The sequence below is a fragment of the Desulfopila sp. IMCC35006 genome (assembly GCF_005116645.1).
GTDB lineage: Bacteria > Desulfobacterota > Desulfobulbia > Desulfobulbales > Desulfocapsaceae > Desulforhopalus_A.
Map to the genome: position 1 here is coordinate 230,687 of NZ_SWCM01000006.1, position 115,308 is coordinate 345,994.

Genomic DNA, 115,308 nt, shown 5'->3' on the forward strand with positions numbered 1-115,308 from the left:
CAGCGGGAAAGGGCCATATGTATTGTCCTTTCCGGCACCGGCAGCGACGGCACCCTGGGCATTCGGGCAATTAAAGGCGAGGGTGGCATGGCCATGGCACAATCCCCCAACACCACCGAATATGACGGCATGCCGAAGAGTGCCATCGCCACAGGTCTGATTGACTATGAGCTGCCGCCGGTTGAGATGGCTGTTCAGCTCATGGCCTATGCAGCGCACGCCTTCACCGGGCCGGCCAAACGATCTCCGCCTGCATCGACAGAGGATGCAAACACCAGGCAAACGATATTCAATGTGCTGCGCAAGGTGACCGGACACGATTTCTCCCAATACAAACAAAGTACGATTAATCGCCGCCTTGAAAGACGGCTGGCCGTCCACCAGATCGAAACGATGGATGACTACGCCAGGTATCTGCAGCAGACTCCCGCCGAGGTGGAAGCACTCTTCTCCGACCTGTTAATCGGCGTGACCAGTTTCTTCCGCGATTCTTTACCGTTCAAGTCTCTTGAAAAAAAAATCATCCCCAAACTCTTTGCCGACCGATCCGTAAGCGACACCGTCCGGGTCTGGTCACTGGGCTGCTCGACCGGCGAAGAGACCTACTCCCTGGCCATTCTGCTGCAGGAGCATCTGAATACACTCAGGCAGAGCTACACGGTGCAGATTTTCGCCACCGATATCGACAGCAGGGCAATCGCCACGGCCCGTGCCGGCCTCTATCCGGCCAGCATCGCCGCGGATGTCTCCCCTGATCGGTTGGCTCGTTATTTTTCCATCGAACCCGATAATACCACTTACCGCATCCACAAAGGCATACGGGATATGGTGATCTTTTCCGAGCAGGATGTCATCAAGGATCCACCGTTTTCAAAGCTCGACCTCATCAGCTGCCGCAACCTCCTTATTTACATGAGTTCCAACCTGCAAAAAAAAATCATCCCCCTTTTTCATTATGCACTCAAACCGGGCGGTTTTCTTTTCCTGGGTTCTTCGGAAACTGCAGGGGATTGTGGCGATATGTTTGCCGTATTTGATAAAAAAGCCAAATTCTATCGCCGCAGACAGGTGATAACCAGCGCTTATCGAGCTCCCCTGGGCCACAATTTTCCCACCAGGGCGGTTGAAGATAGTATCCAGCCACAACCGGCCTGGAAGAAATATGGTATCGGTAAGATGTCTTTGCGCGAGCTGACCGAGCAGGCACTGCTGCAGCAGGTAGCCCCCACCGGGGCACTTGTCAACGGTCGCGGCGATATCCTCTATCTCCATGGACGCACCGGGATGTACCTGGAACCACCCCCGGGGAAGACCGCCGTCAATAATATCCTGGAGATGGCTCGCGATGGGCTGCAGCACGAATTGGCTTCGGCTCTGCACAATACATCGACAACACAGGAGATTTCATATCGCACCGGTTTACGGGTCAAAAGCCATGATGCTTTCATGACGGTCAATCTGACCGTCAGCCCGATGATTACCGGTCCGACAACGTCAACCGAGGTCCCTCTCTATCTGGTTATTCTCGAGGAAGTGGTCCCGGCGGAAGACGACACGTTTACCGACGCTGAGAGATCCACCCCTTCAGCGGAACTCGATGCAAGCGTGTATATTGCCTCGCTCAGGCATGAACTGCGAGCCAAGGAACAATTCCTGCAAACAGCCAACGAAGAGCTTAAATCCTCCATTGAGGAAATGCAATCAATCAACGAAGAACTGCAGTCCGCCAATGAAGAACTGGAGACCTCCAAGGAAGAACTCCAGTCGACCAACGAGGAACTCGCCACCGTCAATGCCGAACTGCAGAGCAATGTCGCGGATCTGACCAGAGCGAACAACGACATGAATAATATGGTGGCCGGCACCGGCATCGGTACGGTCTTTGTCGATCACCTCATGCGCATCCTCCGTTTTACCCCTGACATTACCCGGATCATCAACCTGATTAAGACCGATGTGGGGCGGCCCATCGGCCATATTGTCTGTAATTTGACAGGATATGACTACTTTGCCGCTGATGTACAGGCCGTGCTGGATAACCTGGTTCCCAAGGAGAAAGATGTGCAGACAGTCGAGGGACTCTGGTACACCATGCGCATTCACCCCTACCGCACCATCGACAATGTGATCGAAGGGGCGGTGATCAGCTTTTTCGACATCACCGAACGTAAACGGGTGGAAGATGCCCTGCAAAAAGCCTTTGATGAAATCCGCACCCTGCGGGGCATCATCCCGATCTGCGCAAAATGCAAACAGATCCGTGACGACAAGGGCTTCTGGAGCCAGGTGGAAGTCTATATCCGGGACCACACCGAAGCCGAGTTCAGCCATGGCATCTGTCCGGAATGTGCGAAGGAACTTTACCCCGATTATGACCTGGAACCCGGTGGTACAGGTGACCCGTCATAAACGTACACGCTCAAAACATTTCCAGGGAGGAAAACATGAACATAAACAATTTGCATCTGAGCCTCACGCCGCTGGTCTCACTGATCGCCGGCATTCTCATTCTGGTCGCGCCTCGACTGCTGAACTACATCGTTGCCATATATTTGATTGTTATCGGCCTGATCGGCCTGATCGGCGGCAGCAACTTTCATATGCGGTAATGGCAGGAGTCTCAGAGTGGATTTTTTGGGGTACCTTTTATCGTAATTTACATTTTTCCCGTTAAGGTTGAAATCATGAACTCTTTTGACACGCTACTCTTTCCGGATACCAATGTTTTCATTGAGAAATTCTATTCGCTGTTGTTATTTTTCACCCCCCTGCACTTTATGCAGGTGGTCGAACATGGCCCCGGCTCTGACACCAATTCCGACGCCGAGCTTTTCCTGAAACGTGGTTTGTGCCGGGCTCATGTTCCTGCTCCTCTTGGCGACAATCGTGAACACTTTTTACGGTTGATCCATGATGTCAGTGAAAAAAAAGAATATCTGGTTGCCCAGCTGAGCGGACTGACTACAGACTCAAGTCCTGCTCAGGCAGGCAGAGAACAACTTGATCCCAAGCATGGAATCGTTTCTTCTCTGCTTCAGGAATATGGTATGGAACACGTTACGACCACGATGGATCTGCAACTATGGCAGGCTCGATTGGTCCTTGCCATAGCAGAGATACTCGACAGCAACCAAGAGGATCTGCGGGAGCAGCTTTTTTTCTTCAACGAGGATGAAATCGCCGCGTATCGTTCCCTGCAGGGAGAAACAGATTCGAACGAGGAAGATCTCTTCAGCGAGTTGGAAAACATCAAGGCACGACTGGAAAAATCTCGATTAGGGGGCATTAAAAAACGCTTTGATGCCTGGGTTCAACTCTTGCAAAACCAGCCTGTCCCGTCGGTAAAAGTCTGGCTGGCTTCAACACGTGACAGTGCAGATCAAATTTTCAACAGGTATGAATCTATCGGCAAGGCTCACGCCGTGCCCTTGCTCAAGCTTGCCCTTCCGGCACAGATTGCGGCAAGTGGCCAATACATGGTGGAGCAGATAGATGCGTTCCAACTTGCAACAATGCCCATTCACCGAGGGCTTGTCGCAGATTTTGAGCGAATCGCAAGGACCGTCCCGTACGTGCATGATGCACACAAGTCCCTCCTTCCTTATGGAACTGATTGGGCCGATCAATGGGAACGCGCGCTGGATGATTTTTTTCCTGCATCTAGCAACGGGAGAAATGATATCACGTTCTATCTGCTGCCGGATCAGCGGATTGACCGCCTCCTGTCTCTGAAGGAATCATCAGGTGGTGCACATGGAGACGCTGTGCATGGGTTGCTTGCAATCCTTGATACTCCGCAGACCTTGTAACACAACTCATTTATGGAGTTGTCAATTCTTGTGGTAGTTGCGGACAGCTTCACGTTAGAAAGAACTCTGAAGGGGGAAAAAAAATCAAATGAAAATCTCAGACTGGCTTGATGAGAAGGAAGCAGAGAACATAGATGTATCGCAAATGACCCTGCCGACCAACATGGCTTATGATGAAGACCCGGATGAAACTATTTTCTTCAAGGAAGAAAATCCCTGCGGCCTGTTCTGTACCGAAAATCATCCCTTTGCGACGGTGGAACGCTTTGGACACTGGTATTTCGCCAGAGGCCAGGACAAGAAAGCAGGAATTCATTCGTCCGAGATGATGTGGCGGTTATTCACCAAGGATAAGAATATTGCTCTGCAAACGGCAAAAGCGCACATAGAATAAACAGGAAACATACCCGAAGCTTTTGGTACCCTTCAGTTAAGGCAGCTCGACCATCTCAAGCCAGTATTGCCCCAACAGCCGCATTGCCTTGACCAGTCCTTCATAGGTAATTGGCTTAACAATGTACGAATTTGCACCTATTTCATAACATCGGGAGATATCCTCCTTGGCATCCGAGGTGGTCATCACCACCACCGGGATCCTGCGAAGATCAACATGGGCCAGAATCTCTTGCAGTGCCTCTCTGCCGTCTTTTCTCGGCATGTTGAGGTCGAGCAGGATGAGAGAAGGGAGAGGCGCTTCTTCCCTTGACGAGTATTTGCCCTCAAGAAGCAGATATTCCATAAGTTCTTCCCCATCTTTCACACGGTACACGGGGTTTGATATCCGCGCCTCCTGGAAAGCCTCTACGGTCAGCATGTAATCCTCATCGTCATCATCAGCCATAAGTATCGTCAACGGCTTGTTTTGTTTGCGCATGGTAAGACCTCCTTTTGAACTTTTTGCAAGATAATAGAGCTACACTTTCTCTGTCGTCGGCAGCGTAATGATAAATGTACTTCCGGTACCGGGCCGGCTTTTAGCGGTGATTGTCCCTCCGTGTCTCTGGACAATTTTCTGGCTGATGGCCAGGCCAATGCCGGTACCTTCATATTCATCCCGCGTGTGCAGACGTTGAAACGGGATAAATATGCGGTCAAGATATTTTTCGTTGAAGCCGATGCCGTTGTCCGTAATCTTGATCTCAGTAAGACTACCGGCAGGTGTCCGGCCTGAAATGACTATTTTTGGGGGGAGATCTGGTTGATGATACTTTAAGGCGTTCGCCAGGAGGTTTTGGATGAGCTGCTGCAGCTGAAACCGGTCACCGTGCACTGCCGGCAGTTTTCCTTCTATTTCGATCTGCCCGCCGGTCTCGGCAATACGGTGTTCAAGGATCGCTATTGTCTCCTCAATCAGTTTTTCAAAGCTCACAATCTCAAACGGATTGGGCTGGGTCGAGACTCGCGAGTAATTGAGCAGATCTTCGATCAGTTGTTTCATCCGGCTGGCGGCAGATTGCATCCGTTTCAGGTAATCTTTGCTTTTTTCATCCAGTGTCTCACCAGCATGAGCCACCAGGCGATCGCCAAAGGCGGTTATTTTTCGAAGCGGCTCCTGCAGGTCGTGGGAGGCAATATAGGAGAACTGCTGGAGTTCCCGGTTGCTGGCCTCCAGTTTTCTCGTCCTCAGAGCGAGCTCTTTTTCGAAATTATCAATGGCATTCTGCTGTTTTTCGACAAAGGAATTTAAAGTTTGATGTAAAATGATAAATTCAACCGCACCCTTGTCTTCAGGCAGGCGTACGGAGAGATCGCCCGTCTCCATTCTTTTTGCAGTTTTTATCAGACGAGTCAGGGGAGAAATGATTTCTCTCAGTGAGATCCATAAAATAAAGCCTATGGAAAAGAAAATAATAACCAGGCCGACCAGGACCATTCTCTTTTGTATTTTGTAAACATCGCGTAAGGCGATCGCCTCCGGTATTTCGTAAACCAAAGACCAAAAGCGTTTTCTATTGCCGGGGTCAAAGAAAATTTTTTGAAATCCCCAGATATGTTTGAATTCTCCGTGATAACTGATGTCGGATTCGGTTGCCAGCATCTCCTCGGAGATCATGGGGTACTCATTATTAAGCGTATATTTGAAGCCAAGGTCAAAGCCAAATTCCTTCGTCTGATCAGGATGGACAAGAAAATCCCCATCCTGGTTAATAAGATATTTTTTCGCATCTGGTGCGGCAGTATCGATATTCGAGAATAGCCATCGTGCTGCAAGGCTCATGACGATCAGGCCGCGGGCGGTATTCCTTTCATCATATACCGGAGTGGCTATTTGCAAGCTCGCCAGGTGCGGGCGCATAATTTTCCCGTCAACCCGGTTTAATCTGACATTTGAAAAATATACTTCGCCTTCCCGGAGCCGTATGGCCTCGGCAACGTAGGGATACTCCGTTTTTTTCCGCAGCTGGTCCCGTGGAGTGACTTTTACTGTGCCTGCAGCCAGGGTAACCTTGGCGAGTTCGCTGCCTTGTTCGTTAAGATAGCAGAGCTGGTTGTATTGAACTTGCTTGCTGCTGAGAAACGCTGCAAATATCTCTTCCGTGCGGGTATACCAGTATGCAATCCTGACCCCTGTCTGTTTGTCGATCCCGCCATTGTCCTCTGCTCTGATGATTCCCCGCACTGGTGGGACTTCCCGCAGAATTATCAACTCCGCTTTCTCGTCCGCCATCTTATTTTCGATGCGCAGGGCGTCGTTTGTCATCTTCTCTTTGGACAAACTGAGAGTCTTTCGGATGGCAAGACTCGATCCGTAGAAATAGTTAGTGGCGCCCATGGCTACCAGAGCAAGCAGGATGAGAAGGCCGAGAATGCCCACTGTCCTAGTCTTCAGACTGATGCTGGAGAGATTGGCTTTAATCATTCCGATGCATTAGCATAAAGTTCTGGATAAAGTTCTTTGGAACACTCCTCGCAGATGCCGTGGCTGAATTCGACATCGGAATGATTCATTATATACAACTCGATTTGCTGCCAGTAGCCCTTGTCGTCCCTGATCTTCTTACACGAACAGCAGATGGGCAGAAATCCTGACAATAATTTTACCCTTTCGAGAGCATCTTCAAGTTCCTGCCTGAGTTTTTCCCTCTCGACCATCATTTTTTTTCGCTCGATAGCATAGAGGATGGAGCGAACCAGCAAACTGCCGGTTACCTCTTCCTTAAAAAGATAATCCTGGGCGCCAGCGCGCAGCGCTTCGGTACCGATTTCCTGGTCTGCAAGATCGGTAAGGACGATCACAGGCAATCTCCTCCCTACCTCAGGCAGCAGGAGCTCAAGAGTGCCAAGCCCCCGACTTTCCGGCAAACCAAGGTCGGAAAGCACGATGTCAATCCCGCCTTCTCTGATTCGTACAATTCCTGCGGTTAAGCTGGCCACATGTTCTATACCGATGGTCCCGGTCTTCTCATCGGAGATCATCTCCATGAAAAGTAAGGCATCGTCAGTATCATCCTCGATTAAAAGAATATGTATGTCTTCTTTATTTTTCATTTAAATGCCCTCTCCGCGCTATTTGTATAGCCTCGAGCTGAGTTTATTGGTTCTGGATTATTCGCAATGGATATTTTCAAATCAGATCATAGAAATAAACAGGATTTAATCCAGCCAACCATATATCCAAGTGAGTACATTTCAGGATGATGGCCAACACGGTTGGGCTGCGTTGGCCGGTCTTTATTCTCGTCATGTTGATTTGTTTCCTTTGGATAAAGTTTTTCCTTCTAATCGTGCTGACGTGACATAATATAGCAAGCTTTGTGCCAGCTCCTTTGTATTTACCTCGACATTACTCATCACATTGATTTTACGTCTATTTATCAGGACGAGCATGGATACTGGAGCCACTGGCAGCTCTTTTAAAACGGTCACATGTAACCGATGGTCGTATATGACCTCAATTCAATAACCGTCAACGCCTTCCCCTTCTGGTTTTTTAAAATATATTTAATAATAAATATAAATAGTTATGAAATATCCTTCAATTTGATAATGCCTGGAACAGGGATTGCTCTATAAAGAGTAGCGCCAATAAAAATAACCTTCAAAACTCCTTTCGTTCAGGGACCTCACTACCGCTATCTTTACTCCGGTATAGTATGAGCCTGACACAGGATAAAGAGATTCAAAAGTCATGAAACATAACTCTTATCTGGAAAAACCCGCCGAACCATCGTGGCTTGTCAATGTCGACAAGAGTCATGTTGGCAATACGGTTCTCTTGGTGGAGGTTTTTTCCATATCCCTGGCATGACAGAGATGGAGGAAATAACCGAGGTGGAGGTCATAACCATGACAGGGGCGGATATGGCCATGACAGAAGATAATTACCGCAAATTTGAGCAGATACTCAACACACCGGACATACGGAGTTGGGCTAAGCGTAACGGCCTCGTTTACGGATCGACACGCATACAAGATTTCAAGGATAAGGATATGAGGATCGTATCCTGCAACTTAATCACTCCGCTTGACAGCCCCAAACAAATGGCAGGCACATATTTATTGCTCCAGCAGTGAAACTGGGGAAAGTCAAGGTAGCACATAAAGGTCATATTTGACCATCGGTTGCATATGACCACCTTGGTGTAATCACCAGTTGTATCTAAAAATAGTATCTATTGGAATTTTATAATATAATATCAGCACATTAAACAGCTCACTTCAATGTGCAACAGGCTGGCACGATAATTGATATATAGAAACAAAGAAGGCGACACCGCTCTTCCTGCTGACTGTCTTATCGCTGCCATTTAACCAGGCCCAGTTCACGTGGTCTGGTGCCGACCGTTTCGGGGCTTGATCAGCATAATACTTCATTTCTAAAAGGAGAACTCACATGCTCGGAACAATTGCAATCATCCTCATTGTCCTCTGGCTTCTTGGTCTTGTCTCTTCATATACCATGGGAGGGTTTATCCATCTTCTTCTGGTTCTTGCGATCATCATGGTTCTCGTTCGGGTCATTCAGGGCCGTCGTATCTAAAACCCGTTCCCGGTAAATTCATTGATAACAACTAAGGCTTCCACCGCCGACGCGCGTATCAAATATAGCCAACAGATCGAAACGCTGGAACGGGAGGTTTCAGCCATCAGGAGCAAGGTGAAAGAGATGGCTGCGGCTGGCGACGACTCCTGGAAGCAGATGAAGTACGGTGTAGAGCATGGGTGGAGTGCACTAAGCACTGCTATTCAAGATGCCGTCACCAAATATAAGGAATAAGAGTTTTGTGCTCCTGCCGGACAAAACCAGCGCAACAAGCAGAAACAATAACCTCAAGGAGAGTATCCACCATGAAAAAATCGCAAGATAATACCCAAAAAATGAGTGAAGAAATGCAGCATCTTATTGACCATGCCCGAGCCCTCGTAGATGCCACGTCCGGAGAGCTTGACGATCGGATCAAATCAGCCAGAGAGGCATTGAAAGAACGCCTGGACTCCAGCAAAAGTGGGTACGGCGATCTTGAAAAGCAGGTTATGAGTAAAGTCACGGAGGCTGACGAGTTTATTCATGTAAAACCATACTATGCCATCGGTGGAACATTCATCGGTGGCCTGCTGCTGGGCTGGTTCATGTCAAGGAAATAACATGAGCAGACTTCCACGAATCATCTCCAGGTTTACCGGGGCTGCCGGGCGATTCAGTGAATTAGCCGGCCAAATCCTCGAAGATCGCCTGGAACTGCTTGCTCTGGAACTGCGCGAAGCTAAAATACGACTGATCCAGGCATGGCTCCTGGCCTGTATGGGGATGGTCTTTTCCATGGTTGGCCTCCTGCTGGTGGTTCTGGCCGGGGTGTACATCTTGCCGCCCGAATGGAAAATTTACGGACTCTTAGCCGCAGCTGCTGCCAGCCTGCTGGCGGGAGTATTTCTCTTTATTGCCGTCAGCCGACACCTGGGACAAAAACCGCTGGCTTTTGACCAGAGCCTTGCGGAATTGAAAAAGGACATGAAATGTTTCTCAATCAGGAAATGAAAAAAATCCAGGAGGCCAAGAACCGCATGGCCATATGTTGTGACCTGCGTCGTCAACTGGTTCATGTCGAGGTCCATGGTATCCGGAGCGGTATGTTCAATACGGGTTCAAACCTTACCCTGGGACTGACTCTCATTGAGCAGATTCTCGGATTTATACGCGAGCGCAAAGGCACACACAGCTAGTGTCGCCCCGGCCAACAGCCGGTGAGATTACTACAACAGTTCACGACAAGGGAGGTGCTGAAAAATTGCCCTTTCTCAAGGTTAGAATTTAAGTAAATCTTCAACAGAAAGTGTTATGCCAAACAAACCCACTGTAGAGCCAAAGCCATGTTCGATTTCTTTCTATATCGTGCTTGGTGCTGCTCTTCTTGCCTTCATTCGAACATTCGCACTTCTCTCGCCCATTTTATTGTCCCTTGTGCTTGTTCTGTTGATATCTCTTGCAGTCAATCCGGTGATAACCTGGATGAGGGCCAGAAAAGGCGGAAGAGAAATACCGACTGGACTGCTCACGGTGGGATCGATAGTGGTGATCGGTTTGACATTCTGGGCATTCTTCGGTCCCATGAAGGCCTCGGTGGTTACCATCTCGGAAACCTTGCCCGGATACTGGGAACGTCTCCAGAAACCCCTGATCAAAATTGAGCAGCAATCGGTAATTTTCGAGGAGAAACTCCAGGCGGAAGTCAGTACTGAAATTGCTGAGGACAGTTCCGTGTCGGGAAATCAGCTAGTAGCGCCACTCAAGAAAAAAGCGACTCAAGCTGCTTCTCCCAAAACGGCGGATACGCTTCGCACCAGTTTGAGCAAGATGATCAGAGATGCACTGGGCAGCTTCACGGCAGTAGCATTCAACGGAGCGCAGATACTGGTTGTTCTGGTAACGGTCTTTTTTGGGGTGATCTTTATGCTCATGAATCCCCGCCCGATCCTTGGTACAATAATTGCCCTTTTCCCTGAGTGCCACCATGATCAGGTGGTGACTATCCTGCAGCGTATCGGAAAATTTGTTCCGATGTGGGCCGGCGCGACTCTGCTGGGTATGATGTCCATAGGCATGCTGGTTTTCATGCTGATGTGGCCGATCTTTGGTTTCATGGATGCACTGGTCCTTGGGCTGGTCGCTTTTGTTCTGGAAGCGATTCCCTTTCTGGGTCCGATACTCAGTGCCGTGCCGGCGCTTTTACTGGCTGTCGGCCAAGGCGGGCTGACTCCGCTGTGGGTCGTGCTTGTCTATATCGCCGTTCAAGTCTTCGAGAACAATGTGATCATCCCTTACATTATGGCGCGGCGCCTGAAATTACATCCACTGGCAGTAGTCTTTTCCATGCTCCTCAGCATCGCCGCTTTCGGCGTATTGGGGGTTTTAATTGCGGCCCCCATGGTTGCTGTCGTGACTATCCTGCACGACGAGCTTTATCGGAAGCGTTTTCTTCCCACAACAACAGACGCCGAACTGGATCATCTGGCAGGAATCGCTTTGCACGAGAAACAGTCCTTAAGCACATCGCCGTTGGCAACAAACGGTATACCGCTCCACCAACAAGACGAAAAGCTGTGAAATCGTCAACGCGACCGTAGGAATATAGCAGTGGAGGAAAAAATAGCCTGCCCATGACAGTGCACCGTCGTAAACTGTTCAAATTTAATGAAGGAAAGAAAAATTATGCTGATCAAATTATCCACTGACAAAAATGTGAGTGAAGTGGCAGCCGCCTTACAGATTGCCGTCCCGGCCAATCATTTTGGGATCATGCAGGTCCACAATCTCCAGGAAACCATGACCAGGAAAGGCGTCGAGTTCACCCGGGAATGCCAAATCTTCGAGGTCTGCCAACCGCAACAGGCGAAAAAGGTTCTTGAACAGAATATGAGCATTTCCACCGCCCTGCCCTGTCGGATCTCCCTCTACCGGGAAGATGGCAAAACCATTCTGGCCACCTTGAAGCCTACCACCCTTCTGGCGATGTTCAACTCGCCGCAATTGGCCGGGGCAGCACAGGAAGTAGAGGACACAATAATAAAAATCATGCAGGAAGCGATATCGGCTTGAGCGGTTGTCAAAAGGAGAATTACATGAGAGCAACCACTCTGCTTGCCATCGCCCTGATTACTCTGGGGATAGCGGGAGTCGGCTCCCCATCCCCCACCATGGCCGCCATAGACAGGACCGATGATGCGTTTCTCGCTGGGTATATTGCCTCGGTCCTTGAACGTGACCTGCATTGGCAACGAGACAGCTATCATTTACAAATAGTAAAAGGGGTTGCCACGATTACTCTTTTTCAGGAGGACCCCGTACGCGAGGAAGAGGCAAACAGACAGCTGCTGGAAATAGACGGCCTGCAGAGAATGTCCATTGTGGTGCAGCCGGAGCCTGCTACCGGGGTCAATCCGGCGGCACCGGTCACGTTTATGGGAATAACCGGGGAAGGGGAAAACTTTCCAACAGGTGACTTGTTCCAGCCACTCATCGCCGACCCAAAGCAGCCGCAGTTCTACGTGAGTATCAACCGTTTCAAATCTCTGGGATTGCGAAATACCATGGCCTTTGTCGGCTTTGGAGAGACCTTCGGGCTATATAGGTTCTTCGGCGGGAAGGAGGGAGATGGCCTGCAATTCAGTCTGGAAGCAGGCCTGTTCGGCCAATTCAATCTTGATACCCCTTCCGCCAATCTGATCAACGCAGACTATACTATCGGTCTTCCAATCACCTATCGGTATGGCGACAACTCCCTTCGGTACCGCATATATCACCAGAGTTCCCACCTGGGGGATGAACTTCTTCTCGGCGATAATCCCCCGGAGAGAATCAATCTCAGTTATGAGGCCCTTGAGTTGATCTATGCAAGAGAATGGCGGAATTGGCGGGCGTACGGCGGCGGTGAGTATCTGGTGCACAAGGAACCTTCCGACCTCAAGCCGGCAAGCGGCCACTGGGGAATCGAGTATCAAGGCAGCCAGACGCTTTTCTGGAACGGCAGACCGATCGGTGGGGTCGACATGAAGAGCCTGGAAGAACATGACTGGGACATCGATACCAGTATTAAGGTCGGACTCGAATTCGGTCACCCCAATCCGGGTCAGCGCCGCCTGCGCCTGATGATCGAATGGTACGATGGATTTGATCCTTATGGTCAGTTTTACAATAACAAAGTTGATTTTTTGGGCCTTGGCGTGTCTCTGGGATTCTGATTGAAAAATGGCCAAATACAATCAACGCTCAGATATGACTCTTGGACTTGTAATTGGTATTGATCACGGAGTTGAAAATAATTATATAACATATCAGGAGAGGAGAATGATGTTTACACTCAGAACATACATGTCCGTTCTTCCTGCGAAGCAAAAAGAGGTCCTCCTGACACTCCTTTCCTTACTTCAGCAGGCCGAAAAGAAGCAAGGGTGTGTGAGCTATGCTATCTTCTCTGATATCGAAGACGAAAATGTTTTCAACTTGATATCAGAATGGGAAACTCGTCAGTGTCTCGACCAACATTTGAGGTCCAACCACTTCAGTATTTTGCTTGGCACCAAAAGTCTTTTGTCAGCACCATTGAAGATTCGAATCCTGGCTGATTCAGATTCAGAAGGGAGCGAGGCGCTTCATGACTTGAGAAATATTCCGTGCGACAAATAGTATGAAAATGAAGCTGTGCAACGCTTAGCTTTTCCCTTTCTCCGAAAGTTATAAATACCCATTGGTTTTTTCTGCCTCCCGGCGGAATATTCGTCCATAAGGCCGCCAGGCCAAATCAACTCCGCACGGTCAAACACATCCATTGGTTATATTTAACCACATTAATCAGAATTATCTCTTCAAAATTCGTTTTCACCATATCTTAATTATTTATCTGAATTCAGAGAGTTGTATGAAAAAAATTGAATATCAATGACAGGGCACGAAGATTGCAAACCTTAAACGATAGAAGAGGATTTCGTCCACCCTTTCTCTATTGCAAACATGTGAAGGATGAAGCGACCACTACATCGCTTACGCGTAAGAGAATTATTTTCATGTCCTGGCAGATTTGCTATTTTTTTAACCCCGTTAGGAGGTACCATATGCAATTAACAAAAGAAGCACTCAAGGCTGCAATTCTTGAGAAAGCACATACGTCATCGAAAGCACAATTGTACATTAAAGACTGTGATTACCACTAAAGTTCAGCTTAGAAGGTCCAGCGGGTTTACGAGGTCCCCTTTGCACGGGTGTTCCGTAGCCTGGATGGCTGCGGGCAAGCCCCCAGGGATGGGTTTATGGCGTCCCGTGAAAAGGGCACCTCATATCCCCATATAGCTGAGGTTTAGTGAATGACAACCGAAAATTGACCACCTGTGATTACTGAATGAAACAGCAGTTCCCCACCTTCTTTGGAAAACGGGATGTAGCCCAGCTCGTCAAGTTACGTGGAGCTCCACATAACTTGACTTATGTTGAGTGTTCATTTATGTGGAGAGCCTGTTGGCTTGGCTCTCCGCTGAAGTTTCCTCCGGCATATCTCTTCACATTAATAAGTGCGCTATCCAGCACTTTATAGTGATTCCAGCCATTCCAGAAGATCAGGATTCTGTTTCCATTTCCCCAGAGATGGAATGCCATCAGTCAATGGCTTTGCCTTTTCAACGGCCTGACGCTTCATTTCAAGATCCATAATGGTGTATTTATTGGTTGTGTTTACATTGGAATGCCCCAACGTCAGAGCAAGTAAAAACTATTTCAATTAAAACCTGATTTTTGCTACAAGTGGCAAATGGTCGGAGGCTACTCTGGACCGACTATTTTTGAATACAGAAATTGTTTCGATGAATCCGTTTGCATTAACCCAGATTCTATCCAGAGAAATCAGGGGGTGGCGAGAGGGGAAAGTCGGCAATGCAGCCGTTTTTTCCAACGTGCTGTCCAGTAGATGCATGTTGCGCCCCCACCTATTCCACTCATTAAAATCCCCTGCAACTAAGCAGCAATGCTCTGACTCTTTCTCTACCTGCCTGATGAGTTCCCTTATCTGAAATTTCCTCTCAAAATGCTTCAATCCCAGGTGGGTAGCAAACACAACCAGTGCCTTACCTTCATAGGCAAAACGAACCTTTAAAATACCTCTGGGCTCTCTATCGAGCACGCTGATGTCGATCCGCTCGACTTTTTGCGGCTGAATTCTGCAGAGGAGTGCATTGCCGTAATGTCCATCCCCCTCCAGCATCGTCAAACCAGGTATTGGTTGTAATGCGGTTTTCTTTGCCAGATCTCCAAGCATGCCTCCGCTTTCGTCTCCAAGCGAAACAACTTCCTGCAGGGCAACTATATCTGCATCAATTTGCTGTAGAATGTTTGCAATTCTTGCTGAATCAACTTTCCCATCCGTCCCGATGCACCGGTGAATGTTATATGTCGCCACAGTTAAAAATTTCAGATAACTATCCGACATTTCATCTTCTTTTCCTGTGTTGACGGGCTCTCAAAAACCAGCGGAGTCCGCTCAATGCAGCTGCGACCGCGACGATAGATAAGCCCAATATAGTCAAACTCGTTTGATCAGGTGCTTTCATGGACTTTGCAATTTGGTCCCCGACAAAAACTATCGCGATGGTGCCGGGGAGCAGGCCTATCAGAGTGCCCACCGCAAAATCCCTGAGCGAAACATCGGAAACGCCTGCTATCAGGTTGATTACCGAAAAAGGTGCAATAGGAACGATCCGGAACATTATAACCGCAGAAAGACCCGACTTTGATAATTTATGGTTTAAACGTTTCAATAATGCTCCCGATAATTTCCTGACAGTATCCTGTCCCAGTAAACGGCCAATAAGAAACATGCACATTGCACTTAACTCAGTCCCAAGAAGAGTGTACAACAGACCTGGCCACGGCCCAAAAATTACAATCGTGGCGATAATCATCAGCGTCACAGGAAACGACACGAGTCCGCCAGCCAGAAAGGCAGCCAACACAATAAGCGGCGAATATGGCTGGCCCTCAACCCAGCGTGCTGCTTGAAGCACAGATTCAATACTCAGCCATTCTCCGAGCGGTGTCCATCGCCACAGGATCGCCATTCCTAAGACAAACGCAATCAGAGAAATAATTTTAAACATATGGTGATATGCCCTTACCTGGTGAGATTTATCGATGAAATAATCAAGAAGTTCATCTGGTTTGATAGGCTTTTCCGGATCGAGCAGGGCTGAGTCCGGAACCCATTGATCTCTGTCTTTGGTTGCCTCAGGGTCTATAGGCACCAGTGTACGTCCTGCACCGGACCGCAACCGATCAACAGTCACAACAAGTGAACTATTTCCCTCAAATTCCTTTTCCAACTTATCCGGTGGCACACCCAGATGCTCAGCCAGCAACCGGTTACGAAAGAGGACTATCTTCTCTTTCTTTTCGATCGCGTTATCTTCTGCCCAGACGGAGAGATCGCATTCCGAATCGAGCCCCAGCGACCGGTTACTCAAATTGGAAGAACCAACCCGTAAAAAATTATCATCAATGATCATTACCTTGGCGTGCACCATGAGAGCCGTCAGCGGGTTATCAGCCAGCCGGGGATAAAACACCCTCAGGCGATTCCATCTGTCTGCTTCGAACATACGCCGTAAAACTCGGCCACGTAAAACATCCATGGTATGCTGTTCCAACCATCCTCCAGTTTCGAGTGGCATGACAATCACGATTTCAGGCCCGTTTTCTTCCTCCAGCCGACCTGCCAGCGCCTCGCCAATCCTGTAGGAGCTAAGATATTGATTCTCGATATAAATGGTATTTTCTGCCGCTTCAATTGAATCAAGATAGAGTCGTTCGACCTCGCGAACTTCACTGCACATCTTAAATTCCGGCAGCGTCCTGGAAATAGCTATATCCACATCAGCAAAATCCGGGTGAACAGATTCCGGCCATAGATCGCTTGCATTCTTGTTTCCCAACAATTCCAGTTTTTTTTCACACGCCATCTGCCACCTTTCAATACAAATGGCAGCAATGGCCTTTGCCGCATCGCCGTCAACAACCATTTGAATATCGTGAAAAGGAGGATAATGGTCGCCATCCGGTGACTTTCTCCTTGCATCATCCACCAGATGTTCAGAAGTATCCCAGCGCCATTTGCTTACGTCAAACCCGCCGACAAACGCCAGACTGTCGTCGACAACGACCATTTTCTGATGTTGTGACGCGCCCAGCGGGTGTGCACCATCAAGGCAGAAATGAATATTTTTGTGACTGCGCCACTGCAGCTTGTACCGTGGAAAAAATTCACGTTCCATGGCATATATCATGGCGAAGTCCCAGGCCAACAGATATATCTGCAGCCCCTTCTTTTCCCTTACCAGCGAGTCGAGAAACTTGCCAAGTTGAACAGGATATCCGCCGCTGTTACCATCTCTAATCAGACGCAACTCACTATGCAGGTCCCAGCCAACAAGCATGATCCTGTTTTTCGCTTCACGCATTACCTCATGGAGCGCTCGATAATAGTCCTCCCCATCAACTATCATCGCGGCCCGTTCTGCCCGAAGTATTTTCCAGTAGTTTTCAAGATTTTTATATATGTTTCGCACTGTGTCCGCCCAAAAAGAACTCAGTTGCCAAACTTTCACAGCGTTGAGCTCTGCTCGAATGTACTCTCTTGTCAGGAGTCGGGACAGTTTCCACACGTTTGTGACAAACGCCAACCGATTCATAGCATTATGCTATTCATTATCAGAAACTTGGCAAGATTTTTGCTCAAAAGGCTCATTCGCGGTATATAGTTCGACCTTTCGCGTACAAACATCACAAACAATTAATATCATTCAAAAACGATATACAGCGTGTTCAATATGGTGGGATTCTATGCTGTTTTTAGAAGATTGCACAGCTGCATGGATAATTTCATCTCGTCGCTCGCTCTCAGCAAGCGTTTTCATCAGTGAATACTGCCAAAACGAATCCAAGCATATTGTAAACGGCTCATAATGAAAGATAACCACGGTATCTGGAAGTTCTGCTTTACCAAATTCCTGATGCTCTTCAGGGAGATCCGGCTGAATTTTGGTAATTATAAGGTATTGCAAGGGGGGAGGTATTAAATGTAGACTGACGTGCCATTAACGATTAACGCCTCTGCCTTTGAGCTGGAAGTAGCATGAAGGGTTGTTCTGGCCACCACTGTCACCTCTGTAAATAGAAGATCATCGCCTATGTTATTTGCAAAACAGCATTCCTATGGACCTGTAAAAGGCTTTGAGGTCGGTATTGCACCTATGGGAAAGCCAATAAAGTCAGTTTATCTTTATCTTATAGACTCTATCCTGATAGACACCGGTCCCCACCACCTCCGCAAAAAAGTAAGTTCGATGATCGACTGCAACAATGTCGCTGCGATCCTGCTGACACACCACCATGAGGACCATAGCGGCAACGCAGGTCTCCTGAAAGATCAATGCAGTGTACCGGTATACCTGCATCCTAATGGGATAGCAAAGTTATCAAAAGGATTCAATATCCTCCCTTATCAGCAAATCCTGTTCGGCAAAGCCCCACGGGTTCAAGCAGAAACCTGTCCCGAAATAATCGAAACTGAAAAAATCACCCTCAAGGCCGTGCACACCCCTGGGCATAGTAAAGATCATACTGTTTACCATGTAGAGCAAGAGGGTTGGCTCTTCTCCGGAGATCTCTACGTAGGTGAAAAAATACAATTCTTTAGAATTGATGAAAGGATTGATCAGCAGATAGACTCTTTAAAGAAAACTGTAGAATTGGATTTTGACATACTTTTTTGTGCCCACCGCCCCAGTATGAAAGACGGCCATACCCTCATAAAAAGAAAACTCGATTATCTTATAAGCTTTAACCAGCAGGTTCTCGAACTTCATAAAAAAGGAATGAAAGAGAAAGATATCATCAAGCGACTGCGAGTAAAAAATGATCTACCGGTCAAACTGTTCACTATGGGGAATGCCTGTTTTTCCCACATGGTCAGATCGTCACTCAACACCCTTCAAGATAATCAGCAGTAGTGTCCAGATAAAGCAACATTCCCCGGTGGTTGTTACCCGTGCAGCAGTTCGGGTGTCATCAGGTTGTCTTCCATATGTTTCAATTCATCTATACCCGATATGATAATGTTGGGGTCGGGTTCAAGCTCTCCCGCCGGCAGTTTATCATCGTAGTCCATCTTACTGAGAATAAATTTCATACAATTGAGGCGAGCAGTTTTTTTGTCGTCGGATCGAATAACCGTCCAAGGCGAAATAGTTCTGTTAGTTTCCGAGAGCATCTGGAATTTTCTCACGGAATACTGGTCCCAGTACTCTTGAGCCAGATTATCGACCGGGGAAAGTTTATACTGCTTCAACGGGTCGGTCTTTCGTGAGTCAAACCGTTCTTTTTGAGTATTTTTTGAGACTGAAAAGTAAAATTTGAAAAGTTTTATCCCTTCTTTTACCAACATTTCCTCAAACATTGGCACATCTTTTAAAAAACGTTTGTTTTGTTCATCGGAGCAGAATCCCATGACCGGTTCGACCATTGCCCGATTATACCAACTTCGGTCAAAAATGACTATTTCACCGGCGGAAGGCAGGTGCGCGACATAGCGTTGGAAATACCATTGGGTCATTTCCGTCTCGTTAGGTTTCATCAGGGCGACGACCCGGGTATTTCGAGGATTAAGATGAGCAGTAATACGCTTGATCGTGCCTCCTTTGCCAGCGGCATCGCGTCCTTCAAAAATCGCCAGAATACGCTGACCATTATCCTTCATGGAATCTTGCAGTTTCATCAATTCGATCTGCAGTCTTTTTAAATCCAGTTCATACTGCAGGTTCGTTTTCTTTATGTAGATTGCTGTGGTGTCATCGCCTTTTTGGGTATTGCAATTTTTGGCTGCGGTTCCTTCAAGCAGTCTTATTTTTTCCGGCTTGATGCTCTTCTTGCCATCTTTACTGTCTTTGCTTGTGCTTTTTTTCTTGCCCATAAAAGTAATCCCCAAAGTTGCAGTTGTCGGGTTGAACCGGCCACTCTTCGATACGCTCAGCCGAAAGGAGGAAAATCCTGGACAGCTCGATGAACTTTCTAGCTGTCCAGGATGCAGAGATTAAATAAAATATATACTATCTTTGATTCGTTGCATACAACTCCTGGTATCAAAATAATCTATCAACCGGCTGAATCGATCGGCTGAAAAACTTCATAGAAGGTTCGTTCACCAATCAAACTGTCCACCTTGCCCTGAATATCCCTTCTTTCCTTGCTCACGAACCAACGTTTCCATGCATCTGCTGTTTCCCATTGGCTGATAACGATGTAGTCTTCCGAGTCTTCAGTGCTTTGCAGAGTCACTGTGGAGAGGTACCCGGGCTGATCTTTGGCACGGCGGTTTAATTCATTCATCAGTGGTATCAATTTATCCGGTTGATTCATTCTAAATTTACGTTTGATGATCACATATGCAGGCATTTGAACCTCCGTTAAGCAAAAGTTGAGTCGGCTATGGTGCGATGTGTTCAATAACAATCCTATCTCCGATAGTAAGACTTATAGCTTGAAGATGCCAAATATACCTGCGATTTTCATACCCATGGCGTAGAGATGTTATTGCAGCAAGATCTCATCAAGAGCAGCACAGCAACGGACTAAGCCCAATGATGACATTCGCTGAAGGGAAAATATTTATCCCCAAAGTTTGCCGTGCACCGTCCAAAGGTGCTGTTTTTCAGCGGATACTGAGTTCCTGTAAATTGTTTTCGGACCTCTTCGCACAATCAAGAGATGTCTGTTGCCAACTTAAAGCAATTGAAAAAACCCAACAGACGCACTTACCATCAGGTACCTGTCATTGCATTCCCTGGTTCAGGATCATTGCCGGACATTAGTGGTCTTCAAATTCTTTTGTGATTACCACTAAAGTGCAGCTTAGAAGGTTCAGAGGGATATGAGGTGCCCTTTGCACGGGTGTTCCGCAGCCTGGATGGCTGCGGTCAAGCCCCCAGGGATGGGTTTATGGCGTCCCGTGAAAAGGGCTCCTCATATCCCCATGTAGCTGAAGTTTAGTGGTAATCACAAATTCTTTTTAAGAAAATGTTTATTCTGATTAAGGTAAGATGGTTTATTGTACCTGCACTCAACACGGGAATATACTTCCATGTCAAAAATTACGAGGCATTATGCGAATAGCAGCGAAAGTCGAAATAATTATCGTCGGAAACGAGATATTAACTGGTGATATCCTAGATACGAATACAAACTGGCTATGCAAATTAGTGCATGGACGTGGTGGGATGGTTACACGGGTAACCATAGTCCCGGATGTACTGGAGGTCGTATCGGCGGCAGTTCGCGAGGCCGTGTCGCGAAAAGTTGACATCCTTTTTACCTCAGGGGGACTTGGACCGACAGCAGATGACTTAACCCTGCAGGCCGTCGCTGAAGGAACAGATCGTGAAATCGCCCTGCACAACGAAGCCCTTGAGATGGTGAGACGACAGTATGACCGCTTCTTTGAACAGGGAATCATGCAACAGGGGGGGTTGAATCCAGCTCGGCAAAAGATGGCCTGCCTCCCTCTGGGTGGGGAGCCGCTGTTAAATCCTGTAGGGACAGCGCCGGGGGTTTATCTGCATGTAGAGCAAACGGCGATTATAAGCGTCCCCGGCGTTCCTTCTGAGCTGAAGGGAATTATTCAGCAATCTTTGCAGCAATTTCTCGATCAGGCTTTTGGCGAAGGCGAGGCAATGTCGCGCTGTGTTGCCGTAATGTGCAATGATGAATCTCTTCTGGATCCGATATTGCTTCGCATTGTGGAAAAGTATCCTGAAATTTACACTAAATCTTTGGCTACAACAATCGGTGAGAACCCTGAAATGGATATTATCATGACTATTTCCGGCATCGGTGAAAAAAAGAGACTGCTGGAAAAAGCATTTCAAGAACTTTGCGCAGGTCTTACTGGGCTTGGTTTTTCAATTACCAAAAAACCTGTGCGATGACATTCGTAGACAAGCTGAGCTTGAGGGGTAATCAGAAAAAACTTCATACAGAAAAACCATTGTGAACTCGGCACCGCCTGACGTATTCAACCAGCATTTTTGCATTATTTCATGGAGAGGAACCAGGTTTTTTATACCCCATCAACCAACAATAACAATCCTGTTGATACCCCGGATTGTATCCAGACGACAAAATCGATCCGGAAAAAGAAGATAGAGAACGTCTAATGAAGAGTGAGCGCTCCCCTGCGATGCGAGACACAAAAAAATTTACCGGACCTTCCATTTCAAAGCCGATGAAGTCGAAGGGGTAACAGTTTATGATCTTGGCAACCGGCAATGGGATATCCCCAGGCTGCGAAAGTTACGGGAGAACATCCTCCCTGAAAATTCAAAATTTGACGACTTGGAGCTGGAGCATAATTTTGGGCCCCTGGGCCAGAAGATACTTCGTTTGAACGTGAGATGGATCTTTACAGACGAGAATCAAGCGAAGTGTATCTTTTTGGCGATTTCCGATGTAACTGAGCTTGAATATAACCGAAGAGGTCTTGAGCAACTGGTCGAAAAGCGGTTGGTCGATCTTATGAAGGCAAGGGAAGTGGAGGAAAGGAGAAGACAGTCAGCAGAAAAGTCCCTTCTGGAAATTAAAAAGCTGAAGGACCAGCTCGAAGCGGAAAGAGGGTATCTGCAGGATGACTCAAAAGCATGATGCCTCGCAGTGAAGACTTGATAGGACGTTCGGCGGCAAAGGGAAAAAAAAGAGAATATGGTCATGCACGATAAAGATGGTAAAAAAGAAAAAATGTCTCAGACCGAGTGTTATAGCAACACACTAAGGCGAGCCCCGAAGAGGCTTCAGATTTGGAAAACAGAGCCTAAAGGTATTGACATCCGAACACTCAATGCGAAACAAAATCGTCAGCAATCTCAAGTCGAGGAGATAGCAAACACCATCAGCCACGGCGTTGGGCTCATCGCTGCATTTATCGGGACGCCGATACTCATAGCTGATGCGATACGCAACGGAAATGGTCGATTCATTGTCGGCACCGCTGTGTTTTGCGCGACACTCATAATTCTGTATTTTGCCTCTACTGTCTACCACGGATTACCACCGGGGAAAGCCAAACGTGTTTTCAGAATCATCGAGCATTCAGCCATTTTTTTACTGATCGCCGGCACCTACACACCGTTCACCCTCGGGGTACTGCATGGTGCGTGGGGCTGGTCGCTGCTCGGAGTGGTTTGGGGGCTTGCGCTGCTTGGAGTCTCGCTCAAGGGGTTTTATCTGGCGTCCCGCCCTATTCTTTTCACCTCTCTCTACCTCATGATGGGATGGGTTGCCGTTATCGCGATTCATCCGTTTTTAGCCAGGGTACAAACAGCGGGTTTACTCCTGTTACTTGCCGGAGGCTTGTTCTACACAGTAGGTGTGGCCTTTTTCGCCACCGATTCCCGGCTGAAATACGGCCATCTTATCTGGCATTTATTTGTTATGGCCGGCACCTTCTGCCATTACTTTGCGATACTGTGGTATGCAGCCTGATATTCCGGTAAACAGGAGGCAGTTACCACCTGAGCAATATCTCCGGACACCTCATTATTGGTCATATCTAACCACATGGTCATATATGACCTGTCACAGAGAGCTATGCGCACGTGTCAAGTACCTAGCGTTTAGAGTTTTTTCCCACAAAGCAACGCGCCGGAGGCAGCGTATTATTTGGGACAGCGCTTCCTGGCGCATTGCTTGCCCTCAAAGCACTTGAGATGGCAACCGGGCAGAAGTTACTGATAAACAAACTGGGTAAAAGGCACGAATATTGCTCAGTAATGAAAGAGAGAAGGTTTCTGTCCACCCTTTCTTTGTCTCAAACATGTAAAGGATGAAGCGACCACTCCATCCTTTACACAGAAAATATCATTTCCACGTCCTGGCAGATCTGCTGCTGATTTGAGACCGTTTAGGAGGTTCCATATGCAATTAACCAAAGAAGCATTGAAGGATGCAATTCTTGAGAAAGCGAAAACATCCCCCAAAGCACAGTTGTACATTAAAGATTTCTATTGCTGTGATCCAGAGACAAAACCACGCGATCTGAAAAATCTGGCCAATGATCTTGTCAAGGAAGGAAAGCTCATGTTCTGGTCTTCAGGTTCAACAACAATGTATGCGCTGCAAAGCCGAATTAAAAACGAGGAGGGCGTGGGAGGAATTTGAAAATTGAGCAGTTAAGTAAAGCATGCCGATTTCCAAAAATCTCTGCTGCGCACGGGCAGGAATGAGTGTTCATGTTAAGCCTGAAGACTCATTTTCATGTCCGTCCTCTGACACTCATACCGTTCCCCCTTACCATGTTTCGCCGAGCACAAAGCTTAAATCCATACATTTTTCCCGCTCATTTTTGGTAAGCCCTCTGCCTTTTTTATGGTTTGTGAGATCCCCTGCATAACACGCATATTCTTTGCCATCCTTATCGTTGACGAAGACCAGTTTTTGGTAGGCTTTCGAAACTTTTTTACCCCGTAGCCGCATAATGTCACCTCTTCGATCAGATCTGTGAATGTTTCTATGTACGCAACAGTCAAAGTAATGATAGACGTGATTGTCATCAATGATGTTTTATTGACTTTGGTAAAACTTATATCATGAAACCACAATTGCAATGATCAATAAACAGCATAAAAATGCTGGTAGATACTATCAATGACAGCCACAAACGATCATGAATGAATACCAGGTTGGTCCTGCCACTCCGACAGGCTGAGTTTCGGGTGGCAAGCAGAACTTAAAATATCCCATGCCATAAATTCTCCGCCCTTTTTGCAAAAACAAGAGACGTCATTGCGTAAGCGCAAAGACGTCTCTTGCAACAAAGGCTATCTTCTGTTTTGATGGTCATGTTGCTCAATCTTTTTGATACTCTCTTCTGCGAAATATACACAAGCTGATAAAGAAAAAAGCGTAATAACAAGATCGTATTAACCACCAGAGATCATTTAATGACAGTGTGAATGGGCTGTGTTACAGGGTACTGCAGCAGAGTGGATTCAACAACTGTGTCAGCCCCGCAAGTGTTTAAAATTGCTACCCATAACCTCCGAACAGCGGGGGTTTCCTGATAATTTTAACGAAGGAGGAGGCAGATGATGAAAACGTTGCAAGGGGTACTGGCGGGAATCTTTTCCCTGCTGCTGCTGTCCGGTGTTGCTCATGCGGCCGATGTCTGTATTGAGTGTCACCAAAAACTTTCGCCCGGCCAGGTCAAGGATTGGCAAATCAGCGAACATGCCAAAAACGATATTTCCTGTTCAGCCTGTCACGGAGAAGCACACAAAAACGCCGAAGACTATAAGCTGGCGGTTCTTCCCGATGAAAAAGTCTGCCAGTCCTGCCATGAGGAACAGTTCACCCAGTTTTCCCATGGCAAGCACAATTTTGGCTGGACCAGCTTAAATGCAATCCCGGCGACCCACATGGCGCCTGACGAATTGATTGAAGGAGGTAGGGGCTGCGGCGGTTGTCACAACATGGGAATCAAGACCGAAGAGCAAAAGAAAGAACTGGCAAGCAAGGGGTATCGCTACCAGAACAATTCCTGCGACGAATGCCACACCCGGCACGCTTTTTCCAAGAAAGAAGCCGTTAATCCCTTTGCCTGCCAGCAGTGCCATATGGGCTACGATCATCCACAGTGGGAAATGTGGTCAAGTTCCAAGCACGGAGAACGCTGGTTTGCCAAAAAACATGGCGACCTCCCGGAAGGGGCAGCAGCACCAAGCTGTCAAACCTGTCATATGCCCGATGGCAACCATGCCAACGAAACTGCATGGGGATTTCTCGGAGTTCGATTACCTCTGCCGGACGACAAACAAGCCGCGGCCGACCGCGTTACCATTCTCAAAGCCCTTGGGGTTCTTGACCCGGTTACCGGCAAGCCGACACCTATTCTCGATGCAGTCAAGGCCGTCCGCATGGCCAAGCTCGACCAGGAATCGTGGCAAAAAGAAAGAGACAAGATGCTGAAGATCTGTTCCCAGTGCCACTCGGCAAAATACGTCAAGGAACAGCTCGACATGGGTGATTCAATCATGATCAAGGCGGATCGCCTTATGGCGGACGCGATTGAAACTGTCGCTGCCCTCTATAAAGACGGCCTGATCAAAAAACCGGCAGGATATCCAGCTAACTACCCATTCCTGTTGACCTTTATGCACACTAACGGGGAAAGATGGGACAAGGATCTGGATAAGCTCTCCTACATCGATCAAGTGCTGGTCCAGATGTACATGAAACATCGGATGCGCACCTATCAGGCATTTTTTCATGTCAGTCCGGACTATGCCTACTGGTATGGCTGGAACGAGATGACCAAAGACCTGGGTGAAATCAAAGAGCTGGCCAAAACGATGCGCAGTGAAAAATAGCCACCTGCCTATCTAGACGGAAAAGGCGGGATCCTGCACAGGATCCCGCCTTTTCCTGTTATGGAAATCAGGCCGACGGGGACAACATACTCCGGCAAAATTAACCGTCTTTCTTGAGGATGTTTTTTTGCCGATCGGCTGAGGGCAGCCGCAGGTCCATGATCATACCATGGGTGGAGAGGATGAGGATGCGCGGTTCGTCATCGATTTTCACCGGCTGCGGCAGGATGCACAGTTGCAGCAGGCCCTGAATCTGCCTTGGCGTCAGCGTTATCCCTTTGTACTCCGCTTCCAACACAAAGGGGCAACCTTCTTTCCAGCCGGAGCAGCCGTAGGCCCGTTTCCCCTTGATAATCTCTTTGCCGCAGAGTGGACAACTCCCCCAGCGTGCAGGGTCAAGCCGGCGGGCGGAACTGTGCTCTATCAGGGTGCGGATGTAGCTGCTGATCCCGGTCATGAAGATATCGGGGTCGAGCTGGCTGCTTTCAATTTTTTTAAGTTTTTCCTCCCATTCCCCCGTCATTTCCGGCGATTTGAGCAGAGGATCCTGGATAAGGGCGATCAGGTAGCGACCCATATCGGTGCAGCGCAGTTGTTTTTTCTCGCGCCGGATATAGCCGCGGCGGAGCAGCGTTTCGATGATGGCGGCGCGGGTCGCGGGCGTCCCGATACCGCGCTCTTTGAGCGCCTCACGCAGGGTGTCGTCTTCAACAAACTTACCAGCGGCTTCCATGGCGCCGAGAAGTGAGTTTTCGGTGAAATGACCGGGAGGTTTGGTTTTGCCCTCGCGCAGGGCTGGCTCATGCTCGCCGGTTTCCCCATCGATAAAGGCCGGAAGGGCCTGGTCATCGGCAGCGTCCTGGCTCATCTTCTTTTTCGGAAAGAGAACGGTCCAGCCCGGCTCAATAATCTGCGTTCCTTTGGCCTGGAACCTGACCCGCTGACTCACGCCGTCAACCGTGGTTACATGTTTGATGCAGACGGGATAGAAGGCGGCGATGAACTGGGTGGTGATTGCGTCATAGACGAGCTGATCATTGGCGCCGAGGTTACGCGGCGTAACGCCGGTGGGGATGATGGCGTGATGGTCCGTCACCTTGGTGTCGTCGATGATCCGGCTGGTAAACGGGAGTTTGGCGAGGTTAAGCGGCGCGATCTGTTCGGCCCGCATGGCCTTGAGCTGTTCCAGGATCCTGGGAACGTTCGGTTGGAGATCTTTGCTCAGATAACGTGAATCGGTACGCGGATAGGTGACGAGTTTGGCCTCATAAAGATTCTGGGTGGCGGCGAGGGTCGCGGCCGCCGACAGGCCGTGCTGCTTGTTGACCTCGCGCTGTAGGGTGGTAAGATCGAAGAGCTGGGGCGGTTGCTCCTTGCTCTCTTTACCGGCACTGCCGGTGATAACAAAGGGCTGGCCAATGACCTTGTCAAGCAGGGCCTGGGCTTTCTCCGGTCGCTCGAAACGCTGGCCGCTGTACTTGAACACCACCTCGCGATAGCGGGTGGTGAGCTCCCAGAACGGCTGGGGACAGAATTGGACAATAGAGTCGTCACGGTCGACGATCATTGCCAGCACCGGCGTCTGCACCCGGCCTATACTCCAGAGCACGCGATCGCTGCCGCCGATCTGACCGTGGCGGACGGTGTAGTAGCGCGTGGCGTTGAGCCCGACAATCCAGTCGGACTCACTGCGGCAGCGTGCGGCCGCATAGAGAGCGTCGTAGTCGTGGCCGTCCTTCAGATCCTTGAACGCCGCCTGAATGGCCTCTGGGGTCAATGAGTTGAGCCAGAGGCGGCGGATCGGTTTGTCTTCGCACTGGCACAGCGCCAGAATATAGCGAAAGATCAGCTCTCCTTCCCGCCCGGCATCTGTGGCGCAGACAATTTCCTCGGCCTGTTCGCACAGGGTCTTGATCAGCTGGAACTGCTCCGCCACGCCGTTGTTTTTGATCAGGGTGAGCTTGAATTGGTCGGGCACGAAGGGAAGGGTCTCGAGCGACCAGCGCTTGAGCGCCGGGTCATATTCGCCAGGTTCCTGAAGGGTTACCAGATGCCCGAAGGCCCAGGTGACCGCGCAACCGCGGCCCTCAATATACCCTTTCTTTTTGGCGGTAATATTGAGAACTTTTGCAATATCGCGGGCCACCGACGGTTTTTCGGCAATAACAACTTTCATCGGACTATTTTCTCTCGATCTTTGTCTACTTCGGTTGCAAAGGGGTCAGGGTGATACCCGACCTCCCCTCTCACTGATCAGCAAGCCTGCACGCTGGGCCAAGCGCATCGGCAAACGAGAGCAGAAGGCAGCACCATGTCGATTGTTGGCATTTCAATGGATCGTATAGTGTATCAAGAAGAGATAGTCTATGACAAAAGGGATATTCTGCTTTACCTGGCAACATTCATTTTTCACGCCTGAGCGGATCCACTTTGGTGAATTTACGATAAATCAGCCGTGCTCCGCGGTGCAGAACTGTCACTTCTGACTGATAAAAATATAATTGACAAGAAGATTGCTGAATTCCTCCGTTCCATGTCCCGCCCATGCTGGCAGTTCATCATCTCTTCGCAACTGTATCGCCAAGTATCGCCACAAGGTCGTCAAGATACTTTTCGTAGTTTCGCCAGCGCGCAATTGAGGTCTTGTAAATCGGCTGCCTGACCTGAGCGACACTGGCAGTTCGAATTCCTCCGCACCATATACATGCGGGTGACTGGCGATGATCTGCTTACCATTTATATTGAGGGCGATGGACTCGCCTGGATCTCACCTTCACCCCCATCTTCTGATCCGTCTCCCCTCAGTCCTCTGGGTTTTGAACTGGCCCGGATTTTTCAATAAACCGGAGAAGAAAAGAGACCTTTTACAAACACTCTCCCATTGTGGAGCCTCAGAAGGAGGGTTATTTAAATGAATTCACCCCTCAAAAGAATCGCCTCGACATAATATTTCCCGATCGTATCCCTGACTACCTTCCTTGGTATTGTATTGCGAAAGTTTCCTCTTTTATGCTCATTGTATGAAAGCAAATCAACCTGCCGAAGAGGTTCTACAGGATCTCCGTTATCCTGTTGCCTTTCGTCATTCTGTTCAAGAATCGAGGCGCATTCCTTGGAAAAAATTATTGTGCGTCCAGCAAAGCAGTAGTATATCAATTGTATTGATGTGCTACAGATATTTTATGCATGCGAGCGACCGACTTAATCAAGCTCTTTAACCGTGAAACACAGACACTGACTATTACTTTAAAAACGAACATGGCTCTTTAGTACCTTAGAAATGCATTTCTTGTTGTTTATCAATGCATTTCGTGAAGGTACTTACCCCCCTCAAGACGGTATTCTTTTTAATGCCGCTTGACGGTACTGAAAAGAGTCCCGGCTTACTTTCCTGGTTGCCGTGGTTAGTTTTCCGTGTCTGAACGTTTTGCCTTCTCTTAAGGGAGGTTGTGATGTCCGGCAAAGATTTCATGAAGCGGTTTCGTTTTTTTCGCCCCCGGGGCACGGAGGCTTGCTGCCTGGAAGAGAAAATCTCGGACGGTTGGGCGGAAAATCGCTGCGGCCAGCGGGAATGGGAACATTTTTATCGTGATCGGTGGCAGTACGACAAAAAGGTGCGGTCCACCCACGGCGTCAACTGCACCGGCTCTTGCTCGTGGGATGTTTATGTTAAAAACGGGATCATCGTCTGGGAGACCCAGGCCACCGATTATCCGGCCTGCGGCGAGGGTTTTCCTAACCACGAGCCCAGGGGGTGCCCCCGTGGCGCCACCTTCTCCTGGTACACCTACAGTCCGGTCCGCATTAAATATCCCCTTATCCGCTCCTCGCTGCTGGAACTCTGGCGGGAATCCCTCGCCACCCATGGCGATCCCGTCAAGGCCTGGCGCGATATTGCCGGCAATCCCGAGAAGCGCAGCCGGTACCAGCGCGACCGGGGCAAAGGCGGATTGGTCCGCCTGTCATGGGATGAAGCCGCAACGATCACCGCCGCCTCTCTGGTCCATACCATCCAGCGCTACGGCCCCGACCGGATCTTCGGTTTCACCCCCATCCCGGCGATGTCCATGGTCGCCTATGCCGCAGGAACCAGGTTTCTCTCCTTGATTGGCGGCTCCGCCATCAGTTTTTACGACTGGTACGCGGACCTCCCGCCGGCTTCGCCCCAGATCTGGGGGGAGCAGACGGACGTGCCTGAGAGCGCCGACTGGTATGAGTCAACCTATATGATTGTCTGGGGGACCAACCTGCCCATGACCAGGACCCCGGACGCCCATTTCTTCACCGAGGCAAGGTATCGCGGAGCCAAAGTGACGGCGGTGGCCCCGGATTACGCCGAATATGTCAAGTTCGCCGACAGCTGGCTGCCGGCCCGGGCGGGCACCGACGCGGCTTTGGCCATGGCCATGACCCACGTAATCGTCAAGGAATTCTATATTGATACGCCCACCGCCTACTTTATCGATTATGCCAAACGCTTTACTGATCTGCCATTTGCTGTCGTTCTTCAGCCAGCAGGCGACAGCTTGGTCTCGGGCCGGTTCCTGACCGCCGCCGATCTGGGAACTGAGGCAACCAACCCGCGCTGGAAAACCGTTTTCTTCGATGAGACGACCGCAAGTTGGGTGGTCCCCAACGGCAGCATCGGCTTTCGCTGGGACGAAGCCGCCGGCCACTGGAATCTCCACCTGCAGGATTCGCAAAACGATGCCGTGGTCGATCCGCTGCTCAGCTATGGCGGCCATAGTGATGGCTGGCGGACGGTCACCCTGCCATTTTTCGACGATAAAGGACCCGGCTCGAAAAATGGCCGGGTACCGGTCAAAACGATCAAGAAAGCTGCAGGTGATGTGCTTGTCACCACGGTATTTGACCTGATGACCGCCCAGCTGGGGATCGCTCGAGCCGAGGACGATGGCCGCACGCAGGACACCTCGATAGAGTATCCCACCAACTATGACGATCCCCGGCCCTTCACCCCGGCATGGCAGCAGGCAATAACCGGTGTCCCACCGCAGGACGTCATCCAGGTAGCGCGGGAATTCGCCGAAAATGCTGCCAAGACCCACGGCAAGTCCATGATCTTCTTAGGTGCCGGGACCAATCACTGGTACCACAGCGATATGATCTACCGGGCCATCGTCAACCTGACCACCCTCTGCGGCTGCCAGGGCGTCAACGGCGGAGGCTGGGCGCATTATGTGGGCCAGGAAAAGGTCCGGCCCCAGGCCGGCTGGTCTCAGCTGGCCTTCGCTCTTGACTGGACACGCCCGCCACGCCAGCAGAACGGTACCTCGTTCTACTACTTCGCCACCGACCAGTGGCGCTATGATGACCTGAACGCCGAATCCCTTCTCTGGCCCATGGCTGGTGATGGTTCCCCCCGGCACATGGCGGATTACAACGCGGTGGCCGTCCGACTCGGCTGGCTGCCATCCTACCCCCAGTTTAATCGCAACCCCTTGGATATCTGCCGGGAGGCCGCGGAAAAAGGCGCAGCCACGGATAAAGATATTATCGCCCATGCCGTCGAACAACTGAAAAACGGCTCGCTGCGCTTTGCCGTCGAAGATCCCGACCACCCGGATAATTTCCCCCGGGTACTCTTTCTCTGGCGGGCTAATCTGCTCGGGGCCAGCAGCAAGGGCCATGAATATTTTCTCAAGCATCTGCTGGGCGTTGACAACAGTGTCCAAAACGCTGAGAGTGCACTCCGACCCGAGGAAATTACCTTGCGAGACCCGGCCCCCGAAGGAAAACTCGACCTTCTCGTCACCCTGGAACTGCGTATGTCCACCAGCGCCATGTACTCCGACATCGTGTTGCCGGCAGCGGGCTGGTACGAGATGCACGATCTGAGTACCACCGACATGCATCCCTTCATCCATCCGTTCAATCCGGCGGTGGACCCGCCATGGGAGGCGAAAACCAGTTGGGACCAGTTCAGCGCGATCGCCGAAAAATTCTCCGAACTGGCGGCAGTCCACCTGGGAGAGATGAAGGATCTCGTCGCAACGCCTCTTCTCCACGACAGCCCGGGTGAGATTGGACAGTCGGCAATCCTTGACTGGCGCAAGGGTGAAACGGAGCCGGTGCCGGGTAAAACAATGCCCCAGCTGTCGGTGATCACCAGGGATTTCCCCAATACCTATAAAATGATGACGGCGTTGGGGCCTCTGGTCCATCAGGTAGGGGTGGGCTCCAAGGGCGTCGCCTGGTCCGGCAAAGAGGAGTATGCAGAGCTTGCCGCCGAGCTCGGTACGGTGACGGTCCCCGGTAAGAGCTATGGTATGCCGTCTCTTAGCACCGGCAAGCAGGCCGCCCAGGTCATCCTGAAACTGGCACCCGAGACCAATGGCGAGACCGCGTTCAAATCCTGGGCCGGGGTTGAGAAGAAAACCGGCCTGGCCCTTACCCACCTGAGTGCCGGCCGCCGTGATGAAAAGATATCGTTTAACGATATCACCGCTCAGCCGCGAAAGATCATCACCTCACCGGTCTGGAGCGGTATCGAATCGGAAACCCGGCGTTACTCGCCATTTGTGATCAATATCGAGGAAAAAGTGCCTTTCCGGACGCTGACCGGTCGGGCGCAGTTCTATCTTGACCACCCCTGGATGCTCAATTTTGGCGAGGGGCTCCCCTTGTACCGGCCACCTCTGCATCTGCCGCTGAACAACAGCCCCTACAGCGTGGCCGAAACACTGGCCAGAATGAAGCCGTCCATAACAGAGGACGGGCGAAAGAGTCTGGCCCTCAACTACCTGACCCCCCACTCCAAGTGGTCCATCCACAGCACCTATTCCGATACCCTGATTCTGCTCACCCTGTTTCGGGGTGGCGAGGCCATCTGGATCAGCGATGTCGACGCCCGAACGCTGCAGGTCAAAGACAATGAATGGCTCGAGTGCTTCAATGAAAACGGAGTGGTCATGGCCAAGGCCGTGGTCAGCCACCGGATTCCTCCCGGCGCCGCTTTCATGTACCATGCCCAGGAGCGTCTCATCAACACCCCGGGTTCCCCGCTCTCCAAGCAGCGGGGCGGCACCCACAACAGCGTAACCCGAATTATGGTAAAACCGACCCATATGATCGGCGGCTACGCCCAACTCAGCTACGGCTTCAACTATTACGGTCCGGTCGGGTCCCAGCGGGATGAGGTAATCGTGGTACGTAAAGCCGGGGAGGTGGATTGGTATGAAGATTAAAGTCCAGATGTCCATGGTGCTCAACCTGGACAAATGTATCGGCTGCCATACCTGCAGTATCCCATGCAAAAATGTCTGGACCACCCGCGAGGGCGCCGAATACATGTGGTTCAACAACGTGGAAACCAAGCCCGGTATCGGCTATCCCCGAGAGTGGGAGAACCAGTCGAAGCACAAGGGCGGCTGGGTTATGGATGGCGGTCAACTCCGCCTCACGGCCGGCGGACGTCTGCAGAAAGTCGCCCGTGTTTTTCATAATCCTGATCTGCCCGTCATTGACGACTATTACGAGCCCTGGGATTATGACTATGCGAGCCTCATTACCGCACCGCATAAAAACCACCAACCGTCAATCCGCCCTAAATCCCAGCTGACCGGAGAACCCATGCAGATTAAATGGGGGCCCAACTGGGACGACGACCTGGCCGGCGTCTGCGAGACCGGTGCCCGGGATGTCAACTTCAGCGGTCTTGATCACGCCATCTATCTTTCGTTCAAGCAGGTCTTCATGTTCTACCTGCCCCGCCTGTGTGAACACTGCCTCAACCCCGCCTGTGTCGCCTCGTGCCCCTCCGGGGCGATGTATAAAAGGGACGAAGACGGTATTGTTCTCGTCGACCAGGAGCGGTGCCGGGGATGGCGCTACTGCGTATCGGGCTGCCCTTACAAGAAGGTCTACTTCAACTGGAGGACGCATCGGTCGGAGAAATGCATCTTCTGTTATCCCCGGCTCGAGGCAGGGCTCACAACCCTCTGTGCCCATAGCTGCGTGGGCCGCATCCGTTATGTCGGGGTGGTTCTCTATGATGCCGACCGCATCCATGAAGCGGCATCGGCTACACCCGACAAGGATGTGTATCCGGCCCATCTGGATCTCTTTCTTGACCCATCGGATCCGGAGACAATCGCTGCGGCAGCTAACCAGAGGATCCCCGAGCATGTGATGGCAGCTGCCCGTCGTTCGCCGATTTATACCCTGGCCAAGACCTGGCAGCTGGCCCTGCCGCTGCACCCGGAATTCAGGACCCTGCCCATGGTCTGGTACATCCCACCGCTGAGTCCGGTCGAGGCACTGGCGGGGAACGAGGATATCAGGACGGCTGTCGACAACCTCAGGATCCCTGTGAAATATCTGGCCAATCTGCTCACCGCCGGGAACGAAGAGCCTGTTCGTCTGGCCCTGAAACGGCTGGCCGCAGTCCGGGCGTATATGCGCTCGGTGCGGGTGGAGAAAAAACCAGACGACACCATTGCCGCCTCTGTCGGTCTTGATACGGCAACTCTCTTGAAAATGTATGATCTTCTCGCTATCGCTAAACTCGAGGATCGATTTGTGGTCCCTACGGCCACACATTTGGATAAAAATCCCCTGCATACCATCAAGGGCTGTGCAGGATTTCCCGACTACCGGTGAGACTGGCAGCAGGCAATGAAGGAGATGAAAGAAATGGTGGATTTCATGACTGACAACGATCGTGTGCAATGTAAGCTGCTGGCGTTGCTGCTCGACTACCCGGCCGCCTCATGGGAAACAGATCTCGTCGACGTACGCGAAACCGTTGATACGGTAGATGATCGACAGCGGCGAGACCTGCTGCAGAAATTTTTGCATTATGCAGAAGCTACCCCGCTCGTAAAACTGCAGGAAACCTATACCGCAGCTTTTGACCTTGAGCCGGCCACCAGTCTGTATCTGACCTATCATCTCATGGGTGACAGTGAGGACCGCGGTAAAGCTCTTGCCGCGCTCCTGTGGCTGTACCACCGGGAGGGGTATGATGCGGCCATCGGCGAACTGCCGGATTATCTGCCCATGATTCTCGAATTTCTCGCCTTATGTCCAAAGCCGGAAGACGCCGACCTGCTGTGGTCCTGTCTCGGCACGGTAACTGATCTGGCGGAACGTCTGGCCAAAAACAGCCACCCCTATGCGGGGTTGGTGGAATTGGCGGCCGACATTGTACACCCTCGTATGTCCACTCACCCTGACACGAGCAAGGAGGTCTGATATGGATCTGGGCAACTCTCTGGCATTTCTTGTTTTCCCTTATATTGCGCTGACAATTTTTACCATAGGTCATCTCCTGCGGTATTTGACCGATCGTTATAACTGGAATTCGAGATCCAGTGAATTTCTTGAAAAGAAACAATTATTCTTCGGCTCAACGATCTTTCACTGGGGGATAATTCTGACTTTTCTCGGCCACTTCGGAGGGCTTCTGGTCCCGCAAAGTTTTTTAGACATGGTGGGCATCAACGGTCAAATGCATACAGCAATCGCCCATTTGAGTGGACTGGTGGTCGGCAGTGGTGCACTTATCGGGCTCGGCATACTGCTCTATCGACGTACCTCAGTGTTACGGATCAAGCTCACCACCAGCTGGAACGACTTCGTCACTCTGGGCGGCCTTATCTTTGTTGTCGGTGCCGGTCTCTACAATGTATTTTTTGGTGATTTTTACGTTCTGGACACGGTTGCTCCCTGGATCCGGGGGATCATAACCTTTACCCCTGATCCTACGCTGATGCAGAGTGTTCCCTGGAGCTACAAGATACATATCCTGAGTGCTTTGACCCTGTTGGCATTTTCTCCCTTTAGCCGTCTTGTGCATATCTGGAGTGCACCGGCAGGATATTTTGCCCGGGGCTGGATACTGTTCAGGCGCAAGGTGGTGGAATAAAACTGTATCATATCTTCGATCTCGTGACGGTGACGTCAGGCGTCAATCGATCACGAAAAAAGACGAATATTTCAATGAATAAGAATAACAACACAACCCAGGCAAAATAGAGGAGCAACGCGTCGTGGAGTGACTGCAGGATAGTGTCTGCAGCAACGCTCCCGGCAAGATCGAAGTTCAGGGTAAAGGCATACAGCATACCGAAGGTAAAGTTTCTCGACCACTGGGTCGGATCGTAGCTGAGAAGAGCATCAGTGAATCCGTAGAGTCTGGTTCGTTTGACGGCACGGGCAATCTCAACGATTTCCACAATGACAAACCAGAGCAGGACCCACAGCCAGATCAGGAGGATGATATTGGCAGAGACCACCCCGCAAACTGCACTGGCCAGGCCAGTGATGGACATTGCTCCGTGGATGATGCAGTTGGTGTTGAACCAGCCTTGGTCCAGATCGATAGCGCTGTCCCCCTGGGCATAACGCCTTGCAATAAGAAAAAAGCTGACGAGGTAGAACAACACGCCAAACATGATCATCCAGGGGGCAAGCAGCCGATAATAAAAACTGGTACCAAAGGCGGCCTTCCATACAATGACCAGGGATTGCGTACTGACTGTCGAGAGCAGCAGCACGCCGTGCACCTTCCGCCAGGAATCAGTCGTAAGGAACAGGAAAAAATTCCTGACAGCTCGACTGATAAAAAACAACCACAGGCCGATGTTGCCGATGACCAGTATCTGTACCAACGGTTTCCAGTCCGGCAGCCTCTGGCAAAGGGCGATGCCGCACACGGAGGTGCCGGCAATCCAGGTACCAACGGCAAAACTGCCAAGAGGATTGGCAAAGTGTGTCTTGAAAAGCCTTCTCTTCACCGCATCCATAATATAGGAGCCGGCGATAAAGAGAAAGAGAACGAAAAGAACCTGGGTAAGTGGCCGGGCAAGTTCATTGTTGAGCGAGGCAAAATGAATAATCGCGCCGTTTATAAAAATGCCGATTCCCATAACGATCGCACCGGAACCGGTTGGCGAGGGGATGTTTTTCATAAAGAGGAGCCTGATCAGCAAAAACCAACCGGCGATCAACATCGTCCGGAGCAGCTCCGACGAAGCTGGTATCGAGTCGGTTACGGCAGCCCATCCGGCGGCTACAGCGCAAACGACAAGAATCGTAGCACCTTCCAGGCGCCTGATATCCAGAGGTATCTTCATTGTACTCCTTGATTTGATAAATCTGAATCCAGATTTACTCTTAGCACAATGTCGCCAAGGGTCCTCTTTTCAGCAATCAGGCATCAAATAGAGCAGAGCATGTCATCCGGCAGCCATTGACAATAATTTCATATCCCATGAACTGTTGGCAGGCTACCGGGAGAATATCAATTCATGAACTAAATTCTACAAGATCTGGTGCGGATTCTCCACCCAAAATTCGTTGCAGTAGCTGAACATTAGGAGTAATCAGAATTATGTTTCTATTAATGAAAAAGAGACAATATTCGAATATAGCCTATTCATATTCCTGGTTTTTCACGTCGACAACACGCGCGCCGCACACATAGTGGTTGTCTAAAATTACGCGCTGTTTTCGACAATGAGGAGGTAGAAAAGAGATGAACTGCTGGTTTACAAGCAATCTCGGTGATGCCATGATGGCAGGAGAAGCATTAGAGCATATCAAAGACCTTTTCTTGTCAGAATACAAGACGGACAGCAGCAGAAAAGAACGGGCCTTATTCGTTCGCCACGAATCGGAGGGGCGTCTTCACTGTGAAGTCGTCGTCTACTTTTCTCCTGCGACGGTTATTGTGGCTAAAGCAGTTGATGCCACTCCTTGCAGTATCCCTCTTATAGACGGGTTATCTTTGTTGGCCGGCTCAAAGGAATCGTGGTCGATTTTCTTTCCGGAAAAAGGTGTTACGAAACAGTAAGCTCCTCCATTTAGCCTCCAATAAATCAGTTATGACCATTGCTTCCATGCTTTTCAATAATTTGCTGATTTCATTCAGCAATCAGTCAAGAGAAGCACCAGGGTGCTGACAAAACCATCACCACCCTGGTGCCACCCCTCATTCTTTAGAAATACACTCAGCCGGACATGAAGCTATTGCCTCATCAACACAATCTTCTCCGGCATCTGCATCGTCCAGGACATATGCTTTTCCTGCATCGTCATCAAAGGCAAATACTGCGGGACAACATTCCACACAGGCTTCACAACCGATACATTCTTCTTGATCAATTACAACTTTCTCAGACATGACATTCTCCTCATGTTTTTTTGATAATTACCCACTCACCTAATGCAGATGGGCGGGGCTATCTGTTGATGCAGTTCATCAGATAGGCGGGGCTATTGTCACCAGGATTCTCATTTGCGTCTTTGCTCTTACGCCATGGGGTTCACGAATCTGGGAGATAAGGATATCTCCCTGTTTGGCTGGAATTTCCGCCTCGCCGTTACCGAGAAAAAAGCCCTCTCCTGCCAACACCTGAATGGAGAGTTCGCCATCCAGATCATGTGAGTGAACAGGGAAGGTAACCCCTTCATCCAGGTTGAAGTTGACGATTTTAAAGTTGGGTGAGTCTTCGACCAGAAAGAACCTTTTCATGGCGCCGGATGTAAATTCATTGGTATCTTTTAATTGTAGAACTTTCATGCTATCTCCTTTCGTCGATTTTGTTTAATAGACTTCCAGTATCGATCTATGTTGTATAACCATCCCGCCAACAGAGTCTCTGGCGCACAACCGGCTCCTCATCTTTTAAGCCGATTTTTTTCGCGTGCACTCTTTGCAGGCAAGACATCCTCTCTTAACCTGAATTATTGCAACTGCTGTGCCATAAATCTAATCATTTAATTTCAATATGTTACGCAATATGTATCAATTTTCACAACATCTTTGTGTTGCGATACACATAACATCGTTATTATATTGATAACCATGGATAAGCTTCATACTCTCTCAGCCATAGCGAACGACCTCACCGAGGTCATGAGTGCGGAAGATCGTTATCAACGATTATTGGACGCACTCCGCCGTGCCATTCCGTATGATGCGGCAACCCTGCTCAGGGTCGAGGCTGACAAACTGATCCCCATAGCAGCCAAAGGACTCACCCCGGACGTGATGGGACGAGTCTATTTGCGAAGCGAACACCCGCGCCTGGAGCTAATCTGCCAATCAGATACACCAATACTCTTTCCTGCAGACAGTCCACTCCCCGACCCTTTTGACGGTATGCTGGCTTCTGATCCTGAGGCCTTGCAGCACATCCATGCCTGCCTCGGCTGTCCGCTGCATGTCAACGGCAACCTGGTTGGCGTTCTGACCGCCGATTCTGTTACTGTCGGAGCCTTTGACCGTCTGCCTAAACAGTATTTACAGACCATCGGTTCTATGGCCGGCGCGCAGTTGCAGGTAGCGGATTTACTCAAGGCACTTGAAGAAAAAGCCGAACGCCAGGGCCAGATTGCCTCAGACCTGATGCAGGATGTTGCCCTGCAGAGAGGCTGGGACATTCTTGGCAAGAGTCCGGTCATTGAAAAATTGCGGCAGGAAATTGAGCTGGTTGCGAAATCTGACTATACGATCCTGGTCCTGGGCGAAACCGGTGTTGGCAAAGAGCTGGTAACCAGAGCCATACATCGCCATTCCAATCGGCGAGATAAAGCGATGCTCTATCTCAATTGCGCGGCACTGCCGGATTCGCTCGCTGAAAGTGAACTTTTTGGTCATGTCAAGGGTTCGTTTACCGGGGCGAGCAATGACAGAGCCGGTAAATTCGAGCTTGCCGACGGCGGTACGCTTTTTTTGGACGAAATCGGCGAGCTCTCCCGGGAAATTCAGGCCAAAATTCTGCGGGTTATCCAGGAAGGCGAAATCCAGAGAATCGGCTCAGAAAAAATGATGCATGCGGACGTCCGCTTACTTGCCGCCACGAACAGAAACCTGGAAACGGAGGTTCAGGCAGGCAGATTCAGAGCGGACCTGTATCACCGACTCAATGTATACCCGATAAAGGTACCGGCACTGCGGGAAAGAAAGGAGGATATCGCCATTCTTGCCGGCTTTTTCGCTGAACGGGCCCAAACACAACTTGGCCTGGGAGAAATTCGCATAAGCGAGGCCGCCTTACAGCTTCTCGGTCGTTATAATTGGCCGGGGAATGTCCGTGAACTGGAAAATATACTCTCCAGAGCCGTATTAAAGGCGTCCCAGCGATCTCAGGGCGAGGACTATTTAAGAATACTGCCCGAACATCTGGCCGGAGACCTCGGCTCAGCGCTCTACGTGCGCCCTGCCCCTGCCTGCGAGCCCCCTGCCGCTCCTCGGCAAAATCTTTCTTTTCGTGAGGAGGTAAAATCGTTTCAGATACAACTCATTCAAGCAGCACTCGATCGGAACGAAGGGAACTGGGCGGCTGCGGCTCGCGAGCTCGATATGCACCGCAGCAATCTCCATAACCTTGCAACGCGATTAGGGATGCGCCGATAGGCAAGACAAGCTTTCAGCGTGCCTATTCAATTCTCTGCACCAGATCTTTTATCCGCCCCGTCTCCACAACCTCCAGAAACTGCTCCCCGAGCCTGCTGCTCATTTCCACCGTCTTCTCCCATGCAGCAACACGTTCCTCATCGCGCCCGGCAAGGCTGACAAAGTGGCTGCGGTTCGGAATCTCGCCCATTGGCAACTCCGCCACAAACGATGGGGACGGGGCCAGAAGCAGCACGTCTGAGAGCATCCGACCATCAGCCTTTCGAGCCGGCATGTTTTTATCAAACCAGCCAAGCGTCACCTGGGAGTAGAAGTGCGGATACAGTACAATACCCTCTTCTCCGCCAAGAAAGTCAAAAGCAGGATGATAGTGAAAGAGACCGCCATCTTTGTAGGCAGCGTTTTCAGCGCCGGAAATTGTGTGAACACTTTTCATTACCCAGGGGATGGACCCGCTGGCGAGCAACGCCTGGCGCAAATTTTCCTGGGATAGCGTTACCTCTCCCGCGGGAAATTCGCCATTCCGGCGAAATGGCGGGGAGTCCCTCTTGTCATAAAAAAGCAAAGGCTCGCAGAACCGGCGAAAAAGGTTGCGGGAAATCCGGTTAGCCAGCCAGGCCATTGCCAGTCCGATCAGTTCAACCTTTGGATTATCCGATGCAAGCGGACCGCGGCAGCGAACAGCGGAAAAATGCAGGCGGCAGTACGGATGCTGCAGAACCTCTTCAGGAACGCCCGGCCCGACAAATTTGCGGAGGATCCGTTCAGCTTCGATCGCGACCTGATCAGGAGTTATCCTGCCCTGGTAATGCTGATGTATATAGGCTCTAGCCAGGCTGTCAAATGCTGCCTGCGGGTCCAGGCGGGCTGCTGCTGCGGATTTCCAGGATCCGATCGAGGTACCGTACAGATGTAACGGTTTCGTGCGCCCGGCAAACCACTGCCCGAAAAGTGCAGATTCCAGGCCGTGCAGCACCAGCCACTTGGCCGCACCTGAAGCACCGACCACCACTTTCACATCATCGGCACGGAGTCCACCCGATCGAATCCGTTCGTACGCTCTATGCCCGGCTAGAAAAAGTATATCCATCTGTTATCATAAAAGCCTTGAAAAGAGATGCCCCACATGGCACGTGATCCTCCTCTATTGGCGATAAGTCCCTGTTGCCGCATTGTCCGGCTCTTTGCGATGCGGGAACAGGGAGCTATCTCTTACAGACTGTACTCCAGGATTTTCTTGCTTACATCCGGGGTAATATCCTGGTGCTCTCCCAAAGCTATCATGCCATGAGCCTGCAGCTGCTCCAGGAGAAGCGGGATACTGTCTTTGCCAATGCCATAATCTGATAAGCGTGTTTTTACCTGCATCTGTTCAAAGAAGTCACGAGTCTTATCTATGGCCGCATTCATTCGCTGCTCCCTGTCGCCTTCCTTAATTCCCCAGACGCGCTCCGCATATTGGAGCAATTTTTCTCTTTTATGCTCTTTACATACAGTCAACACACTGGGGAGGATCACGGCAAGGGTCTGGGCATGGTCAAGTCCATACCTCGCTGTTATTTCATGGCCAATCATATGGGTGGCCCAGTCTTGTGGTACTCCGGCCCCGATCAAGCCATTTAAAGCCAGGGTTGCGACCCACATCAGGTTGGACCGCACTTCGTAATCCTGTGGGGTTTCAAGTGCTTTAGGCCCCTCTTCAATCAACGTCAGCAACAGTCCTTCGGCAAATCGATCCTGGACTTTTCCGTTCACCGGATAGGTGAGATATTGCTCGACAATATGAACAAAGGCATCAACCACGCCATTGCTGATCTGTCGGGGTGGGAGCGTATAGGTTTTTTCAGGATCCAGCACGGAAAAAACGGGGAACACAAAGGGACTCAAAAAGGCGAGTTTTGCCTGTAAGGATTTGCGGGTCACGACAGCGCCGCTGTTCATCTCCGATCCGGTCGCCGGCAGGGTCAATACCGAACCAAAAGGCAACGCTTTCCGGACCCCTGCCCCGTGCTGCACCAGAATATCCCAGGGCTCTCCGTCAAACACTGCCGCTGCGGCAATAAACTTTGTTCCATCTATGACAGAACCGCCGCCGACTGCCAGTAAAAAATCTATGGAATTTGTGTGGACCATCTCCACTGCTTTCATCAGCGTTTCATACGTGGGGTTGGGTTCTATACCACTGAATTCAAAGACGGTATGATCACTTAGGGAGGCGAGCACCTCATCCAAAGTGCCGTTCTTCTTAACACTCCCACCACCATAGGTTATGAGCACACGACTTTTGGCAGGGATTTTGTTCTTTATTTCGGCTATTTTCCCTTTACCAAAAAGTATATGGGTGGGATTTGCAAAGTTAAAATCGAGCATAATAATTGACCTCCACAGGTCCGTAACAGTTACGATATCTATTGAGTTTCCATCCTGAAACTATTAAAAAAATACCTTGGTAGAAGGTATGGGAATGTTGTTTACGATGAAGATCACTCCCCTTAACGACGGAGAAGTTCAACAATACGCAAGGCTGCGGCTTCCGATGAGGCAGGGTTCTGACCCGTTACCAGGTTTTCATCTTCTGCAACATAACTTCCCCAGTCTTCACCTTTAGAATACACGCCCTCATTTTGTTTCAGCATGTCTTCCACCAAAAATGGAACGACCTTGGTCAGCTGAACCGCGGCTTCTTCGGTGTTACTGAAACCGGTTACTTGTTTGCCTTTAACCAATGGTTCTTTTTGGGCATTTTTTGCATGGCGCAGAACTCCGGGGGCATGACAGACAAGTCCCAACGGTTTTCCTTTTTGATAAAAATCCTCAATCAAGGAAATAGAGTTCGTATCTTCGGCCAGGTCCCAGAGTGGCCCGTGCCCGCCAGGGTAAAAAACGGCATCATAGTCGTCGGGGTTGATCGAATCTAAACGGAGAGTGTTGGCAAGCGCCCGCTGCGCCTGGTCGTCTTTTTTAAAACGAGCTGTCGCCGCTGTCTGGAAATCCGGCTCATCACTTTTAGGATCGAGCGGGGGCTGCCCGCCTTGCGGGGATGCCAGGTCAACTGCAAAAGAATGGTCTTTAAAGACAAAGTATGGGGCAGCAAATTCTTCTAACCAGAAACCGGTCTTTAACCCCGTATCCCCAAGGGTATCGTGTGAGGTAAGAACCATTAAAATTTTCATCAATTCACCTTATAATTATATAGTATTACAGCTCTTTATTAACCTTGATGACAAGTTTGCCAAAATTTTTCCCTTCCAGCAGGCCCATGAATGCCTGCGGCGCATTCTCCAAGCCTTCGACAATCTGTTCCCGATAATGTATTTTCCCGGTTGCCACCATTTGAGTCATGTTTTTGGAAAATTCGTCATAGCAATGCCCATAATCGTCAAAGATGATAAACCCCTGCACTTTTATGCGTTTGACTAAAATCGTTCCCATGAGCACCGACAAACGATCGGGACCATCGGGAAGTCTGGTTGCATTATATCGTGACACAAGGCCGCAGACGGGAATTCTTGCCCCAACATTCAGCAAAGGTAAAACCGCATCAAACACCTTGCCGCCAACATTCTCATAATAAATATCGATCCCTTTGGGACAGGCTTGTTTCAGCTTATCGGCAAAATCCGGATCTTTGTGGTCCAGACACTCATCAAAACCAAGAGTCCCTTTGGCGTAACTGCATTTTTCAGCCCCCCCGGCAACGCCGACCACACGGCAACCTTTCAACTTGCCAATCTGTCCGACAGTGGCCCCAACCGGTCCAGTCGCAGCAGCTACCACCAGGGTGTCACCTGGCTTTGGCTTACCGATGTCTAACAATCCCATATACGCGGTAAAGCCAGGCATACCCAAGATGCCCAGAGCAAAAGATGGATGTTCGGGCTTTTTACCCAACTTGACGAGACCTGTACCATCGGATACTCCATAGAGCTGCCAGCCACTGTAGGACAAAACCCATTCGCCTTTTTCAAAATCAGGGTTACGGGATTCTTCGACTTGACACACAGTACCACCCACCATTACCTCATCGACACCCACCGGCGGAGCATACGACGGTGCGTCGCTCATCCGCCCGCGCATGTACGGATCGAGTGACAGGTAGATGCTCCGCAGCAATAGTTCTCCTTCCGCCGGAACTGGTATTGCGACTTCCTCCAACCGAAAATTGTCGTGCACAGGTGCCCCCTTAGGCCTCGAAGCAAGCACGATACGGCGATTTATATTCTTCCTTTGTTCCATAATATTTTACCTTTTACCATTTTATGTTTTGCAATGAGGTAATTGGTATACCTCATTGGTTTTATGCACGGCGACTCTGTTTTCATAGTCGACCAGTCGTCTAGTGAGACTTGCAAGATTACCTTCTCGAGCAAACAGATGGCTCCTCTTTATGCCACCGTATTGTTCGTCAAAATTGACGTGGTAATGTGCAGAGCCTGTTGCAGGCCATCATTGTTACGCTGCAATTTACTCATCAGCGTTGCCCCAAGCCACATGTTGTAAAGACACTCTGCAGTCACAGCGGGATTGATCGTTACTATCGAACCATCTTCAAGGCCTTCTGCAATGCACCGTGCTATTCTTTGAACGACCTGAGCAGATCCGTTGCGTAAAGCGATACGCATCGGTTCAGAAAGATCAGCCACCTCACCACTCAATTTGACAACCAGACACTTTTGGTCAACACACGAAGCGGATTGCGTCTCAACCCAGCGTTGCCAGTAGTTCATCAGGCGGTGGCAGGCAGAATCACTTCGTGGCTGTAAAACAGTCTCCAGAGCAACAAGGTATTCCCTGAAATAATTATTGATGATTTCTTCACCAAACTGTTCTTTAGACTTGAAATAGTGGTAAAACGACCCCTTAGGTACTCCTGCAGACTGGAGAATTTCTGTCAACCCCACGCTGGAGAAACCTTTGTTGACAATGAGCTTATAGCCGGTATCTAATATGTGCTGACGCGTATCTTTGGTATCTTTCTTCATGGCAGAGATGATAATACTTAATAGACCGGTCGTCTAGTGCGGTTGCATTATTATTTCGGAAATAAACTTTTAAATTGCCCGGTACGTAATAAACCTTGCTTTTAACCATCCGGCTCCAGCTGCTCTTCTCATCCAGCAGAATTGACTTTCTCTCACCCAGGCACCACACTGTAGGATACACGTCTGACAATATCCCCGCTGAACGCAGGAGAGAAATCAATGTTCTGGATAATCATCGCTGGTCTTACCATAAGTCTGTTGCCGATAATGGTGCTGAGCGCCTCGGCAAACAACAGTGGCAACCGAATTCATCAGCAGGTGCAGAAAAGGCTGGCCGCCGGCGAAAGAGCAAACCGCCTGATCGATGAGCAAAGCCCCTATCTGCTGCAGCATGCCTTCAATCCGGTGGACTGGTACCCCTGGGGAGATGAAGCCTTCGCCAGGGCAAAAAAGGAAGACAAACCAATATTTCTTTCCATCGGCTATTCCACCTGCCACTGGTGCCATGTCATGGCCCATGAATCCTTTGAAAATCCTGCAATCGCCGCCATTTTAAACCAATGGTTCGTCAGCATCAAGGTCGATCGTGAAGAGAGACCGGACATCGATCAGATGTATATGGCCGCAACCCAGGCGATGACGGGATCCGGCGGCTGGCCCATGTCGGTTTTTCTGCTCCCGGACGCCAGCCCGTTTTATGCGGGCACCTATTTCCCCCCACTATCGGTATCCAGTAATCGCCCCGGTTTTAAAGATCTGTTGACAACCATCCATCAGGTCTGGCTGGAACAAAAAGGAGAGCTGCAGGATTCGGCGACGCGGATGGTTGCTGCACTGGAAAGGAGGAACGCAGCCAGTCCCGCCGCCATCCAATCGGATGTCTTCCAACGTGGCTTTAGTCTTCTCGAACAGAACTATGATCCCCGGGAAGGGGGTTTCGGCCAGGCGCCAAAATTTCCCAGGCCGGTGGTTCTTGCCTTTCTGTTTTCCCACTACAAGGCCACAGGGGAAAAAAAGGCCAAAGACATGGCCTTATTTACCCTCCGGAAGATGGCCGAAGGCGGCATGCATGACCAGCTCGGGGGTGGTTTTCATCGCTACTCTGTCGACGATCACTGGTTCGTCCCGCATTTTGAAAAAATGCTCTATGATCAGCCTCAGCTGGCTAATGCCTATCTTGACGCCTATCAAATCACCCGCGATGAGGTCTATGCGCGGACCGCCAAAGAGATTTTCACCTATCTGTTGCGCGATATGCGTGATGCGGCCGGTGGTTTTTATTCGGCTGAAGATGCTGACAGCGACAACCCCTACAGTCCGGGACAGCATGGCGAAGGTGCATTTTATCTCTGGACGAAAGAGGATATTGTCAAAAGACTCGGCGCACAGGCTGCCGCCATTTTTACCCGCGGTTTTGGGATAAAAAAGAACGGCAATGTGCAGCAGGACCCCATGGCCGAATTTACCGGCAGGAATATTCTTTACTGGGCCACAACCGACGAGGCGCTGGCTGCCGAATTAAAGATGGCTACGGAATATATTATCGAAAGTATTGCGGCCTCCAGGGAACTGCTCTTCAAAGCCCGTGAACAGCGAAAGCGCCCGCATCTCGACGACAAGGTGATCACCGCCTGGAACGGAATGGTAATCGGAGCGCTAGCCCGGAGCAGCAGGATCCTGCAGGATCCGCAGTTCCTTACCGCGTCTCTGCAGACGGCAACATTTATTAAAGAGCACCTCTGCGACGACACCAGCAGGAACCTATTGCGCCGTTACCGCAATAAACAAGCCGGGCTGGCCGGACAGCTGTCTGACTACGCATATCTTGTGGACGGCCTGCTCGAGCTCTACCGGGCAAGCCATGACCCGCAATGGCTCAGCTGGTCGGTGGATTTGACCGAGCGACAGATTGAGTTGTTCTGGCATGAAACTGGAGGATTTTTTTTCGACGGTGCGGCCGATCCCAGCATCAAGATCAGAATGCGGGGCAGCAGCGACGGGGCGGAGCCCTCCGGGAACTCCGTGGCGACCCACAACCTCCTGCGTCTTGCGCAGCTGCACAATGCGCCGCAGTGGCAACAGATGGCGCGACGTCTCGTGGAATCCTTCAGTGACGTCATCAACGACTATCCGCCGGCCCTGCCCCTGATGCTCACCGCCTGGCAGCACATTAATGCCAAACCATCTCAGATTGTGATCGCCGGCAAACCTGGGGCGGATGATACAGAAGCCCTGCTGCGCGTTGTTGACAGTACGTTTTCCGAACCTCGACTGCTTCTCTTTGCTGACGGCGGACAAAACCAGGCATACCTCGCCCGAAAGCTCCCATTTATGGAAAGTGTCGCACCGCTGGGGGGGAAAGCAACCGCCTATGTATGTTCTGATTTTACCTGCACGATGCCGGTCACAGATCCAATCACCCTGCAGCGACAGCTGGAAGAAAACAAAAAGAATCCATAATCGCCAGCCCAAATTTCCAATCCAAACCACTTTCCCCGAGAACGGGGTGACGAATTATCACTCGGCAAGGATATTGTTCCCAATATCCTTGCCATACTTTTTTTCAGGGAGACGGAGAACTGTCCTCAAGGGAGATTCTGCAGTATGCCCGTATCATACATCGCTTCCATGGGATTCTAAAAACTGATGCGCCTCAATTTTGCTTTCATAAATATGTGGGGCCAGCCCCCGCTTTTCCAGGGAAGCTCCCAGTTTCATGCGCAGAAACGCACTGGTTGTATAGCGGCTGACTTTGGAAAAATAGTTTTGCGTTAAATAGGTCTGCATTTCGGTGTACGCTTCAATGAGATCCGGATTGATATTGAAACCGTCGTAGTTGCCAATAGCATAGACCTTTTTGCCCAGCGGCTGAAGAAGGTTTACGATGGTAGTCTTGACTGCATCGATATCTTCTTTCGTTTTAACAGTATAGCCGGCAAGATTTGCAAACAGGATGTCCATTTTTGTACTGTAGGTAATCCGTTCGTGAATGGATACGCTCAGTAAATCCTGCTTTAAGTCCATATGTTCGGGGTTGAAAATCCTGGCATCCATCAATTTAAGCGGTTGACGTATAACAGGCGCAAAGTCCATGTGCGCCAGAATATCTTTCTGCAGATCCACCCCAGGGGCAATTTCAACAAGCTCGAGACCATCTTGGGTTAAGGTAAACACACAACGTTCCGTAATGTAAAGGATATTACGGTTTGACCTGGCTGCATATTTACCGCTGAAGGTGACATGATCGACTTGTTTGACAAATTTTTTAAATTTGCCTTCTCCCTTGATAGTCAGACATCCATGGTCAAGCTGGCAGTTTAATCCGCCAGCGGTAAATGTACCGACAAACACAACTTTTTTCGCATTCTGGCTGATATTTATAAATCCGCCGGCACCCGCCAGCCGGGGACCGAATTTACTTACATTGATGTTGCCTTCCGCGTCAATTTCAGCCATACCCAAAAACGCGACATCCAGACCGCCACCATCATACAAATCAAACTGATAAGGCTGATCGATGAGCGCAGTAGCATTGTCGGCGGCGCCAAAATTGAGTCCCCCTGCCGGTGCACCGCCGATAACTCCAGGCTCCGCGGTTAAAGTGATGAAATCCAGTATCTTTTCTTCATTGGCCACACAGGCAATCCCTTCCGGAACACCGATGCCCAAATTCACCACACTGTTTGGTTTCAGCTCAAAAGCTGCCCGACGGGCAATGATTTTGCGCTCATCCAGCGGCATGGGCGTGATGGTTTCCATCGGTATTTTCATCTGACCACTGTAAGAGGACTTGTAGGGAGTGACAAAGGTTTGCCAATGGTTTTGCGGTTGACTCACCACCAGGCAGTCCACCAGAATACCAGGAATTTTCACCTGGCGGGAGTTGAGGGTACCGCGTTCGGCAATCTGTTCCACCTGGGCGATTACGAATCCATTGGAATTTTTAGCGGCCATGGCCATAGAAAGTGAATCAGCTGTTAAAGCCTCTTTCTCCATGGTGATATTGCCGTCCATATCGGCGGTAGTGCCGCGGATAATCGCCACATTAATGGGAAAGGCTTGATAGAGGAGATATTCCTGGCCGTCAATTTCCAGCAGTCGCACAATGTCGGTAACGGTTTTACTATTCAGTTTACCGCCACCGTTACGTGGATCGACAAAGGTCCCCAGGCCGACTCTGGTCAGGTTGCCGGGTTTATGGGCGGCAATATCCCGGTAAAGATGCGAAATCACCCCCTGAGGAAGATTGTACGCCTCAACCTGCCCGGACATGGCCATCGCCTGAAGCTTGGGGACAAGGCCCCAGTGTCCGCCAATGATGCGTTTGATCATACCGCTATGTGCCAGATGGTTCAAGCCGCGGTTTTTACCATCCCCCTGACCTGCAGCAAAGATAAGGGTAAGGTCTTCTGGGTGCTTAGTCTCAAGAAAGAAACGTTCCAGTTCCACGCCAATTTCTTCAGCGAATCCGATGCCCACAAATCCACCAAAAGCCACCGTATCTTTATCTCGAATAATCCGGACCGCTTCTTCAGCCGAAACGATTTTATTCTTTTTTACCACTGTGCGCAGGAGGGGCATGGCATTGGCTAAATTTTTCAAAACAGCCGTGGAGGTTTCGTTGGGTATCTGCGACTCTTCACGGTCTGGCGTTGGTTTGTTTGTTGTCACGAATGCGTTCCTTTATGATTATCAAATAAGATTTTATTAAGAAGTGGGAGTTCCTTTGGGGGTTCAAGCCCAAGGCAACTCTTTTGTTTCGATATTTTGCACGCAGCTCCTTCTATATATCGTGTTAGACGGTATCGCAACATTGTTGCAGTAAAGGACCAAAGTAGTTCGTGGGAACCCTGCAAAACGATATATGGCTAGAGTGGCAAAGGGTCAATGGCAACGATCAGCTCCTGCCTGTGGATATAGAGCTTATTTGTTCAAGATGATTACAATAACTCGGGAATAACAGAGGAGATCGCTCAAGCCAGGATGCATGGGCTACAAAACATTACAAGGTCTCTTGCAAACCTCATCCTTTTGCGATAAAGAGTCAAAAACGGCTGCCTCAGCCCCTGTCGAGTAAAAAAGACGTCGAATCACTCATACGTTCTATAAATAAATGGATCCAGATCAACTTTGTCAACCAGGTCGCTTATGGAGAAATATCAGGGAGTGAAATTTCAGTACAATCGAACCGATACCAGCTTCGATTACGACCGGCGTTTACCAGAGCTCAACCGCTGGGCGCATCTATTTTCACAGTTGGGCCTGGCCCCTGTGCACGCAGAAGGCGCTTACGGGAATCACTCCTACAGAACCGGGGATGCATCCTTTGTTATCACCAAATCGGCAATGATCCCCGCTGAGATACTGCAGCCGGATGATTATTGCCACGTCGTCGGCCTGGACGAATCAACGACCACCTTTCGTACAGAAGGAGTCGCTGCGCCTTCATCGGAAAGTTTCCTGCATTATGTACTGTATCGGAAACTCCCCGATATCAACGCCATCCTGCATGGTCACTGTTCCCTGCTCAACACCCATGCACAAGCCCTGAATATTCCAGTCACCAGAGAGTTTCATGCCTACGGGACACCGGAACTTGCTCAATCTGCCCTTGATCTCGTCGACCAGACAACCTTGTTTTTCATCTTGAAAGATCACGGTTTTGTTGCTTTGGGAAAAACTATCGAAGCGGCCGGAAAAGTGACCTTGCACTATTTTTCTGAACTTATCAGCTTATTGCAGATGCGCTGATAAGCTCGACTTAGCATCGTTATGTCGATCCCCGGATGGCTGCACTATTACATATCCGCTCCCTTCAAATCCCCGTCTCGATTTCCGGTATTCTTTCCCATTTACTCTTTACAAATTTCCTATATAATGTGATACGATATAAAAAATGTTTTATCATTTATTTCTTGAAGTGAGGAGAGTTCGGCATGGAAGATGACTTCAAACCCCTTGGAAGCAAGAAGAAAAAACTTTTACCCACGACGGAAAATGTCGTCGATATAAAACAACCCCCACGTCAAAAACCCGCCAACCAGATTCGTTTCATCATTACCAAAAATAAAAACAATTCCTGGGTGGATGATCTTCACGCCCTGGAACAACTCAATCTGGTGGAGCGAGTCTATCACTGAAACTCCATTGACAGTCTACTGATATTCGTCCTCGCCACCCTGCTGTTTGTGTTACTACCTCTACATGGCGGAGATATCGTGTTAACCTGAGACAAGAACAGGTCTGATGGTAAATTTTTCCCTGCGCTCCGTCCTTATTTTTCCTTATGTGGCACTGGTCATAGCCCTCGCTGTCGCGATTGGCACCCTCTCCTATTTCACTGGAGGACAGGCCGTTTTGACAGTCTCCGAACACCTCTTGCGAGAGACTGTCAGCCGTATCAGCCAGGCAGTTGACCGCCATGTTGTCGGTTCCGTGGCGACACTGGAAGCAGCTTTTCCCAATGGAATGCTCGCTCCCGTGTCCATTGAATCCGATTTCATAAATATGCGTACCCGTTTCTGGATTGCCACCTCGTTACACATTGACCCTAACAACTATGTTTACTATGGCAACAGGTCCGGTCAGGCCATGGGCCTTTTTCGTCACTCGCTTGACGAAGGGGAATTACGCATAAAGTATACACCGGAGGAACATCGCAGCATCTATCAAATTGAAGGGATTGATGGTGAAATGCGCTCCCGAAAGATTGAGAAACAACTTTTTGACCCCAGGCAACGCCCCTGGTATCAGGCCGCGCAAACCGCCATCCATGACACCTGGACATCTGTATACATAGATTTTGGCACCCATGACCTGGTGGCGACAAGATCCCGGAAAGTTCTAAATAACAGACAGGAAATTGAGGGAGTTGTGGCGACGGATATGCCCCTGCGGGCGTTGAACGATTTTGTCAGCAGCCTGAAAATATCGCCTAATGGGGTCGCTTTCATTTTTGAACCGGACGGCAACCTCATAGCGTCGTCCTGCAGCCCAAATATCAGACAAAACAATGCAGGCGAAAACATCCGAGTCAATGCAGGCGACAGCGGACACCCTCTTTTAACCGAAATTTACCAGCACATTCTGCCGTACCTTTCACCGGAAACCGAAATCAATAAACCCATCACTTTTTTCTTCGAGGGCAATGACAAAAAGAAGATCCATGTAGCTCTGAGTAAATTTGAAGACGGCGCGGGGCTGAAATGGATAAATGTTGTAGCACTTCCCAGTGAAGATTTCATGGAAGGCATCGAGAAGAATGTCCTCCGCACCCTGCTGCTCGGCGTCGCAACCACCATCCTGGTTATCCTGGTCGGTCTGCGTATTGTGCATTGGGTGACCAAGGATTTAAAAATCCTCTCTCTTGCGGTAAACCGTGTTGACAGTGGCTTTGTCGAACAACCTATCGATATCAGGAGAAGGGATGAAATTGGCGACCTGGCCAAAAGTTTTTCCGCCATGCAGCAACGGCTCCAGACAGACTATCTCACCGGATTACCCAACAGGTATGCGCTTGAACAGTATCTGCAAGCGGCAGTAGAACATTCTCAGGGACAGAAAAAAGGCGCTCCCTTTGCACTCCTGTTCATTGATCTCAACGATTTTAAGTTAATCAACGATCGCTTTGGTCATGATGCCGGAGACCAGGCATTGATCGAAATATCCCAGAGGTTGCGCAACCATATCCGAAAACATGATTTTGTTGCCCGCTACGCCGGCGATGAGTTTATCATCGCACTCAATGATGTTCAGTCAAAAAATGACATTGCGCCGATTAGAAAAAATATCGAACAGGCCCTGGCGGCACCTCTGGAAACATTCGATGCCTCACCACTCACCCTGGCCGGGGCGATCGGAGAAGCGCACTTCCCAGATGATGCCGAAAACGCTGCAGACCTGCTGATCGTCGCTGATCGCAATATGTACACCCATAAAGCCGCGATAAAGAGCCGGTTTGCCCTTTAGTGACTTAGAAATAATTCTCCTGCACTGTTTACAGGAGAATTATTTCGTGAAGGAACTTATACCGCAAAGCTTTTAGGCGGGGTTAGTGACTTAGAAATAATTCTCCTGCGCTGTTTACAGGAGAATTATTTCGTGAAGGAACTTATACCCCGCAAGGGGGCACTGAACGGAGCACCCGACAAGCGAGTATTAAGAAAAACCCCGCAAAGCTTTTAGGCGGGGTAAGTGAGTTGCAGTTCAAGCACTGTCTTTCTGCAGCTCTTTCGCAAGCGCCCTGCCCGCCTCAAAGGCTTCTTTAAGGTAATCTTCCCTCCCCTCAATCTCACCCTTGCGGTCCACCCCTCGGCAAAGAACGGTTCTCCATAATCCTGCACTCAAGACATCAAAGAAATATTTGACAGTGAGCAGCGCGCCGTCGAACAGTTTTTTGCCCTTTGTTGCTCCGACAGAAATAAACAATCCTTTTCGGGTCTTAGGTGCCCCGCTGAAAGGCTGTTTTTCGATCCAATACTTGCGGACCCAAAGAGATTGGCACCTGTCCATAAATATTTTTGTATGCGCACTCACCGTATAAAAAAAGATCGGGGAGGCAAGCATAATACCGGTACAAGATTCGAGCTTGGCCAGAATTTTCGGAAAATCATCGCGAATGGCACATTCCCCGCTTTCTATACAGGCATAAATTTCCATACACGGTGAAATTTTATAATCCCGAAGAACCACTTCTTCCACTTCAGCTCCTTCCTGCCGGGCGCCGGCGACTGCCTGCTTCAGCAGGGCAGAACTATTTCCCTCTCGTCTGGGACTACCATAAATTGCTATAATTTTAACCATGTATCCTCCTGACCGGAAACAATTTTCAGTTCCAAACCTCTACCAAAACTGCCGTTAGCCCTTTTTACCACCCCACCATTCGCATTACAATTCCTGTATTGCAATCTTACTCCCCGGTTGAGATATTTTTCATGCAAAATATCCATCAGATAGCCATGGTCATACTTTTTCCCGGCAGGAGCAAGATCAAAGAATTGATAATTTAAAGGTAATCAGGTAGATTCTTTTTGTTGAAGGTCTGCAGAAGAAACATTTATATCGAGGTATTCTTTATTATAACGTAAATTTCAGTGACCAAAAGTGGAGATCAGACAATGAATAAAACAATCATCAAGTTTTCTTTTTCACTCTTAATTGTCTTTTTGTTTACGGGAATATCTCTTGCTGAAAGAAGTCGACCGGTAACGATGGGCATGGTCACCGGCGGCCCTAAAGGAACATATTACCAGTTTGGCCTGGACCTTGCCGAATTAGTCGACTCAAAAGGCATTATGTTGAAAGTTGGCAACTCAAATGGTTCGGTGGAAAATGTTTATGCGGTCTACAAAAGGCCCAACACACAGTTGGGAATTGTCCAATCGGATGTGCTGGCCTTTGTCGCCAAGGTCCAGACCGACCCGACACTCAAGAGCATCGCCAAGAAGATAAAGATGGTCTATCCGCTCTATAACGAAGAAGTGCACCTGCTGGGCACAAATACCATTGCTGATTTCGATCAACTGGAGGGAAAAAGAGTCGCAATCGGTCAGGAAGGCAGCGGCACCTATCTGACAGCCAAGCTATTATTCGAGGTTTCTGGCATCAAGCCCGCGGAGCTGATTACAATTGCCGCCGATGAAGCCCTCCCGCAATTAAAAGCGGGTAAGATCGATGGATTGTTTTATGTCGCAGGATATCCTGTCAAACTTTTTACGGAACAGGTGACGGCAGGTGATGGCCTGGCGCTTATTCCAATTCTCAATAAAAGTATTATCGAATTTTACCCGAAATCTGAGATCCCGGCGAATACATATGCATGGCAGACGAAGCCGGTTGAATCTGTTGCGGTCAAGGCAGTGCTTATCTCCTATGACTTTAAGATGGGTAATTGTCAGAATGTGGGAAGGTTTGCCGATATCCTGGCCAGCAATATGGACTGGCTGAAAGAAAATGGACATCCGAAATGGAAATCCGTCGATCTTGAATATCCCTTAAAAGGCTGGGACCAATACGAATGCGTAAAAAATTACCGCGGGAAATCGACAACTCCGACGAAGCAGAACCCGCCAAAAGAGCTCAATCCTGTTTTAGAAGCCATTAAAGAAATACTTTAGTGACTTAGAAATAATTTTCTTGTGTTGTTTACAAGAAAATTATTTCGTGAAGGAACTTATACCCCTCAAGGGGGCACTGAACGGAGTCCCGCAAAGCTTTTGGGCGGGATTAACATAAATCCCTGCTTTCTTCCTGTTTATCAGGGGAGGAGCTAAAACTGCCAGCACTTCTTTTTCCTGCAAGCCGCGACTTTACGCGTTTTGTGCGTGAAAAAATCTTAAAGGGTGGATCAAAATGTATCTTTCCTTTTATGGGCTCAAACTAAAACCATTTCAGAACAGCACAAATCCGAGCTTTTTCTGGTTCGGGGAAAAGCAGAAGGAAACGCTTGCAATTTTCAAGTACGGTATCTCCAAAATGCCCGGCATCCTTCTGCTTACCGGGGATGTCGGCACCGGCAAAACCACGTTGGTCAATGCGCTGCTCAACAATCTGGATGACCAATTCATCGTGATCAAAGTCCTGGATCCCGGCCTGGAAGAGATCGATTTCTTGAATTACTTATCCGATGCCCTCGATTTTAAAAAGAAGTTTTCTACTAAAGACAATTTCTTTGCCCATTTCAGTAAGTTTCTCAATACTTCCGCCACCCTCGGCAAAAAAGTCGTACTGGTCATCGACGAGTGTCAGCGTTTGAACGTACAGCTCCTTGACGAAATAGTGCAGCTTGCCAATATCGAAAATGACGAGACGAAATTACTCAAGGTACTATTAATCGGCCAGAACACGTTTAACGATCTGTTGCAGAACAACAAAAGCAAGAAATTGCATCAGTCCATAGCCATCAACTACGCAATCGCACCTCTGGATATACGCGAAACAGGAGACTATGTACGGCACCGCCTGAAAATCGCCGGTGGAAAAAGCAGTATCTTCAGCGCCGATGCCTTCAGTAAAATATACGAATTTTCAACCGGCATTCCCCGTCGCATCAATATAATATGCGATCACGCCCTTCTGCTAGGATTCGCTCAGGAAAAGAAAACAATCAATGGCGATTTGATCCGGGAGTGTGCTATGGACCTTCGTCCACTCGCCAACGCACAACCGCTCCAAAACGACTCTCCCGAATCTGTGACCGGTGACGGTTCAAAAAAAATCAGGAGAAGCCCTCCCAAGTTGCGACAAAAAGTAAATGTACGACGGGCAGGGATAACCTTCGGGATGGTTATCCTGATCATGATACCTGTCTTTTTAATAACATATTTCACACCTCCGAGATCGTACCAAAAAGCATTGCAGTATTTCAAAAGAAACGGTCTGCAGTTTTTCATCGATCCCCACGCAGCAGATACCCAGAATCGCCCCTTCACCTCTGATTCTGACATCCGCAAAGTTGCCAGCGAAATTGATGCACCCCGCGCAAGTACCCCGTTTGCCAAAAAACCGGTCGGCAAAGAACATCCAGCAGAGCCTGCGCCAAAGATAGCAGATGAAAGTGTTGCACCAACAGGCGAACCGCTTCAGCCAAATGGCATTGGAGCTGATTCTCTACCTGAAATTGCAGACAGTCCGGGCGAGACGGATACTCTTCCCCTCATTGCCCCAATCGAGCCAAGCGACAAAGATGTGACTTCTGACAACGTGGCGATCCCGCCTGCTATGCCTGCTGCGAAAAAAGAGGTGACCACCGCAGCGGATACTTCTGCTGTCCCTGATGCAAAGGAAAACAGCATGCAGGAGACAGGCCTTCTCGAACAGCAGGAGACATCTCAAATGAATTTGACAAGAACCATGGAGACCAGCACGAAAACGCAAGGTGATTTGCCGGATACGGCAAACAGCCCCAGCCAGCCGCCAAAAGAGCAGGATGTTTCAGATGAGCCCCCGCCCGAGCCCATTGATCCTGGTGCTGTTATAGACTGGGTGCTTAAAAATCGCTCCAGATGAATCGTGATGACTGATAATAGCAAGCTGATATGTGCACGCATTGCTCGTCAATCACCAGCCTTGCCCAATAGATTTTTCAAGGCGGCAAACGGCGTATGGGTCGTCGTTACTCCTTTGTCTGCATCAGAATTCTCTGTCGGCAGCCACTCGGCATCCAGGAGTCTGGAATGCTCGTTGTCGTGACAGTAAATGCACAGCAGCTCCCAGTTGCTTCCATCCGGGGGATTGTTTTTATAGTTATGGTCTTTGTGGTGCACGGTCAGCTCTTTTAATTTCTTTCCGGTAAAGTCACGACCGCAGTTGGCGCAGACCCAGGGGAGGATTTTCAACGCCTGTTCCCGATATTCGATTTTTTTCATTGTTTTCTTGTGCTCCGTAACGAGTGTTCATACCAGCACGTTGACACCAAACATCAAAAGGTTTATTAAATCAATTGCCGCAGCGCAAAATAGACCAAAGGCAGAAAAATGGCGGGGATTAAATTTCCCACCCGTATGGTCGTTATTTTCAGCATATTAAATCCAATAGCCATTATGAGCAACCCGCCTACGGACGTCATCTCCTGGATCGTGGCCGGAACCAGGAAACTTTTCATAAAGACGGCGGTGATGGTAATTAAGCCCTGATATATAAACACCGCAAGGCTTGAAAACATCACGCCAAGCCCCATCGCCGAGGCAAAAATAATGGACGTGACTCCATCAAGAACCGATTTGGCAAAGAGAGTCTGATGGTTCCCGGTCAGACCACTCTCCAGGGAGCCGACTATGGCCATGGAGCCAACACAAAACACCAGACTGGCGGTGACAAATCCCCTGGCAAACGACTTTGAATCATCAGACTTGGCAGTAACTTTGCTTTCCAGAAATACACCGAGACGCTCAAGTTTTTTCTCGATCTTCAACCATTCACCAAGCAGGGCGCCGACTATTACCGAGAAAATAATTACCATCAGATTATTAGAAACGAGGGCGCTTCTGATACCGATCAAAACAACAGAGAGACCAACGCCGCTGAGAATAATTTCTTTATAATTTTCAGGGATACCCTTGCTGAAGAGCAGCCCCAGCAAACTGCCTGCTATAATGGCTAATGCATTGACGATTGTACCCAGCATATTCACTTTCCTGGTGGTATTAAAAAAAGATAAACTAACATTGCAGGCAGCCATGGACTCGGCGCTTGCACAAAATGGCAGTTATAACACTCTGAAAAGATTTTGAAACGTTTCTTTTAATGATTATTTAGATCACAAGACTCAATTTACACGACATCCTCTATTCCGATTGCCCCTCAAACTCAGCCTGTCGGAATGGAAGGGTGTGAGCTGTTCGTTTTTCGGGTCTTGCAGCCAAGGACGGCTGCAGCAAAGCCCCCCAGGGATGGGTTTACGGCGTCCCGTGCAAAGGGCACCTCATAACCCCAGATAGCTGAGGTTTAGAGGTAAGCACAATATTTATTCAGACTGTTCACTGCAACCGTAAGATTCTCCTATGATACATGATATAACATCCAGACTGTATTCCGATATTCCTCAGGAACCTCTCTACCACTATACCAGTTTCACAGGACTGTTAGGTATCGTTGCCAGCCGAGCGCTCTGGGCCAGTGATATCAGATACATGAATGATTCAGCCGAACTCAAGCATACAGCTGATCTTCTCCGCATGGAAATCAACCAGCGGATCGCCTCCGGCCATACAAAACCGGACCTTCTCAACCAGTTTCTCGACTGGGTTACCCATCGCATAACCAACGGTCATATGCTTTTCGCCTCTTCCTTTCGGTCAAACGGCAACATGCTCAGTCAATGGCGTGGTTACAGCAGGCTTGGCAAAGGGGTCAGCCTCGGCTTTGATCCCGACTATATCCTGCGCTGTGCCAGGCAACAGTCTTTCCAGATCGGCAAATGTATCTACTGCAGCAAAAGCCAGCAAAAGCTGATCAGCCAGGTCATCGATGCCGTGGAAGTCCTTGCCGAAGGCCATCACCCTGCATTAAATAATCAGGGTGAAACCGGCGAACACTCCTATCATTCCATCTTTCATATGCTGGAAAGTGACCTGCTGCGTATTGCCGCAATTTTAAAGCATCCATCATTTGCCGAAGAAGAAGAATGGCGCATCGTCTCGCCGGTCATCACCGATTACGTCAAGGCACCGGTTCTCTTTCGCGAGGGCACCTCAATGCTGGTGCCCTATATAGAATTTCACTTCAGTTCTAAAAACAATGCCCCACTCTCCCTCAATCATCTTTTCCTGGGCCCCACCCCGAATATCACCATCTCAATGAACTCCCTGACTATGTTTTTAGCAAAGAACGGTATTCGACCCGACAGGGGCATCTCCTACTGCCGAATTCCCTATCGCGCCCGTTAAGAGCAGCACCAGGCAGACCATGATGTGCCGACATTCAAGGTAGCCATCGGCTGAGTATCGCAGAAGCTCAACATGTTCCGATTCTTTGATTCCTTTTTAACTCTGCGAATCATGGCGTTGAACTTGTGCTGTTTCATCGCGATTGCCTTATTTTTCACATCCTTTTTTACATAAAAGCAGCCAGTCCGCTGAAAACCGGGTGCCCTGCCGCGTGTCGCGCAACACTGACCACGTCAGGGAGTTTCTGCACCTGTTTGATCACCTGTTCGAGCTTCAATTCCTCATTCACCTGCAGCCACATCCGACTGAGCTCGCCTGCTCCAATGGGCATGCACACAATTCCTTCTAAATTATAGGCTCGACGTGAAAAAAGACCGCAGATATGTGACATGACACCTGGATGATTGTTGACCATCAATTCAAGCACCATAACAGCCGATCTGTTTTCTTTGTCGATCATCTCAACATTTACATTTTTCTGCATTGCATCCTCCAAGCATGATACTGTTCGAAGCTCCCGGAGGAACCATTGGATACACCTCTTCCTCCACACCAACCGGAACATTAATGAGGCACGGCCCCGGTTGGGTAAGAATAACCGACAGGAGCTCAGCGACATTACAGCCCGGCTCAGCGTTAAAAGCTTTCATGCCAAAGCCTTTAGCGATGGCGGCAAAGTCGATATCTATCTGGAAATCGCAAGCAAAATACTGTTTCTGATAGAAAAGATTCTGCTGCTGGCGAACCAACCCAAGAGATTTATTATTCATGACGATAATCTTCACATTAACCTGCTGTTCAACTGCCGTTGCCAGTTCCTGAATATTCATCTGCAGGCTGCCGTCCCCGGTAAACAGAACGACCTGTCTATCCGGAAAAGCTAAGGCTGCACCAATAGCAGCAGGAAGGCCAAACCCCATGGTTCCCAAGCCACCGGAAGTGAGAAGCTGTCGCGGTCTGGTAAAGGGGAAAACCTGGGCGGTCCACATCTGATGCTTGCCAACATCGGTAGCCACGAAACCATTCTCTTGCAGTAGCTCCGAGATTTTGAGGATAAGTCCGTATGGCTTTTCCGGAACGACGGCCTCGGGCGAAGTGAGTGGATACATCTCCTGCAAAACCTCAATGTAGTTTCGCCAGATCTTCCGCCCGTTTGGCTCAAGCGTTGGCAGCAGCGCGTGCAGCGACTCTTTCACATCTCCGGCCAAAGCAATATGGGCAGTCTTGAGTTTTGACAGTTCGCTGGGGTCAATATCCATATGAATAACCCTAGCCTCAGGACAAAACTCGACTATTTTGCCCGTCGCTCTGTCATCAAACCGTGCTCCGGCAGCGATAAACAGATCGCAGTGCTGCAAGGCCATATTGGTGGAACGTGCTGCATGCATGCCGAGCATCCCGAGAGACAATGGATGGTCGGCAGCCAAGGCCCCGAGTCCCATGAGGGTCATGGTTGCAGGGATGGAAGACTTCTCGATAAGAGCTCTTGCCGCCTCCGACGCCCCCGCATGAATAATGCCGCCGCCAAGGCAGAGAATCGGCCGTTTTGCCGTGTTAATCATCTCGGCAGCCATGGCAAGCTGAGAACTGTCTGTTGGTTTCTGCTCCAGGCAGCACCCCGGTTGCGGCCACTTCAAAAAGGAAATCATTGCTGTCTGAATATCTTTTGGGACATCAATCAACACCGGGCCGGGCCTTCCGGACAGGGCGAGTTCAAAGGCCTTCGGAATGATATAAAGCAAATCAGTCACAGATCTCACTAAATTATTGTGTTTGGTGACAGGGATAGACATGCCGTAGGTATCAACTTCCTGAAATGCATCGGTGCCAATCAATGACGCGGGAACCTGACCGGTAATACAGACAACAGGTATGGAATCCAGATAGGCATCGGCAATGGCAGTAAGAATGTTTGTGGCTCCGGGTCCGGAGGTAGCAAAACAGACCGCGGCCTTGCCGGTGGAACGGGAGATGCCCTGGGCAAGAAAGCCTGCCCCCTGCTCATGCCGGCAAAGAATATGTTTAATTGCAGATGATGCAAACAAGGCATCATAAAGGGGAAGATTCGCCCCTCCCGGTATGCCGGCTATCAGCTCAACACCCTGACGCTCCAGCATCTTGATTATTAACTGGGCTCCATTCATCGTATACATGTGTTCCTCCTGTCAATTGGAATTTCTGCGTCGGCGACCGGAGCAAGGACAAAAAAAACCCCTGCCGGCGAAGCGCCGACAGGGGTTAAATAATTAATTTTATATGATTTTAATCCCTCATGGCACTCCGCCTTCAACCGTTCGGACCACAACCACCACACTAAGGACGAGTGCCATGTTGAGAATAACGCTGTTAGTGGTTGCTGAAGCTGAATGCATTTCTGTCTGAGCGGGATTAAATGAATAATTACGAATATCCCTTAAACGATTAGCAGAATCACTGAATCCAGTCAACAGTTTTTTGGCGCCACTTCTTATCTGCCTTCTGTAGATGACCAATTCGGGGAAAACTTCCATGAGCATGACCTGGGCAAAGGGTGACTCCTGCCTGATTTCACAAAACAATCAGTGATAATTGAGAATTGCTGAAATAAGAATTCCTGCAAGTATTGCGATAACCGTGCACGCCAGCAAAAGAACAGTCAGGCTCTTTCCAGCTCTTTCGGCAAGTGATTTTATGAGTATTTTAACATGCATGTTTTGTGTGTCTTAGAGATATTAACTGTTCGACACAATGTGCAAAAAAAGGACCACTGACAAACATTTTTGCCAGAGAAGAGCAAATCGCTACTTTTTCAGCGCATTACTGCTCAATTGATGAGAATAATTTAGTATTGTGCAAAAAATTAACACCAGCGAGGTGACAATATACGACAATGTATGACAAATATTGTCACCGGATCAGAGGATTAGAATCGATCTCCTTGGCAACAGATAATTGCTGTCATACTTTTACCAATATATCACTTGCATTCCCCTTGTTGTGTCACCCCTAATTCATTAATATTAAACAACATATCATACTACCAGACAGCCCTGCACTTTCTCATTAAAAAGAATCGAATCTCTGGGCACACGGCTTGCTTCTAGAATAAGCGTTGTAACCTCTTCAAGAGAATACAACATAGTTGCAGACAAGTTTTACCGTGAAGGGAACATCACAAAACGACAACAACATCCAATAACGATTCCGGAGAAGAAATGAAAACGACGAAAGCAGATCTGGCTCAGCGGGTCTTCGATACGCATGAGGGTTTAACAAGGGTTCAGGCAACTGAAGCGGTAGAAGCTTTTCTTCGTATTGCGAAGGATACTCTCACAGAGGGTTCTGATCTTTTGATAAGTGGCTTTGGAAAATTTAATGTAAGAGAAAAAAAATCCAGGAATGGGCGCAATCCTCAAAGCGGTGAAACCATCATACTTGACGCCAGAAGGGTTGTGACCTTTAAACCATCAGGGATTCTCAAGAACAAGATTAATGGTTTCTGAAAATCTGGTAAAAGAGATCGGATCTCAATCGATCATTTACCTTTTAGTCGAGCTCATTTTTCAAAGATGTGCTCCGCAGGTTCGGACAAATGGGACAGAGATACAGGTTTTGTGATTTACTCGTCTTCATGATCCACACCTGACCCGGTCTTGCCGGGCCTTTTCCTTAACGCTCACCACCATGGCTCTTTACCACAGCAGCTTAAGGTGGGTTGAAACATGCTCCTGCAAGCCGACTCCGAGTGACCTACCCTCATCTTTCGTGTAGCCTCGTGGCACACTATTTCCAATATATAAGTTTGTTTGGAATACAGGCCCCCAATAATTGTCCTATAGGTGGTCTAGAAACAAAAAAGGATTTACAACGATAGCTGTAAATCCTTAATATATCTGGAGCCAGCAAGCGGAATCGAACCGCTGGCCTGCGCTTTACGAGAGCGCCGCTCTACCAACTGAGCTATGCTGGCATGTATGACTCAATACAACCTGAACCTGAAGGATCTCCGGCTCATTGCAGTACGCCTTTATATCAGGTAATCATTGAAAGTTCAACTATTATACAATATAAGAAACTCATAAATTTTAATGAAAATTTAACAGGTGACCATTCGCCTCGCATTGTGACATACTCTGCAGGTCATGCAACAATTCAAGCAAAAACAGCAGGATATCCTGAGGATATGAACAAAGCTTTTTACCTGATAGTTTTTCTCTTTGTTTTTCCAGGCTACACCAGTGGTGAGCAGAAAAGCATTGTGCTCAAAAAATGTATCGACTGTCATGCTGTTCAAGCCGACGCCAACCATCAGCAATCCTGCCTATCCTGTCATAAAGGCAACGACCAGGCAGCCGATAAGAAGAGCGCCCATCAGGGCTATATCCCCTTTCCCGCCCACCCGGAGCATCTCGCCCGGGCATGTGGCGACTGCCATGCAGAAACTGTCAACCGAATAGTCGGCACAGTCCACTTTACTCTCAATAACAGTACCAATATGTTCAGGAAAGCATTCGGCGCGGAAAACACGCTGACCAGCTTTCGTCAAACACCGAAAAAAAGTGATCCGGAAACCGTACTGGATCTGGCGGATGACCTGCTGCGGCGCAGATGCTTTCGATGCCATCTCTACAGCTCCGGCGACAACTATCCGGCAGTCACCCATGGTACCGGCTGTGCCGCCTGCCACATGTCCTTCACAGACGGGAAACTGGCATCGCACAGCTGGCAAAAACCAGGCGATGAACAGTGTCTGTCATGTCACTATGGGAATTATGTTGGCTTTGACTACTATGGCCGTTTTGAACATGATTTCAATGTCGAATACCGAACGCCGTTTACCACAAAAGAAAAACATTTCCGACCATATGGCGTTGAATATCACCAGCTGCAACCGGATATTCATCAATCACGGGGCATGCTCTGCATTGACTGCCATTCAGGCCGGGAACTGATGGATCCGGCTGGTGAAAAACCTTCCTGTAAGAAATGTCATCAACTTGAAGAACTGCAGCGCTCCTTACCTGCCCAGGTTGCTGAGCAGCAGGGGATTTTTGTTCTCCATGGCCGTAACGGCAAAGACCACGCCATGCCCGTCATGCGCCATCCTGCGCACAAGGAACTCAAAGGAAAAATCAATTGCCAGGTCTGCCATGCCCAATGGACATTTAACGATATCGGCAAACACTTTCTCAGGTCCGATACCGATGATTTCAACATGTGGGCCAACCTGTCGGTGCAGGGAGATTTTGCCGTTGAGACCATTATTGACAACAACAACGATTTCGATCAAACTGAACTGCCGCCGGAAATGACCGACACTCTAACAGGTCAGACGGAAACGGGCCTCTGGTATAAAGGGTTTACTATGCGTCGCTGGGAAATTCCGCTGCTCGGCAGGGATGCACAAGGAAATATAACCACCATGCGTCCACTGCTCGATTTTCACCTCTCGTGGATTGACGAAGAGGAGAATGTCCGGTTTGATTCCGTGCCGTCGCAGGCTCCTGATAAAGGTTTACGGTCCTATACTCCGCACACGACCGGACCGGCAGGTTTTTTTTATAGAGAACGTATTGAACAGTTTCTGGCAACAGAACGTGCCGCCCAGACAAGCACAGGCAAACCAGAAAAAAATCGTCCAACTGATTAGGCTATGACAGATAAGACTCTCCTTCACCTGCTGTGCTGCCTTCTTCTCATGACCAGCTGTTCCGTTCATTCCGTTCCCAAAGAGAAGGTAACCGGTACCCGATCTCCTGCCACCCAGAAACCTTATGTCATCAACAATGTAAGGTATTATCCAATTCCTTCCGCCGAGGGATATAGTGAAAATGGCATTGCTTCCTGGTATGGAGGAAAATTCCATGGCAGAAAGACCTCAAATGGCGAGACCTATGACATGCATGCGATGACTGCCGCCCATAAGACCCTGCCGATGAACACCATGCTGTTGATTAAAAACCTCGATAACGGCAAGACTACGGTAGTCCGGATCAATGACCGGGGGCCTTTTGTGCAGGGACGAATCGTTGATTTGAGTTTTAAGGCCGCAGAGTCGCTTGGTATTGCCCAACATGGCATTGCCCGGGTTCAAGCGGTCGCGCTCGGGCAAGAGGAGGCGGTCGCCAAACCTGGCAAACCACCAACTCTCGTTTATCAGGATTTGTCTGCGGGTGAGTTTTATGTCCAGATAGGGGCCTTTGCCAAGGCAAGCAATGCGGTAAAACTGCAGAAACGGTTCGCCGATTCCGGCCATACCGCCATCATCCAGAAGGATTATGAAGGAGAATCAATCGTCAACAGAGTACAGGTATATGCTGGAAAAACTCTACAAAACGCCAAGCGGGCAGAAAACGCACTGCATGAACGCGGCTGGGTCGGCGCATTTGTTGTCGCCCGGTGAGTGCTCTATGGTCTAGGCAATTGTTGCGTGATAGACTGACCGCAGCAATTCCCGCAGACGGGCGTGGTTTTTAACTCCCGGTTGTGATTCCACGCCTGAGTTGATGTCCACCGCATACGGGTGCACTGCGGCGATGGCACCGGCCACATTTTCAGGCGACAAGCCACCAGCCAGAATGACTGGTCGTTGCAGCTTCAGTCGCTCGATTATCGACCAGTCAAAGATCTCGCCCGTGCCGCCGCGTGCCCCTTTGACAAAGGTATCCAGAAGGAAGGCATCGACACAGTCGTTATACGGAGTAAATTCGTCGATGCAACTTTTTTCACCAACTCGAAAGGCCTTTATAATCCCATGCAAAGGAAGTTTCTGCCGTATTTGCCGGCAGTAATCTGCCGACTCGGTGCCATGCAGCTGCACAAAAGAAAACCCCCTTTCGGCGGTGCTGACCAACTCTGCCATCGACGCATCGACAAAGACCGCGACCCTGTCAACGAAGGGGGGAAGTTGCTGAATTATCTGGTACGCTGCGTCACGGGAAATGCAGCGGAGGCTTTTGCGGTAAAAAATAAACCCCAGCGCATCGACCCCGGAGTCGACTGCTGCCAGGGCATCTTCCAGGCGCGTGGTGCCGCACATCTTTACCCGCGTTCGTTGTAAGGTGCTTTTCTCCAAAGCCAAAACCCCTATTCGCGCAATGACCGCAGCAGAGCACTGTCGGCTCCTGCCCGCATCAGGGTTTCCCCAACGAGGGCAGCACTGATTTGCTCATCACGCAATCGCCTGAAATCATCCACAGTTTTCAACCCCGATTCACTGACCACGGGAATTTCTGCCGGAATATATTTCTTTAATCTGAACGTCGTCTCAATATCCATCGAAAAATCTTTAAGATTTCGATTATTTACGCCAATGAGCGCACTGCCCGCCTCCAGGGCCAGTTCCGTTTCCCATTCGTCGTGCACCTCGACCAGCACATCCATCCCGTACCCTGCGGCACAGGCCTGATAATCACGCAGCTGCGACAGATCAAGGATGGCGGCAATCAACAGGATGGCATCTGCACCGTGCAGATGCGCTTCCTCGATCTGCAAGGCATCGATGATGAAATCCTTCCTCAGCACAGGCAGGGCAACCGCTTCACGAACCTGCATCATATAGAGCAGCGCCCCTTGAAAAAACTGCACATCGGTCAGAACAGAAATCGCCTGGGCACCATTTTGTTGATAGTTGACAGCAATATCGACCGGTCGAAAATCGGCACATATTACGCCCTTGGAGGGGGATGCCTTTTTCACCTCGGCTATGATGGCAACGTCCGGGTACCTGGTGAGCGAACTGGTGAAACCGCGCGGCGGATCAATGGCTTTATCCCTGAATTCCGGCGGCAGGCAGATTCCTTTATTGCGTAGGTGGGCGACCTCAATTTTTTTCTGGGCAACAATAGTATCGAGAATCATACATCAATCCGCCTTTGGCGCCTTGCCGGCCTGAGCCGAAAAGCTGACTAACTGGTCAAGTTTTTTCAAGGCCGCACCCGATGCAACAAGCTCTCTTGCCTGGGCAATGCCTTCCTTAATGGTACCGGCCTTACCCGCAGCCAGGAGCGACGCCCCGGCATTGAACAGCACCATGTCGAGCTTGGCTCCGGGTTCGCCCTGCAGTACCGATCGAACCTGCTGTGCAGCCTCAATTGCGGTCGCACCGCCTTTAATATCAATGAGCGATGCCCGGGTCAAACCGACATCCTCAGGCTCCAGGGTGTAGCTGGTTACCTTACCGTCAAAACCATCGGCTATATACGAAGTACCGGTAACGGTCAATTCGTCCATATTCCCCTCACCCCAGACTACGAGGGTACGTTTTATGCCCAGGCGAACCAGTACATTGGCGAGGACCGTTGTCAATTCTCTGGCAAAGACTCCGGTGAGCTGGACATTTGCTCCCGCCGGATTGGTCATTGGCCCCAGGATATTGAAAATGGACCGGATACCGATTTCCCGGCGCGGCCCGATAGCATATTTCATCGCCCCGTGCAGCATGGGCGCAAAAAGAAAACCAATCCCCACCGATCGTACACACTGAGAAACAGCTTCGGCGGGAAGACTTAAGTCTACCCCGAGTGCTTCCAGGACATCGGCACTGCCACACTGGGAAGAAACCGCTCTGTTGCCATGTTTGGCCACCGGAATACCGGCCGCAGCCACGACAAAGGCGGTGGTTGTTGAAACATTAAAGGTACCCGAACCATCCCCACCAGTGCCGACGATATCCATCAGAACAGCGCCGCCGGCGGTATCGACGCCGGAATCGACAAAGGTAGCCTTGGAGCGCATGACCCGGACAGCCCCTACAATTTCATCGATGGTTTCCCCTTTCATCCTGAGCGCGGTGATAAAAGAGCCTATCTGGGCATCGGTGGCATTGCCGTCCATAATATCGTTCATTACCGAAACCATTTCCGACTCAGTAAGGTTCTGGCTGGTAACAATTTTGCTGATCGCTTCTTTAATATTCATGATTTTTATTCGTAGGATTTATTTTTTTTCGCAAACCTCTTTCATGGCCGCAACAGCTTGAGATAATCGGTTGCCAGAAAATTTTTCAGAAGGGTTATCCCTGCGGGCGTCATAATCGATTCCGGGTGAAACTGAACGCCTTCGATAGGCAGAGTTTTATGACGCAGGCCCATCAGCTCGTTTTGATCGGATCGGCAGCTCACCTCCAGACATTCTGGAAAGTCGCTTTCCTGCACCACCAGAGAATGATAACGCATACCATCAAAAGGATGCGGCAGTCCGGTGAAAACACCGCGACCGTCATGCTCCATCGGGCTCGTTTTACCGTGCATTATCCGGGAGGCACGAATGACCGTGCCGCCAAATGCCTCCCCTATCGCCTGATGGCCCAGGCAAACACCCAGAATCGGCAGTTTGCCGGCAAAATATTTAATTGCCTCGATGGAAATCCCCGCCTCACTCGGCGTGCAGGGTCCCGGCGAAATCAACAATCGGTCGGGCTGCAGCGCTTCAATCTCCTGGACGGTAATTTTATCGTTACGAAACACCCGGATATCTTCGGTTCGGCCTTCTTTCAATCCATTGGCCGCGACTGTCTGCACAATGTTATAAGTGAAAGAATCGTAATTATCAATTATTACAAGCATTTTCTAAAATCCCTTCTCGGCAAGTTCAACAGCACGGCGCAGACCCAATGATTTATTAACCGTTTCCTCATATTCTTTTTCCGGTACAGAGTCGGCAACAATCCCGGCTCCAGCCTGGATATACAGATCTTTTCCCTTCATGACAAAGGTCCTGATGGTAATACAAAAATCCATATTGCCGGAGAAACCAAAATAACCGACAGCCCCGGCATAGGGGCCCCGTTTGTCCTTTTCCAGTTCATCGATTATCTGCATTGCCCTGATTTTCGGGGCGCCACTGACCGTACCAGCCGGGAAACAGGCCGCCATCACATCAAATTGATCTTTATCCTCGGCAATCTCGCCATGAACACCGGAAACGATATGCATAACATGGCTGTATCGCTCAATAACCAACAGATCCTGGACCTCGACACGGCCGCCTTTCGCCACCCGGCCAACATCGTTGCGGCCAAGGTCAACCAGCATCAAATGTTCTGCCGTTTCTTTTGGGTCCGCCAGCAGCTCACGCTCCAGTGCCAGGTCTTTTTCCGGTGTTGCCCCGCGTTTTCTGGTGCCGGCTATCGGCCGCAGCTCGATGTTGTCGCCTTCTTTCCGCACCAGAATCTCAGGGGAAGAACCAATTTGAATAACGTCGCCCAGCTGCAGAAAAAACAGATACGGACTTGGATTAATATGTCGCAGCGCCCGATACAGAACCATTGGGGCCAGGTCGGTTCTGGTGTGAAATCGCTGCGAGAGCACGACTTGAATAATGTCGCCGGCGATGATGTATTCTTTGGCTTTCTCCACCATGGCTTCAAACTGAGCCTGGGCCATATTGGAGGAAAAGTCATGGGAGATGGCGCCGTCGCTTCCGCTCGCTGCAAAAAATTCGGCGGAAACCGGGCGTTTAATTTTTGCGGTGACACCATGAATCAGTTCCACAGCCTGATCATACAGCATGTTTCCATCACTCTCGGGATCAACCTGCACCCAGCAGACGATGGTCACGGTCTGCTTGAAACTGTCATGAACCAGAACAATTTTCGGTACCATGAAAGAGGAATCAGGAAAATCAGTGGCCGGCCGACTGTCGGGGAGTTCCTCCATGAATCGGACCATGTCGTAGCCGAGGAATCCAACAGCACCGCCGCAGAACCTTGGCAGATGCTCGTATTCGGCGGCAGCAAGCTCTTCGATCATCGATTTCAGAGCCTGCAGGGGGTCTGATGAAAAACTCCGGCTTGCCCTGATACCGTTTTTCACTTCATCCAGCTGGATTGAATCGGCCGTGGAAGTAAACGTCACCAGCGGATCGTAGCCAATAAAAGAGAACCGCCCCCACTTTTCACCGCCCTCCATACTCTCAAAGAGAAAAACATGGCTGTGCCCTTCGGCAACCTTGGCAAAAAGGGTTAACGGGTTATCAAGATCGGCAACTATTTCCGTACATACCGGGATTAACCGGGCGGTGGCCATATCATTGTTAAATTGCTGTTTGTCCGGTAAAAACATGTTCTTAGACTCAATCAAGGGATAGGTGAAAAAAATGAAATATTTAAGGCGAACATGAACATACCAGCTGCCTCGTGGTCTTGTCCAGCCTGTTAGTGACTTAGAAATACTTTGCTTATGCTGTTCAAGCAAAGTATTTCGTGAAGGAACTTACCCCGCAAATCTTTTGGGCGGGGTAAGTGGTTGTAATGTGAAGGATAAAAAAAGGGCCATGAAATCTTACGATTCCATGGCCCTTTTTCACCTTTCAGCAACCGCTTTACAGCAACGGCAGCAAAACAACTTACGCAGCGGTGGTCATTTTATTTACACGCTTGGCGAGTCGAGAAATTTTTCGAGATGCATTCCGCTTGTGAATAGTACCCTTGCTCGCGGTCTTGGCTATAACCGAAGTGGCTTCTTTCAGAACGTCCTGTGCTACATCTGCTGTTCCGGCAACCACGGCTTCATCGAGTTTGCGAATGATTGTTTTCATTTTTGTTTTATTCATCTTGTTGCGCAAACGGCTCGCCTGAGCTTGACGGTTTCTCTTTTCAGCGGATTTATGATTTGCCACGTACTTCCTCCTGTAATTATCGTATCTCTTCGATTAGATGAGTTAAATATATTTTTGTACATCAGGGATCGTGATCGCACAGATCTGCGCCGATCCTGAAAATTTCATATCGTGAAGCGAATAATTTATAATGCAAGAAGAAGACAATGTCAACAAATATCATCAATCGCGCATCGTCATTTTGCAGCGGATATCTTTCATCGCCGATTTGACACCCAGCCTGAACATACGATATGCTTTGAGTGAAGACAGCGGATGGAATTACTCGTCTGGCTAGCCCAGAATCAATACGTACAATGAAGGCCGGTGCCATGGGGTTTCCCAAAATATTATTTAAGATCGTTGAAAATCGCAGCTGCCCCATCTATGCATTCAACGATAGCTTTGCCCTCTCGGGGATAGCCATCCCACTGGCAAACGACAATGAGAACAGTTTTATCACAACCTCAATCATCAGTTATCCGGCCGGGAAAAAGATGTGCAAGGTGTTAAACGCCGATCTGTCCAAACTGGTTGTTCAATACGAAAGGGGTGACAAAATACCTGTCTGCATGATCAATTGCAGCGGCTGTACCGGCTCGATACGACTTGAGCACAGCAAAGATGAGCATCTCCAGAAACTTGGTCAAGACACCCTCTCCGATGAACTCGGCTCAATTGTCCACCTGCTGAGCAGCTTTCCTTTTTTCAAAAATATCGACCAGAAAAATCTCGATGCAGTCATCAGTTATTTCAAGCTGAATACATACCAGCCTGGCGATATTGTCATCAGCAAAGGTGATCCCGGCGGCAGATTCTATATAATAGTGTCGGGAACGGTTAATGTGTTAAACCATGCGGGAATTATTATCTCGACCCTCGACACCGGAGAAGTTTTCGGCGAGATGAGTCTTATCTGCAACGATATTGTCAATGCCACGATTCAAGTAAAAGAACCGAGTTCCATCCTGTATATTGACCAACCAAATTTTCACAAAATTCTCGATATCTATCCTGAAATCCAGCGCTATTTTTCACGGCTCATGGCCGAAAGATTGAACAAGTCCAACAGGATCCGTGCCGAAGATCTCAGCTCAGGAATTACCGGCAACCTGTCAGAAATCCCCCCGGAGGCGCTTTTCCAGACCTTAAACATGAACAACAAAACCGGTATTCTGACGCTTTCCAACCTCAGCAAGGGAACCGCCCGATTCTCCTTTAGACAGGGGGCTCTGATCAAAGCAAAATATGATGAACATGCCGGAGACATGGCATTTTATCAGATACTTAAAGAAAAATCGGGCCGTTTTCGCTTCACTCCCGGCATCGCCCAGGAAGATTTCCGAACCCCGGAAATAGGCTTTTTCATGAAACTGCTTATGGAAGGAATGCGCAGGCTTGATGAAGGGAAAAATCAGAATACCAACTGATGGTGTCGTAAAAATTCTTCACCTGCTTCGTTGCTGTAAAATCTCTACCAGTTCGACGTACTCTAGTACGCCGAACTGGTAGAGATTTTGCGCGCCTCGCATCTGAAGCTTTTTACTTATCCATCTAGATTTATGTATTTTTATAACACCATCATTCAAGCTTACCTAAATAATTAAAAGTCGACAGCTTGCCGTACCTACCGGTGTTATGCAACCGGTCGTCCAGGTCCTGCAGCTCCCTTTTCGAGCTGGTGCCACCGGAAATATCGACGACCGCATACTTTACCCCCATCTCTTTCAGTTCGTCGAGATAAGGCAGCAACGAAAATGGTTTATCCGGGAAAGTCTGCGTATAGCCTTCTTTCTTCCTGATAACATAGGGCTCATCCCTGGGGCTGAGAATCTGCTTGTCGTAGGGGAAATAATCCGGAGCAAGCCTGGATGTGTACAACGCAGGAGCACCATACACCATAAGGCCAACCGGTATGGATCTCCCGCCGGAGCTGGTACTGCCCCCTGCCCTGCAACCATTGAGCAATTCCTGCAGTGCCGCGCGATCCATCTCAATGCCTGCCTGAGCAGCACCTATTCCAAGCTCGCTGACCATCGCCAGCGCCTGGTTGTTAAACAGATTTGCCGTGTAATCGGCAAAGAGGTGGGCTTTTTCACCTTTAAACAATAATCTCTGACTGAGATGACCCAGCTGAAAACTGCGAAAGCCGGTCCGCAGAAGCAGCTGTATCTGTTTTTTTACCTTGGGCAAATCATTTTCCATTATCAACGGAGGAAGCGCCCAGGTCAGCATCCTGGCTTTTTTGCCAAGCGCCCCTTTCATCTTGCCCGCCTGGCTCACCGTCTGCTTATTGAAACTCAGCAGGTAACGATCCGGTACCAACGGTAAATCACCGAGGATAAGTTTGAGCGAATCGGTCTTGAGCCACCAGTCCATCGGTAATTTTTTTCTTACCGGCTGCGGACGGTGCGGCCTGTGGGACGCTCCCGCTTTTCTCTTTATGTCCGGCTGTTCCCCGTCAGGCAAATCACTGCCGGTATCGCAGACCAGGCTGACAATCCGATCGATTGTTGCCGCCAGTTGCTTTTTCTTAACAGCCAGTTCCCGACCAATCCTGGCAACTTGCGATGCTCCATCGTAAGAAGAAGCACCCTGCGCCCCGCCATCGACTTTATACACTTCGACATGTCCATTGGCAGCGGCCTGAAAACCGGCCGGCAGTTCAATTGAGACCTTGCTGCCGGCGACGGCATTCTCTTTTTTTTCACCAAGCACAAACATTGACTTGAGGCGAAAAGCCGTCCTTTCCCCCGATGGTTCGACATGCAGACGCAGTCTGTCGCCTACAGACAGACTGCCCTTGGTAACAAACCGGCAGGTAAGCTGATCGCCAACCATCCGAGTCACGGTGAAACGACCAAGATGATTGCCCATATTCCCCGAGTGATGGGGCGATGTCGCTTCGGCTGGCTGAGGAGAGAAAAAATAACCACTGGTCGTCTTGCGACTCATCGCCTGGTCGGCGAGAACCCTGGCTTGCTCCAGCGCCTCGTCCTGATGCGGTAAATCGGCATCGAGAACCATTCGATAGGCCGCGACAATGGAATGAACATAGTGCGCCGAGCGTAACCGGCCTTCGATTTTCAGCGAGGAAATACCGGCTTCCTTTAGAAAAGGAACGGCTTCCAGACCGGTTAGATCATTCATGGAAAAGAGATACCGTCCAGAATCGCCTTTTTTCCCGGCATCCTTCGCGCCTTTCCCACCGGTGATTCTGGCGCCGGAGCTATAGGCCCTGCGGCATGGCTGTACACAGCGGCCCCGCAGCCCGCTTTTCCCACCGAGATAGGACGAGAACAGACAGAGCCCGGAGTAGGAAAAACACATAGCCCCGTGGATGAAAATCTCCAGCTCAGTGGGGCCTCTTCCGGCTGCGATAGTACCAATCTCCTTCAGCGTCAGTTCCCTGGCCAGGACGACTCTTTCGCAACCAAGATCGGCCTGATAACGCACCCCATCCGAATTATGAACCGTCGTCAGAGTCGAACCATGCAGTCTCAACTCCGGGAAATAATGGCGCACCAGACGGATCAGGCCCAGGTCCTGAACAATGAGCGCATCGGGGTTCAATTCCGCCAACAGGGCAAGGTTTTCGATTACGAGCGGCAGTTCTCTTTCAAGAATCAGGCTGTTGGCCGCAATATAGAGTTTTTTATCAAGACTATGGCAATGATCGATCATCGCCCCTATCTCTTCAAGGCGCACATCTCTCGCCAGATTACGGGCGTTGAAGCCCGGAGCCCCGACATAGACGGCATCGGCACCGCCATCCAGGGCAGCACCAAAGGTTTCGGCGTTTCCTACGGGGGCGAGCAGTTCCATGGCAGCCATCAGATATCGAGGTCCTCATGTTCTCCGGGTCCAGAGCTTTGCCCGGCCGGATCGGTTTTTGGGTTTGCTGTCAGCAATCGTTTTTTGTCTTTCACATCCCTACCCGTTTCCAGAAGAATTCTATGCCCCGTTGATCAACCCGGTTAATGGCCTCCGGAAATGCTTCGCATTCGACGGCAAATACCTTATCGGCAATGGTGTCGGCATCATCCTCATAGTTGAGTTCGACGCATTTTTGCAGGATAATCGGCCCCTCATCAAAATTTTCATTGGCAAAATGCACCGTACAGCCGCTGACCGTGCAGCCGCGTGCCTTGATCGCCTCATGGACGTGGTGGCCATAAAAACCAGCCCCGCAAAAACTCGGAATGAGGGAGGGATGGATATTAACGACCGCCCGGGCAAGCTCCGGCGGCGGGACGTACAGCTTCAGATAACCGGCGAGACAGACGATATCGATATCATAGTCTTGCAGCAATTTATTGATTGTACGGTTATCGGGACCATATAATGCGGGATAGCCGTATTTCGCAGCTTTTTTAAGGCCAAGCACATCTGCAACATTGGAGATAACCACCTCAATTTTGCCGGCAAGGCTCCCGTTTTCAATGCGCTCATGAAAATTATCGAGGGTGCGTCCGCTGCCGGAAAGTAACACCGCCATCTTAAGCATTGTCTATTCTCCGGTGAAATAACTGTTTGTCTCTATATCGACTTTTTCCAGCCACTCGGAAATGGCCGTATCGTAGACAGAGGTGAGGGCAAAAACCTTGCGCATCAGTTTAAACCGTGTTTTGAGCGTCGTATTGCCGGATGCTTTAATTTCTTTGATAACCTGAGGATAATCAGCAGGATCGACAATGACCGTCACATCGTGAAAATTCTTCGCCGCTGCCCGTAACATGGTGGGGCCGCCGATATCGATATTTTCAATGGCATCGGCCAGACTGCAGTTGGGATCGGCGACGGTTTTGGCAAAGGCGTAGAGGTTTACGGCAATAAGATCGATATTTTTCAAGCCATGCGCGGCACATTGCTGCTGGTGATCGCTGTTTGCCCGCTGATTTAAAATACCGCCGTGCACTTTGGGATGCAGGGTTTTTACCCGGCCATCGAGCATCTCCGGAAATCCGGTGAACTCCGACACATCCATGACCGCAAGGCCTGCGTCGCGCAATTTTTTAGCGGTGCCACCGGTGGACAGCAGCTCAATTCCCAACTGCGCCAATTCCGTGGCAAAACCTTCAATTCCGGCTTTATCGGTCAAGCTTATCAATGCTCTTTCAATTTTGTGCATAACCTACTCCTGTTCATCTTTTCTGGTAAACAATTTAATTTTTCGTCGATCGCGCTTGCTCGGTTTTTTCGCAGGTCCTGCATAGCCGGCATTAGCCATCCTGCGAAGCTCCTGCTGCTCCTGGCGGGCCTTGATGCTCTCTTCCGATTCAGTATAGAGGAGGCGGGCTTCCTGTGCAGGGCGCCGGAATTTAGCCAGAGCCACCACCGTAATATTAAACTCCATACTGCCAATGGTGATACGCAGCTGGTCACCGACCAGAACATTGCGGGCCGCTTTAGCCCGACCACCGTTGACATGGACTTTACCGCCATTTATCGCCTGGCTGGCCATCGAGCGGGTCTTAAAGAAACGGGCAGCCCATAACCACTTATCCAGTCTGATGGCTTCGTTAGGAGTTTCCATGTTCATGATATACCTGAAGAGAGCGATAAGCGAGGACGGAACGGCTGAGAAAACATACAGACTACACCGATTTTGCCAGAAACGCATGAAAAATTAGAATCACTGCATATCGGCAATAAAAAGAACATTGTCGAAGAGAGTCAAAAAGGGTAAGTAACAGTCGTCTTCGTACACGCACTGATTGGCGTTGAATAAAGACATGCACAGTATTTCTAAATCTATGACACTATGTACTTTCTAATAAATTCATCGCATCAAGATCGAGCAAGCCTATGCATATCCAGACAGTTGGCCTGAAAGGTCTCAAAACTCCTGTTCGCGTTAAGGAAAAAACGGGAAAGCTGCAAAATACTATCGCCACAATTTCCATGCGGGCAAGGCTTTCCGAAAGCAACAGGGATAACTGTGTCGAAACATTTACCTCTGTCTTGAGCGAATATCTGGGAGAACTCTCCGTAACCAGTTTCTCATCCATTTTGACCAGACTGAAGAAGGACCTGCAGGCCAAGTCCGTTCGGCTGGAAATGACCTTTCCCTATTTCATCGATAAAAAAGCACCGGTCAGCGATACCCACAGCCTCATGGAATATGCCTGCAGTTTTTCCGGCGGCATCGGCGACGATGAAGGATTCATTCTTTCCGTCACCGTGCCGGTAACCACGCTCTGCCCCTGTTCAAAAGAGATCAGTGCCGGCGGCGCCCACAACCAGAGGGCTGAGGTCACCCTCAATGTCAAGTTCAACAACTTCATCTGGGCAGAAGATTTAATCGCAATGGTCGAGCAGTCGGCTTCCTGTGAATTGTATGCCCTGCTTAAACGGCCGGATGAAAAATATGTTACCGAGAAAGCCTTCAACAACCCTATGTTCGTCGAGGACGTTGTCAGAAAGGTCGCCTTGCTTGCTCAGGCGGACCCGAACATTACCTGGTTCTCCGCCGGAGTGGAAAGCTTTGAGTCAATCCACAAACACAGCGCCTATGCCTACGTGGACAGCGACGAAATTTAACCGGCAAGACAGTCAAGCTGAATACCTCTCAGCCCCGACACGAACAGGCGCCATACACTTCCAGCGCGCGCGCCATCCTCTTAATCCCAACTTCGATAGTTTCCGGGTCAACACACGAAAAGTTGAGCCTGAAGGCCGAGGTCTTTGACCGGTTGGTATAAAAGGGGTCACCAGGGACAAAGACTACTTTTTCCCGAACCGCCTCCTGAAAAAGCTGCATGGAGTCCATCTCTTTTGGCAATCTCCCCCATAAAAACATCCCGCCCTCGGGCTTCGTAAAGCTGATGGTCGCAGGAAAATGTCGGGAGAGCCCTTCCTGCATGGCCCGACACTGAGTTCCATAGGCTTGGGTTATTTTTTTGATATGCTCGTCAAGATCATTTTCCAGCAGGAATTCGTACAATATCTTCTGCGTAAAACTGGACGTATGCAGATCGGCTGCCTGCTTGGCGATAATGAGTTTTTCACAAATCCAGGCGGGGGCGGCTATCCAACCGAGACGAAGACCAGGGGCGACAACTTTGGAAAAAGAGCCGAGCAGGACAGTCTGCTCCGGCAGGTATTGCGCAAAAGATCTGGCTCCCGCTCCGGAGAACCGCAATTCCCCGTAAGGATCATCTTCGACCACGATAAATTTATTCCGTTTGGCAAGAGCGGCGACTTTTTCCCGGTTATCATCACTATAGGTTATCCCGGACGGGTTCTGGAAGGTCGGTACGGTATAGAGCATTTTCGCCCCACAGCCATCGCTGAGCCTGCCGAGACTCTCAACATCCATGCCATCGTCGCCCACCGGCACAGGCACAAACTGCACTCTGAAAAGCGACAGCGACTGGATGGTGCCGAGATAACCGGGTTCCTCGATAAGCACCCTGTCGCCGTCGTTCAACAGCACTTTCCCGAGCAGGTCGATCCCCTGTTGCGAACCATTGGTGATAAAGATATTTTCCGGCGGAATCGACAAGCCTTTCTTCGCCAGATATCTGGCGCTGATCTGTTCCCGCAGCTTGATATCGCCTTCAGTGTTACTGTACTGCAATATACCAGCTCCATACGTGGCAAAAACTCTCTCCGTGGCACGCTGGATCTCCGCAACCGGAAAGAAGGCCGGGTTGGGCAGACCGCCGGCAAAGGAGACGACGGATGGATCCAGGGACACTTTAAGGATTTCCCGAATAAACGACCGAGGCACACCCTGCATTCGCTTGGCAAAAATATTTTCCATTGCAATGTTGTCCTTATTGCTGCACTTTTTTCGCAAAGTACGAGGCTTGATTGCTATTTTTTTGAACTGCCGAATCCGCTGAACCGCTGGCGGAAGGTGCCGGACTCTTTTTCCCCGTCAAGCATCCGGCGCAGCATCTGTACCTCCTGCATGGCGTGACGCAACTCCTGAGTCAAGGAATCCTTGTTATCCGGCACGGCACTGTCCAATTTTTTTTGCAGCGCCGCGACGTTTTGCTGGGCATTATAGAGCTCTCGAGCCAGAGACCGGATTGACATGGCCTACTCCAGGTTTGCCGTATCGATTTTTCGCAATATTTCCTGCTTGTCCACCGCCGCTTTAACGATACGGAAAACCTCACGGTTGTGGTTGTGCAGCCTGGTTTTGACATACTGAAAAACTGTCCTGCGCAGATCCCCTTCATCCACCGGAAACCGTCGTGCAAAAGAATCGATTTCTTCTCCCTGCCAGTCGGGTTCAAAAATAAGTCCTTCCTGGAGACATTCCTGCTGCACACTAATGGCCTCATTAATGAGCACATCCCGCAGACGCTCAACTTCTCGATGCAACTTGGTTTCTTTTACCTTTGAGCCCTTTCTTTCCGTCAGAAAGTCGAAAATTTCATCAACCGAATCTTCTCGCATCAGCTTGGCCAGATATTTAATCTGTCTCTTCAAGGCCCCGCCTTTTTGACCTCTGCAGCGTATTATTTCATCCTTTACAACCTGGCTGATGGCAAGCTTTTTCAGGTCCTTATCGGAGAGCAAGGCCAGTTCTGCGGCAGCATTTTCCTCGTCTTTAAAACGTCTTTTTTGCGCTGATTTACTGATTCGTTCTGTCATTTCTACCTGTACTGATGGATTGTTAGCTGGTTATTGTAACCAGAGAAGCATCGTATTCATCGGGCGGCACCAGCCCTAAAAGTGTGCAGATGGTCGCCGCAACGTTCGACAGCCCGGGTTTTTCTACCCCGCTCAGTGCAAAACGGTTAACCCCGCTGTAATCTTTTATGATACAGGGCACCGGGTTTAAGGTATGGGCAACCATGGGGGTTTTCCTGCCGTTTTTTTCCGTCCACATGCAGTCGGCATTGCCATGATCGGCTGTAACAACGACTATGCCGCCGGCTTTTTTTACCGCCCGTAGAATCCGGTTCAGACAAAGATCGACCGTTTCCACCGCAATCCGGATAGCCGGCACCATGCCGGTATGTCCGACCATATCACCATTGGGATAATTGAGACGGATGAATTTATAGTTGCCGCTTGCAATTGCCGCAACAACTTTATCGGTAATTTCTCCCGCCTTCATCCAGGGTTTGAGGTCAAAAGCAATCTTGTCGGAAGGAATTTCTTCATATTTTTCCATAGACTCGTCGATATAGCCCGACCTGTTACCGTTCCAGAAATAGGTAACGTGGCCGAACTTCTGGGTCTCGGAGATGGAATACGAAGTGATTTTCGAGCAACAGAGATACTCGCCCAGAACGTGATCGATAGCCGGGGGCGAAACCAGATAATTCTTCGGAATCAGCGCATCTCCGTCGTACTGCATCATGCCGGCATAAAACACCTGTGGCACCCGAACCCTGTCAAACTCCTTAAAATCGGGTTCTTCGAACGCCCTGGAAATTTCAATCGCCCTGTCTCCACGAAAGTTGAAAAAGACCACGCCATCGCCATCTTCGATGGTACCGACCGGACCTGCAGCGTCGGTTACGACAAAACTGGGCATATACTGATCGGTCATCTCCGGATCTTCATCATAATAGCTTTGGACCGCTTCAGAGGCACTGGGAAAAGTGCGACCGACCCCTAAAACATGGGCCTTCCAGCCGTTTTGAACCACCTGCCAGTCAGCATTGTATCGGTCCATCGTCGTCACCATCCGACCACCCCCGGAAGCGATACGAAAATCCCGGCCTTCTCCGGACAGGGCCGCCAGTTTTTCTTCGAGTGGCTGCAGGTACTTCAGGGCGCTCTTCTGGCCGACATCACGACCATCGAGCAGGACGTGGACCCTTACATTATGCATACCCTCAGCGGCACATTGATCGAGCAAGACAAAAAGCTGATCGATATGGCTATGCACGTTACCATCGGACAGAAGTCCAATGAAGTGAATTGTTTTTCCGCCACACCCTATTTTTTTTAATTTCTGCCAGGCCTCGCCCTGGAAGACAGTTCCTGACTTCAAGGCCTGATTGACCAGTTTTGCTCCCTGGGCGAACACCCTGCCTGCTCCGAGGGCATTATGCCCTACCTCCGAATTGCCCATGTCCTCGTCTGTCGGCAGGCCGACCGCCGTGCCGTGTGCTTTCAACTGCAGCTGTAGCGGCTCGGTGAGGAGTTCATCCAGCACGGGAGTATTGGCTACGAACACGCCATCCCGTTCATCTTTTGAACCTATGCCGACTCCATCCATTATAACGGTGACTACCGGGCCGTCGAAAGGCTTGTATCCGACCAGAGGAGATAATGGTTGTATGGTCATTTGGGATCCTTTAAAGTAATTATAAGTTTCAAGGACTTGAAAATCTGGTATACTCAGCCCATTCAGTAAAGATAATTTTCATCTGTTACCACGAGGTAATAGAGGCAACGACACTTGAAAAACACATATACTGTAACCTTATTACATGGAAGATCAACTCTCTTACCCCAGCCTTCAGCTGACGGTTGCCGCCGAAGCATTGCCTTTATTTACCACTGTTTTACAGTCGGGCATAGAAATAAAGACGGCTCATGGCCAGACGCTTGCTAAATTTCTAAATAAATTTCCAGGTTTTACCGCTGAATACCTCGCCGATGTTGTCCAAACCATTTTTCTCAACGGGACCGCTGTAGACGATCTATCACTGCCCCTCACCGGCGACCATCCGGTATTGGCCCTTTCGGCCGCAATGCCGGGGTTGGCCGGGGCAATTTTTCGCAAAAACAGTTTTCATTCGGCATTGCGTACCGAGACGAAGTCCTTAAAGTCATCTGATGAAGGACATAACTCTGTTCTCGTTACGCTGAAATTATTCAACAGCATCGCCAGAGATCGCGGCCAGGAATTACTGCAGGCAGGGGTCTGTCAGAAAACCGACCTCTTCTTGAGCTTTTTAATGAGAAGGCCGAACCTGCTGCAATCGATTATGGCCATACAGTTAGCTGATAAAAAAATAGACTCAAAGGAACTCCTTCAAGTTCTCCCGGAATTATCCAGAGTCAATCTCAAAATTGTCGCTGAAAATGGTTGAAAAAAAATCTACCAGGGACATGCTCGGGCGCAGTGGTTTAATCTCTGTGGCTGAGGCAATGCGCATTCTCCGCAGTCATCTGCAAGGCATAACTACAAGTTCTACAGTCATCCCCCTGCCTGCAGCTTTTGACCGGGTGCTGGCCCAGGCCGTTATCTCCCCGGAAGATCTCCCCGGACAGGCGCGGTCGACCATGGATGGCTTTGCCGTACGGGCAACGGATACATTTGGGGCAAGTGAATCAATGCCATGCTACCTCAATATTACCGGAGAGGTGTTGATGGGGACCGCACCTGCAGGCCAGGTCAAAAAAGGTTGCTGCTATAAAATCCCCACCGGCGGTTTGCTTCCCGAAGGTGCCGACAGCGTGGTAATGCTCGAGCATACGGTTCCCGTGGACAACTCCCTGATCGAGATTATCAAGGGTGTCGGCTCCGGCACCAACCTCATCCAGAAAGGCGAAGATATCGCTCAGGATGCACAGGCCCTGGCAAAAGGCCATCTTCTTCGTCCTCAGGATATCGGTCTGCTGGCAGGGCTCGGTATTACCGAGGTGCAGGTGAGAGAGAAAGTCAGGGTCGGCATCCTCTCTACCGGCGACGAGATCATTGCCCACACCAAAAAACCGCAACCAGGCCAGATCCGTAACATCAATTCCCTTGCTCTCGCCGGAATGGTGCAGCGTTGCGGTGGCGTTTCCGTCGATTATGGTATCGTCTCGGACCAGAAAGATATTTTCATGGCGGCAATCACCAGAGCCGTCGCCGAAAATGATATAGTCCTCTTTTCCGGAGGCAGCTCTGTTGGCGTAAAAGACCTTGGGGAACAAGTGATCGCCGCGCTCGGTCCGCCGGGCATTCTCGTCCATGGGGTTACATTAAAACCTGGAAAACCGGTATTGATCGGCATGGGTGGCACGACGCCGATTTTCGGTCTCCCGGGTCATCCCGTCTCCGCCATGGTCTGCTTTGATTTTTTTGTGGGCCCGGCGATCAGGCAACTGTCCGGCCAGGCCAGCGAGACGGAATTGCCCTCCCCGTGCGTCCTAGCCGCTTTGGCGCGAAATATCAATTCCGCTCCAGGCAGACGCGATGTGGTGCGGGTAAAATTACACCAGGAAGGTACAACCTGGATTGCCGATCCTGTGCTTGGTAAATCAGGTTCGATATCAACCCTTTCCCGCTCCGATGGCTACTTTTTAATTGACGAAGACAGCCAGGGACTAACCGAACATTCTGTTGTAAAGGTATATCTCTTCCAATGAACCAACGTAATATTTATCTTACCAACAAACCACTCTCCGAAGCGAAAGAAGCGTGGCAGGCCGCGCTGCAGCGACATGGCTTTTATGACAGAGATCCTCTGGAAACAATTGAGGTCGATGACAGCCTCGGGAGAATTACCGCCGAGCCTGTTTTCGCCCTGAGATCCTCACCATCGTACAATGCCGCAGCCATGGACGGCATAGCCGTACATTTCGGTGACTTGACTGGCGCCAGCGAGGCAAAACCGGTTCGTCTTCACAACAGCCGGTTTATCCCCGTCAATACCGGCAATGCCATTCCCGAAGGTTTTAATGCCGTGGTAATGATCGAAGATGTCCATTACCTCAGCGACACCGAAGTGGAACTGCATATGCCAGCTACCCCCTGGCAGCATGTACGAACCATTGGCGAAGACATTGTCGCAACCGAGCTCATCCTTCCTGAAGGACACCGGATCAGAGCCATCGACCAGGGCGCCATGCTGGCAACCGGCGTCACTGAAATTACCGTCCAGCGCCCGCCCAGAGCCCATGTCATCCCCACCGGCAGCGAGCTGATCCAGCCCAGCCAGAAGCCAAAGGCCGGACAGATCATCGAGTTCAATTCACGCATACTGGCCGGATACCTCAATGAATGGGGGGCTGATGCCAGTCGCGGATTGCCGGTTATCGACAACCCCGACCTCTTGAAAAAGGCCATCCTTGCCGCGGCAGCTGAAAATGATTTTGTAATTCTCAACGCCGGAGCCTCCGCCGGCACCCGGGATTACAGTGCTGCGGTGCTTGCCGAAATCGGCGAGATCATAATCCATGGTGTTGCCATCAAACCTGGAAAACCGGTTATCCTGGCCATGATCGGCGACACTCCGGTCGTTGGCCTGCCGGGTTATCCCGTTTCGGCTCTGCTGACCATGCGGATCTTTGTCCGGGAAATGATCTCCATTTTTCTGGGTCAGGGACCTCCTCAATCGGACTATGTAGAAGCCACCCTGTCCAGACCATTACACTCGGCAATGGGCGTTGATCAATTCGTCAGGATCACCCTGGGTCGGGTCGGAGACAACCTGATGGCCACGCCTTCCGGGAAAGGCGCCGGAGCTGTAATGTCGCTTGTGCGTGCCGACGGCCTGCTCAATGTACCTTCCGGCTGCGAAGGAATCGGGGCCGGTGAAAAGGTGCAGATAGAATTGCTGCGGCCACAGACCGAAGTAGACAGCACCCTCGTCTGTATCGGCAGCCATGACAATATTCTTGACCTGCTGGCCAATCAGCTGCATAAGCAACGGCCCATCGTCCGCATTTCCTCGGCGCATGTGGGTTCGATGGGCGGCATCATGGCGATAAAACGCGGCGAGGCCCATATTGCCGGAAGCCACCTGCTCGACGAAGATACCGGAGAGTATAACGTCAGCTTTATCCAACGGTTTTTAAAGGACATTCCTCTGCAATTAATCAATCTCTGCTACCGCGAACAGGGTCTGATTGTCGCCAAAGGAAACCCGAAAAACATCCAGGGTTTTAGAGATATCGCTGCAGGACGACATATCTTCATCAACCGGCAGAACGGGGCCGGAACAAGGCTTTTGACCGACAAAATGTTACGTGACGAGGGGATAGACACCTCGGAGATTATCGGCTATGACCATGAAGAATATACCCACATGAGCGTTGCTGCGTCAGTTGCCAATAGCAGCGTTGATGCGGGACTCGGTATACGGGCCGCAGCGAATGCCCTTGAACTCGATTTCGTGCCCATCGCCGAAGAGCGCTATGACCTCATCGTCCCTGCACAGCATCTTCTTGATAACAAGGTTGCCACCGTCATTGAATTGATCAGGTCCAACACATCGTTCCATGCGGCGATTCTCGCGCTTGGCGGGTATAACCTGCGCGATTGCGGTAAAATCATGTATGAGCAGTAAAAAGATAAACTACACAAGGAGCTTAGAATGACTGATAAAATTTTTCGTGTCAACATGACGGACCTCACAACCTCCGTAGAAGCTGTGCCTGCAGACTGGGCTGGCCATGGAGGTCGCGGTCTCACCTCGACAATTGTCGCCGCTGAGGTAGAACCCACCTGCCATCCGCTGGGCGCTAAAAACAAACTTGTTATCGCACCCGGCCTGCTCTCCGGCACCCCCGCTGCCAACTCCGGCCGTCTTTCCATCGGTGCTAAAAGCCCGCTTACCGGGACCATCAAAGAATCCAATGCCGGCGGCACGGCGGCCGCTCTTCTTGCCCGGGCCGGATGCAAGGCGCTTATTATCGAAGGACTGCCAAAAGATGACAAATGGTACAGCCTGTCCCTGACCCCGGAGGGCGTCACCATAAGCGAAGAGTCGGAACTGATCGGCAAGGGCAATTTTGCGGTTGTGGAAACTCTGTCGAAACGACTCGAAGGCAAACCAGGCATAGTGACCATCGGTCAGGCAGGAGAGATGAAACTGACGGGTGCTAATATCTCGATCAAGGACCCGGATGGAGGCATACGCTCCAATGGTCGTGGCGGACTCGGCGCAGTAATGGGATCGAAAAAAATCAAGTTTATTACGATTGATCCCAAAGACGGCAAAGTGGCCATTGCCGAACCGGATAAATTCAAAGAGGCGAACAGAACTTTTGCTAAAGCTCTGGTCGATCATCCAATCAGCCAGGGACTTGCGCAGTATGGCACCAACGTCCTGGTGAATATAATCAATGAATCAGGCGGACTTCCGACCAGGAACTTCACTCAGGGTCAATTTGCCGCGCATGATTCCATTTCCGGCGAAACCATGCACGACCTCATTGAGCAGCGCGGCGGCAAGGTAAAACATAACTGCCACCCTGGCTGTGTCATCCAATGCTCCCAGGTCTACAACGACGCGAAGGGCAATAAATTGACCTCAGGTTTTGAATATGAGTCAATCTGGGCCATGGGAGCCGACTGCTGCGTGGAGGATCTCGATCGTATCGCCGAAGCAGACCGCATCATGGATGACATCGGGATCGATAGCATTGAAACATCAGTGGCCATGGGTGTGGCCATGGAAGCAGGCGTTCTTCCTTTCGGTGATGGTGCCGGCGTCTGCAGAATATTGACGGAAGAAGTAGCCAAAGGAACCGGCCTAGGTAGAATCATCGGCAATGGCGCCGGTTCGGTTGGCCGTGCCTATGGCATTACCCGCGTCCCGGTCGTAAAGAATCAGGCAATTCCAGCCTATGACCCACGATCGATAAAAGGTATGGGCATCACATATGCCACCTCAACACAAGGGGCGGATCACACCATGGGCTACACCATCGCCACCAATATTCTTAATGTTGGCGGTCAAGTTGATCCACTGAGCAAAGACGGACAGGTCGAATTGTCGCGAAATCTGCAGATAGCCACGGCCGCAATCGATTCCACCGGCATGTGCCTGTTTATTGCCTTTGCCGCCCTTGATAACGAGAAATGCCTGCCGGCATTGATTGATCTTATCAATGCCCGTTTCGGTATTGCATTGACTGGAGACGATGTTGTCAATCTCGGTAAATATATCCTGAAAACAGAACGAGCCTTCAACATGGCCGCAGGTTTCACCTCGGTAGATGATAGGTTACCGGAATTCTTTTACCATGAAAAATTACCACCTCATAATGTTGTCTTCGACTTTACCGGAGCGGAGATTGATACCTTCTGGGATTTCTAAAGAAGTCCGGCAATGAGGATAACAGTCAAACTCTTCGCCTACTTCCGTGACAACCGTTTCAAGGTTGAAGAATGGGAGATAGGCGAAGGCACAACAGTCGGCGACATTGTCGATTCGTTGCACATCGACCGGGAAGAAGTAGGGGTGCTGATGATAAATTCTCGACATACGGAGTTTGGAGTCCACCCTGTCGATCATGATGTTCTGGCAATCTTTCCCGTTATTGGCGGCGGATAACCTGAATCACGTGCTGATTTTCTTTGCCAGCAGGATCGAAAGAGTAAAATAATTTCGACCCTGCTGGCTGTTCTCTGGCGTTGTCAGGCCTTCGCATATTTTTTCTATATACACCCTTCGCATTCTCATCGCCGGGCACAAGGAATAGTCCGCCAAAGCGGAATATGTCTCCTGTAATCCGAACAATCCCCCCTGTATATTAATTTTGTAGATTGGAATTATAATTTTTGTTTGGATTTGCTGCTTTTTTCCTGTTGTCAAACAGGAATCACACAACGGTATAGTTTTTGCATTCTATTATGTAACGACTCAATCCTTGCAGCTCAAAGTGAAATTTCTTTGTGGAGGGAATTTCTCATGAACACAACATTACGGATCGTTATGTTTGCTCTCGCAGGATTAGGGATTTCTGCAGGAAACGCATCAGGACTCTCCATGGCAGCTCCTAACTACGCAAAGGACGTTGATGCTCATGGCGGAGCTGGCAAAGCTCCGGCAAGCCGATATGCCAAAGCTATACAGGGGTATGCTCCACAAACGACGGCAGTAGATCAAATCGATAAAAAAAACACCGAGACGATGGCACAAGAGGATCCTGCAGACCAATCCCCTGACTTGCAGATAAATGAGATCGCCACATACCCGGAAAACTATGACCATGGTGAACGGGCAGGCGGGAAGAATCTTCATACGGTTGACGGTGCTGGAGAACAACTAGATTTGACTGCACTGGGCTCAAACATATATTTTTATTTGATTGATCCAGCCGAGGCGGGATCAATCACCACCATATATGCAAACGATCTCAGCAATACTCTCTTTTCCAATCTTCCTAACGGATCAAAATGGTTTATCGGAATTTCAATGGATGGCAATGAAGGAAATTTTCCCCCCCTTGTCTGGACCACAACTAAGGAGGAGGATGGCTGGCGAGCCGGCCTCGTCTCGACGGTATTTCCCATTCCTGAACCAGCTACCCTGATACTCCTTGCTACTGGTATTGCAGGCCTTGCCGGTATCAGCTCGAGAAAGAGAAAGGTATAGGCAACAAAGTAGATGTTAAACTGGTTTTTCCTGTGCTTTATCCCCCCTGACCCGCAGTACAATTTCTAAAAAAAATACCCCTGCCCACGCGCCAAGTGTATTCAGCACAAGGTCCGACAAGCTCGAAAATCTGTTCGGGAGCCATGCCTGAGCGATTTCGATGCTCAGACTGAGAAAAAAGCAAAACGCCACGCAGACCGGAGCCGCATATTTTCCTGATAATGCGGGCAATTGTCGCAACCACAAGCATAGCAATGCCCCAAGCGGAACAAAACCACTAAAATTAACGATGGCATCGACCCAAAAAGATCGATTCAAAGTGAAGTTATGCCACGGCGGAGCAAGGAATGTTTTTTGTAACACCAGCTGCCGGGTCGGGATTTGCAGCGACTTGCTATTACCCGTCCAATCCGCCGCAAAACTGCCGGCACCTTCACGAAATGTATACAGAAACAGAGGCTCATCCATTGAATCGGCAAGCAACATCCGGTTGTGCAACCATTTTTCATAATCGTGCTGCACCCGTTCTCGTGTCACGCTTTTGCCATACAAAGCAAGACCGAATATTTCTCCCTCCCAGCTGTGTTGGCCATATACCGAATTACCAAGAAGAAGTTGTTGCTTTTTGCCGCCATGCGGAAGAGTTATCTGCCAGTTCTTCATTTCATTTGCCAAGGCACCGTTAATGAACAAACGGGTTCCAAAATGACTTGAGGTGACGGTGATAAAGCTCACCTCTCCCGTTCTGAGTACATTCATTGCCGAAATTCTCGGCCACTTTCTAGAATATGTATAGTCATCTCCATTCATTACAATGAGAGAATCCCCCCACTGCCAAAGCGTAAACTGGAGGCGATCATCTCCGTTGTGAATCGTTACTATTGGTCTGAAACCAAGTCGGTCGAGATTTTCCGGTGCCACAATGATTTGCAGAGACCATTCCTGTGCCTGCTGTTCTTCAGCAAAGATGCACAATTCATCGACATAGGCTATGCCGGGATCCCGGAAACTGAGAGCTTTTTCATCGGCCAACCAGTGAACATTATTGGCACTCAACCATTTTTTTGGTCTTAGACCAAAGAAAAGAACGATCACTATCACAGTGAAGACCAGGAGTGATAACAGATAATATCCTGTTCGTGGATTTTTTAAGTGCAAGAATGGCATACGGTCTCTGGCAATGCTCTTTGTTATACTAGCTGCTTTACCTGCTCATATCGAAAACAATGGATCATGTGATCGTTGACCATGCCGACGGACTGCATAAGCGCATAACAAATTGTCGGTCCCACAAAATTAAAACCGCGTCGTTTCAAATCTTTGCTCATCATATCGGAGGTCTTCGTACGGGCAGGCAGTTCAGCTATTGATTTCCAGGAATTTTGTTGTGGAATACCATCAACATAACGCCAGAGAAAAGTATCAAAAGAACCAAATTCCTCTTGTATGGCCAAAACCCCCCGGGCATTTTTCACGGCCGACTCGATTTTCAGACGATTCCGCACAATACCCGGATCAGTCAGCAGCCGTGCCAGATCGTCTTCAGAATAGCGGGCAACCGTTGCAGCATCGAAATTCGCGAATGCCTTTCGATAGTTCTCTCTTTTTTTCAGGATGGTCAACCAGCTCAAACCTGCCTGCGCCCCCTCCAGGATAAGCATTTCAAAGAGCTTTTGCTCATCATGAACGGGAACACCCCAATCCTCGTCGTGGTAGGCCATGTACAGCGGGTCGTCATTGCACCACTCGCATCTTTTGTGCATCAAAAATTCCCTCTTCATCGCAAGCTGCGAAAAAAAACAGGCAGTCTCGTCGTTGACGGTACTGCCTGCAATCTGTTTCTATGTATTTTATCAGGCCGTTACATCAAGCCACTGAAAAAATCGTTGCCTTTATCGTCAACCAGGATGAAGGCCGGGAAGTCAACAACTTCAATCTGCCACACCGCTTCCATGCCAAGTTCAGGATAGTCGATACATTCGACTTTTTTAATGTTTTCTTCGGCCAGAATGGCGGCAGGACCACCAATCGATCCCAGATAAAAGCCGCCATGTTTCTTACAGGCATCAGTGACCTGCTGCGATCGATTGCCTTTGGCAATCATAATCATCGATCCGCCGTGCGACTGGAGCAGATCGACATAACTATCCATGCGGCCTGCAGTCGTTGGACCAAAAGAACCGGATGGCTTGCCGGCTGGCGTTTTAGCCGGACCTGCATAATAGATCGGATGCTGCTTCAGATAGTTGGGGAGTGGTTTGCCGCTATCGAGGATTTCCTTGAATTTGGCATGGGCAATATCCCGGCCAACGACTATTGTCCCGGTAAGCAGCAGCGAAGTGCCAACGGGATGTCTGGTCAGTTCTTTCAGGACTTCCTGCATCGGCCGATTAAGATTAAGCCGCACGCCATGCTCGTGCTTGGCTCGGTATTTTTCCGGGATCAAACGACCGGGATTGGTATCCAGTTCCTCGAGCCAGAGGCCGTCTTTATTAATTTTGGCCTTCATGTTTCGATCAGCCGAGCAGGATACACCCATGCCGACAGGACAGGAAGCTCCGTGGCGGGGCAAACGCACGACGCGAATATCATGGGTGAAATATTTCCCTCCAAACTGCGCGCCAATACCCAGATTCTGGGCCGCCTTCTGCAGTTTTTCTTCCAGTTCGATATCGCGAAAGGCTCGCCCATGGTCATTGCCGGTTGTCGGCAGTTCGTCATAATATTTAGCTGAAGCAAGTTTAACGGTTTTCAGATTGGCTTCGGCGCTGGTGCCGCCAATGGCAAAGGCCAAATGATAGGGCGGACAGGCCGCCGTACCAAGGGTTTTCATCTTGGCGATTAAAAATGCTTCAAGGGTCTTGGGATTGAGCAGGGCTTTCGTTTCCTGGAAGAGATAGGTTTTATTGGCACTCCCCCCTCCTTTGGCAATAAACAAAAATTTATATTCAGCGCCGGAAACGGCATACAGGTCAATCTGGGCCGGCAGGTTGGTACCGGTATTTTTTTCCTGGTACATATCGAGGGCCACGGTCTGGGAATAGCGCAGGTTTTCTCCCGTATAGGTTTGAAAGACGCCCCTGGACAGGGCTTCGGAGTCATTGGTTCCGGTCCAGACATTCTCACCTTTTTTGCCCATGATAATCGCCGTCCCCGTATCCTGGCACAATGGCAGCTCAAACTGGCAGGCGACCTCGGCATTTTTTAAAAATGCCAGCGCCACCCCTTTTTCATTGGCGGAAGATTCAGGGTCGTCCAGAATTTTGGCAACTTGCTCATTGTGCGAGGATCGCAGCAGAAAGGAGACATTTTTCATGGCTTCCCTGGCAAGAACTGTCAACCCTTCGGGCGCAATTTTCAAAATTTCCCGATCGTTAGATTGATCGGTACTGACGAAGGTCTCGGAACCTTCAATCTTCCGGTATTTCGTTGTATCATTGCCGAGTGGAAAGAGCTCCTGATAGATAAAATCAACCATGTTCATAACTCCTTATGTCATCATTGGTAGGTAGAAAGATGTCTCCAGAAAATCGAGAGCAGTTTACTTTATCCTGTTCTAAAGGCCAAGGATTTCCCAAAAGTTGCTAATAATCCTTTTCTTTGCTATCTATTGAGCGTGCACAAGTCGTCTCTGACTCTGCCTCGCCCCCATCCAGTTGCAGGCAAAACTTTTTTCGTTAGTTATGAGGAGCATTCAGGCCCAGGATCTCAAACAAAACAAGTCTCGAATGAAGCGGCATGACGTCTTCGTAAAAAAACGGATAGAATTGCCAACAACGAGATCGGCCATATCTTACGAAGCAGAGAGGTATACAACAGACGATACGATCAGGAGCCAGGTTATGAAAACGATTCGTGTCATAGTGGAAGGACGGGTTCAAGGCGTCTGTTTCAGGGATAACACCTACAGACAGGCACGGCAGCTTAAGCTTACCGGCTGGGTTCGCAACCGGCGCGACGGCTCGGTTGAGGCCGTTTTAAAAGGTGCGGAAAACAACGTGACGACCATGCTCGAGTGGCTCAGACAGGGACCGCCGATGTCAAGAGTCGATGCCCTCAGCACCAGCGAAATCACCACGAATGAAGAATACACTACCTTTGAGGTGCGATATTAGTGACTTAGAAAAACTTTCTCTTCTTTTTGAGAAAGTTTTTCGTGAAGGAACTTACACCCCTCAAGGGGGTACTAAACAGAGTCCCGCAAAGCTTTTGGGCGGGATAAGTGAGTTAGTACATAACAGATTGGCTCCTTTTCCGACTGGATTCCCCCTTTAGCGATATGAAACTACCATGTTCCTTGAAATAGACCGTCTCAACCTCTGGTTCAACAGCTATGATGAACAGAACCAGCCTGTGCACGACCAGGTTCTCTTTGATGTCTCCCTGGATCTTGAAAAAGGCCAGACCGTGGCCCTGGTTGGGGAATCAGGATCCGGCAAGTCTATAACTGCGCTGTCCATCCTGCGCCTCCTGGAAGACAGCTGCAATATCACCCGACAGGGAGAAATTCGTTTTCAGGACCAAAATGTTTTCAACCTCTCTTCCGAAGAAATCCGTTCTCTCCGCGGCAACAAAATTGCCATGATCTTCCAGGAGCCGATGACCTCGCTCAACCCTGTGTATACCATCGGCAACCAGCTGATGGAGCCGCTCAGGCTTCACCGGAAAATGGGCATGAAAGAGGCGGAACAGGAAGCGATCCGACTCCTTGACCGGACTGGCATCGACGACCCGGCTGGACGACTGGGCTCCTATTCCTATCAGCTTTCCGGCGGGCAGCGCCAGCGGGTGATGATTGCCATGGCCCTTGCCTGCAGGCCGGAGTTATTGATAGCCGATGAACCGACCACTGCGCTTGATGTGACTATCCAGGCCCAGATACTCGATCTGATAAAAGATATCCAGTCTGAATACGGCATGGGTCTGCTGCTTATAACCCACGATCTCGAGATGGTTCGGAAACAGGCCGCCAGGATCTATATCATGCAGGAAGGCCGGATCGTCGAGAGTGGCACAACCGAAAAGATATTCACCGATCCTGACCATGCATACACCAAAGTTCTCATGTCGGCTCTCCCTCAAGCGATTAAGGAATCACGGCAAGCCGGTCCATTGCTCCTCAGAACGGAAAATCTCAACTGCCGGTTCGAGACATACAGCGGCTGGGTACATCCGTTCAAACGTAAGAAAAAAATTACCAAAGGTGTTGATAATGTGACGCTCGACATGTACCAGGGAACCACCTGCGGCATTGTCGGCGAATCCGGATCAGGAAAAACCACCCTCGGCCTGGCTCTCTTAAAACTGGTGCGCAGCAACGGCAAGATCCTCTTTAACGGAGAGAACATTCAACCTTGGACCAACAACCGACTTCGACCGCTGCGCAGCGATATGCAGATAATCTTTCAGGACCCTTTTTCGTCGCTTTCGCCTCGTTTTACCGTCCATGAAATCATCGAGGAAGGGTTAAGGATCCATACCCCAAATGCCACCAGAGCAGAACGCTATGAAAAGGTGCTGGATACCCTTCTTGAGGTGGGGCTGGAAGAGGAGATGGCCTTTCGCTTTCCCCATGAATTTTCCGGAGGCCAGCGTCAACGGATCTCCATTGCCCGGGCCATCGTCTTAAAACCGAAATTTCTTATTCTCGACGAGCCGACGTCCGCCCTGGATGTCACTATTCAAGGCCAGATAATCGAACTGCTCCTGGATTTACAAAAGAGATACCAGATGACCTATATGTTTATATCCCACGATCTGCGGGTGGTCCGGGCTATGGCCGATTATGTTGCAGTCATGCGGCATGGCCGCATAGTTGAGTCAGGTCCTGCCCAGGAGGTTTTCAATTCTCCTGAGCAGGAATACACCCGGCGGCTGTTCTCCGCAGCGCTCAGCTAGACGGGGCTTATTCTTCTGTTTCAGCAAGCTGCTTTTTTTCAGGATGACGACATTTGTCTCCGGCGATATCATCTTTAAAAAGGCTGTATCCGCGCTCCATAGCACAGAAATCACCGCACATAGTACAGGTGGCTTCGTTATCGGGTTTTCTGCTGTCGCGCACCTCACGCATTTTCTCAGGAAACATCGATAATTTAAAATATTCATCAAAATCACTGTCACGTCTGGCCAGAGCCGCCCGCTTTTCCACCTCCCTCCTTTCCGGATATTTAGCGATATCGCCGATCCGCGCCGCAAGCCTCGTTGCCCTGACTCCTTCCCGCACATCATTTTCATTGGGGAGTGCCAGGTGCTCCGCGGGAGTGATATAACAGATAAGATCAGCTCCGTGCCAGGCCGACTGGGCCGCACCTATGGCCGCGGTGATATGGTCATACCCTGCTCCGGTATCGGCGGGCAGCGGCCCGAGAACATAGTAGGGCGCGTTGCCGCTCATTGCCTTTTCCAGCATGATATTACCGGCGATTTCATCAAGGGGCACATGGCCCGGTCCCTCCACCATCATCTGGCAACCCATGTTCCGACCGAGTTCGGCCAGCTCGCAGTTAATGATCATCTCCGCCATCTGTGCCCGGTCATGGCTGTCATGGATGGCACCGGCGCGAATGCCATTGCCAAGCGACAAAACCGCATCGTATTTTTTCATCAGGGCACAGACCCGGTCGAACTGCTCATACAAAGGGTTTTCCCGGTTTTGATATTCCATCCAGGAAACCATAAAGGTACCGCCTTTCGATACCAGTCCACCATAGCGAAAACCCTGTTTACGCAGTCTCTCTATGGAGAATCGGTTGATGCCGCAGTGGATGGCCATAAACGACAGGCCATCGGCCAGCTGCCGTTCGATCAGTTCAAAAAGATATTCCGGATCAAGTTTGTTGGGATTGTGATATTTTCTGCTCGTCTCGGCAAAAGCCTGATAAAGCGGAACATTGCCGACAGGCAGCGAACAGCTGTCAAGCACTGCCCGGCGAATGGCATCCAGGTCCCCGCCGGTTGACAGCTCCATCAGGGTATCGGCCTTTTCCTGTTCAGCAATTTTGGCTTTACGTATTTCCAGGCCGAAATCTGAGATATCTGAAGAGGTCCCGATGGATGCATTGACCTTGGTCCGCAGGCCCTTGCCGATACCGCAAATTTTCTGATGTGGTCTGTTCGGGTTACAGGGTATGACAATATGTCCGGCGGCCACCCCTTTTCTGATAATCTCTGCGGCTATCTTTTCCTGTTGTGCTACCTGCTCCATCTGGCTGGTAGTGACCCCTTCCCTTGCCAATTCAAGCTGTGTTTTCATGGTGTACATTTCTCCATTTTTTAATCCCTGTCGTGCGGGCAAAAAAAAAGCCCGTACAGCCGGGCAGATTGCTACCCGGCGGTACGGACTTATTACGGACAAGAAAGTCTTTTTCTCCCAGGCAGGTCTTCTGACTTGCGGATCACCCTCCGGCTGCACCTTCCCGCCCGTGAAACTGAAGCAGTGGTTATAAGCAGCCGTTGTCCCCGCTTACAGCGCTGGCCCAACGTTACGGATTTGCACCGTATTCCCTTTTCACCTCCGGGGTTTTATTAAAAAACCCGGCGGCACCTGGCAGATATGTATACACTACGGAAACGATACTACCGAAGATACATCAAAAAGTAAATATAGAATTATTTTTATGAAATCGACAGGTGACGATAGAGGCAAGATGATATATGTTGTTGACCATACACATCTTCCTTAACATGAAGTACTAATAATCCTCTCCTATGTTTCCAGAAGCAGCCCTTGCATCCGCGCCCCATGCCCCCGGCGTATACATGATGCTCGACGCCAAATCCGCCGTCCTCTATGTGGGCAAGGCCAAGGATTTATTTAAACGATTGTCTTCCTATGCTCATTTTTCCGGGGCCGAATATAATAAAACCGCGGTGATGCTGGAGAAGGTCCGAAAAGTCGACACCATCATCACCAATACCGAAAAAGAGGCCCTTATTCTTGAGGCCTCACTGATAAAAAAACACCATCCCAAATATAATATCATCCTCCGCGATGATAAAAATTATCCCTACATCAAAGTTACCGTCCAGGAAGAGTGGCCGCGGGTTTTCATGGCCAGAAGAAAAAACCGCGACAAGGCCCGCTATTTCGGACCGTACTCCTCTGCCACAGCCATGTGGTCGACCCTGCGGCTCATTGGGTCGCTCTTTCCTCTACGTAACTGCAAGGGAAGCAAGCTCAAAAAAAGAGATCGCCCCTGCCTCAACAGGCAGATCGGCAAATGTTTAGCCCCCTGCGCCGGCAATGCCGATCGAAGGCTGTACCTGGAACACGTCAGCAAGATCGTTATGCTGCTGGAAGGGCGCAATCAGGATTTGGTCCGGACCCTTAAGGAACAGATGACGGCGGCGGCAGAAAGTCTCGACTTCGAAAAAGCCGCGACCATAAGAGACCAGCTTGCAGCCTTATCCCGAACCCTGGAAAAACAGGTAATTGCCGCAAGTCACAGCAAAGATCAGGACGTCTTTGGTTTCGCCCGAAAAGATGCGGCGGTGACCATTGCCATTCTCTTTATCAGAAACGGCCTGATCAATGGCAGTCGTACTTTTTTCTTCAGCGACCCATACGGCGAAGACGGGGCTATCCTTTCCCAGGCATTAAGCCAATTTTATGATCCAGAAAGCCTTATCCCTAACGAGGTCCTTTTACCCTTTGAACCAGCGGACCTCGAATTGCACGCAGAATACCTGACCGACCACGCCAGCGTGAAAGTTCACCTGAAAATCCCGCAGCGAGGCGACAATCAGCAGCTGGTCGCCCTGGCCAACGCCAATGCCATGCAGCTCTTTGAAGAAAAGGAAAAACAGACGCAATCATGGCAGAATCTCAGCCGGACGATGGAAAAAGTCCTTCATCTGGGCCGTCCGCCGAACCGGATTGAATGCCTGGACATCTCCAATATCAGCGGCAAACAGGCCGTCGGCTCGCTGGTCTGTTTTACCAGAGGGGAAGCGGATAAAGCAAATTTCCGTCACTATAAGATCAGAACCGTTGAGGGTCCAAACGACTACGCGATGATGAAAGAGGTACTCGAACGCAGACTGCAGCGGGGTAAAGAAGAAAACAATCTGCCGGATCTCTTTGTCGTCGACGGTGGTAAAGGGCAACTGGGCATGGCTCTCGCCGTGGCCGGAGAATTGGGCATAGTTGAGCAGATAGACTGGATCGGTATCGCCAAAGAAAAACAGGAAGAAGGTGAGAAACTCTATAAACCGCAGAGAAAAAACCCCATTATTCTTCCATCCCACAACCCTATCCTGCTCTATCTCATGCGAATTCGCGATGAATCCCACCGCTATGGCGTAACTTTTCACCGGAAACTGCGCAACAAAGCAACGCTTGCCTCCGAGCTGGATCAGATTTCCGGCATCGGTACAGAAAAGAAGAAACAGTTATTGCGCCATATGGGGAGCTTGAAACGTATCAAGACCGCAACCCTTGCCGAACTGATGGAAGTGAAAGGCATAGGTGAAGAGCTTGCCGGAGAAATTGTCAACTTCTTTCATCCGGAATAGTCTTTTCTGTTTCGAGGCGATGCCACAGAGGCTCACGCCGGAACAGAACCTGCTGCGCTTTTCCTTGCACAGTGGTGCCGGTATCGATAAGGCGGCTTGACGCAATGGTTCGAAAATGTAAATAATCGACAAGACAGTTTTTTCTTTTCAATACGACACTGATGGGTGGACTATGAATTTTCTCGACGAACTGTATCTGGAAAAAAAAATGGCCGGTACCTCGACCGGAACACAATGGCTCACAGGCAAAAGCAAAAAACAGCTTTCTGCCGTATCACCGGTTGATGGTGAAACGTTTGCCCATATCACCAAGGCGACCATTAATAACTATGAACAGGTGATTGAACAGGCGAACCAGGCATTTTCTGCCTGGCGTTCCGTTCCGGCTCCGGCGCGGGGTGAAATAGTCAGACAGATTGGCCTTCGCCTGCGGGATTTCAAGCTCCCGCTCGGCACCCTCATCTCCTACGAAACCGGTAAATCACTCCAGGAAGGTCTTGGAGAAGTTCAGGAGGTCATTGACGTCTGCGACTATTGTGTCGGCCAGTCGAGGATGCTCTACGGTATGACAACAGTCTCCGAAAGACCGAATCATCGTCTGTTTGAACAATATCATCCTCTAGGCCTCGTAGCCATCATCACCGCCTTTAATTTTCCCATGGCGGTCTGGGGCTGGAATGCCATGCTCGCTGCCATCTGCGGTAATGTGAGCATCTGGAAACCCTCTTCCAAGGCACCGGTTTCCGCAATTGCTTTGCAAAAAATTATTGCCAGGGTTCTCGACCAGAACAATCTTCCTGAAGGTATTTTCTCACTGATTATCGGCGATCGCGGCCTTGTCGGGGAAAAGATTCTTGAGGACAAAAGAATTCCCCTCGTCTCCTTTACCGGATCGGTAAGCGCCGGTCGAACAGCCGCCCAGAAAGTCGGCCAGCGACTGGGCCGCACCATTCTGGAACTAGGCGGCAATAACGGTATTATTATCACCGAATATGCTGATCTGAAACTCGCAGTACCGGCGGTGGTATTTGGCGCAGTCGGGACCAGCGGCCAGCGCTGCACAACAACGCGGCGCCTGTTTATCCATGAATCCTGCTTCGATGCAGTGAAAGATCATTTATACAAGGCTTATGCCAGCCTGAAAGTCGGCAATCCCCTGCTTGAAGCCAACCATATGGGACCGCTTATCGATAAAAATGGGGTCAAAGCCTATCAGAAAGCGGTGACGGCCATTGTCAAGCAGGGCGGGACGATTCTCTTCGGCGGCAATGTGCTGAAGGGCCCCGAATATGCCTCGCAATGTTATGTCGAACCGACACTTGCCGAGGTCGAACACGATTTTCCAATCGTCCGGGAAGAAACCTTCGCACCAATACTCTATCTGATCAAATACAGCGGTACCGTGGAAAACGCAATTACCATGCACAACGCCGTCGATCAGGGTCTGAGTTCAGCGATTTTCAGTACCAATCAAAACCAGATTGAGGCCTTTCTTTGCGCAAGAGGGTCGGATTGTGGAATTGCCAATGTCAATATCGGCACCTCGGGGGCTGAAATTGGTGGAGCTTTCGGCGGGGAAAAAGACACCGGCGGCGGACGGGAGTGCGGCTCGGATGCCTGGAAGAGTTATATGCGCCGGCAGACCGTAACCATCAATTATGGCTCGGACTTGCCGCTCGCCCAGGGTATCCGTTTTGCACTAGAAGATTGATGGCGTGGTAAAAAAAGCCACTCTGGGTCGTTGTGGTGTTTTGGCTGGCCATAGAAACATAGCGATTTACACCCGTTCCGACAGCATCTCCCGCAGGGCGCTGATTCGAGCGTGCAGGGCGACGACGGCTGTGTCGACCTTGAGAATTCTCTCACCGATGGTGCAGCCGGAAAAGCCCTGTTCCTGAAATTTTTTCACCTCATACTCCACCCAGCCTCCCTCGGGACCGACGGCCAGAGCGACCCGGCCGTTGCTGCTGTCGATGACCTCGCCAATGAGCTGCGTCCCTGTTGGATGCGCCAGCAGCAGATGGCGATAATCGGATGCCAGGGACGGGAAAAAGTCTTCAATAAATGGTTTAAATTGCGGATGAAGTCGGATGTGCGGCAAGCTGGTGTCCACTGCCTGTTCCAGACCGTGCAGCAGGTGGCTGCGATACTCTTCGGGCTGAAGAATTCCCGCCTCCCAGAAACTTTTTTCGACCCGATTGGCATTGATCAGATGAATTGTGCCCACCCCAAGCGCGGTAACCTGACTGAGAATACGCTTTAACATAATGGGGCGTGGCAGGGCCAGAACAAGGTCGAGCGTCGGCCGTGGTCGCGGAGGTTCGTTCAGGGTGAGATCCAGGTCCACTGTAAAAGGGTGTTTTTTATGCATTGCTGAAATTATTCCGCAGCCCATGGCCCCGTTAATCAGGCCCACCCGTACCCGATCCCCGACTTCAGCACGGAGAACTTTCACTATGTGCTTGGCTCGATGATCGACAAGTGTCAGTTGACTGTCGGCAACTTCACCTTCCTCTGCCAGAATAATATTCATTTCGTCAGCCAGTTTCGGTTTCTCACTGTACAGCGCATCGTGTCCATATCAATTTTGGGCATGCAATTCAGGAGGCTCTTTCAGTTGTTTTTACGCTTTCTATCGGGTAGCCTTGAAGAGGGATCGCAACAAAACAACCGAGCAAGGATACATTAACATGTTTGTACTCTATAATATTGTGCAGCTGGTGTTACTAGCTGTTTTTTTACCGTTCATCATCCTTTTTATTCTTTCCAGTTCTAAATATCGCGATCGCATTCCATCCCGCCTCGGACTCGGACTGGCTGACAAAGTTGCCTTGTCCAAAACATCAGACAATGGGGCATCAAGGCAGACTGTATGGCTGCACGCCCTTTCCGTAGGCGAGGTCACCTCAGCCGTTCCTCTGGTCGCCGGCCTCCGCAAGGCGTATCCGCAAAGTAGAATTATTGTCTCGGTTTCCACCCGCACGGGAAAGCGCCTGGCGGACAAGCTGCTGCAGTTGTCAGCCGATCATATCATCGACAGCCCGTTGGATATACTGCCGGTCGTCGCCCTTTTCACGAAACATATCCGGCCGGACCTTTTTCTCCTGGTCGAGACTGATTTCTGGCCCAACACCCTTCTTTTTTTAAAAAAAAAGAAAGTGCCGACAGTTCTGGTCAATGGCCGGATATCAGAAAAGTCAATGAATGGTTACCGGAGACTGCGAGGATTTTTTGTTCCCATGTTTCAAAGTTTTTCTTTTCTGTGCATGCAGACTGAACGTGACCGGGAAAAAATGAAGGCGTTGGGACTTCCTCCGAAAAAGCTTCTAACCCTTGGAAATCTCAAGTTCGACACAATAGCTGGACATAGACCTCGGTCTGGAAGTCCCTCCCCTGCAGATGTTCTTCCCAAAAACCGTATTCTCTTTATCTGTGGTTCGACCCACCCGGGCGAAGAAAAAATTCTTATCGATTGTTATATGCGACTCAGAAAAAAACATGCTGAGGTTTTTCTGATTATTGCTCCAAGAGACCCTGGCCGGGCCGCGGAGATTGAATCGCTGGCCGCAGCTCAAGGCCTGACGGCAGCCCTGCGTTCGGGCAATGGTGCCGGGGGAGCCGATCTGTTCATCCTCGACACAATAGGTGAACTCATTGATTTCTATGCCCTTTCACATATTGCTTTTGTCGGCGGCAGCCTGATCAGGCAAGGTGGCCATAACCCCATTGAGCCGGCGATTATGGGAATTCCGATTATTTTTGGCCCAAACATGCAGGACTTCAGCGAAATTGCCGATATCCTGCAGAAGGCAGGCGGGGCCACCCAGATAGCCGGCAGCAGCGATCTCGGCGAGCTGCTCGACCGGCTTCTGGCATCCCAGGACCTGAGAGCAACGCAGGGACTGGCAGCCCGACAATGCATAGAAAAACAACGTGGGGTCATAGAGAAACACCTTGAGCTTATCAGCCGTATTTTGTGAAACAGCCGGCCTCCTATATTTCCGACCATCTTCTGCCGGTCATGACAGTCGCTTTTATTGGCGGAGTTGCCCTCGCTCCGTTGATGGACCTGGCAACAACCTCCTTTTTGTCTTACGAGACCGCTCTTTTTGGCTTGCTCCTTCTTCTTTTCGTCCTGTATTTTCTCAAACGTTCCCGGATTGTTCTCTGTTTGCTTATCCCGCTTGTTTTTGTCGTCGGCTACTATCATTGCTCTTTGCAGCTGCAGCCACCGATCAGTAAAAAACATATCTATCATGCCATCAAACACAAGACGGATGTGGTCCTCATTGGCACCATGGCAACGATGGCTGGTTATGACGGGACAACCAGCCAGGTAACAATTAACGCGCAAAGCATCCGGCGCGAGGAGCAGGCCGCGCTGATTGCCACACAGGGAAAAGTTTTCCTGCGCTTAGCTGGCCCCTGGCCGGACAACCTGTCTCCGGGAGATCTCCTTGCCATTCGAACTGAGCTGAAACGCCCGGACAGCTTCAGAACACCGGGGGTTTTCGATTATGCCCAATACCTGGCGGAAAAAGATATATGGATTACCGGCTTTGTCAGCTCACCGCTCTTTTTGCATAAAATAGCAGAAAACCGGTCGAAGCTCCATATCCTGTATTATTTGCCGGAAGTTTTCAGGACCAAAATAGGCAAGCAGATAGACCGTGCAGTCCCCCCAGATCAAAGAGGTATTTACAGGGCCATTTTGCTGGGAGATCGCAGTTATGTCAGCGACGAGACTCTGGAAATTTTCAAGGGCAGCGGGACAATGCATATCCTCGCAATGTAATGTTGTTTTAACACATGAAATACAGTACACTAGATTGCTGTTAGATCACCTCTATACTGAGGCGACATTGAAAGCGACACGATGAAAGGAGAAGTATAATGAAATGTTATAGTTACGTAAGATTCAGCTCAGCGGCACAAGCGGCTGGGAAATCTCTTGAGAGGCAAGTCGAAACAGCACGTAAGTTTGCTCAAGAGATGAACTGGGAGATGGACGAGTCTCTCTGTATGCACGATCTAGGTTTATCAGGTTTTCATGCCGTACACAAAGAGAAAGGCGAACTAGGAGTATTTTTACAGGCAATAAAAGAAAATAAGATTCCCGTACCATCTGCTCTGATAGTTGAGAATTTAGACCGTTTATCAAGGGAATCTGTTCCTGATGCTCTAATAGAATTCTTAAACATATTAAGAGCTGGTATTACAATTGTTACATTAATGGACAAACAAATATATGATCAAAGTTCAATAAAAGGAACGCCTTATCAATTGTTTGGTTCAATAATGATTATGGCAAGAGCCCATGAAGAATCAGACACAAAAGGAAAAAGAAGAACTGACACTTGGAATAGAGCAAAAAAAGAAGCACGAGATGGAAAAAAAATAAAAGCAAGAAATGTTGCCTGGCTAAAACTTGATGAAAAAAACAACAAATTCATAGAAATCTCTGAACATGTTGATTCAATCCGTAGAATTTATGATCTATATATTCAAGGGCACGGTGTTGAAACAATTTGCAAGATTTTGAACCAAGAAAAACGGAAGACATTTCACAAAATCACTAAAAGTTGGGCAAATACAACAGTAAATCGGTTGCTTACGACAAGAGCGGTTCTTGGCGAAATTCAATTCATGAAGACCTCAGCAATAGAACATGGAAAGAGGAAGATGATTGAAGATGGGAAAGTAATAAAAGATTATTATCCCGCAATCATTGATGAAGATACCTTTTACGAGGCTCAGGCAATAAGAAAATCTAAAGGCGGTCAATTCGGCAAGATCGGGCAAATGAAAAATATTTTCTCTTTGAAAGCAAGGTGCGGTTATTGCGGCGGCAGTATGAGCTACGGCACTAGAGGCAGAAAGAGATTTCAATACTTGTATTGTAACAATGCAAAGAAAGGCATTTGTAACATCAATCAAATGTTTTCATTCAGGTATGACCATTTAGAAGAGGCATTTCTTAATTGTTGTAAGAGACTAGAATTAAGGGACATTGTAAACGACAAGCAATCAATAATACAAGCCAATATCAAGAACCTTAAAGTTCAGATCAATACGATCAACAGCAAGATTCAAGAATCTGAGGAGAATGTCAAAAAGTTAAAAATCGCATTAACAAGCGGAAGTGAGGCAACAATTGAATTTTTCACTGAGTCCATAAATGAAGAATTTTCCAAGCAAAAGGAACTTAAAAACACTCATACAGAATTGCAGGCAGAATTACTTGCACAAGAAAATTTACAAGGCTGTGCAGAAGTGAATTTGGAGACATTGAAAACGGTCATTCAGCAAATGAACTCAACCGATGAAGGTACAAGGCTTGATACAAGGCGAAAATTACAGAAGGCTATAAGGCTATTGATTGATGAAATTAAAATTTACCCTGTTGGAAAACAGTATAAGACTCTTATGGAAGACCCGATATTTTCAGAGAGATATGAAATGGAAAAAATTGGGAAGGCTAATTTTTCTAGAATGTTTAGTAAATTCAAGGAAGTGGAAGTCTTATTCAATGGCGGTGGTTCATTGCGACTTGTCCACGATTATCAGACAGAGGGCATGAAATTGTTCTTTGAAACAGACAAGAAAGGAATTCTGACTAAGGAGACCATTGAAGAATTGAAAAAGAACCCGAATGTAACAGAGGCGATGATTGAGGTATTGAAGGGAAAAATATAACACTAAGAATTACATCAAAAACACTCAGCATAGCATTTTCTCTGCTTGCGGGTATCACATAAGCAACACCGATAAACTATTGCATCACAAGCATCGTCAGCATTCTTCCAGCATTCCATAGCATTTTCTCAAGCATTGAATGAAACGAAATGCCGTGATCATAAAAGATGTAATCACGGCATTGAAAAGAGAACTAAGGCTTATTACAGTTGAAAGCATCTTGTTCAAACTGTTCACAGGTTTTCGTCTCCCCACAAACCTGTAACATACTATCAATTTCATTTTCTCCAGCTGAATTGATTGGGTCATCAATGAATTGCTTATAGTAATCTTCTAAAAAGAATTCATGAATTTCTGGACAAACTTCCTTAAATTTCTTGCCATATAATGCCTCTTTCATCACTTTATAACCACGAATACACTTAATGGCTTCTCTTCTACCTCGTTTCATACTTTTTTCATAATCAGTCTCTGTTTTCTTTTGACCTGCTATACCCGCTTTTTCAAAAGGTGAGGAATCAACTTCAATCTTTGTTGATAATTTTCTCAGAGCCTTTTCGGCTTTTTCAACAAGGTCAGCATCATCAAGAGAATCAAAATAAACTATTAATGATCGGATTTTGCCTTTATATAAGTCGTTTTCCTCATTTTCCTCATTTTCCTTCTTTCCAGATTTCTTGAGCTTTAAAGCATCTTGTCTCAACATTCCAGGGTGTATCATCTTATCTTCAATGGCTTTATTAAACTGCTCCTCAGAAAGACTTGAGAGTTCAATTAATGTCCCCCAAGAACTAGGCAATAGACGCACATTTGCCTTAAGTTTTGGGTCTCTATAAATTTTTATCAATCTGGTTATAGTCCTCTCGGTAAAGTGAGATTCTTTTATAAATCTTTCCCAATATTTATTCGTCTTGGTAGACTTTATTTCTGCAGAATGAAGGTTTTCACAATGTTCTTTGGCATTATGAAATAAAAACCCTACTTCAAAAACACCTTCAACCGCTTTGTTCCAGCTCTGCTTTATTCTTTTATGGCGATAATAATTACCCATTAGTGGGTCAACGTTTTCAAGACCTTTTTTAAATTCTCGTTCAAATTTATCAAGAGGACTTTCGTCTTCTAATATTTCCAGCTTACTTTGCTCGGCTGAACTATTAGAAAGTCTTTCCGCTGTCTCAATTGCGTCTTCTTCCGTCATTTCCTCTAAATCAAGCAATTCTGTTGTCATTATGTGTCTCCGTTGGCTTGTTATTCAAAATCAGGAATGTAATGCGGGTCATTTTTTCTTATCCAGTTACCATCCATTTCACCAAAATTAGTATTCGTATTAAGTGCTAACCAGTACTCAACGCCTATTGAATCTGATTTGCTTTTTATGTGCTTTGTTGAAAAATGACTTATCTCTTTTTTGGAAATTCGGACGTCATAATCAGCGGGTATCATTGTTTGAAACTTAGAAAAATCGATTACCACTTGAAAATCATCTATTTTTAAATCCGCATAAACACTGATCGTGAAAATATTAGATGAAGGGTTATCAATACTACAAGCGGTGACATCAACTTTGTCTTTACCAGATGGAACAATTCTGATATGTGGTAAGTTTAAAATGACGGTCGCTTTTTTTAAATCATCTAAATCATCTTTTGATAGATGAAATTTGATTTCAGTCTCTGGCATAACAATATCTCGATTTACTTTTTCAACGAGATCTTCACTAGCATACACATAACGAACTTTTGTTCGCTTTTTATTATATGTTATTGTGCAAAAATTTGTTTCAGCATTCCCAAAATCAATATCAGCACCCTCGAACATTTCAATGACCTTTATAAAATTAAGCAGATCATAAATTGCAAAATCTTTTGGAAATGTTTCTTTAACTGTAGCACTAGACGTAATCGTCTGTTCATGATCAATAACTTTTAATATACTCCCTGCCTGAATAAAAACAGATGGGTTGATTAGAGCATAATTCTTCAATATTGAAAGTGTTTCTTTCGAAATATTCACCCTTAAGTCTCCTGATTATTTTAGTTGTCTTTCTAATGTTATGCCACTATTGACATGATAAAAAATTAAGTCAGTGTCAGTATCGGTCAAAACTAAATAGAAAGTCAAATTTATATTTGAAGTATTTGATATCTTGATAAAATACCTTGTTAGTTGTTGATTTTGCGCCATTTTTACAAAGAAGTAAATTCTAATCATTTTTGGTAATTATTCCCATAGGATCAGGACACATGTGTCGCTGAAAAGCCTTTTGATAAAATTCCTTAATGATTATTAACTTTCTTTCTTTTTCAGAAAAAAATCTCTCGGAAAACCAGTTCCGGTTGTATAAATAGATGTACAGAAGCATAGAAGCACATAATCCAATATACTAAAGAAGAGGCAGAGATGAAGTTTAGAACTAACTTGAACCGTAGAAAGAAAGTAAGAACTAATGATCCCATGATAAAAATTAATACTCATGTGGAACAAGTGGTAATAGACCGCATTGATGAAATAGCTGACAGTCGGCTCATATCAAGAGCGGAATTGATTCGTGAAGTATTAGGAATGTATCTTGATGACATTGATGACGATGCTGAAACAGGAACCAATTGAACGTAAAAAAAACCGAGTAAGGAAAAATGAAAGTAAACCTTACTCGGTTAAAAAGACGCCGCAATGAACAACAATCTTTTTTAGAGAGAACACAAAATGGAAAAATCAGAAGAAAACAGAAACCTTCCACATCTATTTAGCAATGTAAAACAAACTCTGAAATTAATTACGCTGGGACTCCAATATAAATTGAAAAAAATCTTAGTGATAACGAAACACAAGGTTTGCAAAGTCATCTATGATGTTTGTAAAGAAGTACCAGAAAAAATGTATCTGCCTAGCAAGTAATAGTGATAATAGTGATAATAGTGATAATAGTCATAAAATCCGAAAACCTTATGAAACATAAAAATAAATCTCTCCGTACCCGGAATGAGAATTGACGGCTGATTTCTGTCTAGCAAGGACATAGTATTTGTGATTTACATCGCCTCTGACCCCATCAACGTGAGCGGTGAAATAATCGTAATCATAAGAATCAACGTCCCTCTTGTCCGCATTTGGTGTATTTGAATATTCCCAATTAGAATCTTCAGGTATTTCTAGCCACATAGTAGCTCCTTAAATATTAGTTCATAATGCTCTGACGATGCTCAATATTGCTCGTCAGAGCATTTTCCATTTTACATGTACAATCACATTACTGTCCGCCTAACTGCATCGTCAGCATCAAATACCGACAAGAAAATAACAATTAATAACTTACCATGTTGTTCATCATGATAATTGACGGATCTTGATTTCTAAGGTTTGATGCGCCAACGTACGCTGATGTATTGTTAGTTGTCTGATTTATTTTAGTTGATTTAGGCGCACTAACAATAGCTCCAACACCACCCCGCATTGACTTTTCTTTTTCAACTCCTGCGCGATGTAAGGAATCAGCCTTAAATTGGTTTTCTAATAGACGATTAGACGGATGCATTTGTGACAATCTATCATCCATAGATGGTGTAATTATAATTTTCTCTGCTGCTGCAGCCCTTCTGCTTGCTTCACCGAGTACATCATGAGGTCTCTCAAAATTTGTAGACCATGCTGCGGCTTTTGCTCCTTTGCCTTTTGCTGCTCTGAATTTATCGCCAGCTGATTTTTCAGTGTTATGTGATTCCCATTTAGCAAACTGTAATTGTTCTTCAATTGATGAATCTTGAATTGGGTGACCGAATAGTTTCTTGAAATCTACCTGTCTTGACCCACGCCATTGAAGAAGCCCAAAAGCAGAACCATTATCGCCTACTGCTTTAGGGTTACCCCCATTAGATTCGGCATGTATATTTGCGAGAATAGCCGCTTTTTCATCTTCATTGTAGCCTAACTTGTTCATTTCAGATATAATTTTTTGGTCATTGCTTCCATATTTGAATTTTCCGTACTTGCCATTACCTGCTCTTTTTTCTGGCATATCTGCAATTGAACTAGCCGCATTTTTAATATCATTTACTTTATTATTCAGAGTGTCTTTTAATGATTTCAATCTTTCACTTCCAGTGCTATCACCAATTAAAAATGATATTGCACTGTTGAATTTTTCTTTAAACCAATTGATTACTGCATTGTACATGCCTTTAATGTTATTTTGGAAGTCCTTAAAGAAATCAAAAGTATCAGCTAGTAATTTAGTGCTGGTTTTATCAATAGTTGATTGTATTTCTGTTTTAATACCAAATAAGCCTGAAACATCATCTAAAATTCTAGCAATTCCACCACCAAAAAAACTACCGAGAGAAGAAGCCCATTCATCTGCTGTTGTTGCTGTTTCTTTTCCCAATTTATCAGCGGCATTTTTCCAACCATCACTAACTTGGTTGTATATTTGATACGTACCAATAGCAGCTACTCCAATTAATGCCGCTGGAATTACAACACCTAAAGCCGTAGTGAGAGCTGTAGTAATTCCAGTAACAGCGCCGCCACCAATAATTGCCTGTAATAGATTGTCACCCAACCCGCTAAAGAAACCGCCCTTTTCATTTTTTAAATTTAAACCTTCATTACCTTTAACATTAATATTTTCAACTGCGTCAATTAAACTTTCTTCTCTTCGGATTCTTTCACGATCTGATTCAATCTTGGCAAATTTAGCTGATTCACCACCAGACACCATTACATCAAGTAAAGAACCAATGTAGTCTAATTTAGCGGAATGATCGCTCAATATTGAATTAGTGCCGTTCTCTAAATCAACCAACTCGCTTGTTTTATTTACATTTTCTTCAACCATTTTAGAATTCTTTGCGTCATTGCTGGCTAATTCTATTCGCTGGTCTAATACACCCTTGAGTGTGTTACCAATTAAATCAAAAACAGGGTTTCCTAGACCTACTGAATCAATAACAGTTCCGATAGATGGGAGATTATCTTTAAATGACTTCCCAATTGTTTTGACCATTGAGACTTGGCTTTTTCGTACGGAAATATTAGCGGCTTGGACTTGTTTTGTAAGATTGATTAATGACTTCTTCTCCTCAATAGTTACACTATTTGTGTTTTCAATCTCTCTTTTCAGCACAGTTATAGCTTTAGAATTAGCTTTGGCATCTTTTGCTGAATTGTTTTTGCCTACACTCTTTCCAATATCTTTTATAGTCTTGGAGAAAGATTTGAATGCCTCGGATTGTATTTTTTCAGTACTTTCCTGATTAGAAAGCATTTTCTTCATTGAGGCAGCAAATAATGACTTTTGCGATTTCATTATATTTCCGAGTCTTTGGTCTTGTGATGACACTCCCGCTGGTGCTTTCATATGGAATTTCCTTTCTATATATTTTACTGCTTTTGATAATTCATTTCTTTATACTATTTATAAGAGTTACAGCGGGAATAAGCATTAATACCTCATAAAACCGCATAAATAGTAATATCAAGAGAACAAACAGAACAACAGACAGAACACCTAACAGAACACCAAAATATAGAGGAAAACCAATGAGTGATAGAATTGATCTGCTCCTTACAGCACCGAAGAAGAGTAGAGTCCCAAAAAGATTAGGTGATATCGCAAAGAATGCGCCATATGTAATATTAACCGTCGGCATAGAAAACATTATTCTCCCTATGCCCGTAAATGTATCAAGCAATGGTGCAATAATGTGGGATCAAAAACAATTTACTCCTGATTCACCATTAGGTGCTTCATTGATTGGCGGGTATAATAAAAACAATTCTTATATAGACGCTGTTGCAGTTGGAATGACTGGTGTACTAAATCAAGGTGAACGTAATGTAGCATCAAGAGTAGGTGATCTTTTAGGAATTGATGGTGCAAACGATTATATAATGCACAAGAATAAGTCCGCTGTTAACCCAAATGCTGAAATGACATTTCAAGGTGTTGGCTATAGGCAATTTCAATTAGATTTTGAATTTATTCCTCTTAATAAAGAAGAAGCTGAAAACGTCACGGACTTTATTCAATTCTTTCAGGAGAATTGTCTTCCTGATTTTGCCGATGCTTATACCGTATATTTCACGTACCCATCAGCATGGTTAGTTAAATTTTCACAGAAATGGCTCCCTCAATTAATGCCGTGTTATTTAACAGACTACTCAATAAATTATGGTGGTGTTGGCAAGATGGTTGCGCATCGCGATTCAAAATTGGATTCTAAATATGGTGGTTCAGCCGTTCAAACAAACATATCACTGACATTTACAGAATCTCAACTGCACACCAAATCAAGCGTCAAAGGCGGGTACAGGGGGTAAATTCTGGAATAATGAACGAAATACAAAAGAACGGAGAACAGAGAATGGGAAAAGCTCTTTCAAATGTAAATGCAAGTTTGAATGGAACGAAAGTTATTGATTTCTTGACTAATACCAAACCTGTAAAGAACAAGAAGCCAACTAAAATATGTTCTGCTGGAATGGGTGACGCTGCTGCTTCATGGACAGAGAAATACCGAGCTAGAACTTTAGATGAATTAATAGTACCTGATTCAGTAAAGAAAGCAGGAGCAAGAATCATCAAAACAGGAAGACTTCAAAATCTTCTTTTACATGGGAATTATGGAATCGGTAAAACATCATTTGCAGAAATTATTATCAATGAACTGAAATTTAACGCTCTGACACCGAAATCAAGATTACAGCACAACATAAGGGACTTGTATGCTCTTTCCGCTACAACATCGGTATACGGTTCTCGTTACATTGCAATGATTGATGAAGCAGATCACCTTCAAATTCCAGTGCAGAAAGAGATTCTCCGATATCTTGAAGGGTTTGATACCCCGATAAAAAGCACAATCTTGATTGCCAATGATGTTTCAAAGATTCATGATGGAGTGGTGAGCAGAGTTAAGGAGCTTAGTTTTGATTGGGAAGAGAAAGAACAGAACCCACTGACCGCACAATTGAAAAATCGGTTGATTTTTATTCTCAATAACGAAAACGTAATGTACAAGGAGAAGGACTTAGATGACTACATCAACGAATTCTTTATTGATTTCTGGGACATTCGGAAGATCATCAATGAACTACAGGGTAGTGTAAGCATTGAAGGTGAGCTTTTATCTTGTTGCTAGGCTTTTAGGTATGGTAGTCTCGATTTGGCAGATAGCTTGAATAGAAAATCAGGAAGTATCTGCTGCTTTCCTCAATCCTGATGACGATGGGTTGAAGACAAGGAGTTTCTCTATTCCCATCATGTTGTCCAATGCTTACAAAAACGCTAGAATTGGGTTCACATAGAGCATACTTAGTTTGTGGACGATCATTTCATCTAACTACTTTACTAAATGGTCTCTTAGTAGAGACAAAAATACCAAAAGATGTCTTGATTTTTGATGCTCCATCGTGTTTTTTTAACTTAATTAAGTTATGCCTTGGCTTTTAATCTCTGCAAGCACTTTATTTCTAAAAAACATTTATGGAGCAAAGACATGAGCATTATTGACATTAAGGTTAAGAGAATTTCAAGAAAAGAAGAATTTCTGCCTGAATTTTACGATTTAACTGCAAATATTGAATTGCATAACCTTACCAAAATAGAAATATCTAAACATATAGAAGAGACGATTGATAAATTACGAAATTTAAAGGAGAATATATATAAATGATCTCAATAATAAGAAAACTAGCCGTACGGTCATATCGAAAAGAGATTATAAAATATACGGAGATGCTTTCGTCATTAGACGAAAAAAGGATTGCAAATTTTTTTGTTTTTAGTGTTTGGATAAGGTCATTGCTACAAATGGAAGGAAATATAAATCCTATGAGACATGTCACACCATCTCATGAAGAAATTGATTTAATACCAGAATTACATGCCTACCCGTTTATGCTTAAAGATATAAATGATTTTATTAAAATATGTAACAATAGCAAAATGCCGATAAAGTCACTATCACTGATGCTTTGGATACACACTTTAAGGGCTGTTATTCATCACGAACTAAAGAAAGAAATCAATGATATCTGGGCATTGATTATGAAATCAAAAAAATATTGGTTGGAAGAACTAGCTTTACGATGCGAAGAAGATATCAATTCAGGTTTAGATAAAAAACTCATTGAGGGAGCGGCAACTCTGGCAAAAGAAATTTTTAAATGTTCGCCTCCAAAACAGATCCTGATTTAAGTTTTGCTTACGCCCCTCTCCTTGAATTGGTGATATTCGCACATTGCCGCGTCGCATATTGCTCTAAACAACTCGTTCGCCTATTAGACAAAAAAAATTTATTCGTCTAATGTTTTATTGAGGTTGCTGAAACTGGGTAAAATATTTTAGCTGTTGAAATAAGAGATTTTTCATAGAGAATCTTGAGATGGACTTGTAGTCCATCTGCTTTAGTCCAACGAACAAGTTCCTCAAGCACCTCACAACACTTTTTCCTCTTATCGCAGCTAACCTTCAATCCTTCATGAACATCATCAGCACAAGGTTAGGCGAAAAACAACCAAGAAAAATTCTTTCACGAATGTAAGAAATTTGTCAGATGGCTCGTGCTACACTGCAACAGTACAAAATCATTTTATCGAGGAAGGACTAATAGAGCAACGAACGGAGGAAATAATGGAGATACTAAGGCGCACTGACGACATAGAAGAATTGGTCGATAAGGCTCATGCAATTTTCAACGGGACATCAATTCATGAAGTGATCGACCTTGATCAGCAGGCAGCCAGGGCTTTTTTAATGAAGGCGTACAGCAACCCTGATACAACGCTTATTGATAAGTATCTTGATGTGGTAGCTAAGCTGAGATAAAATTACAGCAAATATTTCTTTAGGTAAGGTGTAAACGAGGTTTCTACAGTTATCAAAAAAGATGAGGTCCTGTCATTGAAGATACACAACAATGAAAAGACCTCATCTTTACGCTATCTTGGAATCATTTATCGAATCATTTATCTATAGTAAAAGTGTCGAGTGATTCACCCGCTTCGATACGTGCTTTAAAAACATTTGGCATACGTCCCTGTCCTGTCCAGGTAATATGCTTTCCTTCTTCACTCCAAATCTCGTATTTTGGTTGACGTGGTGCTCTTTTCATTTGTTTCTCGGCAGGTTCGTCCAGCAAATCATTTGGATCAATACCTTCTGCAGCTAGCAAGTCTTTGTATTTCTGAATTTTCTCGTTCTTCTCAGCGTTCTCAATTCTTTCAGCTTCTTCCTCGGCAATTCTGTCATCAATAATTTTTTGAAGTTTGATCTTAACTTCTTCTAGTTGTTCAACACCTATGTCTTTCAATGCGCTTTTAAAACGACGTGCATGGGTAATGATTCTCAAAAAGTCACTCATCCAATGTCCTCATTCTGGTTGTGGTAAAATGGTATGTATTAATGCTCTTTATAAATTGATTTTTAACGTTAATCAAATTTTAAACAAAAGCAAGCCAATGTACTACACAGTATCCATCGTTGTAAAGAAGAGAAGGTTATTCTTTGTAAGATATTTTGTAGATGAAGAAGTTGTATTGGTGTTTAGGAGGTCAATTAATCTGGCTATGTTTTGGATTCTTCAACAATCTTTTTATTTGCATTGTAGCTATGGCAGGCAGCGAATGTATACTGCTTTTCTTTATTCACCCTGCCGTTTACATCTAAAAACACACAAACCGACATCGTCACGCCTCGTTCTTCACAAAGCAATACAAGTACTCGCATCAACTGGTTTTTCATCATTCAGCTTATGTGAGATTCAGGCTAAGAAACGATTTGTTCAGCGATTATACCGTTTTATTTTTCCTTGCAGATTTTTTCCATAAGTTGAGGGAAACCATCGTAATCATCAACTGGTTTCCATTCACCATCTACCATCGTTCCATTATCATTTCCGTACCCAGAACTCCAATACTGAATCATTGTAAATTTTCGTGTTGTACAATTAATTTGTTCTGTATAGCGATATGTTGTTGTACCCTCTGGACTTGTAGTAGTTGCATATATTTTAATCTGTAAAAGATTGGGATTATTATCAATCTTTTTGAGGCTCTCTTTAATATAATAGTCTTTTGATGTCTGATCTCCGACAAGTCCCGGAATCCCTTTTAATTTCGATTGGTAGAATAAGATTTTCGTTTCTCCTGCATACGCAAATGTCGGGATCATCAGAGCCAACAAAACCCGTGAAAATATTTTTATCAATTTTTCACAGTAATATCCGGTTAAGAACTTGCAGGTGGTTTCTTTAATCGTTTAAGGAGCTTTTTTCGTTTTCGATTTTGTATCGTTGATTGCGCCACAGCTTGTTGTGTTGCTTCATTTCGAATTTGATTGCG

At 48.4% G+C, this 115,308-nt stretch carries 104 protein-coding genes, 1 tRNA gene, 2 pseudogenes and 1 riboswitch (1 of these 108 running past the window's edge); of the genes and pseudogenes, 57 read left to right on the forward strand and 50 right to left on the reverse strand.

Annotated features, from left to right (window positions below; genetic code table 11):
- The 4 genes from FCL47_RS12450 to FCL47_RS12465 all read left to right on the forward strand — a co-directional run.
- Window positions 1-2,409, forward strand: partial view of a CheR family methyltransferase gene (locus tag FCL47_RS12450; RefSeq protein ID WP_136813829.1) — the 3' portion only. 459 nt of this gene lie to the left of the window's left edge; 2,409 of the gene's 2,868 nt are visible here — the last part of the coding sequence; its start codon lies off the left edge, out of view; the stop codon is at window positions 2,407-2,409.
- A 35-nt stretch (window positions 2,410-2,444) separates the two neighbouring features.
- On the forward strand, window positions 2,445-2,609 hold the full coding sequence (locus tag FCL47_RS12455; RefSeq protein WP_136813830.1) for a DUF3096 domain-containing protein: 165 nt from the start codon (window positions 2,445-2,447) through the stop codon (window positions 2,607-2,609).
- Between the two features lie 75 nt (window positions 2,610-2,684).
- Window positions 2,685-3,809, forward strand: a complete 1,125-nt coding sequence (locus tag FCL47_RS12460; protein WP_136813831.1) for a hypothetical protein — start codon at window positions 2,685-2,687, stop codon at window positions 3,807-3,809.
- A gap of 88 nt (window positions 3,810-3,897) precedes the next feature.
- Window positions 3,898-4,203: a hypothetical protein gene (locus FCL47_RS12465; protein WP_136813832.1), complete on the forward strand. Its 306-nt coding sequence runs from the start codon at window positions 3,898-3,900 to the stop codon at window positions 4,201-4,203.
- A 36-nt stretch (window positions 4,204-4,239) separates the two neighbouring features.
- On the opposite strand, the gene FCL47_RS12470 is transcribed toward FCL47_RS12465, so the two are convergent.
- From FCL47_RS12470 to FCL47_RS12480, 3 genes are read right to left on the reverse strand one after another with little or no spacing between them, the layout of a single operon-like run.
- Window positions 4,240-4,683 (reverse strand): response regulator, encoded by a 444-nt coding sequence (locus FCL47_RS12470; protein WP_136813833.1) that lies wholly within the window; start codon window positions 4,681-4,683, stop codon window positions 4,240-4,242.
- A 39-nt stretch (window positions 4,684-4,722) separates the two neighbouring features.
- Window positions 4,723-6,669, reverse strand: coding sequence for an ATP-binding protein (locus FCL47_RS12475; RefSeq protein ID WP_136813834.1), 1,947 nt, complete (start codon window positions 6,667-6,669; stop codon window positions 4,723-4,725).
- Window positions 6,666-7,298 (reverse strand): response regulator, encoded by a 633-nt coding sequence (locus FCL47_RS12480; RefSeq protein ID WP_136813835.1) that lies wholly within the window; start codon window positions 7,296-7,298, stop codon window positions 6,666-6,668. Before FCL47_RS12480 ends, FCL47_RS12475 begins: the two co-directional genes overlap by 4 nt.
- A gap of 765 nt (window positions 7,299-8,063) precedes the next feature.
- On the opposite strand from FCL47_RS12480, the gene FCL47_RS12485 reads away from it, so the two are divergent.
- The 10 genes from FCL47_RS12485 (at window position 8,064) to FCL47_RS12530 (ending at window position 13,431) form a co-directional block, all read left to right on the forward strand.
- On the forward strand, window positions 8,064-8,324 hold the full coding sequence (locus FCL47_RS12485; protein WP_136813836.1) for a hypothetical protein: 261 nt from the start codon (window positions 8,064-8,066) through the stop codon (window positions 8,322-8,324).
- 319 nt (window positions 8,325-8,643) lie between these two features.
- Window positions 8,644-8,790 carry a lmo0937 family membrane protein gene (locus FCL47_RS12490; protein ID WP_136813837.1) on the forward strand — a complete coding sequence of 49 codons (147 nt, stop codon included), beginning with the start codon at window positions 8,644-8,646 and terminating at the stop codon, window positions 8,788-8,790.
- Window positions 8,791-8,811: 21 nt separating this feature from the next.
- The gene (locus FCL47_RS12495; protein WP_136813838.1) at window positions 8,812-9,027 is read left to right on the forward strand and encodes a hypothetical protein; all 216 of its coding nucleotides are present in this window, start codon (window positions 8,812-8,814) and stop codon (window positions 9,025-9,027) included.
- 71 nt (window positions 9,028-9,098) lie between these two features.
- A complete protein-coding gene (locus tag FCL47_RS12500; RefSeq protein ID WP_136813839.1) occupies window positions 9,099-9,395 on the forward strand; it encodes a YqjD family protein in 297 nt (98 codons plus the stop codon).
- Between the two features lies 1 nt (window position 9,396).
- Window positions 9,397-9,786 (forward strand): phage holin family protein, encoded by a 390-nt coding sequence (locus tag FCL47_RS12505; RefSeq protein WP_136813840.1) that lies wholly within the window; start codon window positions 9,397-9,399, stop codon window positions 9,784-9,786.
- A complete protein-coding gene (locus tag FCL47_RS12510; RefSeq protein ID WP_136813841.1) occupies window positions 9,765-9,971 on the forward strand; it encodes a hypothetical protein in 207 nt (68 codons plus the stop codon). Before FCL47_RS12505 ends, FCL47_RS12510 begins: the two co-directional genes overlap by 22 nt.
- 115 nt (window positions 9,972-10,086) lie before the next feature.
- Complete coding sequence (locus tag FCL47_RS12515; RefSeq protein WP_136813842.1) at window positions 10,087-11,352, forward strand: AI-2E family transporter; 1,266 nt, start codon at window positions 10,087-10,089, stop codon at window positions 11,350-11,352.
- A 105-nt stretch (window positions 11,353-11,457) separates the two neighbouring features.
- Window positions 11,458-11,844 (forward strand): DUF302 domain-containing protein, encoded by a 387-nt coding sequence (locus FCL47_RS12520; RefSeq protein WP_136813843.1) that lies wholly within the window; start codon window positions 11,458-11,460, stop codon window positions 11,842-11,844.
- Window positions 11,845-11,867: 23 nt separating this feature from the next.
- Window positions 11,868-12,986 carry a DUF1207 domain-containing protein gene (locus FCL47_RS12525; protein ID WP_136813844.1) on the forward strand — a complete coding sequence of 373 codons (1,119 nt, stop codon included), beginning with the start codon at window positions 11,868-11,870 and terminating at the stop codon, window positions 12,984-12,986.
- 106 nt (window positions 12,987-13,092) lie between these two features.
- Window positions 13,093-13,431 carry a putative quinol monooxygenase gene (locus FCL47_RS12530; protein ID WP_136813845.1) on the forward strand — a complete coding sequence of 113 codons (339 nt, stop codon included), beginning with the start codon at window positions 13,093-13,095 and terminating at the stop codon, window positions 13,429-13,431.
- Between the two features lie 1,084 nt (window positions 13,432-14,515).
- Here the strand turns inward: FCL47_RS12530 and FCL47_RS12535 are convergent.
- The gene (locus FCL47_RS12535) at window positions 14,516-15,220 is read right to left on the reverse strand and encodes an endonuclease/exonuclease/phosphatase family protein (RefSeq protein WP_136813846.1); all 705 of its coding nucleotides are present in this window, start codon (window positions 15,218-15,220) and stop codon (window positions 14,516-14,518) included.
- A 1-nt stretch (window position 15,221) separates the two neighbouring features.
- Complete coding sequence (locus tag FCL47_RS12540; protein WP_136813847.1) at window positions 15,222-17,351, reverse strand: VTT domain-containing protein; 2,130 nt, start codon at window positions 17,349-17,351, stop codon at window positions 15,222-15,224.
- 621 nt (window positions 17,352-17,972) lie between these two features.
- Here FCL47_RS12540 and FCL47_RS12545 point away from each other — a divergent pair.
- A complete protein-coding gene (locus FCL47_RS12545; protein ID WP_136813848.1) occupies window positions 17,973-18,794 on the forward strand; it encodes an MBL fold metallo-hydrolase in 822 nt (273 codons plus the stop codon).
- 32 nt (window positions 18,795-18,826) lie between these two features.
- Here the strand turns inward: FCL47_RS12545 and ppk2 are convergent, their stop codons facing one another.
- Window positions 18,827-19,753, reverse strand: coding sequence for a polyphosphate kinase 2 (gene ppk2 / locus FCL47_RS12550; protein WP_136813849.1), 927 nt, complete (start codon window positions 19,751-19,753; stop codon window positions 18,827-18,829).
- A gap of 182 nt (window positions 19,754-19,935) precedes the next feature.
- Entirely contained in the window at window positions 19,936-20,235 is a 300-nt protein-coding gene (locus FCL47_RS12555) for an antibiotic biosynthesis monooxygenase (RefSeq protein ID WP_136813850.1), read from the reverse strand.
- A gap of 707 nt (window positions 20,236-20,942) precedes the next feature.
- Here FCL47_RS12555 and FCL47_RS12560 point away from each other — a divergent pair.
- The 4 genes from FCL47_RS12560 (at window position 20,943) to FCL47_RS12575 (ending at window position 23,988) form a co-directional block, all read left to right on the forward strand.
- Window positions 20,943-21,764: a molybdopterin-binding protein gene (locus tag FCL47_RS12560; RefSeq protein WP_136813851.1), complete on the forward strand. Its 822-nt coding sequence runs from the start codon at window positions 20,943-20,945 to the stop codon at window positions 21,762-21,764.
- 505 nt (window positions 21,765-22,269) lie between these two features.
- The gene (locus tag FCL47_RS12565) at window positions 22,270-22,476 is read left to right on the forward strand and encodes a hypothetical protein (RefSeq protein ID WP_136813852.1); all 207 of its coding nucleotides are present in this window, start codon (window positions 22,270-22,272) and stop codon (window positions 22,474-22,476) included.
- A 180-nt stretch (window positions 22,477-22,656) separates the two neighbouring features.
- Complete coding sequence (locus FCL47_RS12570) at window positions 22,657-23,313, forward strand: hemolysin III family protein (protein WP_370459554.1); 657 nt, start codon at window positions 22,657-22,659, stop codon at window positions 23,311-23,313.
- 432 nt (window positions 23,314-23,745) lie between these two features.
- Window positions 23,746-23,988, forward strand: a complete 243-nt coding sequence (locus tag FCL47_RS12575) for a dissimilatory sulfite reductase D family protein (RefSeq protein WP_136813853.1) — start codon at window positions 23,746-23,748, stop codon at window positions 23,986-23,988.
- A 129-nt stretch (window positions 23,989-24,117) separates the two neighbouring features.
- Here the strand turns inward: FCL47_RS12575 and FCL47_RS12580 are convergent, their stop codons facing one another.
- Window positions 24,118-24,303: a hypothetical protein gene (locus tag FCL47_RS12580; RefSeq protein WP_136813854.1), complete on the reverse strand. Its 186-nt coding sequence runs from the start codon at window positions 24,301-24,303 to the stop codon at window positions 24,118-24,120.
- 611 nt (window positions 24,304-24,914) lie between these two features.
- Here FCL47_RS12580 and FCL47_RS12585 point away from each other — a divergent pair.
- On the forward strand, window positions 24,915-26,195 hold the full coding sequence (locus FCL47_RS12585; protein ID WP_240744227.1) for a multiheme c-type cytochrome: 1,281 nt from the start codon (window positions 24,915-24,917) through the stop codon (window positions 26,193-26,195).
- A 100-nt stretch (window positions 26,196-26,295) separates the two neighbouring features.
- On the opposite strand, the gene FCL47_RS12590 is transcribed toward FCL47_RS12585, so the two are convergent.
- Window positions 26,296-28,371: a DNA topoisomerase 3 gene (locus FCL47_RS12590; RefSeq protein WP_136813855.1), complete on the reverse strand. Its 2,076-nt coding sequence runs from the start codon at window positions 28,369-28,371 to the stop codon at window positions 26,296-26,298.
- 1,276 nt (window positions 28,372-29,647) lie between these two features.
- On the opposite strand from FCL47_RS12590, the gene FCL47_RS12600 reads away from it, so the two are divergent.
- The 4 genes from FCL47_RS12600 to narI are packed head-to-tail and all read left to right on the forward strand — an operon-like array spanning window position 29,648 to window position 36,084.
- Complete coding sequence (locus tag FCL47_RS12600; RefSeq protein ID WP_136813856.1) at window positions 29,648-33,403, forward strand: nitrate reductase subunit alpha; 3,756 nt, start codon at window positions 29,648-29,650, stop codon at window positions 33,401-33,403.
- The gene (gene narH / locus FCL47_RS12605) at window positions 33,393-34,817 is read left to right on the forward strand and encodes a nitrate reductase subunit beta (RefSeq protein ID WP_136813857.1); all 1,425 of its coding nucleotides are present in this window, start codon (window positions 33,393-33,395) and stop codon (window positions 34,815-34,817) included. Before FCL47_RS12600 ends, narH begins: the two co-directional genes overlap by 11 nt.
- 15 nt (window positions 34,818-34,832) lie before the next feature.
- Complete coding sequence (gene narJ, locus FCL47_RS12610; protein WP_136813858.1) at window positions 34,833-35,411, forward strand: nitrate reductase molybdenum cofactor assembly chaperone; 579 nt, start codon at window positions 34,833-34,835, stop codon at window positions 35,409-35,411.
- Window position 35,412: 1 nt separating this feature from the next.
- Window positions 35,413-36,084, forward strand: a complete 672-nt coding sequence (gene narI, locus FCL47_RS12615) for a respiratory nitrate reductase subunit gamma (RefSeq protein ID WP_136813859.1) — start codon at window positions 35,413-35,415, stop codon at window positions 36,082-36,084.
- A gap of 7 nt (window positions 36,085-36,091) precedes the next feature.
- Here narI and FCL47_RS12620 read toward each other — a convergent pair whose 3' ends face one another.
- Complete coding sequence (locus FCL47_RS12620) at window positions 36,092-37,294, reverse strand: hypothetical protein (RefSeq protein ID WP_136813860.1); 1,203 nt, start codon at window positions 37,292-37,294, stop codon at window positions 36,092-36,094.
- A gap of 401 nt (window positions 37,295-37,695) precedes the next feature.
- On the opposite strand from FCL47_RS12620, the gene FCL47_RS12625 reads away from it, so the two are divergent.
- Complete coding sequence (locus FCL47_RS12625) at window positions 37,696-38,013, forward strand: hypothetical protein (RefSeq protein ID WP_136813861.1); 318 nt, start codon at window positions 37,696-37,698, stop codon at window positions 38,011-38,013.
- A 138-nt stretch (window positions 38,014-38,151) separates the two neighbouring features.
- On the opposite strand, the gene FCL47_RS12630 is transcribed toward FCL47_RS12625, so the two are convergent.
- Together FCL47_RS12630 and FCL47_RS12635 are read right to left on the reverse strand one after the other, a co-directional pair.
- Complete coding sequence (locus tag FCL47_RS12630) at window positions 38,152-38,343, reverse strand: ferredoxin (RefSeq protein WP_136813862.1); 192 nt, start codon at window positions 38,341-38,343, stop codon at window positions 38,152-38,154.
- A 78-nt stretch (window positions 38,344-38,421) separates the two neighbouring features.
- Window positions 38,422-38,742 carry a cupin gene (locus FCL47_RS12635; RefSeq protein ID WP_136813863.1) on the reverse strand — a complete coding sequence of 107 codons (321 nt, stop codon included), beginning with the start codon at window positions 38,740-38,742 and terminating at the stop codon, window positions 38,422-38,424.
- A gap of 285 nt (window positions 38,743-39,027) precedes the next feature.
- Here FCL47_RS12635 and norR point away from each other — a divergent pair, with 285 nt between their 5' ends.
- Window positions 39,028-40,581, forward strand: a complete 1,554-nt coding sequence (gene norR, locus FCL47_RS12640; RefSeq protein ID WP_136813864.1) for a nitric oxide reductase transcriptional regulator NorR — start codon at window positions 39,028-39,030, stop codon at window positions 40,579-40,581.
- A 22-nt stretch (window positions 40,582-40,603) separates the two neighbouring features.
- Here the strand turns inward: norR and FCL47_RS12645 are convergent, their stop codons facing one another.
- The 5 genes from FCL47_RS12645 to FCL47_RS12665 form a co-directional block, all read right to left on the reverse strand.
- A complete protein-coding gene (locus FCL47_RS12645; protein ID WP_136813865.1) occupies window positions 40,604-41,671 on the reverse strand; it encodes a patatin-like phospholipase family protein in 1,068 nt (355 codons plus the stop codon).
- Window positions 41,672-41,793: 122 nt separating this feature from the next.
- On the reverse strand, window positions 41,794-42,951 hold the full coding sequence (locus FCL47_RS12650) for an iron-containing alcohol dehydrogenase (RefSeq protein ID WP_136813866.1): 1,158 nt from the start codon (window positions 42,949-42,951) through the stop codon (window positions 41,794-41,796).
- A gap of 122 nt (window positions 42,952-43,073) precedes the next feature.
- Window positions 43,074-43,754, reverse strand: a complete 681-nt coding sequence (locus tag FCL47_RS12655; protein WP_136813867.1) for a type 1 glutamine amidotransferase domain-containing protein — start codon at window positions 43,752-43,754, stop codon at window positions 43,074-43,076.
- Between the two features lie 25 nt (window positions 43,755-43,779).
- Window positions 43,780-44,817, reverse strand: a complete 1,038-nt coding sequence (locus tag FCL47_RS12660) for an NADP-dependent oxidoreductase (RefSeq protein ID WP_136813868.1) — start codon at window positions 44,815-44,817, stop codon at window positions 43,780-43,782.
- Between the two features lie 149 nt (window positions 44,818-44,966).
- Entirely contained in the window at window positions 44,967-45,563 is a 597-nt protein-coding gene (locus tag FCL47_RS12665) for a TetR/AcrR family transcriptional regulator (protein ID WP_136813869.1), read from the reverse strand.
- Window positions 45,564-45,782: 219 nt separating this feature from the next.
- On the opposite strand from FCL47_RS12665, the gene FCL47_RS12670 reads away from it, so the two are divergent.
- Window positions 45,783-48,023, forward strand: coding sequence for a thioredoxin domain-containing protein (locus FCL47_RS12670; RefSeq protein WP_240744228.1), 2,241 nt, complete (start codon window positions 45,783-45,785; stop codon window positions 48,021-48,023).
- A gap of 153 nt (window positions 48,024-48,176) precedes the next feature.
- Here FCL47_RS12670 and FCL47_RS12675 read toward each other — a convergent pair whose 3' ends face one another.
- Entirely contained in the window at window positions 48,177-50,144 is a 1,968-nt protein-coding gene (locus FCL47_RS12675) for an acyl CoA:acetate/3-ketoacid CoA transferase (RefSeq protein ID WP_136813944.1), read from the reverse strand.
- 567 nt (window positions 50,145-50,711) lie between these two features.
- Here FCL47_RS12675 and FCL47_RS12680 point away from each other — a divergent pair.
- From FCL47_RS12680 to FCL47_RS12690, 3 genes are all read left to right on the forward strand, one after another.
- Complete coding sequence (locus FCL47_RS12680) at window positions 50,712-51,314, forward strand: class II aldolase/adducin family protein (protein WP_136813870.1); 603 nt, start codon at window positions 50,712-50,714, stop codon at window positions 51,312-51,314.
- Window positions 51,315-51,499: 185 nt separating this feature from the next.
- Window positions 51,500-51,703 (forward strand): hypothetical protein, encoded by a 204-nt coding sequence (locus FCL47_RS12685; RefSeq protein ID WP_136813871.1) that lies wholly within the window; start codon window positions 51,500-51,502, stop codon window positions 51,701-51,703.
- A gap of 106 nt (window positions 51,704-51,809) precedes the next feature.
- Window positions 51,810-53,531, forward strand: coding sequence for a sensor domain-containing diguanylate cyclase (locus tag FCL47_RS12690; RefSeq protein ID WP_136813872.1), 1,722 nt, complete (start codon window positions 51,810-51,812; stop codon window positions 53,529-53,531).
- A 237-nt stretch (window positions 53,532-53,768) separates the two neighbouring features.
- Here the strand turns inward: FCL47_RS12690 and FCL47_RS12695 are convergent, their stop codons facing one another.
- The gene (locus tag FCL47_RS12695) at window positions 53,769-54,365 is read right to left on the reverse strand and encodes a flavodoxin family protein (protein WP_136813873.1); all 597 of its coding nucleotides are present in this window, start codon (window positions 54,363-54,365) and stop codon (window positions 53,769-53,771) included.
- A gap of 314 nt (window positions 54,366-54,679) precedes the next feature.
- Between FCL47_RS12695 and FCL47_RS12700 the strand changes: the two genes are divergently transcribed.
- Together FCL47_RS12700 and FCL47_RS12705 are read left to right on the forward strand one after the other, a co-directional pair.
- Window positions 54,680-55,678 (forward strand): TAXI family TRAP transporter solute-binding subunit, encoded by a 999-nt coding sequence (locus FCL47_RS12700; protein WP_136813874.1) that lies wholly within the window; start codon window positions 54,680-54,682, stop codon window positions 55,676-55,678.
- Between the two features lie 235 nt (window positions 55,679-55,913).
- Window positions 55,914-57,569 (forward strand): ExeA family protein, encoded by a 1,656-nt coding sequence (locus FCL47_RS12705; protein ID WP_136813875.1) that lies wholly within the window; start codon window positions 55,914-55,916, stop codon window positions 57,567-57,569.
- Between the two features lie 47 nt (window positions 57,570-57,616).
- Here the strand turns inward: FCL47_RS12705 and FCL47_RS12710 are convergent.
- Window positions 57,617-57,934: pseudogene (locus tag FCL47_RS12710) on the reverse strand (YajD family HNH nuclease); the annotation flags it as partial.
- Window positions 57,935-57,993: 59 nt separating this feature from the next.
- Complete coding sequence (locus tag FCL47_RS12715; protein WP_136813877.1) at window positions 57,994-58,686, reverse strand: DUF554 domain-containing protein; 693 nt, start codon at window positions 58,684-58,686, stop codon at window positions 57,994-57,996.
- A 376-nt stretch (window positions 58,687-59,062) separates the two neighbouring features.
- On the opposite strand from FCL47_RS12715, the gene FCL47_RS12720 reads away from it, so the two are divergent.
- On the forward strand, window positions 59,063-59,947 hold the full coding sequence (locus tag FCL47_RS12720; protein ID WP_136813878.1) for a DUF2971 domain-containing protein: 885 nt from the start codon (window positions 59,063-59,065) through the stop codon (window positions 59,945-59,947).
- A gap of 166 nt (window positions 59,948-60,113) precedes the next feature.
- Here the strand turns inward: FCL47_RS12720 and ilvN are convergent, their stop codons facing one another.
- The 3 genes from ilvN to FCL47_RS12735 all read right to left on the reverse strand — a co-directional run bounded on the left by ilvN (window position 60,114) and on the right by FCL47_RS12735 (window position 62,457).
- Complete coding sequence (gene ilvN / locus FCL47_RS12725; RefSeq protein WP_240744230.1) at window positions 60,114-60,431, reverse strand: acetolactate synthase small subunit; 318 nt, start codon at window positions 60,429-60,431, stop codon at window positions 60,114-60,116.
- On the reverse strand, window positions 60,409-62,100 hold the full coding sequence (ilvB, locus tag FCL47_RS12730; protein ID WP_136813879.1) for an acetolactate synthase large subunit: 1,692 nt from the start codon (window positions 62,098-62,100) through the stop codon (window positions 60,409-60,411). The genes ilvN and ilvB overlap by 23 nt, the downstream gene beginning before the upstream one ends.
- A gap of 117 nt (window positions 62,101-62,217) precedes the next feature.
- Window positions 62,218-62,457: a hypothetical protein gene (locus tag FCL47_RS12735; RefSeq protein ID WP_136813880.1), complete on the reverse strand. Its 240-nt coding sequence runs from the start codon at window positions 62,455-62,457 to the stop codon at window positions 62,218-62,220.
- A 684-nt stretch (window positions 62,458-63,141) separates the two neighbouring features.
- On the opposite strand from FCL47_RS12735, the gene FCL47_RS12740 reads away from it, so the two are divergent.
- A complete protein-coding gene (locus FCL47_RS12740) occupies window positions 63,142-63,429 on the forward strand; it encodes an integration host factor subunit alpha (RefSeq protein WP_136813881.1) in 288 nt (95 codons plus the stop codon).
- 391 nt (window positions 63,430-63,820) lie between these two features.
- Here FCL47_RS12740 and FCL47_RS12745 read toward each other — a convergent pair.
- A tRNA-Thr gene (locus tag FCL47_RS12745) sits at window positions 63,821-63,896 on the reverse strand.
- A 213-nt stretch (window positions 63,897-64,109) separates the two neighbouring features.
- Here FCL47_RS12745 and FCL47_RS12750 point away from each other — a divergent pair.
- Together FCL47_RS12750 and FCL47_RS25325 are read left to right on the forward strand one after the other, a co-directional pair.
- Entirely contained in the window at window positions 64,110-65,576 is a 1,467-nt protein-coding gene (locus FCL47_RS12750) for a cytochrome c3 family protein (protein ID WP_167496475.1), read from the forward strand.
- Window positions 65,577-65,579: 3 nt separating this feature from the next.
- On the forward strand, window positions 65,580-66,329 hold the full coding sequence (locus tag FCL47_RS25325; protein WP_136813883.1) for a septal ring lytic transglycosylase RlpA family protein: 750 nt from the start codon (window positions 65,580-65,582) through the stop codon (window positions 66,327-66,329).
- A gap of 12 nt (window positions 66,330-66,341) precedes the next feature.
- Here the strand turns inward: FCL47_RS25325 and FCL47_RS12760 are convergent, their stop codons facing one another.
- The 6 genes from FCL47_RS12760 to rpsT form a co-directional block, all read right to left on the reverse strand.
- Window positions 66,342-67,001, reverse strand: coding sequence for a phosphoribosylanthranilate isomerase (locus tag FCL47_RS12760; protein ID WP_240744231.1), 660 nt, complete (start codon window positions 66,999-67,001; stop codon window positions 66,342-66,344).
- A gap of 11 nt (window positions 67,002-67,012) precedes the next feature.
- The gene (trpC, locus tag FCL47_RS12765; protein ID WP_136813884.1) at window positions 67,013-67,786 is read right to left on the reverse strand and encodes an indole-3-glycerol phosphate synthase TrpC; all 774 of its coding nucleotides are present in this window, start codon (window positions 67,784-67,786) and stop codon (window positions 67,013-67,015) included.
- 3 nt (window positions 67,787-67,789) lie between these two features.
- Window positions 67,790-68,845, reverse strand: coding sequence for an anthranilate phosphoribosyltransferase (gene trpD / locus FCL47_RS12770; RefSeq protein ID WP_136813885.1), 1,056 nt, complete (start codon window positions 68,843-68,845; stop codon window positions 67,790-67,792).
- Between the two features lie 41 nt (window positions 68,846-68,886).
- Window positions 68,887-69,492 (reverse strand): aminodeoxychorismate/anthranilate synthase component II, encoded by a 606-nt coding sequence (locus FCL47_RS12775; RefSeq protein ID WP_136813886.1) that lies wholly within the window; start codon window positions 69,490-69,492, stop codon window positions 68,887-68,889.
- Between the two features lie 3 nt (window positions 69,493-69,495).
- Window positions 69,496-70,989 carry an anthranilate synthase component I gene (trpE, locus tag FCL47_RS12780; RefSeq protein WP_136813887.1) on the reverse strand — a complete coding sequence of 498 codons (1,494 nt, stop codon included), beginning with the start codon at window positions 70,987-70,989 and terminating at the stop codon, window positions 69,496-69,498.
- 283 nt (window positions 70,990-71,272) lie between these two features.
- Window positions 71,273-71,545 (reverse strand): 30S ribosomal protein S20, encoded by a 273-nt coding sequence (gene rpsT, locus FCL47_RS12785; protein ID WP_136813888.1) that lies wholly within the window; start codon window positions 71,543-71,545, stop codon window positions 71,273-71,275.
- Between the two features lie 311 nt (window positions 71,546-71,856).
- Between rpsT and FCL47_RS12790 the strand changes: the two genes are divergently transcribed.
- Complete coding sequence (locus tag FCL47_RS12790; RefSeq protein WP_136813889.1) at window positions 71,857-72,954, forward strand: DUF4388 domain-containing protein; 1,098 nt, start codon at window positions 71,857-71,859, stop codon at window positions 72,952-72,954.
- 151 nt (window positions 72,955-73,105) lie between these two features.
- Here the strand turns inward: FCL47_RS12790 and FCL47_RS12795 are convergent, their stop codons facing one another.
- From FCL47_RS12795 to FCL47_RS12810, 4 genes and pseudogenes are all read right to left on the reverse strand, one after another.
- The gene (locus FCL47_RS12795) at window positions 73,106-75,358 is read right to left on the reverse strand and encodes a peptidase U32 family protein (protein WP_136813890.1); all 2,253 of its coding nucleotides are present in this window, start codon (window positions 75,356-75,358) and stop codon (window positions 73,106-73,108) included.
- A gap of 91 nt (window positions 75,359-75,449) precedes the next feature.
- Window positions 75,450-76,031 carry a formyltransferase family protein gene (locus FCL47_RS12800; RefSeq protein WP_136813891.1) on the reverse strand — a complete coding sequence of 194 codons (582 nt, stop codon included), beginning with the start codon at window positions 76,029-76,031 and terminating at the stop codon, window positions 75,450-75,452.
- Between the two features lie 48 nt (window positions 76,032-76,079).
- Window positions 76,080-76,655: pseudogene (locus FCL47_RS12805) on the reverse strand (IMP cyclohydrolase); the annotation flags it as partial.
- A 3-nt stretch (window positions 76,656-76,658) separates the two neighbouring features.
- Window positions 76,659-77,060, reverse strand: coding sequence for an RNA-binding S4 domain-containing protein (locus FCL47_RS12810; RefSeq protein ID WP_136813893.1), 402 nt, complete (start codon window positions 77,058-77,060; stop codon window positions 76,659-76,661).
- Between the two features lie 248 nt (window positions 77,061-77,308).
- Between FCL47_RS12810 and folE2 the strand changes: the two genes are divergently transcribed.
- The gene (gene folE2 / locus FCL47_RS12815) at window positions 77,309-78,067 is read left to right on the forward strand and encodes a GTP cyclohydrolase FolE2 (RefSeq protein WP_255580685.1); all 759 of its coding nucleotides are present in this window, start codon (window positions 77,309-77,311) and stop codon (window positions 78,065-78,067) included.
- A 28-nt stretch (window positions 78,068-78,095) separates the two neighbouring features.
- Here folE2 and FCL47_RS12820 read toward each other — a convergent pair whose 3' ends face one another.
- From FCL47_RS12820 to gpmI, 4 genes are read right to left on the reverse strand one after another with little or no spacing between them, the layout of a single operon-like run.
- Window positions 78,096-79,292, reverse strand: coding sequence for a PLP-dependent aminotransferase family protein (locus FCL47_RS12820; protein WP_136813895.1), 1,197 nt, complete (start codon window positions 79,290-79,292; stop codon window positions 78,096-78,098).
- A 53-nt stretch (window positions 79,293-79,345) separates the two neighbouring features.
- On the reverse strand, window positions 79,346-79,570 hold the full coding sequence (locus FCL47_RS12825) for a hypothetical protein (RefSeq protein ID WP_136813896.1): 225 nt from the start codon (window positions 79,568-79,570) through the stop codon (window positions 79,346-79,348).
- Window positions 79,571-79,573: 3 nt separating this feature from the next.
- Entirely contained in the window at window positions 79,574-80,134 is a 561-nt protein-coding gene (locus FCL47_RS12830) for a DUF615 domain-containing protein (protein WP_136813897.1), read from the reverse strand.
- A 22-nt stretch (window positions 80,135-80,156) separates the two neighbouring features.
- Complete coding sequence (gene gpmI / locus FCL47_RS12835) at window positions 80,157-81,785, reverse strand: 2,3-bisphosphoglycerate-independent phosphoglycerate mutase (protein WP_136813898.1); 1,629 nt, start codon at window positions 81,783-81,785, stop codon at window positions 80,157-80,159.
- A gap of 145 nt (window positions 81,786-81,930) precedes the next feature.
- Between gpmI and FCL47_RS12840 the strand changes: the two genes are divergently transcribed.
- The 6 genes from FCL47_RS12840 to FCL47_RS12865 all read left to right on the forward strand — a co-directional run bounded on the left by FCL47_RS12840 (window position 81,931) and on the right by FCL47_RS12865 (window position 88,758).
- Window positions 81,931-82,536 carry a hypothetical protein gene (locus FCL47_RS12840; protein WP_136813899.1) on the forward strand — a complete coding sequence of 202 codons (606 nt, stop codon included), beginning with the start codon at window positions 81,931-81,933 and terminating at the stop codon, window positions 82,534-82,536.
- Complete coding sequence (gene glp / locus FCL47_RS12845; RefSeq protein ID WP_136813900.1) at window positions 82,529-83,800, forward strand: gephyrin-like molybdotransferase Glp; 1,272 nt, start codon at window positions 82,529-82,531, stop codon at window positions 83,798-83,800. The genes FCL47_RS12840 and glp overlap by 8 nt, the downstream gene beginning before the upstream one ends.
- Window positions 83,797-85,722, forward strand: coding sequence for a molybdopterin biosynthesis protein (locus FCL47_RS12850; RefSeq protein WP_136813901.1), 1,926 nt, complete (start codon window positions 83,797-83,799; stop codon window positions 85,720-85,722). Before glp ends, FCL47_RS12850 begins: the two co-directional genes overlap by 4 nt.
- A 27-nt stretch (window positions 85,723-85,749) precedes the next feature.
- Window positions 85,750-87,477, forward strand: a complete 1,728-nt coding sequence (locus FCL47_RS12855) for an aldehyde ferredoxin oxidoreductase family protein (protein WP_136813902.1) — start codon at window positions 85,750-85,752, stop codon at window positions 87,475-87,477.
- Between the two features lie 12 nt (window positions 87,478-87,489).
- The gene (locus FCL47_RS12860; protein ID WP_136813903.1) at window positions 87,490-87,714 is read left to right on the forward strand and encodes a MoaD/ThiS family protein; all 225 of its coding nucleotides are present in this window, start codon (window positions 87,490-87,492) and stop codon (window positions 87,712-87,714) included.
- A gap of 357 nt (window positions 87,715-88,071) precedes the next feature.
- Complete coding sequence (locus FCL47_RS12865; protein WP_136813904.1) at window positions 88,072-88,758, forward strand: PEP-CTERM sorting domain-containing protein; 687 nt, start codon at window positions 88,072-88,074, stop codon at window positions 88,756-88,758.
- Window positions 88,759-88,773: 15 nt separating this feature from the next.
- Here the strand turns inward: FCL47_RS12865 and FCL47_RS12870 are convergent, their stop codons facing one another.
- The 3 genes from FCL47_RS12870 to FCL47_RS12880 all read right to left on the reverse strand — a co-directional run bounded on the left by FCL47_RS12870 (window position 88,774) and on the right by FCL47_RS12880 (window position 92,236).
- Window positions 88,774-89,916, reverse strand: a complete 1,143-nt coding sequence (locus tag FCL47_RS12870) for a VanZ family protein (RefSeq protein ID WP_167496476.1) — start codon at window positions 89,914-89,916, stop codon at window positions 88,774-88,776.
- Between the two features lie 32 nt (window positions 89,917-89,948).
- Window positions 89,949-90,521 carry a DNA-3-methyladenine glycosylase I gene (locus FCL47_RS12875; RefSeq protein WP_136813906.1) on the reverse strand — a complete coding sequence of 191 codons (573 nt, stop codon included), beginning with the start codon at window positions 90,519-90,521 and terminating at the stop codon, window positions 89,949-89,951.
- Between the two features lie 98 nt (window positions 90,522-90,619).
- The gene (locus tag FCL47_RS12880; protein ID WP_304992077.1) at window positions 90,620-92,236 is read right to left on the reverse strand and encodes a fumarate hydratase; all 1,617 of its coding nucleotides are present in this window, start codon (window positions 92,234-92,236) and stop codon (window positions 90,620-90,622) included.
- Window positions 92,237-92,600: 364 nt separating this feature from the next.
- Here FCL47_RS12880 and FCL47_RS12885 point away from each other — a divergent pair, with 364 nt between their 5' ends.
- Complete coding sequence (locus tag FCL47_RS12885; RefSeq protein ID WP_136813908.1) at window positions 92,601-92,873, forward strand: acylphosphatase; 273 nt, start codon at window positions 92,601-92,603, stop codon at window positions 92,871-92,873.
- Window positions 92,874-93,048: 175 nt separating this feature from the next.
- Window positions 93,049-94,656: an ABC transporter ATP-binding protein gene (locus tag FCL47_RS12890; RefSeq protein WP_136813909.1), complete on the forward strand. Its 1,608-nt coding sequence runs from the start codon at window positions 93,049-93,051 to the stop codon at window positions 94,654-94,656.
- 7 nt (window positions 94,657-94,663) lie between these two features.
- Here the strand turns inward: FCL47_RS12890 and thiC are convergent, their stop codons facing one another.
- Window positions 94,664-96,010: a phosphomethylpyrimidine synthase ThiC gene (gene thiC / locus FCL47_RS12895; RefSeq protein ID WP_136813910.1), complete on the reverse strand. Its 1,347-nt coding sequence runs from the start codon at window positions 96,008-96,010 to the stop codon at window positions 94,664-94,666.
- Window positions 96,011-96,112: 102 nt separating this feature from the next.
- Window positions 96,113-96,320, reverse strand: a riboswitch (cobalamin riboswitch).
- A 145-nt stretch (window positions 96,321-96,465) separates the two neighbouring features.
- On the opposite strand from thiC, the gene uvrC reads away from it, so the two are divergent.
- Both uvrC and FCL47_RS12905 read left to right on the forward strand, forming a co-directional pair.
- Window positions 96,466-98,271, forward strand: coding sequence for an excinuclease ABC subunit UvrC (gene uvrC / locus FCL47_RS12900; RefSeq protein WP_136813911.1), 1,806 nt, complete (start codon window positions 96,466-96,468; stop codon window positions 98,269-98,271).
- Between the two features lie 172 nt (window positions 98,272-98,443).
- Complete coding sequence (locus FCL47_RS12905) at window positions 98,444-99,982, forward strand: aldehyde dehydrogenase family protein (RefSeq protein WP_136813912.1); 1,539 nt, start codon at window positions 98,444-98,446, stop codon at window positions 99,980-99,982.
- A 66-nt stretch (window positions 99,983-100,048) separates the two neighbouring features.
- Here the strand turns inward: FCL47_RS12905 and FCL47_RS12910 are convergent, their stop codons facing one another.
- Complete coding sequence (locus tag FCL47_RS12910; RefSeq protein ID WP_136813913.1) at window positions 100,049-100,804, reverse strand: 16S rRNA (uracil(1498)-N(3))-methyltransferase; 756 nt, start codon at window positions 100,802-100,804, stop codon at window positions 100,049-100,051.
- A gap of 157 nt (window positions 100,805-100,961) precedes the next feature.
- Here FCL47_RS12910 and FCL47_RS12915 point away from each other — a divergent pair, with 157 nt between their 5' ends.
- The 3 genes from FCL47_RS12915 to FCL47_RS12925 all read left to right on the forward strand — a co-directional run bounded on the left by FCL47_RS12915 (window position 100,962) and on the right by FCL47_RS12925 (window position 104,967).
- On the forward strand, window positions 100,962-102,251 hold the full coding sequence (locus FCL47_RS12915) for a 3-deoxy-D-manno-octulosonic acid transferase (protein WP_136813914.1): 1,290 nt from the start codon (window positions 100,962-100,964) through the stop codon (window positions 102,249-102,251).
- Window positions 102,248-103,066 (forward strand): ComEC/Rec2 family competence protein, encoded by an 819-nt coding sequence (locus tag FCL47_RS12920; protein ID WP_136813915.1) that lies wholly within the window; start codon window positions 102,248-102,250, stop codon window positions 103,064-103,066. The genes FCL47_RS12915 and FCL47_RS12920 overlap by 4 nt, the downstream gene beginning before the upstream one ends.
- Before the next feature lie 98 nt (window positions 103,067-103,164).
- Window positions 103,165-104,967, forward strand: coding sequence for a recombinase family protein (locus tag FCL47_RS12925; RefSeq protein ID WP_136813916.1), 1,803 nt, complete (start codon window positions 103,165-103,167; stop codon window positions 104,965-104,967).
- A 193-nt stretch (window positions 104,968-105,160) separates the two neighbouring features.
- Here the strand turns inward: FCL47_RS12925 and FCL47_RS12930 are convergent, their stop codons facing one another.
- Both FCL47_RS12930 and FCL47_RS12935 read right to left on the reverse strand, forming a co-directional pair.
- A complete protein-coding gene (locus tag FCL47_RS12930) occupies window positions 105,161-106,195 on the reverse strand; it encodes a hypothetical protein (protein ID WP_136813917.1) in 1,035 nt (344 codons plus the stop codon).
- Between the two features lie 20 nt (window positions 106,196-106,215).
- Window positions 106,216-106,980 carry a hypothetical protein gene (locus FCL47_RS12935; protein ID WP_136813918.1) on the reverse strand — a complete coding sequence of 255 codons (765 nt, stop codon included), beginning with the start codon at window positions 106,978-106,980 and terminating at the stop codon, window positions 106,216-106,218.
- A gap of 387 nt (window positions 106,981-107,367) precedes the next feature.
- On the opposite strand from FCL47_RS12935, the gene FCL47_RS12940 reads away from it, so the two are divergent.
- Window positions 107,368-107,577, forward strand: a complete 210-nt coding sequence (locus FCL47_RS12940; RefSeq protein ID WP_136813919.1) for a ribbon-helix-helix protein, CopG family — start codon at window positions 107,368-107,370, stop codon at window positions 107,575-107,577.
- Window positions 107,578-107,913: 336 nt separating this feature from the next.
- On the opposite strand, the gene FCL47_RS12945 is transcribed toward FCL47_RS12940, so the two are convergent.
- Window positions 107,914-108,129 carry a hypothetical protein gene (locus FCL47_RS12945; protein WP_136813920.1) on the reverse strand — a complete coding sequence of 72 codons (216 nt, stop codon included), beginning with the start codon at window positions 108,127-108,129 and terminating at the stop codon, window positions 107,914-107,916.
- 142 nt (window positions 108,130-108,271) lie between these two features.
- Window positions 108,272-110,323: a phage tail tip lysozyme gene (locus FCL47_RS12950; protein WP_136813921.1), complete on the reverse strand. Its 2,052-nt coding sequence runs from the start codon at window positions 110,321-110,323 to the stop codon at window positions 108,272-108,274.
- A 182-nt stretch (window positions 110,324-110,505) separates the two neighbouring features.
- Here FCL47_RS12950 and FCL47_RS12955 point away from each other — a divergent pair, with 182 nt between their 5' ends.
- The 5 genes from FCL47_RS12955 to FCL47_RS12970 all read left to right on the forward strand — a co-directional run bounded on the left by FCL47_RS12955 (window position 110,506) and on the right by FCL47_RS12970 (window position 113,794).
- Entirely contained in the window at window positions 110,506-111,285 is a 780-nt protein-coding gene (locus FCL47_RS12955) for a hypothetical protein (RefSeq protein WP_136813922.1), read from the forward strand.
- A 44-nt stretch (window positions 111,286-111,329) separates the two neighbouring features.
- Entirely contained in the window at window positions 111,330-112,106 is a 777-nt protein-coding gene (locus FCL47_RS12960; RefSeq protein WP_205747305.1) for an AAA family ATPase, read from the forward strand.
- Between the two features lie 357 nt (window positions 112,107-112,463).
- Window positions 112,464-112,640 (forward strand): hypothetical protein, encoded by a 177-nt coding sequence (locus FCL47_RS24400; RefSeq protein ID WP_153306369.1) that lies wholly within the window; start codon window positions 112,464-112,466, stop codon window positions 112,638-112,640.
- Window positions 112,637-113,164, forward strand: a complete 528-nt coding sequence (locus FCL47_RS12965; protein ID WP_136813924.1) for a hypothetical protein — start codon at window positions 112,637-112,639, stop codon at window positions 113,162-113,164. The genes FCL47_RS24400 and FCL47_RS12965 overlap by 4 nt, the downstream gene beginning before the upstream one ends.
- Before the next feature lie 435 nt (window positions 113,165-113,599).
- A complete protein-coding gene (locus tag FCL47_RS12970; RefSeq protein ID WP_136813925.1) occupies window positions 113,600-113,794 on the forward strand; it encodes a hypothetical protein in 195 nt (64 codons plus the stop codon).
- Between the two features lie 136 nt (window positions 113,795-113,930).
- Here the strand turns inward: FCL47_RS12970 and FCL47_RS12975 are convergent, their stop codons facing one another.
- Together FCL47_RS12975 and FCL47_RS12980 are read right to left on the reverse strand one after the other, a co-directional pair.
- Window positions 113,931-114,329 carry an H-NS family nucleoid-associated regulatory protein gene (locus tag FCL47_RS12975; RefSeq protein ID WP_136813926.1) on the reverse strand — a complete coding sequence of 133 codons (399 nt, stop codon included), beginning with the start codon at window positions 114,327-114,329 and terminating at the stop codon, window positions 113,931-113,933.
- Window positions 114,330-114,766: 437 nt separating this feature from the next.
- The gene (locus FCL47_RS12980; protein ID WP_136813927.1) at window positions 114,767-115,138 is read right to left on the reverse strand and encodes a hypothetical protein; all 372 of its coding nucleotides are present in this window, start codon (window positions 115,136-115,138) and stop codon (window positions 114,767-114,769) included.
- Between the last annotated feature and the right edge of the window lie 170 nt (window positions 115,139-115,308).

Coding starts and splice junctions, on each gene's coding strand:
- ilvN (WP_240744230.1), bottom strand. CDS start 60,431: ATGCAGAAAAATGTAAATGTTGAGATGATCGACAAAGAAAACAGATCG.
- thiC (WP_136813910.1), bottom strand. CDS start 96,010: ATGAAAACACAGCTTGAATTGGCAAGGGAAGGGGTCACTACCAGCCAG.
- FCL47_RS12945 (WP_136813920.1), bottom strand. CDS start 108,129: ATGTGGCTAGAAATACCTGAAGATTCTAATTGGGAATATTCAAATACA.
- FCL47_RS12955 (WP_136813922.1), top strand. CDS start 110,506: ATGAGTGATAGAATTGATCTGCTCCTTACAGCACCGAAGAAGAGTAGA.
- FCL47_RS12645 (WP_136813865.1), bottom strand. CDS start 41,671: ATGGATATACTTTTTCTAGCCGGGCATAGAGCGTACGAACGGATTCGA.
- FCL47_RS12915 (WP_136813914.1), top strand. CDS start 100,962: ATGTTTGTACTCTATAATATTGTGCAGCTGGTGTTACTAGCTGTTTTT.
- FCL47_RS12825 (WP_136813896.1), bottom strand. CDS start 79,570: ATGTCAATCCGGTCTCTGGCTCGAGAGCTCTATAATGCCCAGCAAAAC.
- FCL47_RS12520 (WP_136813843.1), top strand. CDS start 11,458: ATGCTGATCAAATTATCCACTGACAAAAATGTGAGTGAAGTGGCAGCC.
- FCL47_RS12885 (WP_136813908.1), top strand. CDS start 92,601: ATGAAAACGATTCGTGTCATAGTGGAAGGACGGGTTCAAGGCGTCTGT.
- FCL47_RS12860 (WP_136813903.1), top strand. CDS start 87,490: ATGAGGATAACAGTCAAACTCTTCGCCTACTTCCGTGACAACCGTTTC.
- FCL47_RS24400 (WP_153306369.1), top strand. CDS start 112,464: ATGAGCATTATTGACATTAAGGTTAAGAGAATTTCAAGAAAAGAAGAA.
- FCL47_RS12905 (WP_136813912.1), top strand. CDS start 98,444: ATGAATTTTCTCGACGAACTGTATCTGGAAAAAAAAATGGCCGGTACC.
- FCL47_RS12675 (WP_136813944.1), bottom strand. CDS start 50,144: ATGCCCCTCCTGCGCACAGTGGTAAAAAAGAATAAAATCGTTTCGGCT.
- FCL47_RS12735 (WP_136813880.1), bottom strand. CDS start 62,457: ATGGAAGTTTTCCCCGAATTGGTCATCTACAGAAGGCAGATAAGAAGT.
- FCL47_RS12970 (WP_136813925.1), top strand. CDS start 113,600: ATGGAGATACTAAGGCGCACTGACGACATAGAAGAATTGGTCGATAAG.
- gpmI (WP_136813898.1), bottom strand. CDS start 81,785: ATGACCATACAACCATTATCTCCTCTGGTCGGATACAAGCCTTTCGAC.
- norR (WP_136813864.1), top strand. CDS start 39,028: ATGGATAAGCTTCATACTCTCTCAGCCATAGCGAACGACCTCACCGAG.
- FCL47_RS12650 (WP_136813866.1), bottom strand. CDS start 42,951: ATGCTCGATTTTAACTTTGCAAATCCCACCCATATACTTTTTGGTAAA.
- FCL47_RS12510 (WP_136813841.1), top strand. CDS start 9,765: ATGTTTCTCAATCAGGAAATGAAAAAAATCCAGGAGGCCAAGAACCGC.
- FCL47_RS12505 (WP_136813840.1), top strand. CDS start 9,397: ATGAGCAGACTTCCACGAATCATCTCCAGGTTTACCGGGGCTGCCGGG.
- FCL47_RS12500 (WP_136813839.1), top strand. CDS start 9,099: ATGAAAAAATCGCAAGATAATACCCAAAAAATGAGTGAAGAAATGCAG.
- FCL47_RS12465 (WP_136813832.1), top strand. CDS start 3,898: ATGAAAATCTCAGACTGGCTTGATGAGAAGGAAGCAGAGAACATAGAT.
- FCL47_RS12515 (WP_136813842.1), top strand. CDS start 10,087: ATGCCAAACAAACCCACTGTAGAGCCAAAGCCATGTTCGATTTCTTTC.
- FCL47_RS12695 (WP_136813873.1), bottom strand. CDS start 54,365: ATGGTTAAAATTATAGCAATTTATGGTAGTCCCAGACGAGAGGGAAAT.
- FCL47_RS12795 (WP_136813890.1), bottom strand. CDS start 75,358: ATGGCTGCCATGGAACTGCTCGCCCCCGTAGGAAACGCCGAAACCTTT.
- trpE (WP_136813887.1), bottom strand. CDS start 70,989: ATGTTTTTACCGGACAAACAGCAATTTAACAATGATATGGCCACCGCC.
- FCL47_RS12925 (WP_136813916.1), top strand. CDS start 103,165: ATGAAATGTTATAGTTACGTAAGATTCAGCTCAGCGGCACAAGCGGCT.
- FCL47_RS12950 (WP_136813921.1), bottom strand. CDS start 110,323: ATGAAAGCACCAGCGGGAGTGTCATCACAAGACCAAAGACTCGGAAAT.
- FCL47_RS12690 (WP_136813872.1), top strand. CDS start 51,810: ATGGTAAATTTTTCCCTGCGCTCCGTCCTTATTTTTCCTTATGTGGCA.
- trpD (WP_136813885.1), bottom strand. CDS start 68,845: ATGAATATTAAAGAAGCGATCAGCAAAATTGTTACCAGCCAGAACCTT.
- ilvB (WP_136813879.1), bottom strand. CDS start 62,100: ATGTATACGATGAATGGAGCCCAGTTAATAATCAAGATGCTGGAGCGT.
- FCL47_RS12670 (WP_240744228.1), top strand. CDS start 45,783: ATGTTCTGGATAATCATCGCTGGTCTTACCATAAGTCTGTTGCCGATA.
- FCL47_RS12470 (WP_136813833.1), bottom strand. CDS start 4,683: ATGCGCAAACAAAACAAGCCGTTGACGATACTTATGGCTGATGATGAC.
- FCL47_RS12840 (WP_136813899.1), top strand. CDS start 81,931: ATGGAAGATCAACTCTCTTACCCCAGCCTTCAGCTGACGGTTGCCGCC.
- FCL47_RS12855 (WP_136813902.1), top strand. CDS start 85,750: ATGACTGATAAAATTTTTCGTGTCAACATGACGGACCTCACAACCTCC.
- FCL47_RS12525 (WP_136813844.1), top strand. CDS start 11,868: ATGAGAGCAACCACTCTGCTTGCCATCGCCCTGATTACTCTGGGGATA.
- FCL47_RS12705 (WP_136813875.1), top strand. CDS start 55,914: ATGTATCTTTCCTTTTATGGGCTCAAACTAAAACCATTTCAGAACAGC.
- glp (WP_136813900.1), top strand. CDS start 82,529: ATGGTTGAAAAAAAATCTACCAGGGACATGCTCGGGCGCAGTGGTTTA.
- FCL47_RS12775 (WP_136813886.1), bottom strand. CDS start 69,492: ATGCTTGTAATAATTGATAATTACGATTCTTTCACTTATAACATTGTG.
- FCL47_RS12685 (WP_136813871.1), top strand. CDS start 51,500: ATGGAAGATGACTTCAAACCCCTTGGAAGCAAGAAGAAAAAACTTTTA.
- FCL47_RS12485 (WP_136813836.1), top strand. CDS start 8,064: ATGGAGGAAATAACCGAGGTGGAGGTCATAACCATGACAGGGGCGGAT.
- uvrC (WP_136813911.1), top strand. CDS start 96,466: ATGTTTCCAGAAGCAGCCCTTGCATCCGCGCCCCATGCCCCCGGCGTA.
- FCL47_RS12890 (WP_136813909.1), top strand. CDS start 93,049: ATGTTCCTTGAAATAGACCGTCTCAACCTCTGGTTCAACAGCTATGAT.
- FCL47_RS12625 (WP_136813861.1), top strand. CDS start 37,696: ATGAACTGCTGGTTTACAAGCAATCTCGGTGATGCCATGATGGCAGGA.
- FCL47_RS12475 (WP_136813834.1), bottom strand. CDS start 6,669: ATGATTAAAGCCAATCTCTCCAGCATCAGTCTGAAGACTAGGACAGTG.
- FCL47_RS12455 (WP_136813830.1), top strand. CDS start 2,445: ATGAACATAAACAATTTGCATCTGAGCCTCACGCCGCTGGTCTCACTG.
- FCL47_RS12555 (WP_136813850.1), bottom strand. CDS start 20,235: ATGCCTGCATATGTGATCATCAAACGTAAATTTAGAATGAATCAACCG.
- narI (WP_136813859.1), top strand. CDS start 35,413: ATGGATCTGGGCAACTCTCTGGCATTTCTTGTTTTCCCTTATATTGCG.
- FCL47_RS12715 (WP_136813877.1), bottom strand. CDS start 58,686: ATGCTGGGTACAATCGTCAATGCATTAGCCATTATAGCAGGCAGTTTG.
- FCL47_RS12980 (WP_136813927.1), bottom strand. CDS start 115,138: ATGATCCCGACATTTGCGTATGCAGGAGAAACGAAAATCTTATTCTAC.
- FCL47_RS12880 (WP_304992077.1), bottom strand. CDS start 92,236: ATGGTTGATTTTATCTATCAGGAGCTCTTTCCACTCGGCAATGATACA.
- FCL47_RS12790 (WP_136813889.1), top strand. CDS start 71,857: ATGGGGTTTCCCAAAATATTATTTAAGATCGTTGAAAATCGCAGCTGC.
- trpC (WP_136813884.1), bottom strand. CDS start 67,786: ATGATTCTCGATACTATTGTTGCCCAGAAAAAAATTGAGGTCGCCCAC.
- narJ (WP_136813858.1), top strand. CDS start 34,833: ATGAAGGAGATGAAAGAAATGGTGGATTTCATGACTGACAACGATCGT.
- FCL47_RS12975 (WP_136813926.1), bottom strand. CDS start 114,329: ATGAGTGACTTTTTGAGAATCATTACCCATGCACGTCGTTTTAAAAGC.
- FCL47_RS12665 (WP_136813869.1), bottom strand. CDS start 45,563: ATGAAGAAAGATACCAAAGATACGCGTCAGCACATATTAGATACCGGC.
- FCL47_RS12535 (WP_136813846.1), bottom strand. CDS start 15,220: ATGTCGGATAGTTATCTGAAATTTTTAACTGTGGCGACATATAACATT.
- FCL47_RS12850 (WP_136813901.1), top strand. CDS start 83,797: ATGAACCAACGTAATATTTATCTTACCAACAAACCACTCTCCGAAGCG.
- FCL47_RS12560 (WP_136813851.1), top strand. CDS start 20,943: ATGCGAATAGCAGCGAAAGTCGAAATAATTATCGTCGGAAACGAGATA.
- FCL47_RS12600 (WP_136813856.1), top strand. CDS start 29,648: ATGTCCGGCAAAGATTTCATGAAGCGGTTTCGTTTTTTTCGCCCCCGG.
- FCL47_RS12830 (WP_136813897.1), bottom strand. CDS start 80,134: ATGACAGAACGAATCAGTAAATCAGCGCAAAAAAGACGTTTTAAAGAC.
- FCL47_RS12820 (WP_136813895.1), bottom strand. CDS start 79,292: ATGGAAAATATTTTTGCCAAGCGAATGCAGGGTGTGCCTCGGTCGTTT.
- FCL47_RS12580 (WP_136813854.1), bottom strand. CDS start 24,303: ATGCGGCTACGGGGTAAAAAAGTTTCGAAAGCCTACCAAAAACTGGTC.
- FCL47_RS12530 (WP_136813845.1), top strand. CDS start 13,093: ATGATGTTTACACTCAGAACATACATGTCCGTTCTTCCTGCGAAGCAA.
- FCL47_RS12575 (WP_136813853.1), top strand. CDS start 23,746: ATGCAATTAACCAAAGAAGCATTGAAGGATGCAATTCTTGAGAAAGCG.
- FCL47_RS12620 (WP_136813860.1), bottom strand. CDS start 37,294: ATGAAGATACCTCTGGATATCAGGCGCCTGGAAGGTGCTACGATTCTT.
- FCL47_RS12585 (WP_240744227.1), top strand. CDS start 24,915: ATGATGAAAACGTTGCAAGGGGTACTGGCGGGAATCTTTTCCCTGCTG.
- FCL47_RS12965 (WP_136813924.1), top strand. CDS start 112,637: ATGATCTCAATAATAAGAAAACTAGCCGTACGGTCATATCGAAAAGAG.
- FCL47_RS12460 (WP_136813831.1), top strand. CDS start 2,685: ATGAACTCTTTTGACACGCTACTCTTTCCGGATACCAATGTTTTCATT.
- FCL47_RS12875 (WP_136813906.1), bottom strand. CDS start 90,521: ATGCACAAAAGATGCGAGTGGTGCAATGACGACCCGCTGTACATGGCC.
- FCL47_RS25325 (WP_136813883.1), top strand. CDS start 65,580: ATGACAGATAAGACTCTCCTTCACCTGCTGTGCTGCCTTCTTCTCATG.
- FCL47_RS12630 (WP_136813862.1), bottom strand. CDS start 38,343: ATGTCTGAGAAAGTTGTAATTGATCAAGAAGAATGTATCGGTTGTGAA.
- FCL47_RS12660 (WP_136813868.1), bottom strand. CDS start 44,817: ATGGAACAAAGGAAGAATATAAATCGCCGTATCGTGCTTGCTTCGAGG.
- FCL47_RS12930 (WP_136813917.1), bottom strand. CDS start 106,195: ATGACAACAGAATTGCTTGATTTAGAGGAAATGACGGAAGAAGACGCA.
- FCL47_RS12545 (WP_136813848.1), top strand. CDS start 17,973: ATGTTATTTGCAAAACAGCATTCCTATGGACCTGTAAAAGGCTTTGAG.
- FCL47_RS12635 (WP_136813863.1), bottom strand. CDS start 38,742: ATGAAAGTTCTACAATTAAAAGATACCAATGAATTTACATCCGGCGCC.
- FCL47_RS12680 (WP_136813870.1), top strand. CDS start 50,712: ATGGAGAAATATCAGGGAGTGAAATTTCAGTACAATCGAACCGATACC.
- FCL47_RS12960 (WP_205747305.1), top strand. CDS start 111,330: ATGGGAAAAGCTCTTTCAAATGTAAATGCAAGTTTGAATGGAACGAAA.
- FCL47_RS12910 (WP_136813913.1), bottom strand. CDS start 100,804: ATGAATATTATTCTGGCAGAGGAAGGTGAAGTTGCCGACAGTCAACTG.
- FCL47_RS12750 (WP_167496475.1), top strand. CDS start 64,110: ATGAACAAAGCTTTTTACCTGATAGTTTTTCTCTTTGTTTTTCCAGGC.
- FCL47_RS12590 (WP_136813855.1), bottom strand. CDS start 28,371: ATGAAAGTTGTTATTGCCGAAAAACCGTCGGTGGCCCGCGATATTGCA.
- FCL47_RS12490 (WP_136813837.1), top strand. CDS start 8,644: ATGCTCGGAACAATTGCAATCATCCTCATTGTCCTCTGGCTTCTTGGT.
- FCL47_RS12700 (WP_136813874.1), top strand. CDS start 54,680: ATGAATAAAACAATCATCAAGTTTTCTTTTTCACTCTTAATTGTCTTT.
- ppk2 (WP_136813849.1), bottom strand. CDS start 19,753: ATGGGCAAGAAAAAAAGCACAAGCAAAGACAGTAAAGATGGCAAGAAG.
- FCL47_RS12655 (WP_136813867.1), bottom strand. CDS start 43,754: ATGAAAATTTTAATGGTTCTTACCTCACACGATACCCTTGGGGATACG.
- FCL47_RS12810 (WP_136813893.1), bottom strand. CDS start 77,060: ATGGAAACTCCTAACGAAGCCATCAGACTGGATAAGTGGTTATGGGCT.
- FCL47_RS12480 (WP_136813835.1), bottom strand. CDS start 7,298: ATGAAAAATAAAGAAGACATACATATTCTTTTAATCGAGGATGATACT.
- FCL47_RS12720 (WP_136813878.1), top strand. CDS start 59,063: ATGATACATGATATAACATCCAGACTGTATTCCGATATTCCTCAGGAA.
- narH (WP_136813857.1), top strand. CDS start 33,393: ATGAAGATTAAAGTCCAGATGTCCATGGTGCTCAACCTGGACAAATGT.
- FCL47_RS12940 (WP_136813919.1), top strand. CDS start 107,368: ATGAAGTTTAGAACTAACTTGAACCGTAGAAAGAAAGTAAGAACTAAT.
- FCL47_RS12800 (WP_136813891.1), bottom strand. CDS start 76,031: ATGCTTAAGATGGCGGTGTTACTTTCCGGCAGCGGACGCACCCTCGAT.
- FCL47_RS12740 (WP_136813881.1), top strand. CDS start 63,142: ATGAAAACGACGAAAGCAGATCTGGCTCAGCGGGTCTTCGATACGCAT.
- FCL47_RS12865 (WP_136813904.1), top strand. CDS start 88,072: ATGAACACAACATTACGGATCGTTATGTTTGCTCTCGCAGGATTAGGG.